Below are 93,839 nucleotides of genomic sequence, written 5' to 3' on the forward strand. Positions count from 1 at the left end.
ATCCGTTCACCGCCGTCAGCCGCTGGACGCCGCCGCCACTGCCGGCCGGGAAGAAGCCCATCACGCAGGACACGTACGACGAATGGCGCACGATCTCCGGCGCCAGTATCTCGAACGACGGCAAATGGGTGGCATATACGGTGAGCCCCGTGGTCGGTGAGGGGACCCTGGTTGTACGCGCCACCACCGGCTCCACCGAATATGCCAAGGTCGGTCGTGGTTTCACCGGGCGCCCGCAGCTGCAGCCGTCGGCCGACTCGGCCGCCCAGTTCAGCGCGGCGCCGGCGCAGTTCAGCGCCGACTCGCGCTTCGTGGTGTTCACCATCTATCCGTCGCGCGCTGACGTGGAACGGGCCCGCGCCCGCCGCGGGACACCGCAGCCGCGCAGTAGCATGGGTATCCTGAGCGTCGCCGACGGCAGTGTGCGACTCGTGCTCAACGTGCGCTCGTTCCGCCTCGCCCGGAACGGCGGCAAGTATCTCGCCTACCTGCTCGAAGACACCACGGCGGCTGCCCGTCCGGCGGGAGCGCCGGGGCAGAACGGCGCGCCTGCGCCCGTCGGCCCGCGTCGCGAATACGGCGCCACCCTCGTGCTGCGCGACCTTGCCGCCGGTACCGACACGCGCATCGAGGGCGTCACCAACTACACCTTTGACGAGAACGAGCAGTGGCTGGGCTACACCGTCACCACGCGTGACGGCGCCAACAACGGCGCCTTCGTGCGCCAGCTCAGCACCGGCGCCGTAACCACGCTCATCGCCGGGAGCGCCACGTATCGCGGCTTCACCTTCGATCGCGCCGGCAAGCAGGTCGCCTTCGTGTCCGACGTGAACGACTCCACCCCGCGGCCGCGCTTCGGCGTGTACCACGCGGCGCTGCAGCCCGCGAAGGGCAAGCCCGTGGCGGCGCGTCGGCTGGTGGCGCCGACGGAAGCGCCTGATGGCCTGCTCATCGCCGAGCGCGGGCAGGTCGCGTTCACGCGCGAGGGCAACGCGCTCATCTTCGCGTTCGGGAACGTCCCCGCCGACTCCATCCCCGCCGATTCGCTCGCCGACAAGGCCATCTACGACCTGTGGCACTGGAAGGACGCGGCCATCATGCCGCAGCAGAAGGTCACGGCCAACCGCGACCGCAATCGCACGTACACGGCATTGTACACGCTCGCCGCCAACAAGTGGACGCCGCTCGCCAACGACTCGCTGCGCGTGAGCATCAGCGACAACGGCCGCACCGTGCTCGCACTCAACAGTCTCGAGTACGCCATCCCCCAGTTTTGGGGAGAGGGGGCAACCGACGCCTATCTCGTCGACCCGATCACCGGCGCGCGCACGCTCGTGGCGAGACAGCTCGATGGACAGGTGCAGCTGTCGCCGGGCGCCGGCTATGTGACCTGGTTCGAGAAGGGGCAGTGGGTGGCGTATGCCACCGCGACCGGTAAGAGGGTCGTGCTCACCGACAAGCTGCCGGTGAAGTTCCAGGACGAGGAGTTCGACTCGCCTGATGTCCCGCCCCCGTACGGCATTGCCGGCTGGACGGCGGGTGACAAGCGGGTGCTGCTGTACGATCGCTTCGATGTGTGGGAGGTCGATCCCACCGGCGTGGTGGCGGCGCGCAATCTCACCGATGGCGAGGGCCGTCGGGCCGGCGTCACCTTCCGGGTCATCGATCTCGACCGCGAAGATCCGTTCCTCGACACGCGCACGCCGTTGCTGTTGCGCGCCGTGGATACCCTCACCAAGGCGAGCGGCTTCTGGCGCGATCAGATCGGCGCGGACACCCGTCCCGAGCGGATCATCATGGCCGACCGCAATTTCGGCGGCCTGCAGAAGGCACGGAACGCGGAGCAGTACCTCCTCACCCAGAGCACCTATCGCGAGTTCCCCGACCTGTGGACGGGGAGCAGCATCGCCGCCACCACGAAGATCTCCAATGCCAATCCGCAAGACGCTGAGTATCCGCGCGGCTCGGTGGAACTCGTGTCGTGGCTGAACAGTGACGGGGTGCCGTTGCGCGGCCTGGTGTACAAGCCGGAGAATTTCGACGCCAGCCGGCAGTACCCCATGGTGGTGTACTTCTACGAGAAGCTCACCGACGGGCTGCACAACTACCAGGCACCCAGCGGCCGCAACACCGTGAATCCGCTGGTCTACAACGCGCTGGGCTACGTGGTGTTCATGCCCGACATCGTCTACACCGACGGTCAGCCGGGGCCGAGCGCGGCCAAGTCCATCCTCCCCGGGGTTCAGGCGCTCATCCAGAAGGGGTACGTGGACCCCAAGCGCATCGGCATCACCGGGCAGTCGTGGGGAGGCTACCAGTCGGCCTATCTCATTACGGTCACCAACATGTTCGCCGCGGCCGTGCCCAATGCGACCGTGGTGAACATGACGAGTGCCTACGGCGGCATCCGGTGGCAGAGCGGGCTCGCGCGCACGTTCCAGTACGAGCACACGCAGAGCCGCATCGGCGGGTCGCTCTGGCAGTATCCCGAGCGCTTCGTGGAGAACTCGCCGCTGTTCCGACTGGATCGGGTCACCACGCCGGTCCTCTTCATGGCCAACGACAACGACGGCGCGGTGCCCTGGTACCAGGGCATCGAGTTCTACGTGGCCATGCGGCGCCTGCAGAAGGAGGCGTACATGGTCGTCTACAACGGTGACGAGCACAACCCGACCAAGCGCGCCAACCAGAAGGACATCGACCAGAAGATGCAGGAATTCTTCGCGGTGAAACTCCAGGGGGCGGAGGCGCCGTTGTGGATGCAGCGCGGTATCCCGTTCCTGGAGAAGGGGCGGGATCAGGTGAAGATGACCACTCAACCCGCTCGCGCGGCGTCCCCCGCGGGCGGCTCAGGAGGCAAGTGATGGCGGACGAGATCGATTACCAGATCATCGGCGACGACCTGCAGGCCGTGATCGTGACGCTCGACCCCGGCGAAGCGGTCTTCGCCGAGGCGGGCGCCATGATGTTCATGCGTGAGGGCATCACCATGGCCACCACGCTCGACCCCAACGCCAAGTCGGGGTCGCTCTTCGACAAGCTGATCGGCGCGGGGAAGCGCGTTCTCTCTGGCGACTCGTTCTTCGTCACCCTGTTCGGCAACAGCGGCGCCCGGCGGGCCGACGTGGCCTTTGCGGCTCCGTACCCGGGGCGCATCGTGCCGCTCAACCTGCGCGACTGGGGGGGCACGGTCATGGCGCAGAAGGACAGCTTCTTGTGTGCGGCGCGTGGCATCGACATCTCCGTCGCCTTCACCCGGAAAATCGGCGCCGGCTTCTTCGGCGGCGAAGGGTTCATCCTGCAGAAGCTGCAGGGCGATGGGCTCGCATTCCTGCACGCCTCCGGTACGCTGCATGCCATCGATCTCGCGCCCGGCGAAAAACTGCGGGTCGACACCGGCTGTCTGGTGGCCTTCCAGCCCACGGTGGATTACGACATTCAGACGGTGCCCGGCATCAAGACGGCACTGTTCGGTGGCGAAGGACTTTTCTTCGTCCAGCTTACCGGACCGGGGCGTGTCATCCTGCAGACGCTCCCGTTCTCCCGTCTGGCCGACCGCATCATCGCGTCGGCTCCCTCCGCCGGCGGTCGGCGCGTGGGCGAAGGGTCGGTCCTTGGCGGGCTCGGCGGACTGCTCGACGGCGACAACTGACCGGTCACCCGACCGGTTTTCCACGTCACAATCCTGGCGGTTCGTGCCGGTGGCTCCCTCCACCGGCACGAACCGTCTAGCTTTCCGCCCCTATGGCAACGCGAATCCAGCCCGACGCCGTCCAGGCGCCCGTTATCCCGTGGTCCATCGATGCCGCCCGCGCCCTCTACAATGTGGAAGGGTGGGGCGCGGGATACTTCGACATCAACGACCGGGGACACGTCATCGTGCGCCCCGATCCGCTGCGGCCGCATCTCACGCTCGATCTGCGTGACCTGGCGGCCGACCTCGAGGGACAGGGCATTCAGCTGCCGGTGCTGCTGCGCTTCTCCGACATCCTGCGTTCGCGCATCGAGACGCTTTCCGAGCGCTTCGCGACCGCCATCAAGGAGTTCGAGTACACCGGCGGGTACACCACGGTGTACCCGATCAAGGTCAATCAGCAGCGCCATGTGGTCGAGGAAATCGTGCAGTTCGGCAAGACGCACGGCGTGGGGCTCGAATGCGGCTCCAAGCCCGAACTGCAGGCCGTGCTCGGTCTGTCGGAGACCACCGAGCACCTCATCGTCTGCAATGGCTACAAGGATCACGAGTTCATGCGGCTGGCCCTCATGGGGCAGAAGCTCGGCCACCAGGTGTTCATCGTGCTCGAGCAGGTCAGCGAGCTCGACGTGCTGCTGGAAGTGGCGGAAGAACTCAATGTGAAGCCCACCTGCGGTGTGCGCATCAAGCTGGCCAGCGAGGGGGCCGGTCGCTGGGCGCAGAGCGGCGGCGAGAAGAGCAAGTTCGGCCTCAGCTCGGCCGAGCTCATCAAGCTCATCGACAAGCTGCAGTCGGCCGGACGCCTCGACATCCTCAAGCTCATTCACTTTCATCTCGGCAGTCAGATCACCGACATTCGCTTCATCAAGTCGGGTTTGGCGGAGGTGGCGCGTTTCTACTTGGAGCTGCGTGCGTTGGGCGTCGACATCACGCATGTCGACGTGGGAGGCGGGCTGGGCATCGACTACGACGGCACCAACTCCACCAACAACGCGAGCGTCAATTACACGTTGCAGGAGTACGCCAACGACGTGATCTACACGATCGCCGAGGCGTGCCGTGAGGCGGAGTTGCCCATGCCGCACATCATCAGCGAATCGGGGCGGGCGCTCACCGCCCACCACGCGCTGCTCCTGCTCAAGGTCATCGACGTGGAATCGCAGGCCGAACAGCCGGTGCCGGCGCTCGACGACGAAGACTTCTCGCTGCTGCACGAGATGCACGAGGACTGGCGCACGCTCATCGAACGCGAGCCGAAGCCGCGCAAGGTGCTCGAGGTGTTCCACGATGCCTCCTTCGACAAGGAGCGCGCGCGGCAGTACTTCAATTCAGGGGTGCTCAACCTGCGCGGGCTGGCCAAGGCCGAGGTGCTGTGGCTGGCGACCATGAATGCCATCTATCGCATCGCGAAGGCCAACCCCGACACGTACGAGGACATCCTCCCCGAACTCGAGTCGGCGCTCGTCGATCGCTACTTCTGCAACTTCTCGCTGTTCCAGTCGCTCCCCGACAGCTGGGCCATCGATCAGCTCTTTCCGATCATGCCCATCCATCGCCTCACCGAGGAGCCGGCGCGCCGCGGTACGCTGCAGGACGTCACCTGCGACTCCGATGGCAAGATCGACCGGTTCGTGGGCGACAAGAACGGCCGTCCCAGCCTCGAGCTGCACGAGTTCCGCGATGGGGAAGACTACATGCTGGGCATCTTCCTCACGGGCGCCTATCAGGAAATCCTCGGCGACTTGCACAACCTGTTCGGTGACACCAACGCCGTGCATGTGCGCATGACCGATCATGGCAGCTACGAGATCACCGACATGGTCGAGGGGGATACCGTGACCGAGGTGCTCAACTACGTGCAGTTCGGCGCGTCGCAACTCCTCGCCACGTTCCGCCGTAAGGTGAATTCGTCCAGGGGCCTGTCGCGCGACGAGATGAACGCGTTCATCGCCGACTTCGTGGCGGGTCTCGAAGGGTACACCTACCTCGAAGGAGAAGCGGCACGATGAACAACGAGACCCCGGCGACCGTGCAGCAGAGCAGTGCGTGGGAAGATCTGCTGGAAGTGCTCTGGGCACCGTCCACGGTGTTCGAACGTACGCGAACGCGCGGGGTCGGCATCTATCTGCTGTTGCTGACCGGGGTCTTTGTGGTGCTCGTGCTGGCCACGAAGAGCCTGCTGCAGCCGTATGTGGATGCGAACTACGACCTGCAGGTCATCAAGATGGCCGAGCAGGGCCAGAAGATGCCGGCCGAGGCGGTCGAGCAGGGGCGCACGTTCAGCGGCTACTTCCTGCTGTTCAGCTGGTCGCTCACGGCCATCTTCTCCGGGCTGCTCGGTGGTCTGGTCACCTGGCTGGGGGCCAAGGTGGTCGGGGCCGCACTGCCGCTCGGACGCGCGGTGTTCATTGCCACGCTGGCCAGTGTGCCGCGGGTGCTCAGTCTGCTCGCCACCGCCGCGCAGGGGGCACTGGTTGATGCCAGTGCGGTCACGTCACTGTTCTCCGCGTCACTCGGGCCGGCGCGCTTCGTGGATCCCGTGAAGACCAACGCGGGGTTGATGGGTGTGCTGTCCAGCCTCGATCTCTTCACGCTGTGGAACGTGCTCATCACAGCGGTGGGCGTCAGTGTGTTCGCTCGCGTGTCCCGGGGGGCGGGGTGGATGGCATCGCTCGTGGCGCTGGGCATCACGCTGCTCTTCACGCTGATCCCCGCCGTGCTGGCCTGAGCGCTGGGGGGCGGCGCCGGGGGACGTACGGTACCGGACGGGACAACGGCAGCGCCGGGCGGTACGTTGTAGTTCCGGTTTCCCCTCCGTCTGCCCCTCTCGCTGCATCCGATGCAATTCGACGCCAAGCTGCTACTGCTGATCGGCCTCGGTCTCGTGGCCGTCTATCACGTTGTCTCGCTCGTGCGAGGACTCCCCAAGCTCGGGTCCCTCAAGCCAACCGCTGGGCTCCTGCTTGGCGGCGTCGCCACGAACTTCTTCGATACGCTGGGCATCGGGTCGTTTGCCACCAGCACGACGATCTATCGGGCCACGAAGTGGGTGAAGGACGCCCTCATTCCCGGGACGCTCAACGCCGGGCATACGATGGCGACGCTGACACAGGCGTTCATCTACACCCAGGTCGTCGAAGTCGAAGCCGTTACCCTCATTGGCATGATCGTGGCCGCGGTGGTCGGGTCGTGGGTTGGCGCTGGCCTCGTGGCCAAGTGGCCCACGCAGCGCATTCAGCTCGGCATGGGGTTGTGCCTCGGCGCCGCCGCCCTGCTGACCATGGCGCAGGCCGCCGGTGCGCTCCCCGGTGGTGGGGAAGCCATTGGCCTCACCGGCGTCAAGCTCGGGCTGGCCCTCTTCGGCAACTTCGCACTGGGCGTCCTCATGACCATCGGCATCGGGCTGTATGGCCCCTGCCTGCTGCTCGTCAGCGTATTGGGCATGAATCCGGCCGCCGGCTTCCCCATCATGATGGGGAGCTGCGCCTTCCTCATGCCCTTCGCCAGCGACCGCTTCATTCGCCTCGGCAAGGTGGATCCGCGGGCCGTCATGGCCAACATCATCGGTGGCGTGCCCGCCGTGCTGGTGGCGGCCTACATCGTCAAGTCGCTCCCGCTGACCGCGCTGCGCTGGCTCGTGGCCATCGTGGTGGCGTATACCGCCGTCACGCTCATCATGTCGGCGCGGCGGAAGCCGGATCAGGCGGAGTTGGCGTAACGATCGGTTGCACTGACGATTGGAAACGACGAACCAGGAACTACGAACCAGGAACTGCAAACTCCCCCGGAAATCACGCGATCTCCGAGGGAGTTTGCAGTTTGAAGTGGTCGTGCTCAGTCCTCAGTGCCGGTCGCCTCTGGCGACCTCCTTACTTCCCGTACCGCTTCGCCACTTCCGCCCAGTTCACCACGTTCCAGAAGGCACCGAGGTAATCGGCGCGGCGGTTCTGGTACTTGAGGTAGTAGGCGTGCTCCCACACATCCACGCCCAGGATGGCGTGCTTGCCTTCCATGAGCGGATTGTCCTGATTGGGGGTGCTCATGATCGACAGTGCGCCATTGGTGGACACGAGCCACGCCCAGCCCGAACCGAAGCGACCCATGCCGGCGGCCTGGAACTGCTCCTTGAACGTCGCAAACGAACCGAAGGCTGCCGTGATCGCCTCGGCCAGCGCGCCAGTGGGCTCGCCGCCGGCGTTCGGCGCCATCAGCTGCCAGAAGAGCGAGTGGTTCCAGTGTCCGCCGCCATTGTTCCGCACGGCGGTGCGCACCGCTTCCGGTACGTCATTGATCTTCCGGCACAGGTCATCGAGCGACCACGACGCGAGTTCCGGCGCCTTCTCGATGGCGGCGTTGAGGTTGGTGACGTAGGCCTGATGATGCTTGCCATGATGGATGTTCATCGTCTGGGCATCAACGTGCGGCTCGAGCGCCTCGGGGGCGTACGGCAGCGGCGGCAGGGTATGGGGCATGGGTGTGTCTCCGGGTGTTGAGGAACGAGGGGAACGTCAGGCCGACGCGGCCTTGCTCTTGCGCTCTTTCAGCCAGGCAATGATGCCCGGCAGAATGGAAAGGAATACCACCAGCAGGATGATCTTCTCCACGTGCTTGGCCACGCCCGGCACCGTCTTCGCCAGCACGTAGCCGGTCAGCAGCATGCTCCAGATCCAGAGCAGTCCGCCCACGACGTTGTAGGTCACGAACGACCGGTAGTTCATGCGTCCCACGCCAGCCACCACCGGGGCGAACGTTCGCACGATGGGCATGAAGCGTGCGATGATGATGGTCTTGCCACCGTGCTTCTCGTAGAACGCCTGCGCCTTCAGCAGATGATCCTTGTGGAAGAACAGCGAGTCCTCGCGCGTGAAGATGCGCGGGCCGGTGGCCTTTCCCACGCCGTAGCCCACCGTGTCCCCCACAATGGCGGCGATCGTCAGGATGATCCCCAGCAACCACACGTTGAGCCCGAAGTCGGGATTGGCCGCGAGCAGCCCGGCCGTCACCAGCAGGGAATCACCAGGCAGGAAGAAGCCCACCAGCAGGCCGGTCTCGGCGAAGATGATGAGGGTGAGGCCGATGTAGCCGGCCCACTTCACGAGACCTTCGAGGTCGCGAAGCTGGTCGAAGAGTTGGGTAAGGAATTCCAATCGGGCAGTCCTGGGATCGGTGACGCGACGCCTGCACACGGGCAGACGCCGATGCACAAAGCTCGACGGGCTTGCCGTTGGGGTCAACCGCACGCGACCTTGAACGCGTGAACGCGTCACCCTCCGGTTCCGTCGAAACGCCGCCGCTGCAGGTGTGTGTCGTTGCCCATACCCACTGGGACCGCGAGTGGTACCATGTGGCGCCCCGCTTCCGGCAGCGTCTGGTCGCCCTCGTCGATGCCCTTCTTGCGGACTCGGCCGGCCCCTTCCTGCTCGACGGGCAGGCCATCACGCTGCGGGACTACCTGCGCGTCCGCCCGGAGGCCGAACCGGCGCTGCGCCACGCCCTCCGGACCCGTCGCATCGAGGCCGGCCCATGGTACGTGCTCGCCGACAATCTCATCCCGGGCGGGGAAGCGTTGGTGCGCAACCTGGAGGCTGGCGCGCGTGTCCTGCGCCATCTGGATGCCCTCCCGCCACGGGTGGCCTACTGCCCCGACAGCTTCGGGCACCCGGCAGCCATGCCCATGGTCGCCGCCGAGTTCGGGCTGCCGGTGGCGGTCGTCTGGCGCGGTGTGGGGGGGCGCACGCACCCCCGCACCGACCTGTTCCGCTGGCAGGCGCCGAACGGCAGCACCGTCCTGGCGCATCACCTGCCCCCCGACGGCTACGAATTCGGTAGCGCCCTCCCTGTGGCACACGAGGCGGCGACCCGGCGCTGGGCCGCGCTGGAAGCGCTCTGGCGTCAGCGCACGGAGGGCAAGGTCGCCCTGCTGCTCAACGGCGCCGACCACCACGCGGCACAACCGGATCTCGCGGAGGCGATCACCGCGCTGCAGCAGGCGGCCGGTCCACGTGCCCACGTCCATCGCACGACGCTCGACGAGTGGGCCGCTCGGCTGTCGGCGGCCGCGCTGCCGCCATTGCTTCCACCGTCGCTGCCAGTCGTGGGCGGCGAGCTGCGCGACTCGTACGGATATACCTGGACGCTTGCCGGCACCACCGGCACTCGCGCCCATCAGAAACGGCGCAACGCGCGCCTCGAGCGTGGCCTGCTGCGTGACGTGGAGCCGTGGCTCGCGTTGCTGCGGCTGCGTCAAGACCCGTTCGCGCATGCGCCCACCGGCGGCGCCCCGGACCCGGCGGCGCGGCTCACCATGGTGCAACTCCCGGCGCTGCTGCACTGCGCGTGGGAGGAACTGCTGGCCACGCACCCGCACGACACGTTGTGCGGCTGTTCGGTGGATACGGTGGCGCGCAGCATGGAGCTGCAGCAGGACCTCGTTGCCGAGCAGGGGCAGGGGTTGCGTGAGGCCGCCCTGCAGCAGCTGCTGGGGTACGATCCCGTGGCGGCCCGGCAGCACGTGGCCGACTTCGACTGGCGACGCGTCGTGCTGCGCAATCGGGCGCCGCGCAGCAGGGGAGGCATCGCCGAGGTTACGCTGTACGAAACGCTCGGCGACGAGCCGGTAGGGCCGGGAAGCGCCGAGGCCGCAGTGGCCAAGTCGCCGGGCGCAACCGCAGGCGCACGGCTCACGCCGCCGTCGCTCGTGCACCAGCGACTTGGTACGCACCGCATGCGCCTGCGGCGCGAGTCACCGCAGCACTATCCCGACAACGACCTCGTGCGCGCGCACCGCCTGCTGCTCTGGGTGCCGCCGGTACCGGCGCTCGGCATCGACGCCTGGGACGCCGCACGATGGACGGCGCCACCGGTCGAACCGCCCTGTCGCGTGACACGGGAGCAGGCGAACGGACGTACCGTGCTGCACAACGGGCGTCTGACGCTGGAACTGGATGAGGCCACGCGCGCAGTCACCCTGCGCCTGGACGACCGAACACTGCCGCAGCTGCTTGCCCTTGAGCTGCAGCACGATGCGGGCGACAGCTATACAGCCAGCCTTCGCGGTGCCGTGGAGCGGCTGCGCTGCACAAGCGCCCGCATGGTGGCCACGGGACCCTTGCGCGCCACGGTGCGGCTGCGCTGGAGCACGGCGTCCACGCGGCGGCGCCCCGGCCCCGACTCGCGCGTGGTGGTCGTGACCGACCTGGTGGTCGACGCCATGTCGCCGGTGGTGCAGTGTCACATTCGTGGTCGGTCGTGGCGCACCGACATGCGTCTGCAGTTGGTGTGGAACACCGACGTGACGGAGGGGCGCGTGTGGGCCGACGCCGCCTTCGGACCGGTGCGGCGCGACCCCATTATCGCCCCGGCGCATGCCCGGGAAGCCGTCCCCGACACGATGCCCATGCATCGCTGGGCCATGCAGGCGTCGCCGCTGTTCGGCGCCACCATGATCGCCGATGGATTGGCGGAAGCCGTCGTGCACGACCGTCGGCTCGCGCTCACGCTGGTGCGCGCCGTGGGTGCGCTGTCGCGCAACGATCTGCCGGAGCGTCCGGGGCACGCCGGGTGGCCGTGCGCCACACCCGAGGCGCAGTGCCTGGGGCCGTTCTCGGCGCGTACGGCGCTGTTGCTGCACGGCCCCATGAGCGATGATGTGCTGGCCCGCGTACGCGATGCCGGCGATGACGTGCTGCTTCCCCTCACCGGCGAGAGTTGGCGCGACCTGCCGCGCGCCATCCGGTGCCACGGCCCGGAAGTCGCCGGTGAAGCCTTCGAACTGTCGGCCTTCACCCTCTCCGCACAGGACAAGCACGCCGCCATACTCCGCGTGGTGAACAACACCCTGCGATCGGCATGGGGCACGCTGCGGTTCCCCGACGACGGACCGTGGGAAGTGACCCCCTGTCGCCTCGACGAAACGGCAGTCGGTCCGCCGTCGGTGGTGGCCGGCGCGTTCAGCTTCGAGGGAGCGCCGCGGGCGGTGCTGACGTTTCGGGTGAAGCGGTCGCACTAGCCCGCCTGTCCCCGTCGCGCACCCCCAGCCGTTCCCCGAGCATGGTGGCGCACACCACCGTGGCAATGAGCGCAATCCCCGGGCTGAGTGCAATCCACGGCGCCACAAGCAGCCACTCGCGTCCGCCGGCAATCATGTTCCCCCAGCTCGCCGTGGGGGGCTGCACGCCCAGCCCGAGAAACGAGAGGCCACTCTCGAGCAGGATGGCATTGCCCACCCCCAGCGTGGTGGCCACCAAAGCGCTCCCCAAGGCATTGGGCAGGACATGGCGCCGCAGCACTCGCCACGACGGTACCCCGAGCGCCGTGGCTCCCTCCACGTAGCCCAACACCCGCACGCCCTGGACGTCGGCCCGCACCAGCCGCATTACGGCCATCCAGCCGGTGAGGCCGAGCACCACCACCACCACGCGCAGCCCCGGTGACCACAGCGCCGCGATCACCAGCAGCAGCACCAGGCGCGGAATCGCCAGCAGGGCGTCGCCGAGTGCGACGATGACCCGGTCCACCCACCCGCCGCGCCATCCGGCCACCGCGCCCAGCGCAATACCCAGCAGCGCCGACAAGGCCGAGCCGGCCACCCCCACGAAGAGCGACACCCGCGCCCCCGTCCAGATGCGCACGGCCATGTCCCGGCCAAACGCGTCGGTGCCCAGCAGGTGCCACACGCCGCGCCCGTCGCGCGCGAGTGGTGGCGTGAGCCGCGTCCCCAGCACGTCGCCAATCTCACGGGCGTGCTCTCCGGCGATTACGGGCACGATGACCGCCGCCACACACATCAGTCCCAGCACGAAGCCGGGCCAGCCGGCCAGGGCGCGCAGACGCCGCCACCCCATGCCCGTCATGTGCGCCGCCTCGGATCGAGCCACCAGAGCAGCACATCCGCCAGCAGATTCGCCGCCACCACGGCGCCGGCGTAGATCACCGTGAGTCCCAGCACCACCGGGTAATCGCGGGCGCCAATGGCACCGATCATGGTGCGCCCCAGGCCTGGCCAGGCAAACACCTGCTCCACGAACACCGACCCCGCGATCACGCCAGGAAGCGTGAGCCCGAACAGCACGACGAGCGGCGTGAGGGCGGTCCGCAGGACATGACGCCACTCCACCCGGCGGCGGGAGAGACCGCGGGCGTAGGCACTGACCACATGTGGTGCCCTCTCCGCGTCGCGGAGGGTCTGCCGGGCATAGCGTGTCACCCCCGCAACGCCGGGCAGCGACAGCACCAGCAAGGGCAGCACCGCGTGTCGCAGCCGGTCACTCCACGGCGCCACCGCGCCGGCGGCCGGCGACTGCATACCAAAGGCCGGGAGACGCAGCCACTCGGGAAGCCCAAGGACCGCTACGCCACTGGTAAACAGTGCCACCAGCGCCAGGGCCAGCCAGAAACTCGGGGCAGCGAACAGCGTGACCGTGACTACCGATATCCAGCGGTCGCGGCGACGGCCTGCCCGCAGTGCCTGATACAGCCCCACCAGCGTGCCCAGCACGAAGCTCACCAGCAGCGACACGCCGCCGAGGAACAGCGAGACGGGCAGCGCCTCGGCAATGACGGCGCGCACGGGCATCGAGCGCACCAGACTGGTGCCGAGATCCCCCCGCAGCAGGCTGCCTGTCCATCGCGCATATTGCACGGGCAGCGGTGCGTCGAGCCCCATGGCCGTGCGCAGCTGCTGCGCTTCCGCCGCGGTGGCGGTTGGCGCGATCAGCAACGTCGCCGGATCACCCGGCGCCAGGTGCAACAGCGCGAAGGTGATGGTGGTAACGATCCAGAGCAGGACGGCCGCGTCGGTGACGCGCAGCAAGAGACGGCGCACGGCAGGATGATGCCTCCTGCATCGCGCACGTCAACCCGCCGTCTCTGGCCGGGGCGCGCCGCGCGCATGATCACCGGCGCGTTCGCGAACGCGTCCGCATATGCATTCGCGCTCGGCGGCCTCGTCGCCTGCGCCCCGGCCGTGCGTGAACCGGGAACCGTGGTCATTGCTTCCGGGACCGACCTCGAGTCGGCCAATCCGCTGGTCACGGTGCACACCATGTCCCGCCAGGTACAGCGGCACATGCTCTTCGTCACGCTCGTGCGTCTCGATTCACTGCTGCAGCCCATCCCCTACTTTGCCCGCGGCTGGGATTGGGATGACGCCCGGCGCACCGTCACCTTCCGGCTCGACTCCACGCTTCGTTGGCACGACGGGCGCCCCACCACGGCCGCCGATGTGGCGTTCACGCTCGACCGCGCTGCCGACTCGGCGCTTGGCTCGCCGCGGCGTGGTGATGTGCGGGTGGTGGAGCAGGTGCGCACCCCCGACCCGTTCACCCTCGAAGTCCGGTTCACGTCACCGCAGTCGAAGCTGCCCGTGGTCTTTGGCGAACTGCCCATTGTCCCGCGCCATCTGCTCGACACGGTGCCCACGGCGCGCTGGCGCGCCCACCCGTTCTCCACAGCCCCGGTGGGGAACGGGCCGTTTCGCTTCGAGTCGCGGCTCGCTGGCCGGCAGTGGCGTTTCGTGCGTAACGAGTCCTTCCCCGCCGCCATGGGGGGGGCGCCGCAACTTCGGCGCCTAGTGGTGGCGGTGGTGGACGAGGCCGCGACCAAGTTCGCGGGGCTCGTGAGCGGCGAGCTCGATCTTGCCGGGGTGTCCCCCACCATGGCACGACTCGTTCGCGAGGATCCGGCGCTGCGGCTCATGTCGCCACCGGTGCTCTTCTCCACGGTGCTCGCGTTCAACACCACCCGTGCGCCGTTCAACGATGCGCGCGTTCGTCGGGCCGTGGCCCTCGGCGTGCAGCGCGAACGGTTGGTCGACGCGGCCGTGGCCGGGTTCGCCACGCCGGCGTACAGTGCCTTGCCGCCAGGCCTTCCCGTCTCGCCGCCATCCGCCCGGTCGGTCAACCATACGCAGGACGCGAGGGCCGCCGACTCGTTGTTCGACGCGGCCGGATGGACTCGGCCGTCGCCGGGTGCCACACGCCGTCGCCAGGGAGTGCCGCTGACCCTCACCCTGCTCACCGTGGGCAGCGGTGACATGGCGGTGGAGCAGCTGCTCCAGGCCGATCTCGCCACGCGCGGCGTGCAGCTCGACGTGCGCGTGATGGAGTTGGCCAGCTTCCTCGCTACCGTGCGGCAGCCAAACAAGCAGTTCGATCTCGTGCTCACGGGCATTCCCGGCGATGTGGCACTGGGGCACCTCTCGGCACTCTTCGATTCGCAGCAGCGTGGCGGGGCCCTCGATTACACCGGATTTCACCGACCTGCGCTCGACCAGGCACTCGCCGTGGCGCGCACGGCCAACGCTGCGGAGGCCCGCGCGGCATGGCACGCCGTCGATACCCTGCTACAGCACGACATGCCCGTGGCCTGGCTGTATCACGCCCGGGGAGTACAGGGACGGTCCGCCCGACTGGAGCACGTCGAGATGGACCTGCGGGGGGAGCTCCTATCGGTAAGTCGTTGGACCCGTCGTCAGGAACCGTGATGCTGCTGCCTTTCACCGTACACGACCGCCGGCGCGAGACCGCACCCGGCACGTCACTGGGGGCACTCGCCGACGCGCTGTCGTCGGAGCTTGACCCATGGCTCGCCACGCCCCTTCCCATTCCGGAGTTCAAGGCGCGTCTCACGCGTGCAGGGGGGCGCTGTCCCGTGCACGGCACTCCCCTCGAATTCGACCCGTGGCAGCCCCACCGCCATCGCTGTGAGCCCTGTGGCACCTGCTACACGGACGCGGTGCATCACGAGTGGTGGGCCATGGGGGCGCAACTCTTCACCGCCGAGCGCGCCGTACACGCCGCCGCCCTTTTTCTGCTGCGCGGACGACCGGCACACCGTGATCTCGCGATCGGCACCCTGCGCGACCTCGCGCAGCGCTATCGGCACTGGCCCAACCGCGACAACGTGCTGGGCCCCACGCGCCCCTTCTTCAGCACGTATCTCGAGTCCATCTGGCTGCTCAATCTGTGTCACGCCCTCGCGTTGCTCGAAGCCGCCGGGGTACACGACTCGCACGATGCGGTACGGGAGCAGCTCCTCGCGCCAAGCAGTGCGCTCATTGCGGGCTACCACGAGGGTCGTTCCAACCGTCAGGTGTGGAACGAAGTGGCGGTGCTTTCCGCGTGGACGCTGCTGGGTGACCGCGCGCGCGTGGAGGCACGGCTCTCCCGCCCCGGGTCGTTGGAGAGCCTCATGCGTCACGGGCTGCTCGCCGACGGCACGTGGTACGAAGGGGAGAACTACCATCAGTTTGCCCATCGCGGACTCTGGTACGGCGTGCAGCTGTTGGCGGCACTTGGTCGGCCGCTCGATCCGGTTCTTGATCAGCGCTATCACGAAGGCTTCGCCACCCCCTTCGCCGGCCTCCTTCCCGACGAAACGCTCCCCTCGCGCCGCGATTCGCAGTACGCCGTCTCCGTGCGTCAGTGGCGTTGGGCCGAGTGGTGCGAACTGGGGCTCGCACATCGGCACGATGAACGACTGGCGGCCGTTCTGCAGCGTCTGTACGACGGTCGCGCGCCGCAGCGGGAGACGGGGCGCGCCCTGTCCACCGCCGACGCCGAGCGCAATCGACCCGCCGCCGCGCTGACGCGGGCCGACTGCAGCTGGCGCGCCCTGCTCATGGCCACGGCCACGCCCACGCCGAACGGTCACTGGACGCCAGGCTCCCTCGTGCAACCTCAGCAGGGGCTCGCCGTGCTGCGCCGCGCAGGCGAACGCGCAGGTGAACGCGCAGGTGAACGCGCAGGCGAACGCGCAGGCGAACGCGAACGTGAACGCGTGTACGTGGCACTGGACGGCGGCGCCAGTGCCGGCGGCCACGGACATCCCGATCGCCTGCACCTCACGCTGCAGTCGAATGCCGCGCGCTGGCTCGACGATCCCGGCACGGGGAGCTATGTCGACCCCACCCTCCACTGGTACCGCAGCACGCTGGCGCATCACGCGCCGCTCGTGAACGGCGCGTCGCAACAGGAGGGGCGCGTGACACTCACCGCGTTCGAAGATCGCGGCGGGGCGGGGTGGGTGCAGAAACGCGCGGAGGAGCTGGCGCCGGGGGTGCAGGCGACACGCACCGTCGTGGTGTGCGATGGCTACCTCGTGGATCTGCTCGAGTGGACGGCCGCGGAACCCGTCACGCTCACGTTGCCCGTGGCAGCGGGCGACGCCACGAACATTGCCACCTGGCGCGCCGCCGCACGTGCGGGCGCGGGCGGCACCGAAGACGGCTACGACTTCCTGCGGCAGATCGAGGCCGCGGCGAACGCACCCAGTACGATCACCGTGGCGCCGCAAGCGGCGGGAGACGCTCACCGTGCCGCGGCGCAGGCCGGCGTGACGGCCGTGTACGCCACCTCCGGCGAGCCTTGCTGGTGGCGCGCACTGGCCCCCGGGGCTCCCGGCCGCTCGTCGCACCGACGCCTGTTCGTCGATCTGCACGGCACGGCCGGGCGCATCGTGGGCGTGTGGTCCTGGGTACCCATCGCGCAGGTCACGCTCGCCCCCACCGGACCCGTGTACGCGACGGTCACCACGCCCGATGGGACTGTGGCCACGCACGAATCGGCCGCGCACGGGTGGCACATCGGCCTCGTGGCGCGGCATGCACGCAGCAGCATCGATCTCGAGCGCCTGCCGGTCGACACTCGTGCCGGCGACGCCCGCGACACGCACGACGAGCTGTCACGCCACGCGGCGGCACCGCATGCGGCGTCTGCGCTACGGGCGCCCCTCGGCGCCACCGTCGACCACGTCGTTTCTGAAGGCCCGCCCATGAGGCTGGGGGAGGCGCACTACACGCCCACGGAGGAACCCTGGGGCGGTGACAACAGGCCGACCGCCGAGATCAGAGTGGGCGTGACCCGCGACCTGCTGGTCGTACACCTGCAGGTCCACACGGGGCATCCGCCCGTCGTTCCGGAGGGGGGCACAGCCACCCGCATGCCAGACAACTTGCTCGACAACGAACGCGCCGACGTGAACGCCGACGGTGTGCAGGTCTATGTGGGCATGGCCGGCGACCCCCCCGGCCGCTGGCGTGCCGGCGTGCTCGTCGTGCCGCTGCAGGGCCATGAGGGTGCCACCGTACGACTTACGTCGCTGGTGCCCGGCGGGCCGGTGCCGCAGGCACGTGCCATCGCGCTCGCCACTGGCTGGGAGCTGACGATGCAATGGCCCCGCGCGCTGCTCCCCGCGCTCGAAAGCGGAACGGTCACCTTCGACGTGGTGGTGAACGAGCGGCCGCCGAATCGGGAACGCCGCCGCGGACAACTGGTGCTCAGCGGGGGCGGCGGTTTCGGCTATCTGCGTGGCGACCGGCATGTACCGGCGCATCCCCTGTGGCTGCAGCTGGACTGAGCGTACGACGCGTGGCCGTAGGGGCGCTATCTTCCGCTCATGGCTGAATCGATCCTCGACAACATCGCGGTCGTCCTCTACGAATCGCAGGATTCCATCAACATCGGCGGCGTCGTGCGCTCGATGAAGAACATGGGCGTGTCCGACCTGCGCCTCATTCGCCCCTGCGCCTACGATCCCAATCGCATCGAGCAGGTGGCCCACGACACGCGCGACATCGTGGAGCGCATCCGGCACTTCGACACCATCGATGGGGCGCTGGACGACTGCGTGTATGTGGTGGGCTTCTCCGGGCGGCGGCAGGCGGCCCGCTGGGCGCGGCACACCCCGCGGTCGGCCGCCGTCGATCTGCTCGAACACGCGCAGGTCGGCAAGGTGGCCATCATGCTCGGCCGCGAGGACCACGGACTCCCCAACGAAGCACTCGATCGCGCGCACGCCATTTGCACCATCCCCACCACCGAGCACTTCTCCCTCAACGTGGCGCAGGCGTGCCTGTTGGGGCTGTACGAATTGCATCTGCTGGCCGGCGATGCCACCAAGAAGCTGCCGGCGCCGCGACATGCCACGGGGGCGCCGGACAAGGCGCAACTCGAGCGCACCTTTGCCGACATGGAAGCGGCGCTCAACGCCATCGCCTACTTCAAGACGCGCAACGAGGAACTCATCATGCGCGCCTTCCGCTCGCTCGTCTTCCGCGCCAGCCCCGACGCGCGCGAACTGCTCATGCTGCGCACGGCCAGCATCGAGGTGCTGCGCACGATCGAACGGGAAGTGCGCCTGTCGGTCTCAGCCGCGCTGGTCGCACAGGGCGTGCCCGACGCCGAGGCGCTCGAGGCGGGCAGGGCAGCCGGTGCCGCCGCCATCGCCGCGCGCGGTGAAGCCTCATTGGCCGCGGCGCCCGCCGACGCATGACCGACCACGCGCGCTCCCTGCCGTCGCCCGATGACGCGTGGCGTGCGCGTGCCGCGGCGGTCATCCCGGGGGGCAGTTCCACGGGGAGCAAGCGCCCCGACGCGCTGTACGGCGCCTTCGCCGCCGATGCCGTCGTGCCGTCGCACTACGATCGCGCCGCCGGCTGCCGGGTGTGGGCAACCGACGGGCGCGAGTTCGTGGACTGTGGCATGGCGCTGGGCGCCGTGGGCATCGGCTACGCCGATCCCGCCATCACGGCTGCCGTCCAGGCGGCCGCAGTTGCCGGCCCGGTATCGTCGCTGCCGCACCGGCTGGAGGTGGAAGTGGCCGAAGCGCTGGTGCAGGTCATCCCCTGCGCCGAGCGCGTACGGTTTCTGCGCACCGGCGCCGAGGCCACGAATGCCGCCGTTCGGCTGGCCCGCACACTGACCGGGCGCGAACGCATCGTCGCGTGCGGCTATTTCGGCTGGCTCGACTGGAACAGCGACGCTCTCGGCGTACCGGCCGCCACGCGCGATCGCGTCAGCTGGGTCCCCTTCGGCGACAGCGAGGCGCTTGCCGCGGCGGTGCAGGGGGGGGACGCGCCTGCCGCCATCGTGATCGAGCCGCTCGTGCACGACATTGCCCCCCGCGACTGGCTGGCCACGGCGCGACAGCTGGCCAGCGCAGTGGGCGCGTTGCTCATCTTCGACGAAGTGAAGACCGCGTTCCGCGTGCGCACGGGTGGCGTGCAGGCGCTGCTTGGCGTCACCCCGGATCTCACCGTTATCGGCAAGGCCCTCGCCAACGGCTACCCGCTGTCGGCCGTGGTGGGGCGCGCCGACGCCATGGATGCGGCGCAGCGCACGTGGATCTCCTCCACCGCAGCCGCGGAAGCTACCGGCCTCGCTGCCGCCCACGCCGTGCTCGCGTGGCATACGCAGCACGATGTCTGCGCGCGCATGGACGCGGCGGGATGTGCGCTGCGCGACATCATCGGTGCGGCGCTGCACGCCGAGCCGTGGACCGGCGTGCGCGCCGAGGGGCCGAATGTCATGTGGCGGCTCGTGTCCGCCGAACCGGTACAGCTCGACGCCCTCGTGGCGGCGGCTGCCCGGCATGGCGTGCTGCTCAAACGTGGCGCCTACCAGTTCGGTGCCGTGGCGCACGACGAGCGCGCGCTCGACGCCGTGCGCCGCGCCATGCCCGCCCTGCTCGAGTCGCTCCACGCGACGACCCAACGCCCGTAGGATCCGTCGATCATCCCCACGCTCCCGACCATGTCTGCCACGCTGCCACTCGGCGGGTCTGACCCGCTCATCGATCCGCACGCGCACTTTCACACGCCGTGGACCAACCGCGCCGACTGGGCCCGCTACAACGCGTCGCGGCTCGACATGGGGGAGCGCATCGGCATTAGGTGCCACGTGGCCTCCATCCTCGGCTCCTGGGGACATACGTCACCCACGTATTTCTCGTCGCCCGACGATCAGACGCGTGCCAACGACTTCATGTTCGACCTGGCGGAGCAAGAGGCACCGCGCGTCAAGGCGTTCGTGGCGGTCAACCCCAACTTCACGGTACATGCGCTGGCCGAGATCGGTCGCGGCATGGCGCGCGGCGCGGTGGGCATCAAGCTCGCCGCGGGGCGTCGCACCACCGATTTCGCGCGGCTCGACGACATCGCGGCCGCGGCGGCCCACCACGGCGTGCCGGTGCTGCAGCACATCTGGCAGCATCGGCGCCGCGAATGGCCCAATCAGGAAGCCAGCGACGGCGTGGAGCTCGCGCAACTCGCGGCGCGGCATCCACACACCACGTTTCTGCTGGCGCACATCGGCGGCGGCGGTGATTGGGCCCACACCAATCCGGCCGTTCTGGAGCTCCCCAACATCGTCATGGATCTGTCAGGGAGTGGTGTTGACCGCGGCATGATCGACGAGGCGCTGCGGTGGGTGGGCGCGCAGCGGCTGCTCTGGGCCTGCGACCTGACCCTGTGCACGGGGCTCACCAAGCTGCGGGCGCTGGCGCACACCGGGGCCTCGGCCGAGGAGATCGCCGACATGCGGTGGCGCAACGCCGTGCGCATTTTCCCGCCGGGCACCTTCGACGCCGCCCTCGCGCGCCCGCTGGCCGTTCCCGCACCGGAGGCCGCATGACCGCCCCGCATGATCCGTCCACCGGCCGCATCGACGTGACGGCGTGGATTGGCGCGTATCCGTTCCGTGACATTGCGCACCCCGATCCCGAGGTGCTCGTGCGGGTCCTCGCCCGTGAGGGATTCAGCGGGGCCTGGGTGGGGCACCTGCCGGGCGCGTTCCACCGGGACCCGGTGCCCAGTAACCGCGCGCTGTATGCAGCGCTGGCGCCGCATCGGAGGATTCTGCACCCGGCGCCCATCGTGCGCCCCGACTGGCCACGCTGGGAGGAGATGCTGCGGACCGCGGTCAACGAGGGGGCACCGGCGGTGCGGGCGTATCCCATGCAATGGGGGTACGGGCCCGGTCATCCGGCCATGACGGAGCTGGCGCTGGCGTGCGGCGAGGCCGGTGTGGCCCTGCACCTCACGGTACGGTTCGAGGACCTCCGGCAGCGCCACCACCTCGACGGCGCCGGCGATCTCTCGGCGGCCCACGTCCGGCCAATCGCGCGCGCTGCCGGGTCCCGGGCGCATGTCGTGGTGGCCGGCGCCAGCCGGGAGCTGATCGAGGAGGTGCACTGGGGGCTCACGCCGGAGGAGCAGGCGCGCGTGTGGTACGACTGGCACTGGATCTGGGGGCCCCCGGAGGAGCATTTCGCCCATCTGGTGCGCACGATCGGGGCGGCGCGGCTGGCCTGGAGCTCCTGGTGGCCGCTGCGGCTGAGCCAGCAATCGCAGGCGCTGGTGGAGCTGCTGCCGGCCGACGTGGCGGTGCTCCCGGTTCCCGACGGCGAGGGCGGCCCCTTCGCCCACGGCGGGGGCATCGGCGGGACACGCACGTATTGAAAGTTTGCCTGCAAACACATTGAGAATTTCACGGGAACCGATTGCGGTCTCGTCCGTTCTCCTCCGGGCGCGCGGGTGATCGGCAGACGTGGAGAGGTAGTACTGCAAGGGTGCGCGTGAAGCGGCGTGACGCACTTGCGTACAAATACGGGTCCGGTCATACTTCGCGCTTGCAAAAAATTTGGTGACACCGACTTACACGGTTGGAGCCGGTTCGATCCTTCTGGACCGAACCACTCGGACCGGGTAGTCCTCGGATGGCATGACCGGACGTGCGCCCTGCACCGCGGCAGGGGGACGATCCGTGTCGTGCATGTCGTGTGTCGACCATCACCTACGCCTAACGGCATTCTCTACCGGCACACGAGATGACGGTCAAGAAGAAGTGGACGGTGATCCCCGGGTTCCTTGCGCTCGCCGCGGCAGCTACGCTGCTCTCGGCGTACAGCGGCGCGTCGTCGTCGCAGGGCAAGATCGTCGAGCAGCCCGTCAAGTTCGTCCACGCACCACACGTGCAGAAGGCGGGCATGAACTGCCTCTATTGTCATAGCGCCGCCAACAAGGCGCCCGATCCGGGGAACGCGTCGGTTGCGACCTGCATGGGCTGCCACACGTTGGTGAAGCCCCAGTCGGCCGAGATCAAGAAGATCGCGGCCTACTACCAGAAGGGGCAGCCGATCCCGTGGAACCGCGTGCACAAGGTGCCGGACTACGTCCAGTTCCCGCACATGCGCCACGTGAATGCCGGTGTCACCTGTCAGACCTGCCACGGGCAGATCCAGAATCAGGGGGCGCAGGGCCCGGACACCAATTACGTGCCCGTGCAGCAGGTGAACTCGCTCAACATGGGCTGGTGCATCAATTGCCACGTGCAGGGCTACAAGCCTGCCGAGGGTGCGCGACTGGCTGGCCAGCAGGTCACCCCGGAGCTGGAAGCGATGCCCGCGAAGAAGGCGCGCTACGATTGCGCCGTCTGCCACTACTGATCATCGACCCTCGACCACGATGAGCACAGAAGCGGGGACCGGCGTCAAGCGCCGCGAGTTCCTCAAGATCCTGGGCGCCACGAGCGCCACGACGGCGGTGGTGGGTTGCTCCTCCGAGAAGGTGGGCAAGCTCATTCCGTACGTTGCCTCGCCGGACAACACCGTGCCGGGCGTGTCGCAGTACTACGCGACGACGTGCCGTGAGTGTGCGGCTGCGTGCGGTGTCCTGGCCGAAGTCCGCGACGGCCGTCCCATCAAGCTCGAGGGCAACCCCGAGCATCCCATGAACCGGGGCGCCATCTGCGCCACCGGTCTGTCGGCGGTGCAGGGGCTCTACAACCCCGATCGCTACCGGTCGCCCATGGTGCGCGAGGGCAACGCCCTCAAGCCCACCACGTGGGACAAGGCCTTCGAGCTCCTGGCCCAGAAGCTGGGTGAGGTCAAGTCGAAGGGGCAGGCCGGCAACGTCGTGTTCATCAACCAGCACGAGTCGGGCACCTTCCCGGGCTTCCTCGATCAGTGGCTGTCGGCGAACGGCATGCCGGCGCACCTGAGCGTGGACAGCACCGCGCCGGTCGCGACCATCGCCGCCAATCAGAAGGCCTACGGTGCGGCGTGGCCGCAGCTCGACTTCAGCGCGGCCAAGCTGGTGGTGTCCTTCGGCGCCGACTTCCTCGATGGGTGGGGACACAGCGTGCCGCAGCAGCTCGACTGGGCCGATGCGCGTGCCAAGCTCACCGACGCACCGCGTCTGGTGTACGTCGGTGCTCGCCGTTCGCTGACCGGCCTCAACGCCGACCAGTGGATTCCGGCCAAGCCCGGCAGCGAGATGGCGCTCTGCGCCGCGCTCACGGGAGCGGGTACGGCACAGGCGGCGTCGGACGCGTCCGGCGTGCCGGTGGCGACCATCGAAGCCCTGGCCAAGGCCATCGCCGATGCCGGCAACGGCGTCATGGCGATCTGCGGTGTCACCGGCGGTGACGCGGTCGAGTGCGCCACCATGGTGGCCGACATCAACAAGAAAGCGGGCTCGGTCGGGACGACCATCAAGCCCGCCAGCGCGCATGCCGGCTACGCGGGGCTCGCCTCGTATGCCGATCTGGCGAGCGCGGTGCGCAACATGGACGCCGGCACGGTGCCGCTGGCTTTCGTGCGCGGTGCCAACCCGGCGCACACCATGCCCAAGTCGGCGGGCTTTGCGGCGGCCTTCGCCAAGGTCGGCTTCAAGGTCTCCTTCTCGGCCATGCCCGACGAAACGGCGCAGCTGGCCGATCTCATCCTCCCCGACAACCACTGGCTCGAAAGCTGGGGCGATGCGGCCGGGGCGAATGGGCAGCTTGGTCTGCAGCAGCCCACGCTCGAGCCGGTGTTCGACACGCGCAGCACCAGCGACGTGCTCATCACCCTCGCCAAGCGCGACCAGGCGCTCGCCGCGCGCTACAACGTGGCCGATTACCGCGCCTGGTACATCAGCAAGTTCCCCGGTGGCGGGTCGGCGTTCACCACGGCGCTGACCAAGGCGCAGGTGAGCAGCGGGCCGCTCGTGCCCACGACCGGCCGCACGCTGTCGGCCACCGCCATGCCGGCCGCGGCCGGCAACGGTGACTTCTTCGTGCACGTGTTCCCGTCGCCCACGCTGGGTGACGGTGCCGGCGCGAACAAGCCGTGGCTGCAGGAGCTCCCTGATCCGGTCTCCAAGATCGCCTGGCAGTCGTGGGTCGAGGTGCACCCGTCCACGGCCAAGAAGCTTGGCATCAAGGAAGGCACACACCTCACCATCGAAACGTCCGCCGGCAAGGTCACGGCCCCGGCGTACATCTACATGGGCGTGCGCCCCGACACCGTCGCCGTCGCGCTTGGTCAGGGCCACACCGCCTACGGACGCTTCGCGCAGAACATCGGCGTGAATGCGTACGACCTCGTGCCGGCTGGCTGGGACGCCGCCGGCGGTCTCGCCCTCGGCAGCCTCAAGGGCAAGGTCACCGTCACCGCGGACAATTCGCCACTCGTCACGACCGAAGGCTCCGCGCGCCAGCATGGCCGCGGCATCGGTCAGGCGCTGCCGGTCGGGGTGCTGCTCGGAACGGAACAGGAAGTCGAGAAGCACCACCACGAAATCCCGGGGCTGCCGTCACACGACTTCAAGTCGGGGCTCAAGGCGCCGGTGGCGGCCGATGCGCAGGGTGAGTTCGCCAACCCCGAGGCGGGGGCAACGGGCATGTACGACCCGCAGCATTCGAGCAAGATGGAGAAGCGCCGCTGGGCGATGACCATCGACCTCGCGCGCTGCACGGGGTGCTCGGCGTGCGTCACGGCCTGCTACAGCGAGAACAACATTCCCACGGTGGGCGCCCCCTACCAGGGTCGCGCGCTCAGCCCCACCAACTGGGACGAGCGTCCGGGCGCCAACATCATCAAGGGGCGCGAGATGGCGTGGATTCGCCTCGAGCGCTACTACGAGGGCAACGACAATACGGAGAACGAGTTCTCTCCGGATTTCGACACGCGCTTCGTGCCCATGATGTGCCAGCATTGCGGCAACGCGCCGTGCGAGCCGGTGTGCCCCGTGTACGCCACGTACCACTCGCCCGACGGCCTCAACGTGCAGGTGTACAACCGCTGCGTCGGCACGCGCTACTGCAGCAACAACTGCCCGTACAAGGTCCGCTACTTCAACTGGTTCGGCTACGGCGAGCCGGAGCGTCGTCAGTACGCCTGGCCGGAGCCCATGCACTGGTCGCTCAACCCCGACGTCACCGTGCGTGGCAAGGGTGTCATGGAGAAGTGCACGTTCTGCGTGCAGCGTATCCGTGAGGCCGAGCACCGCGCCAAGGCGGAAGGGCGCGAGGTGAATGGCGACGAATTCACCACGGCCTGCGCGCAGGCCTGCCCGTCGCGCGCCATCATCTTCGGTGACGCGGCCGACGAAAACTGGACCGTTTCGAAGCTCGCCTACGACCGTCGTGCCTACCACGTGTTCGAGGAACTGAACACGTACACCGCCGTGGTCTATCTCAAGAAGGTCAACTATCCGGCGCCGGCCGCACCGGCGAAGGCCTGAGGAGCGCGATAATGGCATCCGTCGCACATCCGGTGCGAGAGGGCATTCGTGGGCCGAACATTGCTTCGGCCGACGTCCAGCTCCCCGCAGTCCGTGATTACGAACAGGTCGATCGCGATATCATCGCGACACTTGGGTTCACCAAGAAGTGGTTCATCGGCCTGGCCCTCGCCATCCTGGCCATGCTCTGCGGCGCCTCCGCGTGGATCTACCAGATCTACTGGGGGCTCGGGCAGGCCGGTTACGAACCGCCGGTGATGTGGGGCAACTACATCATCACATTCGTTTTCTGGGTCGGTATCGGTCACGCCGGGACGCTCATCTCGGCCATTCTGTACCTCTTCCGCGCCGGCTTCCGCACGTCGATCTATCGCGCCGCCGAAGCGATGACGGTGTTCGCGGTTATGACCGCCGGGCTCTTCCCGATCATTCACATCGGGCGTCCGTGGAAGTTCTTCTGGCTGATTCCGTATCCGAACTGGCGCCTGCTGTTCCCGAACTTCAAGTCGCCGCTGGTGTGGGACGTCTTCGCCATCTCGACGTACCTCACCATCTCGACCACGTTCCTCTTCATCGGCTTGATCCCCGACTTCGCGGTGCTCCGCGACAAGGAGACCAACCCGACGCGCAAGCGGATCTACAGCATCCTCTCGCTCGGCTGGCGGAACAGCGACCGTGAGTGGCGCCACTTCGCGAAGGCGTACCTGTTCCTCGCCGCCTTCTCGACGCCGCTCGTGCTCTCGGTGCACTCGGTCGTTTCCTTCGACTTTGCCATGGCGCTCACGCCGGGCTGGCACGCGTCCATCTTCCCGCCGTACTTCGTCGCCGGTGCCATCTTCTCCGGCTTCGCGATGGTGTGGACGATCGCCATCCCCATGCGCAAGTGGTTCAAGCTCGAGCACTACATCACGCTCAACCACCTCGATGCGACCGCCAAGGTCGTGCTCTTCACCTCCATGGTGGTCGGGTGCGCGTACCTCATCGAGTTCTTCATCGCCTGGTACAGCAGCGTGCGTCCGGAGCAGGAGTTCTTCTGGAACCGTGTCTTCGGGCAGTGGTGGTGGGCCGCGTGGATCATGCTCCTCTGCAACATGGCGCTGCCCATGTCGCTCTGGTCGCAGAAGCTCCGCCGCAACCCCGCATGGCTGTTCATCCTGTCGCTGTTCATCAACCTCGGCATGTGGTTCGAGCGCTTCGTCATCGTGGTGCCGTCGCTCTCCCACGAGTTCGAGCCCTGGCAGTGGGGTAGCTACACCCCCAGCTGGGTCGACATGGCCTTCCTCGTCGGTTCATTCGGCTGGTTCTTCATGTGGTTCCTGCTGTTCGTCAAGCAGATGCCCGTGATGGCCATCATGGAACTCAAGGAAATCGTGACGCCGCGCTTCAAGAAGGCGCACGGCCACGGAGGGCATCACTGATGCAGGGCGTGCTTGGGGTTTTCCATCACCTCGATACGACCGTCACGGCGATCGAGGAACTCAAGAAGAAGAAGCTGGGCGATGTCACCGTGTACTCGCCCACGATCCGCCATGAACTCGATGAGGCGATCGCCGGCCCGAACAGCGTCGTCCGTCGGTTTACCCTCATCGGTGGTCTGCTGGGCGTCAGCTTCGGCTACTGGGTCGCGATCTGGTCCAGCAACTACTGGCCGCTCGTCACCGGCGGCAAGGCCATTGCGTCGTGGATCCCGTACACCATCATCGGCTTCGAAGTCATGGTGCTCGTGGGCGCCCTGTCCACCGTCGCCGGCATGTTCATCAACTCGCGTGTCCCTCGCCTGACCACCACGGTCGGCTACGATGACCGCTTCTCCTCCGGACACTTCGGCGTCTTTATCGCGTGTGACGCGGCGAAGGCGACGCAGGCCGAAGAGCTCCTGCGTCATGCCGGGGCCGAGGAGGTGCGCCGTGAAGCCTGAGCTTTCCAACCAGATGCCGTCAGTCGTGTCGCGTGCGTTGCGCGCCTCCGTGGCCATCATGCTCCCCGTAGCGTTCGGGGCCTGCTCGTGGTTCACCGACTTCAAGAACCAGCCGCGCATCGAGCCGTGGGAGCCGTTCTCCCAGAATGAGGCCGACTCGCTCACGCCGCCGCGCGGGCAGCCGCAGTACTCGGTGCCGGTGCAGGGCACGCAGGTCGCGGCCTGGCAGATCGGCTACCAGCCGCTGCCGCAGGTGATCGACAGCTTCACGCCCATTCCGAACCCGACGCCGGTGTCCGAGGCCTCGCTCGAGAACGGCAAGAAGAACTACCAGATCAACTGCGCGGTGTGCCACGGCGCGGCCGGCGACGGCAACGGGGGCCTCAAGAAGGTCAATCCGGCCTACGGCTTCAGCCCCAGCCTGCTCACCGAGTCGGCTCGGGGTCGCTCCGACGGCTACATGTACGGCATGCTGCGCAACGGTCGCGGCATCATGCCCAGCTACAACCGTATCGAAGAGAACGACCGCTGGGACGTCGTGAACTACGTGCGGGCACTGCAGAAGGGCGGCGCGGACACCACGCTCCACGGCTACCCCGGGCAGAACGGCACCACCGTGCCGGGGCCGTCGCTCACGGCGCCCACGCGTCCGTCGCCGTTCGCCAAGCCCACGCAGCAGCCCACCGTCGGGTCGCCGAACATCAACTCGGCCACCTTCAAGGGCAACAACGAGAACGACACCATGCGCAAGCTGCACCTCGGCCCGCCGTCGGCCGCTGGTGAGGGCAAGGAGAAGCACGAGTGAGCCAGCACTATCACTACCCGTCGCGCGAGGAATTCGCGCGGCGCCTCTCCGCCAAGTCGGTTCCGGGCGGCCTCAAGACGGCGGCGCTCATCGCTGCGGTCGTCGGCATCGGCGTCTTCGTCATGGGGCTCTTCACCAACCCCGACCGCGCCTGGCAGGCGCTCCAGTACAACTGGACGTACTTCGCCGCCATCTCCACCGCCGGCGTCGCGTTCGCGGCCGTGCAGCGCATCGTCACCGCGCGGTGGTCGCGTCCCATCGTGCGATTCGCCGAGGGCTTCTACGCCTTCGTCCCCATCGCCTTCGTCATCCTCATCGCCATCCTGTTCTTCAGCGGCGACCACATCTTCACGTTCCGCGGCCGCGAAGCCGCCCCAACGGAAGAGAAGGCCGCGTACCTGAGCAATGGGTGGTTCATCATCCGCGGGCTCTTCTTCTTCGGCGCCATCACGGTGCTGCAGGGGTTGTTCGTCTGGAACTCGGTCAAGATGGATGTGGCCGTGCTCCCCGAATACGGCGCCAAGTGGGCGGCGGGGCTGCGCGCGAAGATGCGTGCGGGCTGGAGCGGCGACGAGCGTCGGGAGCTGCACACGCAGCACTCGCTCATGGGCAAGCTCGGTGTGGCCGTGCCCATGGCGTTCGTGATCGGCTGGTGCTTCATGGCGTGGGACTACTCCATGACCATCTCGCTGCACTTCCAGCAGACCATGTACGCGTGGATCGTGTTCATGACCGGCTGGGTCAACATGGTCATGCTGTTGTCGCTCCTGACCATGTGGTGGCGCAACCACCTGGACATGAAGGACATCGCCACCATGGACCACCTGTGGGATCTGGGTAAGCTCTGCTTCGCCTTCACGGCGTTCGTGGGCTACATCAGCTTCTCGCAGTACCTGGTGATCTGGTACGGCAACATGCCCGAAGAGACCCACTTCTACCGCCTGCGCCTGTCGGGCGTCTGGAAGCCGGTCACCCAGCTCATCCCCATCTTCGGCTTCGTGCTCCCCTTCTTCGGGCTCATCTCGAAGGCCGCCAAGATGTACCTGCCCACGTTCGTGCTTTTCGCCGTGTGCAGCCTCATCGGGGTGTATCTCCACCGCTACATCGAGATCTATCCCAGCATCTACGGCGAGGCCACGAGCCTGCCGTTCGGTCTCCAGGAGATCGGCACCACCATCGGCTTCCTCGGACTCTGGGCATTCAGCTACTTCAGCTTCATGGATGCCTTCCCCGTCATGCGCGTGTTCATGATGACCACGCCGTTCAAGGACGAGGTGCAGGTGCCAGTTGATGCGAAGACCATGGAGCCGCTGCCGGCGCACGAGTAAGCGCCAGCACACGGACCAAGAAACGCGGGCGGCATTCCTCAGGGGATGCCGCCCGCGTTCGCATTTCGGTTCAGCCCCGGCTCGACGTCAAGTCGCGGCGCTCGCCTCCAGCGCCGCCACCCGATGCAGCACCGGCACCACGCTGTCGGGATTGAGTGAAATGGAGTCGATGCCCGCGCGCACCAGAAACTCGGCGAACTCCGGGTAGTCACTCGGCGCTTGCCCGCAGATGCCCACCTTGCACCCCACGGCATGGGCGTCGGCGATGAGCCGCTCGATGGAGCGGAGCACGGCCGGGTTTCGCTCGTCGAACAGTGAGGCCAGCAGGGCGTTATCACGGTCCACACCCAGGGTCAGCTGCGTGAGATCGTTGCTCCCAATGGAGAAGCCGTCGAAGCGTGCGCCAAACTCCCGCGCCAGCAGCACATTGCTGGGGATCTCCGCCATCACGTACACCTCGAGCCCAGCCTCGCCCCGCACGAGCCCGTGCCGCTGCATCTCCGCCAGGACCTTGTCGGCTTCTTCCAGCGTACGGCAGAAGGGAATCATGACGACCACGTTGCGCAGTCCCATCGTTTCGCGCACGCGCCGGATGGCGCGGCACTCCAGACCGAAGCCTTCGCGGTAGCGATCGTCGTAGTAGCGCGAGGCACCACGAAACCCGATCATGGGGTTCTCCTCGTGTGGCTCGAACGCGCGACCACCAAGCAATCCGGCATACTCGTTCGTCTTGAAGTCGCTGAAGCGCACGATCACTTGCTCCGGCCACTGCGACGCGGCGATCTGCCCAATGCCCGCCGCCATGCGGTCCACGAAGAACGCGGCCGGCGAGTCGTGCCCCTGCGTGAGTGCCAGGAGCTGCGCCCGCTCGTCGTTGGAGAGCTGTTCCGGGTGGAGCAGCGCCATGGGATGCGCCTTGGCCATGTGCTCGATCACAAACTCGATGCGCGCCAGACCAATGCCGCGCACCGGCAGGCGCCACCAGCGCATGGCCATGGCCGGATCGGCCACGTTCAGCATGATGGCCGTACGTGTCTGGGGCATGGCCTCCAGATCAAGCGTGTCCTCCCGGTACGCCAGCGCGCCCTCGTACACCGTCCCCGTTTGCCCTTCCGCGCAGCTGACCGTGACCGTTCGGTCGTTCAGCACGGCCGTTGCACCGGTCGCGCCCACGATGGCCGCGATGCCCAGCTCCCGGCTCACAATGGCGGCGTGGCTGGTACGGCCTCCGCTGTCGGTCACGATGGCAGAGGCGCGCTTCATGACCGGCACCCAGTCGGGGTCGGTCTGCCTGGCCACGAGCACCGCCCCCTCCTCGAAGCGGTGGGCTTCGTGCATCCCGCTCAGCACAATCGCCCGCCCCGTGGCAATGCGGCTGCCCACGGCAACACCAGTCACCAGCACCGGTCCGGTCCCTTCGAGCGTGAACGTACTGACGTTGGAGGTCTGCTCACGGGAGCGTACCGTCTCCGGGCGGGCTTGCACGATGTACAGCGCGCCGTCGAGACCGTCCTTGGCCCACTCCACATCCATGGGACAGCCGTAGTGCGCCTCAATGCGCGTGCACCAGCGGGCGATCTGCAGCACCTCCTGGTCGGACAGACAGCGCGTGGCACGCTCGGCCCCCGTGGTGTCCACGTTGACCGGTGCCCCATCGGCCGCCAACACCATCTTCAGCTGTTTGAGCCCCGTGGTGGCATCCAGGATGGGAGCGAGCGATGGATCGGCAAGCAGCGGCTTGAAGACACGCCATTCATCGGGATTCACCACGCCCTTCACCACGTTCTCACCAAGTCCCCAGGCACCGGTGAGAATGACCAGTGATCGGAAGCCCGATTCCGTGTCGAGCGTGAAGGCCACCCCCGAGGCGCCCACATCGCTGCGCACCATCTGCTGCACGCCCACCGACAGCGCCAGTCCGTCGGCCGCAATACCATGATGCGCGCGATAGGCAATCGCGCGGTCGGTGTAGAGCGAGGCGAAGCACCGGGGAATGGCTGCCAGGAGTGACGCCTCACCCACCACGTTCAGAAAGGACTCCTGTTGCCCGGCAAAGCTGGCGTCGGGCAGGTCTTCCGCCGTGGCCGAGCTGCGCACGGCGACTGGCGGGTCCGGTTTGCCCGCGCGTTCGGCGAGCTGCGCATAGCGTGCCTGCACCTCGGCGATAACTGCGTCGGGGAGCGGCGCCGCCAGCATGGCGCCGCGAATGGCCGTCCCTACCTCGGGCAGCGGCGTGCCGGAGCGCAGGCGTGCCAACTCGTGCGCGATGATGGCCGCAAGACCGTTTCGCTCCAGAAACAGCCGGTATGCCGCCGTCGTGAGCGCGAACCCGTCGGGCACCGCAATGCCGAGCGACACGAGGTGTCGTCGCATCTCCCCCAGCGATGCATTCTTGCCGCCCACCGCAGAGACGTTGGCGCGCGAGAAGTCGTCGAACCAGCCAGCAAGCGGGGTGGTCACACGGCCATCCATCCACCATCGGCCGTCACCACGGCGCCGTTGATGAAGCGCGCCGCATCGCTCGCGAGGAACAGCGCCAGTTCGGCAATGTCGCTCGACTCGAGCCAGGCCGGGATGAGCGTGGCGAACTGTCCGGCACGCGCGGCGCCCACCGGGTCGAGGCGGTCGGCGGGCATGCTTTCGGCGATATTCGTTTTCGTGGCTCCCGGGCAGATCGCATTGCACCGGATGCCGCGCTGCGCGTACATCCACGCCGTGCTGCGCGTGAGGCCAAGCAGGGCGTGCTTGGACGTGGTATAGGCGGCCCCGGCCGCGCCGCCGCTCAGCGAGGCGATGCTGGCCACGTTGAGGATGGCGCCGTGTCCCTGGCCCAGCATGGCCCGCACGGCCATCCGGCTGGTGTACATGGGGCCATCCACGTTCACCCGCATGACGCGGTGCCACACGTCGTCGGTGAGTTCGCCCACGCCGGCCATGTAGTCCATGATGCCGGCATTGTTGACCAGCACATCGACGCGGCCGTGACGGTCGAGTGCGCCCTGCACGAGTGCCTCCGCGTCGGTGCGCTCCCCAATGTCGCCGACCATGGTGTGTATACCTCGACCGGCGGCCTCGACCACGGCCGCCAAATCATCGAGGCGAGCGGCGTGCACATCGCCTGCCACCACGAGCGCGCCTTCACGCGCAAACAGTTCTGCCGTGGCACGGCCAATACCTGAGGCTGCGCCGGTGATGATGATGACCTTGCCGTCCAAACGCATGGCTGCTCCCGAGGCTGGTGGATCCAGCCATGGTGTGTCCCGGAGGTGCGGCGCGCCATCAGGGAGTCCCTGTCGGTCGATCGGGGGGCGCCCCCCTGTACTCGGGCGTCGGGCGCCGATAGAATACGAGGCTGTTCGGGGGCGTTAGCTCAGCTGGGAGAGCGCGCGCTTTGCAAGCGTGAGGTCATCGGTTCGATCCCGATACGCTCCACTCCGTCATTCACGAAGGGCCGCCACCTGCTCAGGTCGCGGCCCTTCGTGCGCTTGGGGGGTGCGTTCTCACCTCACCGCAGCACCACCTGCCGCACCGTGAGATCGTCAATCCGGTCCACGTCCACGGCGACCCCGAGCCCCGGCGTGTCCCACGGCACGGTCACCATGCCGTCGGCGCTCATGGTCCACTCCGGCGTGACGATGTCGCGCGCCCAGTAGCGTGCGCTGGGCGACAGGTCCCCCGGCTTGGTGAACCCCGGCAGCGACGCCAGCGCTACGTTGCACGCGCGCCCAATGCCGCTCTCGAGCATCCCGCCGCACCACACCGGGATCCCCGCACTCACGCAATAGTCGTGAATGGCCAGCGAACTGGTGAAGCCACCCACCCGCCCCGGCTTGATGTTGATGATGCGTCCCGAGTCGAGCGCGACCATGTCGCGTGCACGGTCCACCGACGTGATCGACTCGTCGAGACACAGCGGCGTGCGCAGCTGCCGCTGCAACGACGCGTGCTGCACGATGTCATCCCACGCCAGCGGCTGCTCGATCATCATGAGGTCGAGATCGTCGAGCTGCGCCAGCAGGTCGGCGTCCGACAGCTGATACGCATTGTTCGCGTCGGCCATGAGCGGGGCGTCGGGGCCGAGCGCCTCGCGTACGGCGCGCACGTACGCCACATCCTGACCGGGGGCGATCTTGATCTTTACCTTGCGGTAGCCCTCCGCGATCGCGGCGCGCGCCTTCTCCACCAGCGCCTCGGGCGACGACTGTATGCCCAGCGAAATTCCGGTGGCGATCTCCCGTCGTGTGCCCCCCAGCAGCTGCGCCAGCGGCACCCCCTGACGCGTGGCTTCCAGCACCCACATGCCCATCTCCACCGCAGCCTTGGCCATGAAGTTCCCGCGGAAGTCCTGCTCGAGCGCCGCGTGAATGTCGCGCGGATGAGCGAACAGGCGTCCGAGCACCCGCGGGGCGACCCACTGCGAGATGGCAATCCACGCCGTATCGATGGCCTCTTCGCGATAGTTGGGCTCCTCGGGGGCGACGCCTTCACCCCATGCGGTCACGCCGTCGCCATCACGCAGTTCCAGCAGCGTGATGCGACGTTCCGATGTCGCCCCCGACGAAATGCGAAAAGGTTCGCGCAATGGCAGGCGGATTTCACGCAGGGTGATCTGTTCGAGCGGAGCCATGGGCACGGGATTCGGAAGTGGAGGGAAGGAAAGCGGGCAGCACCGGCCAACGCTCAGCTGCGCGCCAACTCGTAGAAGGGCGAGGAGTCACCGGTAGCACGCTGGAACGCCTGCACGGTGTATCCACGGGCGAGGTAGTGTTGGAACGCCGCCCGCGTGGCCATTCGCCACGCCACGCGCTGCTCGTGCGTGAGCCGGGTATGGTCCACCGGCACGGCCACGCGCACCACCTCCGCATCCGGGAACCCCGGCGTTTCGGGCAGCACACCGTCTGCCGCGACGCACACGACGGCGGTGCCCGTAGGCCGAACGAGCGGCACGGACGGCGTGGCCATTGTGAGATCCCACGCGGCAATCCATCGGTCCGTCTCCAGGGCGCCGTGCAACGGGCTGCCGGTGTTGCTGCCGTAGAGGTTCACCGCATACTCCGCCACGCGCGCTCCCAGGCGCATGAGGTTTAGATGGGCGTTCCGGGCCACCAGCGGGTCGAACGTCCAGTACATCGTACGCGCCCCCACCTGCAGACAGCGGGCGCGCTGGTACTGCTTGAGCCGTTCGCCCACCCGCCCGCCACGCGCCTCCGGGCGGACGGCCAGCATGTCCGACCAGTGCGCTATCGCACCGTGCCGCACGCCGGTCAGGCCGTACACGAACCCCAGCATGCGGCCGCTGGGGCCGAACGCACCCGCACACACGCCCCCCATCTTTTGGCTTACCATGAGCATGGCCGGCGGGACCACTTCGGCGAAGCCCGGCCCCCAGATCTCGTCCTGCATGGCGACGCAGTCGGAATAGTCGTCCGCCGTGGTCAGTTCGCGAATCGCCACGCCGTCTGCGTAGGCGATCGCGGTATCGGTGGGGTGCGGGATGGCGCGGGGAGAATCGGACATGACGGAAAGATGTCAGCGGGCGCAGACCCGCGTGGGGATGGCCCCGCGGCAATCCGCTGGCCGTCCGTGCGATCGACGGATACGTTGGCGCAGCACCCACCGTGAGAGGCGATGCCGATGGTCTCGGCATCGCTTGGTATACATCGTCAGCACGAGCGTGTCCACCATGGCGATGACTCGAGACGTCATCGACCAGGGGCGACACACCGGGGCAACCCCCGGTCATGTGCTGCGCGGCCCCGGCGCGTCCCATTCCCGCACTCCCTTATGACCTGCGACATCTCCGACCTCACCACCGTTCCGGCCGCCGTGCTGGCGCTGTTCACCGAGGCGCAGCGCGACGGCTTGCTCGATCTGCGCCGTGACCTGCACGCGCACCCGGAACTCGCGTTTCAGGAGTCCCGCACGAGTGCCGTGCTCGAGCGGGCGCTCGGTCTGGCCAATCCGGTCAGTGTGCAGCGCGTTGCCGGCACGGGGCTGGTGGCCCGCATCCGCGGGCGCGATCCCCACGCTCCGGTGGTCGCCGTGCGCGGCGATATCGACGCCTTGCCCATTCACGAGGCCACCGGGCTGCCGTACGCCTCGCAGCACGCCGGGGTCATGCACGCCTGCGGGCACGATGTGCACGCCACCTGGGCCGTTGGCGCGGCATGGTTGCTGGCGCAGCAACCGGCAGCGGGCGACGTGCTCGTGGTGCTGCAGCCCGCCGAGGAAACCGGAGAGGGAGCCGCCGCCATCCTGGCCGCCGGCGCGCTCGACGAGGTGGTCGCCATCTTCGGGGCGCATGTCGATCGGCGTTTTCCGGTGGGGCAGGTGGTCGCTCAGGCGGGTTCGCTTGCCGCCGCCGCCGATACCTTCTCCATCGTCCTGCACGGGCGTGGCGCGCACGGCGCGCGACCCCACGAGTCGGCCGACCCCGTGCTGGGCGCCGGCATTCTCATCGCGGCCTTGCAGGGCGTGGTCGCACGCCGCGTGAACCCCTCCGTGCCGGCCGTCCTCACCGTGGCCACGATGCAGGCGGGCACGGCCCCGAACGTCATCCCGGAAAGCGCGCGCATTGGAGGTACCCTGCGTGCCACCGACCCGGTGACCCGGGCCCTGCTCGCCGACGAACTCCGGCAGGTGGCGCACGGCATCGCGGCGGCACACCGCCTCACGGCGGAGGTCGACGTCGAGCTCGGTCCACCGCCCATCGTGAATCCCGAACAGGCGGCCGGGTGGGCTCGTGAGGCGGCCGTCCGGTTGCTGGGGCACGACGCTGTGGTGCCGCTGGGCATCACCAACATGGGGGGCGAGGACTTCGCCTACTACATGGAGCGCATCCCCGGGGCCTTTCTGCGTATCGGGGCACGCGAACCGCACGGCGACCCCACACCGGCGCACACACCGCAGTTCTTCGCGGCCGATGGCAGCGTGTTCGTGGGAGCCGCGGTGCTCGCCGAAACCGCGCGCGTCGCGTCGGCGGTGTTTGCGGCGCCGCGGTAGTCGCCGACTACCAGCGCACCTGGGCAAGCACGGCGGCACTCCCGCTCGCCGTCGTGCTGACCTCGGCGGCGTTGACCAGCATCACAGACGCGCCGGCAGCTTCCCGCCCCGCCGCGACATCGGTGTCCAGCTCGGTCTGCAGGGTGGTGGTCGCCAGCGCCTTGGCGGCATCGAGCGAGGGCGCCTGCACCAGCAGCGTCCCCTGCACGCCAAACTCCCCCCCCTCCCGCCGGTATCCCACGAGGAAGCGGGTAAGGGCGGGGGCGCTCGCCACACGGCGACCCATCCAGGGAGCGGCGCGCGGTGCCGGTTCGCCAAGACGCACCAGACTCGCCGCACGCAGGGTGTAGTCGCGGCCGCTCCGATACCCGCTGGCCGGGGGCGCGTCGGTCACGGTTACCAGATACGGCAGGCCGAAAGGCGACGTGGCCAGCGCCTTTTCGTCCACCCGACGGATGGTGCCGCGTACCGGTACGCCGGAAAACTCAAACTGCACGACGTCGCCGGGACCGAGGTCCTGCTCCGGGTCGGAAGGCATGGCCAAGCGATGCATGCCGGGAGTGTCGGCACGCCGTCAGACCGTCTGAAGCGGCTGGGGCGCCCGCCGCTACACCTGGGCGGCGCTGGAATCCGCGCGCTGCACCTTCTCGCGGTACATGTCGGCGTCGGCCATGGCCAGCAGTTCGGGGGCACTGACCCCGTCTACCGGAGACATGGCGCAGCCGATGCTGGCGGCTAGTGGCACCACGGCGCTGCCCTCGTGCCCAAAGGGGCGCTGGAGCGACGCCTCGATGGACGCCTTGACGTGGGCGAGGTCGCGGTCGCTCCTGACATCGGGGAGCAGCACCACGAACTCGTCGCCCCCCAGACGGGCGACCGCATCGGAGCGCCGCACGCACTGCACCAGCCGATCCGCCACCACGCGCAGCAGCCGATCTCCCAACGCATGTCCGTGACGGTCGTTCACCTCCTTGAAGCCGTCGAGGTCGATGAAGAGCACCCCGGTGTTGCGGTGGTATCGCGTGCCGAAGGCCAGCGCACGCTCCAACTGGTCGAGGAAAAGCGCCCGGTTGGCGAGGCCGGTCAGGGGATCGTGCGTGGCCCGGTGGGACGCGTCCACGCGCGCCGCTTCAAGCGCGGCCAGCCGCCGCTGACGCTCAATGGCAAAGGTCAGCGACCGCGCGAGGTGAACCGGTGGCAGGTGCTGCTTGTCGTGACACTCGTGCGCTCCCGCTCGCAGGGCGCGCACGGCCAGCACATCATCGAGTGCCCGGGCATACACGACCACCGGAACCGTGGGGGCGGCCCCGCGGATCCCGGCCAGGGTGGCCAGCCCCGACGCATCATCCACGTCGAGCTCCAGCACCACCGCATCGTAGGACTGCTCGAGCAGCAGCCGGATGGCACCCGAGAGCGATGGCACACAATCCACGCGCACGTCGAACTCCCGATGCGCCGCCAGGGACGCCTCGGAACGTCGGGCGGCCACCGGGTCGTTCTCCACCAGCAGCACGCGCAGGCGCGCGCGCCCCGCCAACCGGCCGGGTGGAGACGGTACCGGTGCCGTCATGGCCGCCTCATCACAAAAATCCCTCTCCAGGAGTTTTGCATGTCTTCCGAAGCCCCGTCTGCAGTGACCGCGGGAACGCAGGCGCCCGATTTCTCCCTGCCGTCCACCGCCAACACGATCGTCTCCCTGGCCAGCTTCCAATCACACAAAGCTGTCCTGCTTGCCTTTTTCCCCAAGGCGTTCACCAGCGTATGCACCAGCGAATTGTGTGCCTTCAGTGATGACTTCGATGCCTTCGCCGGTCTGAACGTGGAAGTGCTGCCCATTTCGGTGGATCCGGTTGAGGTGCTGCAGCAATTTCGCGACGCACACGGCATGCGCGTGCAGCTCCTGTCCGACGTCGGCGGCGCCGTGGCGCGGCAGTTCGGGGCCATGTGGACCGACGGACTCATCGCCAATCGGGCATACTTTCTGATCGACCGGGCCGGCGTGGTGCAGTGGGCGCACATCGAGCAGCATCCTGGACTGCGGCGGGAGAATGAGGAAATCTTCGAGAAGATCAAGTCTGTGACCTGAGATGGATCCGTTCGGTCAGCTTGTCCGACGTTCTGGGTAGGCCTACCTTGCGGTGGTGGTCCCATGAACCCCGCGCGAAGCAGCGCGGGCGGCGGGGCCGCGCTTCCCCCGCGCCCGATGCCGTGACTCCCACACCTTCGTCAGCAACCCTCCCGGATTTCGTGCGCCTGCTGGCGGCGGCTGACGGCGCGACCCACGGAATCGCCGCCGTGCTCGAGCACCTCGCCCCGGCGATCGGCGTCGAACGGCTTACACTCGATACGGCGAACGGCGCCGCGGACCCCGGTGCAGTACCGGGAACGGGTGAGGGCCCAGAGGCCCGGCGGGCTCTGGTGCCCGTCATGGCCGGCGAGACCCGGGTCGGCACGCTCATCGTGCATGGCAAGAGGGTGCTGCCCCCCCAGGCCACGACCCTCGTGGACGATGTGGCCGCGCTGCTCGCGGTGGCCATCAGCCGTGACGCCTACCTGCATGATCTCGAGCAGGAGCTGACCGCCCGCGTGAGTGAAGTCGCCGATCAGCGCGCGTTCATCGAGTGCATCGTCGATTCGCTCCCCCTCGGCCTGTACGTGGTGGACCGGGAGTTCCGCATTCAGGCGTGGAATCACAAGCGCGAAACCGGCCTCCAGGGCGTCGCGCGCGCCGATGCCGTGGGGCGATCGATCTTCGAGGTGCTGCACCGCCAGCCCGCGGCCCTGCTCAGGAAGGAGTTCGACGAGGTGTTCGCCTCCGGTCGCCTGCAGCAGTTCCAGATGGAGAGCAACGCGTTCGGAACCACCCGGACCTTCCGCATCTCCAAGATTCCCATGCGGATGGGTGGGCGCGACGTCACCCACGTCATCACCATCGGGGAGGACATCACCGACTGGCGGGCAGCGCTCGACCGCACCGCGCAGGCCGAGAAGCTGGCGGCACTGGGGCAGTTGGCGGCGGGCGTCATGCACGAAATCAACAACCCGCTGGCCACAATCGCCGCGTGCGCAGAGTCCATGGCGATGCAGGCGGAGACCGGCACGGGTGTTCCGCCGGCCGAGCTCCTGCACATCATCGACCTCGAGGTGCAGCGCTGCAAGAAGATCGTGAACGGCCTGCTCGATTTCTCGCGACCCAAGGCGCTGGGACGTGAATCGCTGGATCTCAACACCGTGGTGCAGCAGGGGCTCTTTCTGCTGCAGCACCATCCGCGCTTCAAGCGGGTCAAGGTTATCACCGAACTCGAGGCCAACCGCCCGCTCATGGTGGAGGGTGACGCCGATCAGCTGGTGCAAGTGCTCATCGCCCTCGCGATGAACGCGCTCGACGCTTCCCCCGAGCAGGGGCGTGTCGTCATCCGGACGCGGTTCGCCCATGCCGCCGACCTGCTGCAGGCGGTGTTCGAAGTGGAAGACGACGGGCCGGGGATCCCGCGCACGCTGCAGGCCAAGGTGTTCGAGCCGTTCTTCACCACCAAGGCCCCGGGGCAGGGGACCGGCCTCGGACTGGCCATCTGCTACGGCATCGTGGTGGACCACGGCGGCACGTTGGAGCTCGTTTCCGCAGAGGGACAGGGGGCCAACTTCCGCGTGTCCCTGCCCGTGCTCGGCACCGCAGGCAATGCGGCCCGCGACGCCCTCGGTACGCTCGCGGCGGTCAACGCGGCGGAGCAGCCATGACCACGCCGGCAACCGGGAGCGCGGTGCTGGCGGGCGAGTCCCCCATCCGGGTACTCATCGCCGAGGATGAAGCGCACTTGGGGGCAATCCTCGAGCAGTTCATGACGGCCCGCGGGTTTCAGGTGCGCATGGTGCGTGACGGTCGCTCGGCGCTCGAGCTGCTGCGCCGCGAACTCTTCGACGTGGCCCTGCTCGACGTGGTCATGCCGGAGCTCGACGGGCTCGAGGTCCTGCGTCTCGTGCGCGAAGAGCTCATGCCCCCCGAGGTCATTGTCATCACCGGCAACGGGACCATCGAGACGGCCATGGCCGCGCTCAAACTGGGGGCGTACGATTTCCTGTCCAAGCCGTATCGCATGGCCGAAATCGAGGCGTTGGTACGGCGAGCCTGGGAAAAGCGCCTCCTGGTGCGGCGCAATCGGCATCTTGCGGCCCGCCTGCACCGGGAGGAGACGCCTTCCGTATTCCTCACGCAATACGCCCCGTTGCGGGCCGTGCTGGCCATGGTGCACCAGTTCGCCGCCAGTCCGCTCCCGGTGCTTGTGACCGGCGAGGCCGGCACCGGCAAGCGGCTGCTCGCCCGGGTGCTGCACGACCAGGGCGGACGCCCGGAAGCGCCGTTCATTCGTGTGGACTGTGAGACGCTTACGGCGGCCACGGCCTTCGATGAACTGCTTGGGGCGCCGACCGGCGCGGGGCCCACGGCAGACGACAGCGCCGACCGTGCCGTGGGCGCCCTCGAGCTGGCGGCCGGTGGCACCCTCTATCTCGAGCATGTGCACGCCCTGCCCATCGCGGCGCAGGCGGCGCTGTGTCACATCCTCGACGACGGCGCGTTCGTGCCACGTCGTGGAGAGCGGCGTGTACCCCTCACCGCGCGCCTGGTGGCATCCACGGCACACGACCTGGCGGCCGGTGTGGCGAAGGGGACGGTGCACGAGGGCTTCCTGCATCGTGTGGCCAGCATGCGGGTCGTGTTGCCCGCCTTGCGCGACCGCCCGGTCGATGTGGTGCTGCTGGCCCATCACTTCCTCGCGGCGGCGTCTCGCGGGCGTGGGTTGCGTCTCAGCGACGAAGCCGCGGCGACGCTGGAGCGGCACTCGTGGCCAGGCAATGTTCGCGAGCTGCAACTCACCATGCAGCGCGCGGCGCTCGTGGCGAAAGGGGCGGTGGTGCAGGTCAGCGATCTGACCTTGGCTGGCGCCAGCACCGGCACCGGGGCTGGCACGCCGGTGGCCGGGTCCGCCGGTGCGGGCGCGTCGCTCGATGACCTGGAACGCCAGCACATCGCCGAGGCACTCGAGCGCACGGGATGGCATCAGGGACGCGCGGCGGAGCAGTTGGGCATTTCCCCCAAGACCCTGTACCGGAAGATTCGCGAATACGGATTCAAGCGGCCATCGGGGCGCAACACATGAAAATCCTGGTCATCGAAGACGATCCCACCGTGGGCGAGTTCGTGCGACGTGGCCTCGAGGAACAGCGCTGGCACGCGGACTTGTGCAACAACGGTCTCGAGGGGGAGCGGCTCGCCACCGCGCAGCCGTACGATCTCATCATTCTCGACATGCGCCTCCCGGGACGAAACGGGCTCGACGTGCTGCGCTCGCTGCGGGCCAAGGGGTTCGAGCGTCCGGTGCTGGTGCTCACGGCACAGGACGCGGTGGACGCCAAGGTCGAGACCTTGCGCGCCGGGGCCGACGACTACGTCACCAAGCCCTTCGCCTTCGAGGAACTGCTGGCGCGCGTCGAAGCGCTGCTGCGTCGGCCTCGGGCCCTGGCGAGTCCCCTGGTGACCGTCGGGGATCTCGAGCTCGATCAGGGTACGCGCGAGGTCCGGCGGGGCAGTGAGCCGATTGAACTGACTCCCAAGGAGTTCGCGGTGCTCGAGTACCTCATGCGCCACGCCGGCCGGGTCATGAGCCGCACGCTCATTACCGAGTATGCCTGGGGGTACCACTTCGATCCCGGCACGAACATCGTCGACGTGGTCATCAATCACCTGCGCAAGAAGATCGACGCCAAGCACGAGAAGAAGCTCATCACGACCGTCCGCGGGGTCGGTTACATGATTCGCGCGTAGCGCAGGCGGCATGGCCATGCGCTCCATCCGCGCGCGCCTCACGTGGGCGTGGACGGCGGCCTCCATCGGGTCGCTGCTCGTGTTTTCGGTGTCGCTGCTGGCGGTCCGTCGCGAGATCCTCTTTCGACAGCTCGAGGAGCGCGTCCAGAACGAGGCCCAGCATATCGTGAAGGCCATCGAGCTCGCGCGCACCACCGGCACCGAGCCCATGCTGATCAAGCAGGACCCCCTGGCGGCCCGCTCGGTCGGGCAGCGTATGGGCGCCTTCCTGTCCTTGCTCGACGGCTACGTGCTGGTGCAGGACAGCACCGGCTACGACATCTACGCCTCGCCGCAGGTCAGCACGCTGTCCGTGTCCGATCGTGACCGGTTCAGCCGGTCGGCCCGTGAGTCCCGCGTAGACAACGGCATGCAGCGCGTGCGCCTGTTCAACGACGAAGTGCTGCTGGCGGCGCGCGACGTTCCGCTCAGCGACGACGCCAGGTACCGTGTGTACGCCGCGCTGAGCACGCGGGAGATCGATGAGGCGCTCGACAGCATCGCCAATACGATGTTCGTGGTGTCGCCCATCCTCGTCATCGTGTCCATGCTGTTCGCGTGGGTCATTGCCGGGCGGGCCTTCCGACCCATCGACCGCATCATCGACCAGGTCGAAGCCATCACCGACGGTCGGTCGTTGCATCGCCGCCTGGCCATCGGCGCGGCCGGCGAGGAACTCGCGCGACTGTCCGCCACGCTCAATGCGTTCATCGAGCGCATTGAAACCTCGTTCGGTGCGCTGCGTCGCTTCACCGCCGACGCCAGCCATGAGCTCAAGACGCCGTTGGCCGTCATGCGCGCCGACGTCGAGCGGGCCATGTCGCCCACCTCCAGCGAGACCGATCAGGCCGTGGCGCTCGAGGAAGCGCTGCAGCAGGTGACCCGCATGGCCGACCTCGTGGACTCGCTGCTCACGCTGGCGCGCGCCGACGAGGGGCGGTTCGACCTGTATCGCGAACCGGTGGAACTGGCCCCACTGGCCCGCGAGGTGGTGGAGACGGCGCGCCTCCTCGGCGAAGACGCGGGATTGGTGATTCTGGCAGAGCACTTCGAGAACGCGGAGGTCCTGGGCGACCTCACGCGACTGCGGCAGCTGTTCCTCAATCTCGTCACGAATGCCATCAAGTACACGCCGCGCGGGGGGACCGTGGAGATCTCCCTGCAGCGGGACGAGGAAGTGGTGCGTTTCGCAGTGCGCGACACCGGCATCGGCATCGCCGCCGCCGACCTGCCGTATGTATTCGAACGCTTCTGGCGCGCCGATCGCGTGCGGTCACGCGCCAGCGAACGAGGTGGATTTGGTCTCGGTCTCGCCATTGCACAGTGGATCGCGCAGGCGCACGGCGGCTCCCTCGACGTGCAGTCCCGTCTGGGGCGCGGCAGTACCTTCACCGTGACGCTGCCGCTCGCGGGCGCTCCCGGCTCCGGCATGACGGGGGAGTATCAGTCGATTGTCAATAGCACGGAGGGGCCGATCGACATGAACGGAATGCTAACTGCGGATTAATCGGATCCTAATCTGGCAATCATTGCCGGATCATCTCCAGGCGGTAGAATCGGCCAGTCACCCGCGGGCGCTCCGTGGGCCGACGTTGGTAGCCCGTACCCCGGACCAGCGAGATGTTCAATAACCTGATCGAGTCTCAGGCAAAGAAGCAGAAACGCGCCGGCGGGTCCTTCATGTCCTTGGTCGTTCACACTGCCATCGTGGCCGCGCTCATCGCGGTGACGAAGGGTGCCGGTGCGGCCATCGAGGACGAGAAGGTCGAGAAGTTGGACTTCGTCGAGGTCAAGAAAGACGAACCCAAGCCGCCCGAGCCGGAAAAGCCACCGCCACCGCCTGACGTTGTCGCGGCGCCGCCGCCACCGAAGGGTTTCCAGTTGCTTTCGGCTCCAATCGAAATCCCCAACGTCATCCCTGAGATCGACCTGTCCAAGAAGGTCACGGACGAGGCCGACTTCTCCGGAAAGGGTGTCGCCGGTGGTATCGCGAAGGGTGTCGAAGGTGGGAAGGCCGTGGTGCCACAGGGCGATCAGCCCTACTTCGACTTCCAGGTCGAAAAGCCGGTCGTCATGGCGCCCGGCGCCCAGGGACCGGCCTACCCCGACATGCTCCGCAGCGCGGGCATCGAAGGGCAGGTGCTCGCCCAGTTCGTGGTCGATACGACCGGCCGCGCGGAAATGAACACCTTCAAGGCGCTCAAGTCCGACAACGACCTCTTCACGACCGCCGTCCGGAACGCGCTGCAGCGTATGCGCTTCCTGCCTGCTGAAGTGGGCGGACGCAAGGTCAAGCAGCTCGTGCAGCAGCCGTTCCAGTTCTCACTCAATCGCTAAGCCACCACCGTTTCCCAGGAGAAAGCACGATGGGTATGGATATCATGGACCTTTGGCACGAGATGGGTTGGTTTGCCAAGGGTATCGTTTGGACGCTGCTGATCATGTCGGCCTACTCGACCGGTATCATCATCCAGAAGTGGTGGCAGATGCGGAAGGCGCAGGGCGAAACCCGCAAGTTTGCCCCGGAGTTCTCGCAGTTCCTTGAAGAGGACAACCTCAACGAGGCCATCAAGCTGGCGGAAGGTTACAAGAAGTCGCACGTGGCGCGCGTGCTGGGCGGCGCCCTCGGCGAAATCCGTCCCCTGATCCAGGACGGCTCGGTTACCGTGGCCGACATCAACTCGGCCGAGCGTGCCGTCGAGCGGGAAATGCTCATGACGGTCGTCGACCTCAAGCGCGGCCTCGGCGTGCTCGCCACGGTCGGTGCCACGGCGCCGTTCGTCGGTCTCGTCGGTACGACCATGGGTATCGTGAACTCGTTCACGGCCATGTCCACGTCGGGCGCCGGTGGTATCTCCTCCATGGCGGCCGGTATCGCCGAAGCCCTCATCACCACGGCCATCGGTATCGGCGTGGCCATTCCGGCGGTGTGGGCGTTCAACTACTTCCAGACGAAGATCGACAATCTCACGGCCGAGATGACGTACACGTCGAAGGAAATGATCGACTACCTCATCAAGGGGGTGTCGGGTGAGTTCGGCCGCTCGCGCTTCACGCGTGAGTTCAACACGGCCGGCCAGACCCCGATCTCGCACTAATCACCGTCGGTCCGGTGGCGCGCCCCCAGAACGGGGCGCGCGTCAGCCGGGCTCCACGCAAGGAGTAACGCATGGGCATGAGTGCAGGTGGCGGCGGCGGCGTCAAGGCCGATCCGAACGTCACTCCCATGATCGACGTGATGCTGGTGCTCCTGATCATCTTCATGATCACCATTCCGCAGATCAACGCGGGCTTTACCGCGGTGCCGCCCGAGGGCCAGAACCTCAAGCCGCACCCGGAAGAGGACGGAGACCAGGTGCTCGGTATCGACGATCAGGGTCAGTATTACCTGAACAAGAAGCCGGTCCGCAACGAGGATCTCGAAACGCTCGTGCGTGAGATCTACGGGGTGGAAGGGCGCGATGACTACATCATGTACGTCAAGGCCCACAAGGACCTTCAGTACCTCAAGGTCATCGACGCCATGGACAAGCTCTCGCGCAATGGTGTGCGTGTGGCAGCCCTCATCACTGAACAGGCACCGGGTACCGAGTCGCTCGTCGAGAGCGACCGCCTGCGGCCGGGAGGCAACTGACGATGGGCATGTCCGCAGGTGGTGGTGGCGGCGGCGGTCTCACCAACGAGATCAACGTGACGCCCATGATCGACGTGCTCCTCGTGCTCCTCGTGATCTTCATGATCATCGTGCCGATGAGCCGCAAGGCCATCGACACGCAGCTCCCCGACCCGAATCCGCAGCAGGCGCAGCCGAATGCGAACCCGGATCAGATCGTGCTCGAGGTCCTGCCCGACGACAAGTACGCGATCAACAAGGAACCGATCGACAAGGCCAAACTGTTCGAGCGCCTCAAGTCGATCTACGATCCGCGCCCGGACAAGATCATCTTCGTCAAGGGTGACACCATGACCACCTACGCCAACGTGGTGTGGGCCATGGACCAGGCGCGTGGCGCCGGGGTCAAGGTCATCGGCGTCGCGCCCAAGTAAGGGGCTGGTCGAGGGCACCTCATAGGCTGTTCTGGTGTTCAATACGGCGGGCGAACCCATTCGGGGTCGCCCGCCGTAGTACATTCGACGGGCCCTCGGTCGGCACCCCTGCCGCCCACCCCGTCGTTGCGTCGTACCTTTCCCACTGCCGCATGGCCGGACGTCCGCCAATCGAACCGTTCACCCTGACGACCCCCGATCCCCCGGCGCGGCCCCGATATCGGCCGCCCATCGGGATCCCGGTCGACTCGCCGCGGCGTGTGCGCAGTCTGGTATTGGCCGTGCTCCTGCACGTGGCCATCGTCCTGCTGCTCATCGTGCCGTTCACGTCGCCCGAGCTCCTGCGCGCCGTCATGGGCGCCGGGGGGCTGGGGCCGGCGGGTGGCGGCGGCGGCGGGAACAGGGGCGCCGGTGGCCGCATGATCGAGGAGCGGCTCCTGTACGTACCCATTGCGCCCACACCGGCGCCGGCGCCTCCCGTACCGGTACCGCCGCGGCCGCAGGTGCTGCCCCCCATCACGCCGCCACCGGTGGAGAAGCCCAAGGTTACCCCACCGGAGACGCCGCCCCCCCAGTCAACCACGGCGCCGGCCGCCGCGGCGGCGCCCACGGCGGCCACCACACCTGCGGCCGGTGCAGGCACAGGCGTGGGCACGGGAAATGACGGCAGCGGCGGCACCGGGCCCGGTAGCGGTGGCGGTGTTGGCTCAGGCGTCGGCACCGGGCGCGGCAGCGGCGTCGGCGCCGGTACGGGCGGCGGGCCTGGTACGGTATATCCGCCGGCCCCCACGGAGCTTTTTCTCCCGCCGCTCCCCGTACCCAACAAGGCGAAGGGCACGATTGTCGTGGTCTTCGATGTCGACTCCACCGGCAAGGTGCTCGACCTGCAGTTCAGCCCCACCAAGGATGGGGCCTACAATCGCAAATTGCGTGAGGCGCTCGTCTCCATCCGCTTCCGCCCGGCGGTCAATGCACAGGGCGTCCCCGTTCGCGCGCGCGCCGAGATTACCTACTCGCTGTGACCCGCGCAGCGCACTAGTTTGCGCTAGCGTTTCAGGCCGCGCGTGAGTTCGCCTGCACCGCGTGTACACTCCCCTCCCGAGGCGCTCGCCTCCCCCCACCTCCCAGATACGTCATGGGGCTGTTCGATCGTAAGCCGATCGTCGCTGCCGACGACGGCGAGCACGGCATGCGCCGCACGCTTGGCGCAGGCGATCTCGTCATGCTGGCCATCGGCGCCGTGATCGGTGCCGGCATCTTCTCCTCCCTCGGTACGGCCGCCGCCGGTGAGACCCTCGCCGACGGGACGGTCGTGCGCTACGGGGCAGGGCCCGCGCTGGTGCTCTCCTTCGTGCTGCTCGGCGCTGTCTGCGGACTCGCGGCACTCTGCTACGCCGAGTTGGCGGCCATGATCCCCCAGGCCGGTAGCGCCTATGCCTACTCGTATGCCACGCTCGGGGAAATCGTCGCCTGGATCGTGGGCTGGGCGCTCATCCTCGAGTATGCCGTGGGGAACGTGGCGGTGGCGATCGGATGGGGCGGGTACTTCAACGCCCTGCTCAGCGGGTTCGGCATCGAACTCCCCGGCTGGCTCACGCACGGCTACTGGAATGTGAAGGCCAGCAGTGATCCCGCCGTGCGCGCATTGCTCGACACCGCCCCGCGCATTGCCGGCGTGCCCGTCCTGGTCAACCTCCCGGCCTTCAGCATCGTCGCCGCCATCACGGCGCTGCTCATGCGGGGCGTCAAGGAGAGCACCCGGGCGAACAACATCATGGTGATCATCAAGCTCATCGTGCTGGGGCTGTTCGTCATCGTGGGGGCGTTGCACATCGATCCGGCCAACTACAAGCCCTTTGCCCCCAACGGATTCACCGGCATCCATCAGGGTGCCGCCATCGTCTTCTTCGCCTATATCGGTTTCGACGCCATCTCCACGGCCGCCGAGGAAACGAAAGACCCGCAACGCAACCTGCCGCGCGGCATCCTGGGCGGGCTCGCCATCTGCACCCTCATCTACGTGATCGTCGGCTTCGTGGCCACCGGCCTCGTGCCGTACGATCAGCTCCGCAGCTCCGACCCGCTGGCCAAGGCGCTCTCCCTCGCCGGCCTTGAGACCGCCAGCTGGATCGTGGCCGCAGGCGCCGTGGTGTCCATGTCCGCAGTGCTGCTGGTGTTCCAGTACGGCCAGCCGCGCATCTTCTACGCCATGGCGCGCGATGGCCTGTTGCCACGCTTTGCCGCCAAGCTCGATCCCAAGACACGCACGCCCAAGGTCACCACGCTCATTACGGGGGTGCTCGTGGCGCTGGGCGCGCTGCTGGCCGATGATGCCGCGACCTATGACCTCACCAACATCGGTACGCTCGCGGCCTTCGCGGTGGTCTGCATCGGTGTGCTGGTGCTCCGTATCCGCGAACCCGACCGCCCGCGCCCCTTCCGAGTCCCGTTCGTGTGGGCCGTCACGCTCATCGGCGCCGGCGCCTGTGTCTTCGTCATGAAGGGACTGCCCGTCAGCGCGTGGATTGCGTTCGGCGTATGGATGGCAGTCGGCCTCGGGCTTTACTTCGTCTACGGCTATCGCAACTCCGTGCTGCGCACCGGCGCCACGGATCGCTGAGCGCCGGCTCACCTTCTTCCCGTCCCATGGCACATCTTTCCGCCGACACACCCGCCGCCACCCCCGGCAAGAAGGGATTCCTTGGCATTGGCTTTACCGGCTGGATCATCATCTCGATGATCGTCGGGATCCTCATCGGGTGGCTTGCCCCGGAGTTCTCGCAGAACCTCAAGCCGCTGGCCAACATCTTCCTGCGCATGATCAAGTCGCTGATCGTGCCGCTGCTGTTCAGTACCCTGGTGGTGGGCATCGCCGGTCACGGCGACGACATGAAGAAGGTCGGCAAGCTGGCGCTGCGTTCGATCATCTACTTCGAGGTGGTGACCACGCTTGCGCTCGCGATCGGGTTGATTGCCGTCAACCTGGCGAAGCCCGGCGTTGGTCTCGCCATCTCGGCGGCCGGCGATAGCGAGGAGTTCAAGGCACTCGCTGCCAAGACGCCCACCTTTGCGTCGGTGCTCGAGCACACCGTACCGCAGAGTTTCTTCGAGGCGGCCGCACAGAACGAGGTGCTGCAGATCGTCTTCTTTGCCATCATCTTCGCCGTCGCGCTCGCCAAGGTGGAAGGGCCGTCGAAGAAGTTCATGATCGACTGGCTGCAGTCGCTCAGCGACATCATGTTCAAGTTCGTCGGCATCGTCATGGCCTACGCCCCCATCGGGATCGGGGCCGCCATCGGCGTCACGGTGGGCAAGAGCGGCCTTGACGTCATGCTCAACCTCGCCAAGCTCGTGGGCACGCTGTACGTGTCGCTCATCGTGTTCGTCGTAATCGTGCTGCTGCCGGTCGCGCTCCTCGCCCGGATCGACATCAAGCGCTTCTGGGCGCTGGTCAAGGAACCGTGGCTCATCGCGTTCTCCACCGCCTCGTCCGAAGCGGCCTTCCCGCAGGCCATGCAGGCCATGGAGAAGTTCGGTGTGCCGCGGCGTATCGTGTCGTTCGTGCTCCCTACCGGCTACTCGTTCAATCTCGACGGCAGCACGCTGTATCTCGCCATCGCCTCGGTGTTCGTGGCACAGGCCGCCGGGATCGACATGCCCATCGGGACGCAGCTGCTCATGATGCTCACGCTCATGCTCACCTCGAAGGGCGTGGCGGCCGTCCCGCGGGCAAGCCTCGTAATCCTCTCCGGCGCGCTGGCGCAGTTTGGCCTGCCACTCGAAGGCATTGCCATCATTCTCGGCGTTGACGCCATCATGGACATGGCGCGTACCTCGGTGAACTTGCTGGGGAATTGTCTCGCCACCGCCGTCATGGCCCGCTGGGAAGGCGAATTGAAGGACGGCCCGGTCACCGAGCCCGTCCCCGCCTGAACGCAGGTGGCGACAAGGACAAACGGGCCGATCATCATGATCGGCCCGTTTGCGTTTCACGGCCACACGCCACGATGCACGTGAAGCGGCATCCCCGCGCGAACCAGACGCAGAGTGCGGCTAGACTTCGACCCCCAACAGGCGCCGCGCACGCCGTACCGCGCCGCGCGCGGCGTCGACGTCGTCGCTGCGCACGGTGGCGCCGGGCACCGCGCTCTTGAGACGCTGCTCGAGTCGCTTGCGCACCAGCGAGCCGCGGGAGAGCAGCCCGCCTGCCAGCGCCACCGGGATGGCGGCTCGCTCGTCGGTGAAGCAGCGTCGGGCGAGGGTGCGCACATGCAACGCCAGCTCCTCCACGCAGAACGAGATCAGGGCGTTGGCCCGCAAGTCACCGGTGCCCGCCACCTGCGCCACCACCGGCGCAAGCAGCGCCAGCGTGGCGGGTGTGGCGGTGGCCGCCCACGGAATCAGGTCGTCCAACGTCTCAAGCTCGAGGGCCGTGAGCACGGCACCTGTCAACGCCGTTTCCGGCTCGCGGCCATCGTGCGCAGCCGTCACGACGCTCAGAGCACGGCGCCCGAGCCAATGCGCGCTCCCCTCATCCCCCACGTTCGGTCCCCACCCGCCGCAGCGCTCGAGACGCCCGTCCGGTGCCTTGGAGTAGGCCACCGAGCCGGTGCCCGCAACGAGCAGCACGCCGGCCGAGTCGCCGAACGCATCGTCCATGGCAATCACCGCATCGGCCTGGACGGACACATCATCGGCCACGCGATGTTTGGCGAGGGCAGACCAGAGCGCCTGCGCCGCCCGTTCCTGCCCCGCGCCAGCCACGCCAACCACGCACACGGCCGGTCGCGTCTCCGTACGCTCCACCGTGGCGAGCGCGTCCTGAATGAGCGCCTTGATGATGTCCGCCGCCGCTCCCTCGGCACCGGGGCGCAGGGCGCTGCCGGGGCCTTCGACGCGGGCGAGCACAGTGCCCGCGGCGTCGGCCAGAAGCACGCGCGTGTGGCTTCCACCACCATCCACGCCCACCACCAATGGCGTCGGGTCAAGAGGTCCGGCGCTCATCTGACACTCCTCGATGCGAGCGACGCGCCGGCCGGGTCGGCGGGCGCCGCGTGGGTGAACGACAACAACATGCCCGTCACGAAGGTAATCGTGAGGCCGATCAGTACGTACCACGGCCAGGCTATCGTGGCCACCCCCCCCAGCGTGGGAGCCATGGATGGGTAGGCCGCCACGATCTGCTTGGCGAACACGATGAACGCCATGCACCCGATCCCCACGCTCATTCCCACGATGGCGTCACGCTGGTTGGCACGGTCCCAGAACATCCCGAGAAAGAACCCGCCCAGCAGGCCACCTTGGGTGAACGAGGCGATCGACAGCGCGATCACGACCACCGGCGTGCCCTGCTCCTTGAAGAGGAGGGCGCCCAGGGTGAGTCCCACGCCCCACACCAGGGCGAAGAGCTTGCTCACCTTCAGCGTCCGCGGGTCGTCCGCACTGCGCCCGGTGAAGGGTAGGTAGATGTCGTAGGTGGACGACGCGGCCAGAGCGTTGATCGCCCCCGAGTGCGTGCTCATGGTCGCGGCAATGATTGCGGCCACGATCAGGCCGATCAGGCCGTGCGGCATGCGCTCGATGATGAACGTGGGAAAGATCTGGTCGGCCTGCGGGAAGGACTGCCCGTTGTAGACCACCCAGAGGCCCAACCCCACGAAGAGGAACAGCGTCATCTGTGCGAACACCGCAAACCCGCTGCCGATGATCGCCACCTGCGCCTGCGCTAGCGATCGGCTGGAGAGCAGGCGTTGCACGATGATCTGGTCGGCCCCGTGCGACGCCATCGCCAGGAACGCGCCCCCGATCAGACCGGCAAACATGGTGTGCGGGCGGTCGAACCCGGCGTACCAGTCGATGACCTGCAACTTGCCGGCGGCCCGGGCACGGTCTACGATCGTGCTCCACCCTCCCTCCACGGCATCACCGAGCAGGATGATCGCGGCAATGCCCCCCAGGACGTAGATGCTCGCCTGCAGCAGTTCGGTCCACACCACGGCCTTCATCCCGCCGCGATACGTGTAGATCACCGTCAGCACACCCAGCACCAGGATGGCCGCCGGCATGGTGTACTCGCGCGGCATGACCGGCCCAATGATCAGCGCCACCGGAATGGCCGTGGCAAACACGCGCACCGCGTCTGCCATGGCGCGCGTGATCATGAACACGATCGACGTGAATCGACGAGTCGCGAGGCCGAAACGCGTCTCCAGCAGCGCATAGGCCGTCACGAGGTTGCCGTTGAAGTAGCGCGGCAGCAGCGTGTACGCCACAACGATGCGTCCCAGGATGTACCCGCCCACCACCTCCAGAAAGCCGAGGTTGCCGGTGTACGACAACCCCGGAATGCTGATGAAGGTGAGCGCCGAGGTCTCACTCGCCACGATCGAGAAGAGAACCGCCCACCACGGGATGGCACGCTCGGCCACGAAGTAGTCGTTCGCCGACTTCTGGTCGCGCCCGATGTACATGCCCAGGGCCGTGGTGCCGCCCAGGTACAACAGCAGCACCAGCAGGTCGAGAAGATTGAAGGTGCCGCTCACGCGTCCCTCGACTTACGCGATGACATACGCCTCCATGGCGAAATACTCCGCCAGGCCGAGTTGGTCGAGCTGGCGTGCCGTCGTCTTGTTGCGCTGTTCCACGCGCTGCCAGAACTCCCGCTCGTCCTGCCCGGGAAAGGGGGCCGAGTCCTTCTGCGACTGATGCTTGAAGATCGCCTGAATCTTCAGGGTCAGCTCCTCCTGCGACAACGGCACCAGCACCGTGGCCTCCGTCACCGGCCACTCCTGCCAGGCGCCACGATAGAGCCAGATCTCGGGGCGTGCGCCAGCCTGCGCGCCGCTGTAGACCTCGGCCACGGCGCGGTCGATCGCTTCCTTGCACATGCGATGGGTGCCGTGCGGGTCCGACAGGTCGCCGGCCACGAAGATGAGGTCGGGCTTGAGCTCGCGCAGCAGCTGGGCCACGATCGCCACGTCGGCCGGCCCGATCGGATCCTTGCGCACCTTGCCGGTCTGATAGAACGGCAGGTTGAGGAATCGCGCGTGTGCCTTGGACAGGCCCATCACCTCGATGCCGCTCACCGCCTCCGACTCACGGATGATGCGCTTGATGTCCTGCACCTCGGCAATGTCCACTTCACCGGGCTGCTTGCGATCGAGAAAGGCGTGCACCGTCTCCGCCAGCGCCCGCACATTCGCGCCACCGCCGATGCGCTCGGCGTCGAGGCGCACGAGGAAGTCGAGATACCGGCGTACATCATGGTCGAAGACGGCAATATTGCCGCTCGTCATGTACGCCACCGTCATGTCGTTGCCGTTCTCCACGAACTTGCGGAGGATGCCGCCCATGGAGATGACGTCGTCGTCCGGATGCGGCGAGAAGCAAATGGTGCGCAGGCCGCGCGGCAGCTTGCTTTTGCCGCGAATCTTGGCGCCGAGCATGTTGAACACGAGGCCGTTCACGGCGCCCGGGGAACCGTGCCGCGCCACCAGGGAGGTGAGGTGATTGTCGGCATAGTCCTGCTGCGTGAGCTTCAGGATGGCCTTGCCGCACTTCGCCGCCAGCCACGTCACGGCGCGCAGCATGAGGGCGTCCCCCCAATGCACTTCGTCCAGCAACCAGGGCGTGGCCACCCGCGTCAGATCGACTGCCGCCGAGTCGTCCACGTAAAAGGTCGTGTTCGGATGGCGCTGCAGGAACGTCGCCGCCACCGCCCGGTCGATCTCGCCTTCCACGGCACGCCGCACGATCCCGGCCTTGTGCTCACCGGTCGCGAGGATCGCGATCTCGCGTGCCCCCATGATGGTGGCAATGCCCATCGTGATGGCCTCGCGCGGCACGTTCTCCTCGCCGAAGAAATCGGCAGCCGCATCACGGCGCGTGATGCTGTCGAGGTGCACGAGGCGGGTTTGGCTCTGTTCGCCGGAGCCCGGTTCATTGAAGCCGATGTGCCCGGTCTTGCCGATGCCGAGCAGCTGAAAATCAATGCCCCCCAGGGCGGCGATGCGCGCTTCGTAGGCGGCACACGCGGCCTCCACGTCGGCCCGGGGTAGGGACCCGTCGGGGATGTGCACGTGCGCCGGATCGATGTCCACGTGCGAGAAGAGATTCTCCCACATGAACCGATGGTACGAGTGGATGCTGTCCCGCCGCATCGGGTAGTACTCGTCCAGATTGAACGTGACCACATGGCGGAAGCTCAGCCCTTCCTCGCGGTGCAACCGGATCAACTCGCGGTACACCCCGATCGGCGTGCTGCCGGTCGCCAGCCCGAGCACGAGTGGTCGAGCGGCGCTCGCGTGCTCGCGGATGAGCGTGGCTATGCGCCCCGCCACCGCCCGCGCCATCGCGCCGTGTTCATCGATGATGATGGTGGGAATGCGCTCGCGCGCGGTGCCGGTGACACCGGCATGAACGAAGGGCGTACCCGCAACGCGCACAGGCCCGCCGCTCGACTCGAGCGTGCGGGCCTGCACCTGATCACGGGCCGCCGTGGATTCGGAGGCCATGAACGGAAAATCGAAGATGGTGAAGAATGATCGCCCGGCGGGCGATCGGACGCGTCACGCCGAGAACGAACTGCCGCAGCCGCAGCCGCCGGTGCTGTTCGGATTCTTGAACGTGAAGCCCGAGCCCTGCATCGAAGAGACGTAGTCGATCGTGGTGCCGCTGAGGTACTGCGCCGAGAACGGATCGACGAACACCTTGATCCCCTCGATCTCGACCGTGATGTCGTCGTCCGCCGACTTGTCTTCGATCACGAGCCCGTACTTGAAGCCGCTGCATCCACCGGGCATCACCGACACGCGCAGGCCGCCCTGCTCGACGGTCACCCCCTCGGCTTCCATGAACTTGCGCACTTCGGCCACGGCTACAGGCGTGATGATCACCATGACGTCCGGCTGCTGCATCGTGCTCATACTCGTCCTCCGAAACGGTCGGCTCGGTCGCCGACCCGATGGACTGCACCCACGTGGTCTGCTCGCCCTCGCGAGCCGCCCCCTCGTGGGCGTCAGTTCGTGCTACGCGGATAATAGCGAGAGGATCACTCCCCTTGCAAGAAACACTCGAGGCGGGGCGAGGATCCCTTTGCCCGTCACTCAGTGCATCACGCCACGGGCCAGCGGCCAGTCGCGCCGCCGCCTCCGGCGCTGGGATCACTGCCCAGGGGAGGCGTCGGGGGGCGTGCCGCTCATGGCCCCGCTCACGGCGTCAGCCAGCCGGCTGCGCACCGCGCCGATGCGGCTGTTCTGACGCGTGGGATTCACCCGATTGGTGAGCAGGACCACGAACAGGTTGCGCTCGGGGTCCATCCAGAGCGACGTCCCCGTGAACCCGGTGTGCCCGAACGCGCGTCGCGACAACCGCTGTCCCGCCGAATTGCGACCTGTGGGCGTCTCCCACCCCAGCGCCCGCAACGAGACCGTGGGGTTCTGCACGGTGGTGAACTGCCGGATCATGGCGGAGTCCAGCACCTGCCGTCCATCCAGTCGGCCGCCGTTGAGGTACAAGCGGGCAAAGCGCGCCAGATCGGTGGCCGTGGAGAACAGCCCGGCGTGGCCGGAGACCCCACCCAGTCGCGCGGCATTCTCGTCGTGCACTTCGCCCCGCAGCTTCCGTTGCCGCCATGGATCCTGCTCCGTGGGTGCCGTGCGCCCCCGCCACGACGCCGGGGGCAGGTACCGGGTGTCCCGCATCCCCGCCGGACCGAAAACATGACGCGGGCCATACTCCGCCAGCGGTTCGCCACTGATCCGCTCCACCAACCGGCCCAAAAGGATGAAGCCCAGATCGCTGTACACGAAGCGGACCCCCGGCACCGTGTCCAGCGGCGTGGCCAGCACCAGCCGCCACGCCTCCTCGGGCGTATCGGCCTCCTTGTACAGGGCACGCCACGCCGGAAGCCCCGCATGGTGCGACAGCAGGTGGCGCACCGTGACCCCCGCCGCGACAGGGGCCGTCCACTCGGGCAGGTAGCGTACCACCGGCGTATCGAGAGCGATCGCGCCGGTCGCCACCATCTGCATCACCGCACTCGTGGTCCCGACCACCTTGGTCAACGAGGCCAGATCCCAGACCGTCTGCGCGGTCGGTCTGGAGGCATCGGCACTGTCGAGACGCCCCGCGCCATACTCGGCCACAATGCCCTCGCGCGTCCCCACCACGGCGTAGCCGCCCGGAAATGCCCCCTCCGCCACGGCGCTCTCAAGCACGATGCGCAGACTGTCCGCCACCGCGCGCTGCATGGATGAAGAGACCGCGGCCCCAGCGGCGACCGGGCGCGCGGGCGGGCGCACTGTCGACTGGCACGCGGCAAGCAGCAAGGACGCGGCAGCCCTGCATACCCACCGCGTGCGGGGACGTGATAGCTTCCAGGACGGGACCGACCGAAGCGGCCGCCGGATATGGGGAGTCGTGCCGGTCATGTGTTGGCAGGGATGGGGCGCACCGGGGGCGTGGCGCGGGGGGCCGCGTGAACGCAGCCGGAACTTACTGTGGAGAGGAAGCGCGTGAACGCGACATGGGCAGGACCGCACGGCAGGCTGCGACGCTGGTCGCTGCTTGCGCTGGCCGCCGGGGTGGCCGCCGGGGTGGCCGCTTGCGCCGGGCGGCAGGGGGGGGCAGGTCCGGCCACCGACGACGGGGCCGACCTGCCGCCGGGGCTGCGCACGCGTGCTCTCGATCGCAAGGTTCGCCCCGGCATTACGGTGCTCCTCGACGACAGCGTGAAACTCATTGCCGGCAAGCGCGTCGCGCTGGTCACCAACCAGACGGGTGTGGACGAGCGTGGCCGGCGAACGGTGGATCTGCTCTTTTCCGATGCGCGTGCACAGCAGGCATCGGTCAAGCTCGTGCGCCTCTTTGCCCCCGAGCACGGCGCGCTTGGCACCTACGATCGCGAAGGGCTGGGTGACGAGCGGGATGTGCGCACTGGCCTCACGGTGCATTCGCTGTATCAGCGCACCACCATGGCTCCGCCCGACAGCCTCCTGCAGGACGTGGACGTGCTCGTCGTGGACCTGCAGGACATCGGGACTCGGACCTGGACGTATGTGGGCGTCGTGCTCTACGCCATGCAGGCCGGCGAACGGCGGGGGATCCCCGTGCTCGTGCTCGATCGCCCCAATCCCCTCTCCGGTGCCTTCACCGAGGGGGCCCTCCTCGATTCGAACCTGGCCAACGCCGAGTATCCCACGGGCACCAACCGCACCAACGGGTTCGCCGTTTACCCCTCGCCACTGCGGCACGGCCTCACCATGGGCGAACTCGCCCGGCTGTTCCAGGCCAACCTCAAGATGGGCACGCGACTCTCCGTCATCCCCATGCGCAACTGGCGACGACGCATGTGGTTCGACGACACGGAGCTTCCCTGGGTCCGTCCATCGCCCAACATGCCCAATCTCACCTCGGCGCTCCTCTACCCGGCGCTGGTGCCCTTCGAGGCGAGCAACGTGTCGGTGGGGCGCGGCACCGAGCAGCCCTTCCAGCGCATTGGCGCCCCGTGGCTGCGTGCCGATACGCTGGTACGCCTGCTCGAGGACCTGACGCTCACCGGCGTGAAGTTCCGCGCGGAGCGCTTCACCCCCGACAAGCCGGGGGACAACAAGTATCCCGGGCGCAGCATTCCTGGCATTCGGCTGGAAGTGACCGATCGGGAACGCGTGCAGCCGGCACGCATCGGTGCGGCCTTGCTCTGGGCGCTCCATCGCGTGCACGGGGATTCCCTCCGCCTCACGCTCCCGGGCTTCGACCTCCGCATGGGCTCGGCGCGGGTACGCGAGGCCTTGCTGGCGGGGCGGGATCCCGACGCCGTGCTCGATCGGCTGTTGCCGCAGGTCGTGGCCTTCGAAAAGGACGCCCGTCGCTTCCATCTCTACCGTTGACGTGGGGGGAGTTCTAGCTTTCCCGGGCTGCCCCCGAGCCCAAAGCCCTCGGGCCAGCGCCCGGTCGCGCCAGTCGAGATCGCTCCACCGCGCCCGGTCCAGTCACTGTTGCCCTGATGAAAGCCATCTGGAACGCCATCGTAAGCGGATACCTGAAAGTCATCGCCCCCGTGGCAGACTGGCTGGTCGCGAAGCGTGTGCGTCCCAATACCATCACCACCGTCGGGACGCTCTGCACCTGTACGGCGGGGGTGATCTTCGCGACCGGCCACATCCGAACCGGGGGCTGGTTCCTCGGGCTCACGGCACTCTTCGATGTGCTCGATGGCACGGTAGCGCGACGGACGGGGACCACCAGTCTGTTCGGCGCCTTCTACGACTCCACCCTCGACCGGGTGGCAGACGGCTTCCTGCTCGGCGGGCTCGTGGTGTTCTACGCCACGCATGTGCAGCACGCCAATCAGGGCATGGTCATCGTGGCAACTCTGGCGCTCATCGCCACGTTCCTTACGTCGTACACCAACGCGCGCGCCGAAGGGCTCGGCTTCTCGGCGCGTGTGGGCGTGCTGCAGCGCCCTGAGCGCATCACGCTGCTGGCCGCGCCGCAGGCGTTCTTCGGCCTGGCGCTGCACGGCTGGGTGCTGGCCACGATCGTGACGCTCCTCATGGTCACGGCGTGGGTCACGTTCTTCCAGCGCATGGCGTATGTCTATCGCACCGCCACGGCTGCTCCGACACCTACTTCTCCTGGAGAATAAACGCAGTGTCCGACTCGACCCGCGGGACTCCCGCGAACATCGCCCCGGCCACGGGGAAGCTCGCCATCTTCACGCCGGGGCTCGGCGCCGTGGCGACCACCTTCATCGCCGGCGTCGAGCGCGTGCGCCGCGGCCTGTCGGTGCCCATCGGTTCGCTCACCCAGATGGCCACCATCCGCCTCGGCAAGCGTACGGACAACCGCAGCCCGCTCATCAAGGACTTCGTACCCCTCGCCTCGCTCAACGACATCGTCTTCGGGGCCTGGGATCCGATCCCTGATGACGCGTACACCGCGGCCACCAAGGCCGGGGTGCTCGTCAAGGACGACATTGAGCCCATCGCCGACTTCCTCAAGAGTATCAAGCCCATGCCGGCGGTGTTCGAAAGCCGCTACGTCACGCGCATTACCGGTGCGACCAACGTGAAGTCGGGCGCGAACAAGAAGGAACTCGCCGAGCAACTCCGCGCTGACATCCGCAATTTCATGGCGGCCAACGGCGCCGAGCGCGGGGCCATGGTCTGGTGCGGCTCCACCGAGACCTACATCAAGGCCGGCCCGCAACACCAGACGATCGAAGCGTTCGAAAAAGCCATGGAGGAGAACGACGACGCCATCGCGCCGTCGATGCTCTACGCCTATGCCGCGATCATGGAAGGCGTGGCGTACTGCAATGGTGCCCCCAACCTCTCCGCCGATTTCCCGGCGCTGGTGGACCTGGCCAACAAGCGTGGCGTGGCCATCTCCGGCAAGGACTTCAAGACCGGCCAGACGTGGATGAAGACCGTCATCGCGCCGGGCATGAAGGCGCGCATGCTGGGCCTCGAGGGCTGGTACTCCACCAACATCCTCGGCAACCGCGATGGCGAAGTCCTCGATGATCCGGCGTCGTTCAAGACGAAGGAAGAGTCGAAGCTCTCCGTGCTGCACACCATTCTGCAGCCCGAGAAGTACCCCGAGCTGTACAAGGACTTCTCGCACGTCGTGCGCATCAACTACTACCCGCCGCGCGGCGACAACAAGGAAGGCTGGGACAACATCGACATCAAGGGGTGGCTCGGCTACCCGATGCAGATCAAGGTCAACTTCCTCTGCCGCGACTCCATTCTGGCCGCGCCGCTCGTGCTCGACCTCGCCCTGTTCAGCGACTTCGCCCAGCGTGCCGGAATGAAGGGCATTCAGGAATGGTTAAGCTTCTATTACAAGGCGCCCACGGTGGCTGCGGGACTGCAGCCCGAGCACGACCTTTTCATCCAGCAGACGAAGCTGAAGAACACGCTCCGTCACCTCATGGGTGAGGACCAGATCACGCACCTCGGGCTGGAATACTATCAGTGACACACACGCGCGCGCGCTGGATCGCCGGCGCGGCTTTCGCGATCACAGCCGGCGCCTTCAGCGCCGGCTGTGATGCCGGCCGCAAGAACATTCGGGAGCTGCGGTTCCGTACCGACTCGTTCGTCATCCGAGTCGCGCCGGAAACCATTCCGACGCGCGCGCTCGAGCCCATCTACTGGCGGGTCATCGTGCACGACCGCGAAAGCGGCGTCCCCATTCAGGGGGGAGAGGGGCGCATCTTCGCTACCAACAAGGACATGAAGACCGTGTCCAACGGGTTCGAGGAAACCGGCGAGCTTGGTACGTATCGCAGCAACCTCATGTTCGTCACCGCGGGCTTGTGGGCCATGGCTATACAGTTCCGGCGTGACTCCACGAAGGAGTTGCAGAAGACGCAGGACTGGACCCAGGATATCCTGGAGGCCGATGAACCCGGCATGAACATCCGGACGCCCATCTCCACGCGCGTCAAGGATTCGGCCAAGACACTGCCCGCGGCGCCGGCCGCGTCGGATTCCGCCCGGAAGCGGGTGCCCTGACGGACCCCCACGGAGACATTGCATGCGGCATTTTCATCGCTGTTCGCTCACACCCGACATGGTGCTCGAGCAGGCCGATCGCTACTTCGGCGAGCTGGGCCTCGCTCGCAGCAGCGCCGACGCGCGCTCGCGCGCCTATGCCGGCGCCCTCGGTGCCATGACCCTCTCGGTCAAGATGGAGGGCGGCCACTACACGTTCGTCGAGGTGCACACCGACCAGGTGGGCGAAAGCCGGCTCGACAAGAACGTCAAGCGCTACTTCAATGCGCTGCACCGCGCTGCCGATCCCCGTCACCTGATCGAGGCCGGGTACTGATGGCGGCGGGACCGCCGACGCCCGGTGAGGATCGCACGGGGCGGAATATCGGCGTCGGATGCTTTACCTTCTTCATCGGCGCCGTGAGCGGGGCCATGTCCGGGGTCGGCATCGGCAAGCTCCTGGGCTTTTTCAATCGCTGCACCCCGGACCCCGGCTTGCCTGCGTGCGAATGGTGGGTGTACGCCGGGTGGGGCGCCGCCATCGGTGCCGTCACGCTCCCGGTAGTCGCGCTGTGGCGCCTCAAGCGCCGCGACCGGGCCGAAGACGCAGTTTCCACATATCGAGGATGACCGAGTGGCTCGTGTAGACGTGATCATGCCGCAGATGGGCGAATCCATCGCGGAAGGGACGGTATCGCGGTGGCTCAAGAAGGTTGGCGACAACGTCAAGCGCGATGAGCCCATTTTCGAGATCTCCACGGATAAGGTCGATGCGGAGATTCCGTCTCCCTCCGCTGGCGTGCTCATGGAAATCCTCGTTGGCGAAGGGATGACCGTGGCGGTGAACACGGTAGTGGCGCGTCTCGAAACCGATGCCGCGGCCGCAGCCGCCGCGCCGGCCCCCAGCGCGCCGGTCCCCGCCGAAGCTGCCAACTCGATTGCTCCCACGGCAGTAGCCGCAGTCGCCCCGGTCGCGGCCTCGGCGGCTGCGCCATCGTCGGCAAGTCCCGCGGTGCCGGCCATGGCGCCGGGTTCACTTGAAGAGCGCCTGCGTACCAAGTCGTCGCCGCTCGTGCGCAAGATGGCCGCCGAGCACGGCGTGGAGATTGGCGGTCTCTCCGGCACCGGCGTTGCCGGTCGCGTTACCCGCAGGGACCTCGACGCCTTCCTCGCCAACCGCCCCGCAGCGGCGGCAGCGGCGCCCGCCGGAGCGTCCATGTACGCCCCGGCAGGAACCGACACACACGGACCCTTGCCCACGCCGTGGCCTGGAGATGTGGTCGAGCCCATGTCGAAGATCCGCAAGCTGACCTCCGACCACATGGCCACGGCGCGCCGGGTGGCCGCGCACGTCACGACCTTCTGGGAGATCGACCTCACCCGTGTGGCGCGTCTGCGCCAGGGGATGCGCCACGCCTTCGAGGCGCAGTCGGGGCAGAAGCTCACCTACATGCCGTTCATCCTGCAAGCGGTCAGCGCGCAGCTCAAGCGGCACCCGGTGCTCAATGCCGCCGTCGCCGGCACCGACATCATCTATCGCAAGCAGGTCAACCTCGGCATCGCCGTGGCGCTCGAACCCGCGGGGCTCATCGTGCCGGTGCTCAAGCGGGCCGATGAACTCTCCCTCACCGGACTCACGCGTGGCGTGAACGACCTGGCGGCGCGTGCGCGCGGCAAGAAGCTGAGCCCCAGCGACGTGCAGGATGCGACGTTCACGATCAGCAACCCGGGGACCTTCGGCTCCATCACCGGCACGCCCATCATTCCCGTGGGAACCACGGCCATCCTTTGCCTCGGCGCCATCGAGAAGCGCCCCAAGGTGATGACGGGTCCCGACGGCGAGGACACGATCGCCATTCGTACCTGCTGCTACTTCTCGCTGTCGTTCGATCACAAGGTCGTCGATGGCGCCGACGCCGATCGCTTCATGGGCGATCTCAAGAAGGCGCTCGAGTCGGTCTCCGAATCCACGGTTTGAACAGCGCATGGCCCGCTCCCTTGCCATCGTGGAACGCCATGTCGGCGACGACGAGCGGGCGGACTATCTGGCGGCACTGGCCGCGCGTAAATCACGCGCGGCGGCCGTGCTCGCTCACTTCTGGGTCTTTGAGCACGCAACGGAACGCGGGCGTTTCGTGGAGTTCACCGAGGCGGCGAGCGATGCAGCTATCGCATCGCTCCACGGCCATGACGCGTCGAGCCATCTGTGGCGTGAAGTACAGGGAGGTTGAGATGCCCACGCGACGTATCGACATCGATGGACGCGAATGGCAGGTGTATCCGTCCGGCTTCCTCACGCAGTACGTCGGGGACGAATTCGGACTCATCTTCGTGACGGGCGCCGGGGATGGGCGCGAAGTGCGCGTGACCCGCTACTCCCCCATGGGAGTGCGTTCGCGCGAGCAGTCGCTGGCCGAGTTCGACGACGCCCAGCTCGTGGAGCTCTTCCGGGCGTCGCAGCCGGGCGCGCGTTCCCCCGAAGCCGGCTACCGCTCGTGAGTGACGAGGCCACGGCGCCAGCGGCGTTCGTGGATCTGCAGGTGCATACGACTGCCTCGGACGGCGCCTTGCCGCCGGCTGCCGTCGTGCAGGCCGCTGCCGACGCGGCGCTGCACGCCATTGCCATCACCGATCACGACACGGTCGACGGGCTCCCCGAGGCGCACGCAGCGGGCGAGCGCCTCGGGGTGCGCATCGTGCCGGGGGTCGAGCTCAGCACGCACTTCGAGGGCGAAGAACTGCATCTCCTCGGTCTCCACCTGACCGACCTCCACGCCATGGCAGATGCGCTCGCCGATTTCCGCGTGCAGCGGGTGCAGCGCGCCGAGCGCATCGTCGAGACGCTCAATGCGCACGGCATTCCGATCACCATGGACGCCGTGCTTGCCGAAGCAGCCGACGGCGCCGTGGGCCGCCCCCACATCGCCCGCGCCATGCTGGCCGGCGGTTGGGTGCGTGAGTTCCGCGAGGCGTTCGACAAGTGGATAGGCTGGGGGCGCCCCGCGTACATGGCCAAGGAACAGTTCGACGTGGCCGATGCCATGGCCCTGGTACATCGGGCCGGTGGACTCGCCGTCTGGGCGCATCCGGGAGAACTCGCCACCCCGGCCCGCATCGCGCGCCTCGCCGACCGTGGCCTCGATGCCGTTGAAGTACTGCATCCGAGCCATCCCCCGTATCTCGTGCAGCGACTGGTCGAGCACACGGAGAAGGCCGGACTGCTCCCCAGTGGTGGATCCGACTGGCATGGCACGCAGGACGGCCCCCGCAAGCTGGGGGGCCAACTCGTTCCCAAGGTGTGGCTCGATTGGCAGGATGCCCGGGTGGCCACCCGCGGCACGACCACCGCGTAGGCCATGTCGCGCCGCGTAGCACTGGTCACCGGCGGAGCGCGGCGTCTGGGCGCGGCCCTGGTGCGGAGCTTCGCGGAACGCGAGTACGATGTGCTGTTGCATCACGGCAGCTCTCCCGACGAGGCGGCCGCCCTCGCCCGGTCGCTCGAGCAGCAGCACGGTGTGCGCGTACACGCAGTGCAGGAGGACCTGCTCGATCCCGCCGCGCCCGGCAGGCTCGTCGAGCGCGCCGTCGAAGTCCTGGGGCGTCTCGACGTCGTCATCAGTTCCGCGTCGGTCATGGAGTGGCGGGACTTCGATCGCGTCACGCCGCAGGATTGGACGCGTGCGGAGGCGATCAACCTGCGCGCGCCGTTCTTCCTCATGCAGGCAGCAGCGCGGGTCATGACCACGGGCGGGGCCATCGTGCAGATCGCCGACCATCTCGCCGCCGAGACCGGTTTCCCGCGCCTCATTCCCCACCAGGTCACCAAGTCGGCGCTCACCCAGCTGGTGCGCGCCGTGGCCGATCACCTCGCACCGGCCATTCGCGTGAACGCGATCGCTCCGGGGCTGGTGCTGGCCCCCAACGACCTGACCGACGAGGCCAGACAACGCTTCCTGCGCGACGTGCCCCTGGCGCGAAGTGGCGTACCCGCCGACGTGCTGCAGGCCGTGCACTTTCTGGTGGACGCGCCATACATCACCGGCGTCGTCCTTCCGGTCGACGGCGGCCGACAGCTGCGTCGCTGACGCATGGCACTGCAATTCGCGCGCATCGTCATCATTGGCGGGGGATGCTACGGCAGCTGGTACGCGCAGCAACTCACGCGCGCCATCCAGCGGAAGGCGCTGTGGGCCGATGACATCGTGGTGGTGGATCGGGATCCCGCCTGTCGCGTCGCCGCGCGCCTGCAGGATGGTGCCTATGACGGCGTCGCCCTGCGGTTGGTGCTGCGGGACTGGGATGCGTACCTCGCCGAGTGGTTGGCGGCGGGCCCCGAGGCGTTGGCTGGCCATGCCATGGTCCCCTCGCCGCTCATGCCGCATCTGTGCCTCGACTGGCTCGTGGCGCGGGCGAAACACCGCTGGCCCGCCCGAGCCGTCACGGTACAACCCATGCCGGCAGTGCCCCCCACACCCTGGGAACGGGCCGCACCCGATGGGCGCCACTACGTGAGCTTTGCCACCTGGACCTGCCCGGTCAATTGCATCGAGCCGGCCAAGTGCCCCGCCACCCGGGAGACGCGCGACTGGAGTCTGCCCGTCACGATCCGACGCCTCGCCCATGGGGAGCCACGGCTGGGGGAGGCCGCTATCTTTCACTGCACACATCGGACGTATGGTGTCGGCATGATCGACGCCGACGCGATTGCCCATGCCGACCGCCTGGTCGCTGAACGCGGGAACGCGGGGGCCTGTCGAGTGCTCGTGGGCACCGCGTCGCACTGTCACGGCGCCCTCGGTGTCCTCGCCGTAGACTGAACGCGCACCGCCGACCGCCATCGATCTTCCCCCGGTTCCGCACCCGGGTTTCACCGTTTCTCCTCGCGTGGACATGCCACTGTCAACCGAAAACATCGTCATCATCGGGTCGGGCCCCGCCGCCTGGACCGCCGCCATTTATGCCGCGCGCGCAAACCTGAAGCCGCTGGTGTTCGAGGGAGAACCCGTGGGCACGGAGTTGCCCGGTGGCCAGCTCATGCTGACCACCGACATCGAGAACTTTCCCGGCTTCCCCGAGCCCATCAGCGGCCCCGAACTCATGGATCGCGTCAAGGCGCAGGCCGTGCACCACGGAACACGGGTGGTGAGCGAACTGATCCGGGAGGTGGATTTCTCGCAGCGGCCCTTCACGGTCACGCCCAATTACTCGGAGCCGCTGCAGGCGCACACCGTCATCGTGGCCACCGGGGCTGCCGCCAAGTGGATCGGACTCGACAGCGAACTCCGCTTGGCGCAGCAGGGGGGTGGCGTATCGGCGTGCGCGGTCTGCGACGGGGCCATGCCGTTCTACCGCAACAAGCGTCTGGCGGTCGTGGGCGGCGGCGATACGGCCATGGAAGAGGCGATGTACCTCACGAAGTTCGCGAGCGAAGTGGTCATCATCCACCGCCGTGACAGCTTCCGTGCCTCCAAGGTGATGGCCAACCGGGTGCTCGCGCACCCCAAGGTACGCGTGCTCTGGAACTCGCAGGTCACCGACGTGGTCGGCGACGAGTTCATCACCGGGCTCAAGCTGGCCGACACCGTGACCGGGGCCGTGAGCGAAATCGCGGTGGGGGGATTGTTCGTGGCCATCGGTCACACACCCAATACGCGCTTTCTCAAGGGCCAGCTCGACGTCACCGAACACGGCTACATCAAGGTGTCGTCCTGGCGCACGGCTACCTCAGTGGACGGGGTCTTCGCCGCGGGCGATGTGATCGATGATTACTATCGGCAGGCCATCACGTCGGCCGGCACCGGATGCATGGCGGCGCTTGAGGCCGAGCGGTGGCTCGCGCATCATGGCATCGGGGAAACTCCCGTGCTCGAAACAGGAGAGAGCTCGATCGCGGCCGCAGCGGCCGAAGGGTGAGCATGTCCGAACTGCACGTGCAGCAGCTGACCGTAGGACCGCTCGAGGAGAACTGCTGGCTGGTGGCCGACCCCGCCTCGCAGCGGGCGGTGCTCGTCGATCCGGGTGACGAAGCCGATCGGCTGCTGGCGGCCATTGACGCCTCGGGGTGCACACTCGACGCCATCTGGCTGACCCACTGCCACTTCGATCACGTGGGCGGCATCGCCGGTGTTGTGCGTGCGAGGCCGGTGCCCATCCACAGGCATGTCGCCGACGCTCCCTTCTACGAGGCCGCGGCCGACAATGCCGCCCGTTGGGGCATTCGCCTCGACAACCCGCCTCCGGCCACGCATGACGTCGCGGAAGGCGGTGTCGTGCAGGTGGGTGACTATCGCTTCGAGGTCTGGCATGTGCCGGGACACGCCCCCGGCCATGTGGCCTTCGTGGGGCACGGTCTCTGCATGTCGGGAGATGTGCTCTTCGCGGGCTCCATCGGGCGGACCGATCTGCCACTCTGCGATCCGCGCGCCATGCAGGCCTCACTCATGCGGCTGGCGACATTGCCACCCGAGACTCGGGTGCTGCCCGGGCACGGTGTTGTGACTACCATCGGGCGGGAACTCGCGTCCAACCCGTTCCTGCGTGGCGCTGCGCGGCCCCTGGGTGCCTGAGTGCTGCCGCGCGCTCCGTTTCGTCCTCCCTCAGCCCCCATGCGCATGCCCACTCATCGTCGTCGCGCCACCCTGCGAGGCTTCCTGCTCCTGGTCATCGGCAGCGTCGCGGCCGGCGCCTGCTCGAGCATCACCGACAGCGCGCCCAGCCTCGAGAAGTACGGGGCCGTGAATTTCGTGGGCAAGCGCAACGCGGCAGGGCAGGGAGCGGCCGCCGCAACCGTGGTGGCCTTCGAATCGGTCAACCTGCAGGTCCCCAACAGCAGCGCGCAGCAGAACGACCAGTGCGTCTACGCGGCCATCGACACCGTGACCCCCGTGGCGCGCGGCGATCGCAGTGCCGGAGACGCCGTGTCCATCGTGGTGGGCGGCGCCACCCGTCAGCTTGCGTACTCGAGCACCGATCGGCGCTACGCCACGGCAGCGGGAGCGCCCATCACATACAACGCCGGGGACATTGCGCAGGTGACCCTCCCCGGCAATGGCAGTGCGTTCCCCACCATCGCTGGCTCGCTCAAGCTCGCCGAACCGCTCCTCCTGAGTCCGCTGTCGCTGCCGCCCATTGGCGAGAATCTCACGGTCACCTGGAACGCCACCAACGACCCCACGGCGGCCATCATCCTGCAGCTCAAGTACCCCAATCCGGCGAGCTCCACCTTCGCTAACGAGCAGGTGTACTGCGCCCTGCGCGATGATGGATCGGCCGTGCTCCCCGGGGGGCTGCTCAACCCGTTCCAGATCGCTACCGCCCGGCGCTCGCTCACGCTCATTCGCTGGCGCACCAATCTCGTCACGGCCAACGGCGCCACCCTGCATCTGACCTCCTCCATCGACACCACCATCACCTTCCCTTGACCGAGGGCATCATGAGCGCCACTGCGGGAACGTCGTCGCTGCCGCCGGTTGCCATGCGCGTCGAGACGGACCCGCTCGGCGCATTCGAGGTGCCGCAGTCGGCGCTCTACGGCATTCAGACCGCGCGGGCGCTGCAGAACTTCGCCATCAGTGGCCTGCGCCCGCTGTGGCCGTTCGTCGTGGCACAGGTCTGGATCAAGAAGGCCGCAGCCATGGTGCACCGGCACACCGGCCGGCTCGATGCCCCCTTGGCCGACGCGATCGTCACCGCCGCCGATGAAGTGCTCGCCGGACGCCACCGCGACCAGTTTGTCGTCGATCCCTACCAGGCGGGGGCCGGCACGTCGCACAACATGAATGTGAACGAGGTGCTGGCCAACCGCGCCAATGAGCTGCTGGGAGCGCCGCGCGGCCGCTATGTCCCGGTGCATCCGAATGACCATGTCAACATGGCGCAGAGCACCAACGACACGATCCCCACCAACATCCGGCTCGCCGTACTTGGGGAACTGCCGCTGTTGGTGGGCGCGCTCGAAGCGCTCGAGGCCGCGCTGGTTGATCGGGCGCGGGCGTTCGATCACATCGTCAAGGCGGGCCGGACGCACCTGCAGGACGCCATGCCCATCCGCCTCGGACAGGAGTTCGCCGCCTACGCTGGATCCATCGCACGCGCGCGCAAGCGTCTCGGTGAAGCAGCAGACTACCTCAATGATCTGGGCATCGGGGGCAGTGCGGTCGGCACCGGGGTCACCGTCGAACCGCAGTACCCGTCGCTCATGGTTGCGGCGCTGCGCGATATCACCTGTATCACCACCCTGCGCGAAGGCACCGATCGGGTGCAGCTGATGCAGAGCATGGGGGACGTGGCGGCATTCAGCGCCGCCATGCGCGGCATCGCCATCGATCTCTCGAAGATCGTGAGCGACCTGCGACTCATGGTGTCCGGCCCGCGCACGGGATTCGATGAAATCGTGCTCCCCGCCGTGCAGCCGGGGTCCAGCATCATGCCGGGAAAGGTCAACCCCTCCATTCCGGAGATGGTGAATCAGGTGTGCTATCAGGTCATGGGCTGCGATGTCACCGTGGCGATGGCCGCCGAGCACGGGCAGCTGGAGCTCAATGTCATGATGCCGGTCATTGCCCATAACGTGCTGCTGTCCATGCACATCCTCACGTCGGCTATCACGACGCTGACCACCCGCTGCGTTGCCGGGATCGAAGCCAACCCGGACATGTGCGCCTACTGGGTGGAACGCTCGGCGGCCCTCGCCACCGCTCTCCTTCCCGCGCTCGGATACGCGGCCGCCGCCGAGCTCTCCAAGCGGAGCGTGCGGGAGGGCGTGCTCATCCGCGATCTCATCACCCGCGAGCAGATCGTCCCGGCCGCAGAGGTGGAGGCCCTGCTCGATCTCCGTCGCCTCACCGAGATCGGCATGCCGGGCAGTCGGCCGGCGTCGTGACAGCCCGGGCAGCCGTCGGGACACCGGCGAACTCAACCGTAAGTGTGAGGTCCGCCGCAGCTTGTCTGGACCGGGAGTCCGACCTAGACTCTCGGGTATGCGCATAACAACGTGGGCTGAGTACGGGCTGATTTGCGCCCTCCACCTTGCCCGTCGCGCCGGCGACGGGCCGGTAACGGGCCGGGACGTGGCGGCACGCGAAAAGCTGCCGGGCGATTACGTCGAGCAGATTCTGCTGCGGATGCGGCGCGCCGGCATCGTGGCCAGCACGCGCGGGGCCCGCGGCGGGTATTCGCTGGCGCGCGCGGCCGAGGAAATCACCGTGCGTGATGTCATCAAGGCCTCCGAACTCACCACCTTCGACCTGCACTGCGTATCGCATCCGGTGGACGCCGGGCGGTGTGCCGAAGCGGAGAACTGCAGTATTCGGCCGGTGTGGATGCTGCTCCAGAAGCGCATTGACGAGGTGCTCGACAGCGTGCGGCTGAGTGATCTGCTGGCTGACGAATCTGTCGTGCGTGATCGCGTCGGGCTGGCCAGCTTCGAGGCGGCCGGCGCGGTGCCCGGCGGTCTTCCCATTTTGCAGTCCTGATCGGCCAATATGGGGCTGTGGGCCGATTGGCAGGCGACGCGCGCGCAGCGGCATCGCGTCGAGCTGTACCTCAACTACCTGCTGCGCGAACCCGACGATGAGGCCATGAACTGGCTCTTCGCGCTGGCGCCGGACATGGCCACCGCGAGACGCGAGTTCCACTTCGCGCGGCGGGCCATCGGCCTCATTGTGGCCGAGCGTGATGCGCTCGACGATCGCACGCACGCTGATGTCACCCACCAGCTGGCGCCGGTGCTGGCCGCGGAAGCGCGGCGGGCACCAGCCGACGGTCTGGCCTGGAACGAGCGCTGGCGCGCCTACACCGCGGCGCTTGCGGTACGCGGCTCGGTGGACTCGCCGGCGACACGGTTGGCTCGTGTCATGCTGAGCGCCGCCGGCGTCGAACACCCGGACCCCGCGGGGCTCCCGCGCGCCACCCAGTTCGTGCAGGAAACGCGCGCCGCCATGAACGAGGCGCTGCGCCATGCCTTCGGGGCCGCTTCACTCCCCGAAGACGTCCGCCCCAGCGCGCTGCGGGGCTGAACGCACCACGGGCAGCGACGCCGAAGCGACCGCTGCCCGTGATGTCTACTCAGGTGCCGAAGGCCGGACTCGAACCGGCACGTCCTTGCGGACACTGCGCCCTGAACGCAGCGCGTCTACCAATTCCACCACTCCGGCAGAACCCGTCCGGCAGGCAGCGGCAACGCCGTTTGCCCGCAGGAGCGGCAGGGCGGGAAGAATAGATCGGGAACGGGCCGAAAGTCAACGCCGACGACAACAAACGTGACCCCGGCTCACGCGACCGCCGCAGGATGGTCGCAAAAACGATTACGTTTGTGCACGTATGGTCAACACGGACACCGAAGAACCGACCGAACTGATCGCGCGAAACAAGCGCGCCCGCCACGAGTACGAGATCCTCGACACGTGGGAGGCCGGTCTCGTTCTCACCGGGACCGAGGTAAAGGCGTTGCGGGATGGCCGGGCCAACCTCACCGACGCCTTCGGGTATGTGAAGGATGGCGAGGTGTTCCTGCTGAACCTGCACATCGGGGCGTATGGACATGGCAACGTATTCAACCACGAGGCCACCCGCACGCGCAAACTGTTGCTCCACAAGCGTGAGATTCGCCGACTCATTGGATCGGTCGAGCGTCAGGGGCTCACGCTTGTCCCGCTCGACCTGTATTTCCGGCGCGGCAAGGTGAAAACCCGGATTGCCCTTGCCCGCGGTAAGCAGCAGCACGACAAGCGCGAGGACCTCAAGAAGCGCGATGCCGAGCGCGAGATCGCGCGGGTACTGCGCAAACGATGAGGCACGCCCTGCAGCGGGCGGCGCAGCAGAGCGTGTGGTGGTGCGCGAGGTGGTGCGCGAGGGCACTCGGAGTGCTCGGGCTCAGCGCCCAGGCGGCCTCGGCGCAATCCCCGGCGGCCGCGCCACCATCGGCTCCGGCCCCCTTCACGGCACGACTCGGCGAGCGCGTCCGCCCGGTCGCGGTCATCCTGCATCCGGATGGCGGGCTGGCCCTTCGTGCCGATGCGCTCGCTGCGGCGCTGGGCGGACAGCTGCTGCGTGATCCGGTACGCGCCGGTCGCTACCGGTTCGAGGTGGGGGCGGTCGGATTGGATATCGAGCAGGGCACGTCGCTGGTGATTGCCGGCGACGACACCCTGGTACTTGGTCGTGAGGTCATCCGGGCGGCCGGGGCACTCTACGTGCCGGTCGCGCTCGCGGCGGATCTGCTGCCGCGTCTCGGTACGGGGGTGCTCTTCGACGCGGAGAAGCGCGAGATCAGGCGATTCGCACCGGTGTCCTCCGGTCGGCGTGCCAGCGACGCGACCCAGCGTCCTGCGTCCGTGCCCGCTACCGCGTCGGTGCGCGCCGAGCCCGACCGCACGGCGGTGCGCGCCCCTGAGACACGCGCCGGGAATCGTCAACGCATCGTCGTGGTCGACGCCGGCCACGGGGGACGGGACAACGGAATGTCCGGGCCGATCGGTGGTGGGCCACGGATCTACGAGAAGAACGTCACATTGGCCGTGTCGAAGCAGCTCCAGCGCGCCCTCGAAGACCGAGGCGTCCGAGTGGTCATGACACGTACCGCGGACACGCTGATCGGTTTGTACGATCGCGGACCGATAGCCAACGCGGCAAAGGGCGACCTGTTCGTGTCCATTCACGTCAACGCGGCAAATCCGAAGTGGAAGAACCCCGGCGCCGCGCGCGGCTTCGAAACGTACTTCCTGGCCGAAGCGAAGACGGAAGACGAGCGGCGCGTGGCGGCGATGGAAAACGAGGCCGTGAAGTTCGAAACCAAGGCCGATGTCAGCGGTGATGATCCGCTCGGATTCATCATGCGCGACATGGCGCAGAACGAGCATTTGCGGGAATCGATGCAGCTCGCCTCGCTCATCCAGGGCGCCATGCGTACCGTGCATCCAGGTCCGAACCGTGGAGTGAAGCAGGCTGGGCTGGTTGTGCTCGTCACGGCATTCATGCCCGCCGTACTGGTGGAAATCGGCTTCGGAACCAATCCGGCCGAGGCGTCCTACATCACGAATCCGCAGCGGCAGGCAGAGCTCGCTGAACGGCTCGCCGACGCCATCGTCCGCTATCTCGCGAAATACGAACGCAAGGTGGGTGGATGAGCGAAATCGCAACGCGGGTGGCGGGGCTCGACTTCCGTAATCCGGTGGTGCTGGCGTCGGGGACCGCAGGCTTCGGCATCGAGATCGAGGATGTCGTTGATCTCGATGCCGTGGGCGGGATCTCCACCAAGGCTGTCAGCATTGCTCCGCGAAAGGGCAATCCGGCGTTGCGTGTCTCCGAGTTCGCCGGCGGCATGATCAACGCCATCGGGCTGGCCAACCCCGGGCTCGACGAAGTCAGGCGCGACTATCTCCCGTGGCTCCCCGCCCATCATCCCGGCACGCGGGTCTTCGTGAACGTCGTTGGCAACAGCATCGACGACTTCGCCGCGGTGGTGGACGCCATCGACGGGATGCCCGGCATCGACGGGTTCGAACTCAATGTGAGTTGCCCGAACGTGAAGGCCGGGGGGCTCGAGTTTGGTGCCGACCAGCGGGCGCTGGCGGCCCTCGTGGCGGCGGCGCGTGGCAAGACTCCGCGCCCGATCTTCGTGAAGCTCTCCCCGACACTCGGCGCGGGCATCGCCGACACCGCGAAGGTCGCGGTCGACGCGGGTGCCACCGGGCTCACGCTCGTGAACACGATGCCGGGGCTCGTCATCGACACCCACAGGCGGAAGCCGAAGATCAGCTTCGGCAGTGGCGGCCTGTCGGGGCCCGCCGTGCTCCCCATCGGGTTGCTCGCCACGTGGCGGGTGAGCCAAGCGCTCCCGGGCGTGCCACTCATCGGGCTCGGTGGCGTGAGCACCGGCGATGACGCCGTGCAGTATCTGCTCGCCGGCGCGTCGCTGGTGGGTGTGGGAACGGCCGCGCTGCGCGACCCTCGGGCCCCCGAACGCATTGCGCGGCAGATGGCCGCGTGGGCGCAGCGCGAAGGCGTGCGCGATCTTCCCTCGATCATCGGAACCTTGCAGTGGCCCTCCTGACCGCGTCTGCCGCCATCCCCATCGTCGCCCTCGACGTCCCCGACCGCGCCGGGGCAGAAGCCGTGGTGCGCCGGCTCGGGGACGCCTGTGGCTTTTACAAGGTGGGGCTCGAGCTGTTCTCGGCTGAGGGGCCGGCGATCGTGTCGTGGCTGCGCGGATTGGGCAAGGAGGTGTTCGTCGACCTCAAGCTGCACGACATCCCCAACACGGTGCGCGGCGCCGCCCGAAGCGTGGCTCGCCATGGTGCCGCCTTGCTCACGGTACACGCCAGCGGCGGCCGGGAAATGATCGCCGCGGCCGTCGAAGGGGCCCGCGAAGGGCGACCGGACGGTGGCTGCGGCATCCTCGGGGTAACCATCCTGACGAGCATGGACGCCACCGGGGTCGAGTCGGCGTGGGGGCGGACCGGTGTCACCGTGCAGGACGAAGTCCTGCGGTTGGCCGGGCTGGTTGCGGAGGGGCAGGGCACCGGCATCGTGTGTTCGGGCCATGAGGCGGATGCGGTTCGGGGAAAGTTCGGTGGTCGTCTCGGACTGCTCATCCCCGGCATCCGCTTGCCGGGCGGGGAGGCCCATGATCAGCGCCGCGTGATGACCCCTGCCGCCGCCGCGGAGGCGGGGGCCCGGTGGTTGATTCTTGGCCGCGCGGTAACCGCTGCCGCCGATCCCGTGGCCGCCATGGCGGAAGTCAACCAGTCCCTTGCGGGTATCTCCTAAGTCCGCTAGCCTTCGGGTCTTGCCCGTTTTTGGGCATTTCACCGGCCAATCCGCTGGCCACTTTCGCTTCGCTCGTGCGCGGAATCGGTGCTCTCTCCTGAGGGCGCGATGCTTCATGAGCGATGAACAGCATGGGGAGTCCGGCCGGCCGCCAGCATCTGGTGGTGCGGGAGACTCCGTCGGCGCGTGAGCGCCGAGGTGACCCGTGAAAGTTCGCAGCAGCGTCAAGCCGATCTGTGAGCACTGCAAAGTCGTCAAGCGACAGGGCGTGACTCGCATCATCTGCAAGCGCAACCCGAAGCACAAGCAGCGTCAGGGCTAAGGGAGCGCATAACACATGGCACGTATTGCTGGCGTCGATCTTCCGCGTGAGAAGAAGATCGAGATCGGCCTGACCTACATCTTCGGCATCGGTCGCAAGACCGCCCAGAAGATCCTCGAGGCCGCGGGTGTGTCGAGCGCGCAGCGCGTTCGCGACCTGAACGATTCCGACCTGAACAAGCTCCGTCAGGAAATCGAGCGCAACGTCCGCGTCGAAGGTGCCCTGCGCACCGAAGTCGCGATGAACATCAAGCGCCTGATGGACATCGGCTCCTACCGTGGCACGCGCCACCGTCGTGGCCTCCCCGTGCGCGGGCAGCGCACGCACACGAACGCGCGCACCAAGAAGGGGCCGCGCCGCGCCATCGCGGGCAAGAAGAAGGTGACCAAGTAAGCCATGGCTACCGCAAAGAAGACCAAGCGCGTCGTCGAGGCCGAAGGCATCGCCCACGTCAGCGCCACGTTCAACAACACGACCATCACGATCACCGACATGCATGGCAACGCAGTGTCGTGGGGCTCCGCCGGCAAGGCGGGCTTCAAGGGGTCGAAGAAGTCCACGCCGTTCGCCGCCACCGTGGCCTCCGAGCAGTGTGCGCGCGAAGCGCTCACCGCTGGGGTGCGCCGGGTGCACGTGCGCGTGCAGGGTCCCGGTTCCGGCCGCGAGTCGGCCATCCAGGCGCTCGCCGCTGCGGGTCTCCAGGTGAAGTCCATTCGTGACGTCACCCCGATCCCGCACAACGGCTGCCGTCCCCCCAAGCGCCGGAGGGTCTGATCCATGGCTCGCTACACTGGTCCCAGCTGCCGTCAGTGCCGTCGTGAGGGCGCCAAGCTCTTCCTGAAGGGCACCAAGTGCTTCACCGAAAAGTGCCCCGTGGAGCGTCGTCCGTACGCCCCGGGTCAGCACGGTCAGGCCACGGCTCGCCGCAAGAAGATGTCGGAGTTCGCCAAGCAGCTGCGCGAAAAGCAGAAGATCAAGCGCATCTACGGCATCTCCGAGAAGCAGTTCCGCAACACGTTCGAGCGCGTGTCCACGCAGGCCGGCATCACCGGTCACAACCTGCTGGCCGCCCTCGAGACCCGTCTGGACAATGTCGTGTACCGCATGGGCTTCGCCCCCAGCCGCAAGGCCGCGCGTCAGCTCATCCGTCACCGGCACATCGAGGTGAAGGGTCGCCTCCTCGACATCCCGTCGTACCAGGTGCGGCCGGGCGAGGAAGTGCGCGTGAAGCAGTCCTCGCGCGAACTCGTGCTCGTCATGAGTGCCATGGAGCAGGCGTCGAAGGGCGGCTCGCTCTCGTGGATCGCCGTCGACAAGGAGTCGTTCAGCGGTCGCGTGCTCGAGAAGCCCGCGCGCACCAGCATCCCGCTGGCCGCGCAGGAACAGCTCGTCGTCGAACTGTACTCCAAGTAATCCGTTGCAAGGGCGGGCGCACTGCGCCCGCCCTGGTCGGGGCCCGAACCCCCTCACGAGTCTACCGCGCGTTCGGGGCGGGGTAGAGCGTCGCCACTCTCACGAGTGGTGAGACCACTTCCAGATTCAGACTTTCTCATGGCAACCATCGATCTATCCGGGCTGGTGCGACCGCAGCTGGTCGAAGCGACCAAGCGCGAGGACACGCCCAATCTGGCCGAGTTCCGCCTGCAGCCGCTCGAGCGCGGCTTCGGGCACACGCTGGGCAACGCCATGCGCCGACTGCTCCTGTCGTCGCTGCGCGGTTCGGCCGTGTGGGCATTCCGCATCGACGGGGTGGTGCACGAGCACCAGACCATCGCCGGCGTCGTCGAGGACGTGCACCAGATCATCGGGAACCTCAAGACGCTCACCCTCTCCCTTCCCGACGAAGTGGAGCAGGCGGTGCTGCGCATCAGCAAGGCGGGCCCCGGCTCCGTTACCGCGGCTGACATCATCGCCACGGGGGGCGTGCGCGTCGTCGATCCGTCGCATCATCTCTTCACCATCACCGACGAGCGCGACTTCACCGTCGAACTCTACGTGAACAAGGGACGCGGCTACGTCGAGAGCGACCAGCATCCGGCCGACAAGAACCTCCCGGTCGATGTCGTACGGATCGATGCCATCTACAACCCGGTTCGTCGTGCCAACTTCACCGTCGCGGAAACCCGCGTCGGTCAGCGCACCGACTACGACCGGCTCACGCTCACCGTCGAAACCAACGGCACCATGTCGCCCGAGGAAGCGGTGAGCTACGCAGCGGCCCTGGCCCAGACCCACTTCCAGTACTTTGTCGGGTTCGGCTCGTCCGCCTCTGCGCAGCCCGGTGCCGCCGGTGATGGCGCGAACTCCGACGCCATCCGGCTCGCCGAGCTGTTCCGTACTCCCATCGACGATCTCGAACTGTCGGTGCGGTCGGTCAATTCACTCAAGAACTCCAACATCCGCTCGCTCGGCGATCTGGTTCGCCAGACCGAGGCGCAGATCCTTCAGGTCAAGAACTTCGGCAAGAAGTCCCTGCAGGAAATCGCCGCGCTGCTCGAGAAGGAAGGGCTCAACTTCGGCATGCGCTACGAGGAAAGCACGGACGGTGTCCGGATCCTCGACATGGGCACCCCGCCCAGCCGCGCCGCCGAAAATGCGCCCGATGACGACGACGACGAGGACTAACGCCCATGCGCCATCGTAAGGCCAATCGCCAGCTCCGGCGAACCAGTGAGCAGCGCCTCGCGCTGCTCCGCAATCTCGCGACCTCGCTCATCGAGCAGGGCGCGATCGAGACGACCGAGGCCAAGGCCAAGGAACTCCGCCCGTTCGTCGAAAAGCTCATCACCAAGGCCCGCACCGGCACGCTCCATGCGCGCCGCCTGGCCGGCAAGCATGTCCAGAAGCGGGAAGCCGCGGACAAGCTCTTCCAGGAGCTCGGACCCGCGTTCGCCACGCGTCCGGGCGGCTACACGCGCATTCTCAAGACCGGTCACCGCAAGGGTGACGGGGCGGAGATGGCGCGGATCGAACTGATCCTCAGCTGAGACCACACCCATGGCCATTCAACGCAATCGCTGCTACAGCTGCGGCAAGGGTGTTGCCTACGGCAACAACGTCTCGCACGCCAACAACAAGACGCGCCGCACCTGGAAGCCCAACCTCCAGGTCGTGCGCACGCTCGAAGCCGGCAAGGTCATCAAGGTGAAGGTCTGCACGCGCTGCATTGCCGCCGGCAAGGTGCCGCGCGCCCCGCGCGGTCAGGTGGCCGTCGCGTAATTCACCGGTTGTTCGTCACCTCGCGGGGAGCTCGCTCAGACAGCGGGTCTCCCCGCGTTGTGTATCCACGCACGGGGTTGCCGGGTTCAATGGTGTGGTCGGGCAGAGCCCACCACCAGAGTCCCGCACCCACCACCCGAAACCGATCGTTTCGTGACCAAGACCGCGCTCATCACCGGCATTACCGGCCAGGACGGCTCCTACCTCGCCGAACTGCTGCTCGACAAGGGGTATCGCGTGGTGGGGGTCGTGCGCCGCTCGTCCACCACGCCGTACGAACGCATTGCGCATCTCGTCGATCGCATTGAGCTCGTCTCTGCCGATCTCCTCGACCAGACCTCGCTCACCGACGTTGTCCAGAGCACCGCGCCCGACGAGATCTACAACCTCGCCGCGCAGAGTTTCGTGCAGACCTCGTGGAACCAACCGGTCCTCACCGGCGAGTTCACGGCGCTGGGGGTCACCCGCATGCTCGAGGCCCTGCGCAAGGCGGCGCCCCGGGCGCGCTTCTATCAGGCCAGCTCGAGCGAACAGTTCGGCAAGGTGGTGGAAACCCCCCAGCGGGAAAGCACGCCATTCTATCCGCGCTCCCCGTACGGCGTCGCCAAGGTCTACGGACACTGGATCACGGTCAACTATCGCGAAAGCTTCGATCTCTTCGCGGTGAGCGGCATTCTGTTCAATCACGAGTCGCCGCGTCGCGGTCTCGAATTCGTCACGCGCAAGATCTCCGATGGCGTGGCCCGCATCAAGCTCGGCCTGCAGCGCGAACTGCGCCTCGGCAATCTCGATGCCCGCCGCGACTGGGGCTTTGCCGGCGACTACGTCGAAGCCATGTGGCGCATGCTGCAGCTGGAGACGCCCGATGACTTCGTCATCGGCACCGGTGACACCTATTCGGTGCGCGAATTCTGCGACGCCGCCTTCGGTGCCGTGGGGTTGGATTACCGCGAGTTCGTCGTGCAGGACGAGCGCTTCTTCCGCCCCGCCGAAGTCGACCTGCTGGTGGCCGATCCGGCCAAGGCCAAGACCGTGCTGGAATGGACGCCGCGTGTCGGCTTCCGGCAGCTCGTCGAGATGATGGTCGAAGCCGATCTGGCGCGTTATCACCGTCACGCCTAGCCAGCCCCCGCGTGGACGCTCGTCAGGGTGACCGCATGCCGACCGTGGCGCTGCCGAGTGATCGGGCCCTCGGGCGCGTCCTCGTGACCGGCGCCGCGGGCTTCGTGGGGCAGTGGCTGCTTCCCGCGCTGCGGGCTCAGGGAGCGGAGGTGTTCGCGCTGGCCATGCCCTCGGACGCCCGCGACACGGGCACCGGCGCGGCGCTTCCCGACCACGGCGCCACGTGGTTCGTGGGCGACCTGCGCCACGATGACTATGTGCAACGCGTGGTGGACGCGACCCGGCCGAACACGGTGCTGCATCTGGCGGCCATCTCCCACCTGCCCACCGCCGCGGCCGATCCGGCCACCGCCTGGGATGTGAACGTCACGGCAACGGCGCGACTCCTCCACCAGCTCGACCGTCAGCGCGAGCGAAGCGGGGTGGACCCCCTCGTGCTCATCGTGGGAAGCGCCGAACAGTATGGCCGGCACGACTCACACGTGATGCCGTTGTGCGAGGAGGCGGTCCAGGCGCCGCGAACCGTGTATGCGGCCACCAAGGCGGCGCAGGAGCTGCTCGCGCTCCAGGTCTGGCGCGCCACGCGACTGCCCGTGGTCATTGCCCGCAGCTTCAATCACAGTGGGGCCGGGCAGCCCCCGCGCTTCGTACTGCCGGCGCTGGTGCAGCGCGCCCGGGCGTTGGCCAGTGCGCCGGCGGGGACGCCCATGCTGGTGGGGAATCGCTCACCGGTTCGCGACTTCCTGCATGTAAGTGACGTCGTGGCTGCGTATATTTCCCTCTGTCAGCGGGGCACGCCCGGCGAGGCGTACAACGTGGCCAGCGGTACCGGATGGTCGGTGCAGCAACTCCTCGATCTGGTGAGCGCACGCACGGGCACGCGTGCCGTTCCCACCGAGGACCCCGCGCTGGTCCGACCGGTTGACGTCCCCGTGCTCATCGGGGATCCGCGAAAGCTGCAGCACGCCACCGGATGGCGCGCGCAGCGTTCACTCGACGACATCATCGAAGACCTCCTCCATGCCGAGACGTTCTGACCTGCACCGGATTCTCGTGATCGGCTCTGGCCCGATCGTGATCGGGCAGGCTGCTGAATTCGATTACTCCGGAACGCAGGCCACCAAGGCGCTGCGCGAGGAGGGCTACGAAGTCATTCTGGTGAACTCCAATCCGGCCACGATCATGACCGATCCGGAGTTCGCCGACCGTACCTACATCGAGCCGGTCACCGCGGAGTTCGTCGAGAAGATCATCGCCAAGGAGCGCCCCGATGCGGTGCTCCCCACCATGGGCGGACAGACGGCCCTCAACGTGGCGCTCAAACTGTACGACGACGGCGTGCTCGATCGCTATGGCTGCGAGCTCATCGGTGCCAACGCCCGCGCGATTCGCGTGGCCGAAGACCGCAAGCTCTTCGCCGACGCCATGGAGAAGATCGGGCTCAAGTGCCCGACCGGCACGACCGTCACGACCATCGACGAGGCACTCGCGGCGGTCGAGAACACCGGCTTCCCCGCCATCATTCGCCCGTCGTTCACCCTCGGCGGCACCGGCGGCGGCATCGCCTACAACCGCGAGGAGTTCGAGACGATGGTCCGGCGCGGCCTCGACCTGTCGCCGGTGCATTCGGTGCTCATCGAACGGTCGCTGCTGGGGTGGAAGGAGTACGAGCTGGAGGTCATGCGCGACTGCGCCGACAACGTGGTGATCGTCTGCTCCATCGAGAACCTCGATCCCATGGGCGTGCATACCGGCGATTCCATCACGGTGGCACCGGCCATGACGCTCACCGACCGCGAGTACCAGGTCATGCGCGACGCGGCCGTGGCGATCATCCGTGAAATCGGTGTCGATGCGGGCGGTTGCAACGTGCAGTTCGCCGTCAACCCGCGCGACGGCGAGCTCATCGTCATCGAGATGAACCCGCGCGTGTCGCGCTCGTCCGCCCTGGCATCCAAGGCCACCGGGTTCCCCATCGCGCGCATCGGTGCCAAGCTCGCCGTGGGGTACACGCTCGACGAAGTGCCCAACGACATCACGAAGACCACGCCGGCCAGCTTCGAACCGGTGCTCGACTACGTCATCGTGAAGTGTCCCCGGTTCGCCTTCGAGAAGTTCGCCGCGGCCGACCCGGGGCTCACCACCCAGATGAAGTCCGTGGGTGAGTCCATGGCCATTGGACGCACCTTCAAGGAGGCCTTCCAGAAGGCGCTGCGTGCGCTGGAAACCGGACGCACCGGCTGGAGCATCGGCGAGCGGCTGCAGGACGACCGCCTGGTGGAAGGCTCCCGCGAGGAGTTGCGCGGCGCACTGCGTCGCCCCACGCCCGAGCGCATTTACCAGCTCAAGCGGGCCATGCAGCTGGGGATGCAGACGGCCGAACTGCACGAGATCTCGGGCATCGATCCGTGGTTCCTCGATCAGATGCGGGAGTTGCTCGAGGCCGAGGCAACGTACTCGGCCCTGCCGGCGGTCGATGCCGAGGCTATGCGGCGCATGAAGCGTCTCGGGTTCTCCGACCGCCAGCTGGCCGCACTCCGCGCGCAGACCGAGCTCGAGGCGCGCGCCCTGCGCTGGTCGCTTGGGGTGCGGCCGTCGTACAAGATGATCGACACCTGCGCCGGCGAGTTCCCGTCCAGCACCCCGTACCTCTACGGCAACTACGACGAGGAGAGCGAAGCCGCGACGGCCGGGCGCAAGAAGGTGGTCATCCTCGGGTCGGGGCCCAATCGCATCGGGCAGGGCGTCGAGTTCGATTACTGTTGCGTGCGCGCGGTGCTCGCGCTGCGGCAGCAGGGATACGAGACCATCATGGTGAACTCGAATCCCGAAACCGTCTCCACCGATTTCGACATCTCCGACAAGCTGTACTTCGAGCCGCTCACGTTGGAGGATGTGCTCGAGATCGTCGAGCGCGAGCAGCCGGAGGGGGTCATCGTCCAGCTTGGCGGGCAAACGCCGCTCAAGCTCACCCGACCGCTCGAGGCGGCCGGTGTGCGCATTCTGGGCACCTCGCCCGATGCCATCGACACGGCGGAAGACCGTCGCCGCTTCGAGGCGATTGCCCGCGAACTGGGCATCGAGCAGCCGGCCAATGGCACGGCCACCAGCGTCGACGAAGCCGTCTCCATCGCGCAGACGATCGGGTTCCCTGTGCTGGTGCGCCCGTCCTATGTGCTCGGGGGGCGCGCCATGGAGATTGTGCACGACGAGCCGTCGCTGCGTGATTACTTCGAGCGGGCGGCACGCGTGTCGGAGGAGCGCCCCGTGCTCGTCGATCGCTTCCTCGAGGATGCGTTCGAGGCCGATGTCGACGCCCTCTCTGACGGTGAACACGTGGTCATTGGCGCGGTCATGGAACACATCGAGAGCGCCGGCATTCACTCCGGCGACTCTGCCTGCGTCCTGCCCCCGTATGTCATTCCGCCGGCGGCCGTCGAGCAGATGAAGGCGCACACCATTGCCTTTGCCCGACGGCTCGGCGTGGTGGGCCTCATCAACGTGCAGTATGCCTACAAGAATGGGCAGGTCTACGTCATCGAGGTGAATCCGCGCGCGTCGCGCACCGCACCGTTCGTGTCGAAGGCCATCGGCGTGTCGCTGCCATCGGTTGCCGCGCGCCTCATGCTCGGAGAGACGCTCGCCGAGATCGGGTTCACGCAGGAGATCGTGCCGCCCTATATCAGCGTCAAGGAAGCCGTGTTCCCGTTCAACAAGTTCCGGGAGTTCGATCCGGTGCTCAGCCCGGAGATGCGTTCCACCGGCGAGGTCATGGGCATCGACGACGACTTCGGGACCGCCTTCCTCAAGTCCCAGATCGCGGCCGACAATGCCCTGCCGTCCGAAGGCGCCGTGTTCTTCACGGTGAACGACGGCGACAAGCCCACGGCCGCCACGCTGGCGCAGCGATTCCATGCCCTTGGCTTCTCCGTGTTCGCCACCAGCGGCACGGCGGCGTTCTTCCGGCAGCAGGGGGTACCGGTCACGGCCGTGCTCAAGGTGCACGAGGGGCGGCCGCATGGCGTGGACCTCATCCTGAACGGCGAGATCCAGCTGCTCGTGAACACGCCGTTGGGTAAGCACGCGCAGGTGGATGACGAGAAGCTCCGCCAGGCCGCGATTGCCAATCGGGTGCCGTACACCACGACGCTCACCGCTGCCAATGCCGCCGTCGAGGCCATCGCGGCCCGGCGGTCGCGAGAGCCGGGGGTGCGCTCGCTCCAGGAGTGGCACGCGATCCTGGCGGCGCATCAGGGCGCCGGGGTCGCGTGAACGCGCCGTCCGTGCCGGAGATGATCGCACAGCCCGGGCTGGGACATGTGGCGGCCGGCGTCTCCCTCGGTGAGGGGGCGCTGGTCCACGCGTCCGCGTACGTCGACGATGGCGCCGTCATTGGCGCCCACACGCGCATCTGGCATTTCTGTCACGTCAACGGCGGGGCCGTGATCGGTCCGCGGTGTTCCCTCGGGCAGAACGTCGTCGTCATGAAGGGGGTGCGCATCGGCGAGAACGTCCGCATCCAGAACAATGTGTCGGTCTATGAGGGCGTGGAGTTGGAGGACGACGTGTTCTGCGGTCCTTCCATGGTCTTCACCAACGTGTACAACCCGCGCAGTGCCATCTCCCGCAAGAATGAATACCGGAGCACCCTGGTGAAGCGTGGCGCCAGCATCGGAGCCAACGCCACCATCGTGTGTGGCCATACCATCGGCCGTTACGCCTTCATTGGGGCCGGCGCCGTCGTGAATCGCGACGTGCCGGATTACGCGCTCGTCGCCGGCGTACCGGCGCGACGGATCGGGTGGATGTCCGAGGCGGGGTTCCGTCTTGAGCGCATCCCCGGCGCCGACGGCGTCGAGCGCGACACGGAGCGGTTGCGCTGTCCGGGAACGGGAACGGTGTACGAGCGTCGCGGCGATGCTGTCGTGCGTACGGAGGAGCAGGCATGACCGACGGAAGCATTCCGGCGGACCGCCCCATTCGCATCGCCCTGGTGGGGTGTGGCCGCATCAGTCGCAATCACTTCGACGCCATCGCGAAGATCCCGGACCTGCAGCTGGTCGCGGTCTGTGACATCGTCACGGAGCGGGCCGCGCAGGCCGGCGACGCGGCCGGAGTCCCCTGGTTCACCGACCTCGAGGCGATGCTGGCGCGCGTCCCGAGCGACGCCGTCGTCATTGCCACCCCCAGCGGCCTCCACCCGCAGCATGGCATCGCGGCCGCGCGCGCCGGGCGGCATGTCATCAGCGAGAAGCCCATGGCCATCTCGCTGGCGGCGGCGGACGCGCTCGTGCAGGCCTGCGACGACCACCGGGTGCATCTCTTCGTGGTCAAGCAGAACCGGCTCAATCCGCCCGTCGTGCTGCTCAAGCGCGCCATCGATCGCGGCCGCTTCGGCCGCATCTACATGGCCAACTGCACGGTGCGCTGGACACGACCGCAGGAGTACTACGATCAGGCCCCGTGGCGGGGCACCTGGGAGTTCGACGGCGGGGCGTTCATGAACCAGGCGTCGCATTACGTCGATCTCGTGCAGTGGCTCGTCGGGCCTGTCGAGAGCGTCATGGCCAAGACCGCGACGCTCGCGCGTCGCATCGAGGCCGAGGATAGCGGAGTGGCCATCATGAAGTTCCGCTCCGGCGCCATCGGCACCATCGAGGTCACCATGCTCACCTTCCCCAAGAACCTTGAAGGCAGCATCACCATCCTCGGGGAGAAGGGCACCGTGAAGATCGGCGGTACCGCGGTGAACAAGGTTGAGCACTGGCAGTTTGCGGACTACGACGACGACGACAAGCTCGTCGAGCAGGCCAACACCAACCCGCCCAGCGTATACGGCTTCGGACACGAGGGGTATTACCGGAACGTCGTCTCGGTATTGCGCGGGCTGGCGAAGCCCGACACCGACGGCCGGGCGGGACGCAAGTCACTGGAACTCATTCTCGGCATTTACGAGTCGGCGAAGACGGGGCGCGATGTGCCCCTTCCGCTGCGCGTGAACATTTGATCGGCAGGAGAGACATGGCTGTCCCGCTTCTGGACCTGAAGGCGCAGCACGCCACCATCCGCGATGAGGTGGTGGCGGCACTCATGGAGGTCGTCGACCAGCAGGCCTTCATCCTGGGCGATCCCGTGGCGCAGCTCGAATGCAGCGTCGCCGGGCTTTCGCAGGTGAAGTACGCCGTCGGCTGTGCCAACGGGACCGACGCCATTCTGCTCGCGCTCCGCGCGCTGGGTGTGGGGCACGGCGATGAGGTCGTCACCACGCCGTTCACGTTCTTCGCCACGGGCGGCGCCATCCACAATGTGGGCGCGCGGCCGGTATTCGTGGACATCGATCCGCGCTCGTTCAACATCGCCCCGGACGCCATCACCCCGGCCATCACGCCGCGCACGCGCGCGGTCATCGCCGTGGATCTGTTCGGCCAGATGGCCCCCATCGAAGAGGTGAGCGCGGCGGCCCAGGGGCTGCCCGTCATCGAGGACGCCGCGCAGTCCATCGGCGCCAGTCGGCGCATCGGGGGGCGCACGGTCATGGCGGGTGAGGCGGCAGCCATTGGCACCTACAGCTTCTTCCCATCCAAGAATCTCGGTGGCTACGGCGATGGCGGCATGATGGTCACGCAGGATGAGGCGCTCTTCGAGGCGCTCATGAAGCTGCGGACGCACGGCAGCCGGCGGACCTACTACCACGAGATTGTCGGCTACAACAGCCGCCTCGACGCCTTGCAGGCGGCCGTATTGCGGGCCAAGCTGCCGCATCTCGGCGCGTGGAGCGAAGCGCGGCGTCGCAACGCGGCCTACTACGACGCGGCCTTTGCCGACGTGCCGGAACTGGCCACGCCGTGGATCGATCCGGCCAATACGTCGATCTACAACCAGTACACGGTACGCGTACCTCGGCGGGAGGCGTTGCAGGCGCACTTGAAGGAGCGCGGCATCGGCTCCAACGTCTACTATCCGCTCCCCTTGCACCTGCAGCCCTGCTTCGCCTATCTCGGTTACCGCGAAGGGCAGTGCCCCGAGGCGGAGAAAGCCTCGCGCGAGGTGCTGTCCCTTCCCGTGTATCCCGAGCTCACCACGTCCCAGCTCGACGAAGTGATCGCGGCCGTTCGCGCGTTCTTCGGCCGCTGAGTCGCCTTCCCGTATCACTGAGATGACTGCTGTGAAAGATCAGGCGCTGGCCAAGATCGCCGACCGTACCGCCGTCATCGGCGTGATCGGCCTCGGGTACGTCGGGCTGCCCTTGGCCATCGAGTTCGTGCACGCCGGCTTCCGGGTTATCGGCTACGACGTGAGCACCCGCGTGGTCGACCTGCTCATGGCTGGTGAGTCGCACATTCAGGACGTCCCTGCCGACGCCGTGAAGGCCGCCGTGGCCAGCGGCAAGCTCGTCGCCACCGCCATCGAGGATCGGTTGGGCGAGTGCGATGCCATCTCCATCGCCGTGCCCACCCCGCTGTCCAAAACGCGCGATCCGGACATGGCCTACGTGCTGAGCGCGGCCGATGCCATCGCCCGGCAGGCGCACCCCGGACTGTGCGTGGTGCTCGAGAGCACCACGTACCCCGGCACCACGCGCGAACTGCTGCAGCCGCGTCTCGAAGCCAAGGGGCTGACCGTCGGGCAGGACATCTTCGTGGCCTTCAGCCCCGAACGCGTCGACCCCGGCAACCCCATCTATCACACCCGCAACACCCCCAAGGTGGTCGGCGGCATCACCCCGGCGTGCGTTGAGGTGGCCACGGCGCTTTACGAGAGCTGCATCGACACCGTGGTGCCCGTCAGCTCGCCGGAGGCGGCGGAGCTGGTGAAGCTGCTCGAGAATACGTTCCGGGCCGTGAACATCGCCATGGTGAACGAATTGGCGATTGTCTGTGACAAACTGGGCGTGAACGTCTGGGAGGTCATCGAGGCCGCCGCGACCAAGCCGTTCGGGTTCATGAAGTTCACGCCGGGGCCGGGCATCGGCGGGCACTGCATTCCCCTCGATCCGCACTACCTTGCCTGGAAGATGCGCACGCTCAACTACAAGACACGCTTCATCGACCTGGCCAGCGAAATCAATTCCCACATGCCCGAGTGGGTCGTGCAGAAGGTGGCCGACGCCCTCAACGAGGTGCGGAAGGCGGTGCGCGGCAGCCGACTGCTCGTGCTCGGCGTGGCGTACAAGCGCGATATCGACGATGTGCGCGAAAGCCCGGCGTTGGATGTGATCCGGCTGCTCGAGGAGCGCGGGGCGCATGTCGAGTTCCACGACCCGTTCGTCAGCGAGTTCCGGGAGGAGGGGCACAGTCGCAAGGGAGTCGAGCTCAGCGATGAGATGCTGCGGTGGGCCGACGCCGTCGTCGTGGTCACCGACCACAAGACCGTGGACTACCAGCGCGTCGTCGATCACGCTACCCTCGTGGTGGATACGCGCAACGTCACGGCGGGACTGACCCCAGGGCGGGCGCGCATCGTGCCGCTGGCGTCGGGCTCGACGTTGGCCGCGCTGCCATAACGCCCCTGTCCACGAACCTGCGCCGCATTTCCCGGGTATCTTCCGTCGCATGAGTCATTTCCCCAATCGCGTCGAATTCCGTCTGCTGGTCCTGCTCGCCGTCGCCACGGCGCTGGCCGGTTGCGGGCGCGGATTTCAGCCACGCGATTTCGCGACACCCGAAGCGCTGTTTCAGGCCACCCTGCTCGAGTTCCAGCAGAAGAAATGGGACAACGCGCAGCTGGGGTTCGAGCGGCTCACCAGCGATCTGTCGTCGCGCGATCCGCTGCTGGCACCGGCGTACTTCTATCTGGCGCTCACGCACGAGCGGAAGAAGGAGTTTCTGCTGGCAGCGCAGGCCTTCGAGCGGGTCACGGACGGATTCCCCGACGACACGCTGGCGCCCATGGCCATGCTCGGGACCGGGCGGGCCTATCAGAGCATCTGGCGGCGCCCGTCGCTCGACCCCGAGCAGGGGCAGAAGGCGGCGTCGGTGCTGCGTGCGCTCCTTTCGTCGTATCCTGACGCCAAGGAAACCGAGGAGGCGAAGCAGCGCATCACCCAGCTGGAAGAGTGGTTCGCGCTCAAGGATTACCAGACGGCGGTGCACTACATCAAGGTGCGCCCCGTGGTCGACGGCGCGATCATCTACCTCAAGGACATCGTCACCACGTATCCCACCACGAAAGCCGCCCGGCTGTCGTGGCTGCGGTTGCATGAGCTGTACACGAAGATCCGCTGGAAGGAAGATGCGGCGGAAACGTGCAGCGCCATGTGGAAGGCCTATCCCGGGGACACGGAAGTGCGCGCCGCCTGCGGAGCGGTCCCCGTGGATACGGCCAAAACGAGCGACGTTCCGCCCAGCGCCGTCACGTCACCCGTTGCCTATGCGCGGCCGGCGCCGCCGGCGCGCCACTGACCTCCCCACGCCAGGTGCAATTGGGGCTTCTTGGCGGCAGCTTCGACCCGCCGCACACCGGCCACCTGCTCATCGCGCAGGACGCCATTGACGCCCTGGCGCTCGATCACCTGCTGGTCATTCCAGCGGCCCAACAGCCGCTGAAGGGCCGCGAGCAGACGCCGCCGGAACACCGCCTGGCCATGGTCCGGGCCTGTTTCGACGGCGTACCACGGGTTGAGGTCGACCCCGTAGAAATTGAACGGGGCGGGTTATCTTACATGGTTGACACCGTGGAGGCGGTGCGGCGGCGATGGCCGCTTGCCCAACTCCACCTTCTGGTCGGGAGTGACGTGGTCCCCACGTTGCCACGCTGGAAGGATCCGCACCGGTTGCTCGGCATGGTACGTCTGGTCGTACTGCATCGGGACACCGACGGAGCCGTTCCGCTCGAGCAGGAGATTCACGGCGCGCAGTCGGTTCGCTGGCTGAGCACGCGACGGGTGGATGTGTCGTCAACCGAAATCAGGGCGCGGGTCCGCGACGGACGCTCACTCAAGGGCTTCGTTCCGGAATCCGTGGCGACGTACATCGCATCCACCGGGCTGTATCACGAGAATTCCCGGACGGCGGATCGCGCAGACGGCTGAGCCAAAGTGGCCCGGATGCTGCGCACCACTGTCCTCGCCATGAGGTCCAGAGGGACGTATGCTGAAGGGCTTGATCAGTAAGGTGTTCGGCACGCGACACGAGCGTGAACGCAAGCGTGTCCAGCCAATCCTCGACGACATCCATCAGATCGAAGCGCGGCTGGCGTCGCTGAGCGATGCCGAGATCCAGGCGCAAACGGCGAAGTTCCGCGGCGTGCTCGCCGAGCGGACCGGACCCATCAGTGAGCGCATCGCCGCCATCAAGGCCGCCAAGCACGAGACGGCCGACGCCGCCGAGCGGGAGCGCCTCGATGGCGAACTGCAGGGCGCCGACGGGCGCGGCGGCGTCGAGGGGGAGCTGCGGGGGGCCATTGCGGAGACGCTGGACGAACTGCTCCCTGAGGCGTTTGCCACCGTGCGCGAGGCCTGCCGCCGGCTGCGCGGGTCGACGGTCATGGTTACCGGCCACGCCCTCACCTGGGATATGGTCCCCTACGACGTGCAGCTCATTGGTGGCATTCAGCTCCACCTCGGGCGCATTGCGGAGATGGCCACCGGCGAAGGGAAGACCCTCGTCGCCACGCTGCCGCTGTACCTGAACGCGCTCCCGGGGCGCGGTGCGCACCTGGTCACGGTCAACAACTACCTGGCGCGCCGCGACTCGCAGTGGATGGGGCACCTGTATGGCTGGCTCGGGCTCACGGTCGCTTGCCTCGACGATACCGAACCGGGGTCGTGGGAGCGCAAGGCGGCGTACGGTGCCGACATCACGTACGGGACCAACAACGAGTTCGGCTTCGACTACCTGCGCGACAACATGGTGGTGTCGCTCGAGCAGCGGGTCCAGCGCCCGCACGTCTTCGCGCTGGTCGACGAAGTGGACTCGGTGCTCATCGACGAAGCCCGCACACCCCTCATCATTTCGGGGCCGGTGGGCAACGAGAGCGACGGGCAGTACGCGGAGTTCAACACGTCGGTCGAGCGGCTGGTGCGCAAGCAGAACGAGATGGTCAACCAGCTCGTGGCCGACGGTGAGCGCGCCATGGAAGCCAACGACGCGCAGGCAGCGGCGCTGCAGTTCTACAAGGCCCAAATGGGTGGCCCGAAGAACAAGCGGCTCATGAAGGTGCTGCAGGAGCAGGGCGTCAAGCAGATGGTGCAGCGGGTCGAGCTCGATGTCATCGCCGACAAGAAGCTCCCCGTCTCGAAGCGTGCGTTCCGCGACCTCGAGGACGAACTGCTGTTCGTGCTCGATGAGAAGGGGCACACGGTGCACCTCACCGAGAAGGGGCTCGACTGGCTCTCTCCGGATCATCCGGACACCTTCGTCCTGCCGGACATCTCGCTGCTCATCGGACAGATCGATCGCGACGCGGAGCTGAGCGCCACGGAGCGCCTCGAGCGGCGCGGGGGCGTGGAGCGCGAGTATGCCACGAAGAGCGAGCGGCTGAACATCATCCATCAGCTGCTGCGCGCCCACGCTCTGTACGAGAAGGACGTGAACTACGTGGTGCAGGAGGGGCAGGTGCTCATCGTCGATGAGTTCACCGGGCGTACCATGCCGGGACGTCGCTGGAGCGAAGGGTTGCACCAGGCGGTCGAAGCCAAGGAGCGCGTGCAGGTGAAGGGGGAAACCCAGACCCTCGCCACCATCACGATTCAGAATTACTTCCGCATGTACGAGAAGCTGGCCGGCATGACCGGCACGGCCGAGACGGAAGAAGCGGAGTTCCATACCATCTACGGGCTCGAGGTGTCGGTCATCCCAACCAACCGCGCCATCCAGCGTGATGACCGGCAGGATCTCGTCTTCAAGACGCGGCGGGAGAAGTACAATGCCATCGTCGACGAGACACGCCGGCTGCACGAGTTGGGTTTCCCGGTGCTCGTGGGTACCGCCAGTGTCGAGGCATCCGAAACGTTGGCACGGCTCTTTGCCCGGGCCGGGCTCAAGCACAACGTGCTGAACGCCAAGTATCACCAGCGCGAAGCGGAGATCGTGGCCGATGCAGGGCGTCCGGGGGCGATCACCATCGCCACGAACATGGCCGGCCGCGGCACCGACATCAAACTCGGTGAGGGTATCCGTGATGCGAAGCCGTCGCGCATCACCGATCCCGACGGCAAGGAGATCGACATCACCGAGATCGGTGGCCTGCACATCATCGGGTCGGAGCGCCACGAATCGCGGCGCATCGATCGGCAGCTCCGCGGCCGGTCGGGGCGGCAGGGGGATCCGGGTGCCTCGCAGTTCTTCCTCTCGCTCGAAGACGACCTGATGCGCCTGTTCGGCTCGGAGCGCATTGCGAAGCTCATGGATCGCATGGGCGCACAGGACGGGGAGGTGCTCACGCACCCGCTCATCACGCGCTCCATCGAGCAGGCGCAGAAGCGCGTCGAGCTGCAGAACTTCCAGTCGCGCAAGCGCCTGCTCGAGTACGACGACGTCATGAATCAGCAGCGCGAGGTCATTTACTCGCTGCGGGCGTTTGCGCTCGAGGGGGGTGAGGAGTTGAAGGGGGAGGCGCTCAAGATGCTGGAGCGCGGAGTGCAGCGGCGTGTCGAGCAGGCACTCGCCACCTTCGATCGCGTCGAAGACTGGGACTTCGAGTACGTGCAGCAGGACCTGCTGATGCACTACATGTTGCAGGTGCCCGCGTTTTCCGCCGAGCGCCCGACGTCCGTCGAGGAGGCGCAGGCGGTGGCCGTGGCGGCCGTGCACGAGGCCTTCCAGGCGAAGATCGAGAGCCTCAATCAGGTGACCGACGAGAACGGGCAGGGGTTCGCCGATCGTCTGCTGTCGCTCGTCACGCTCAACGTGATCGACGAGAAGTGGAAGGATCACCTGTACGACCTCGACCAGCTGCGGGCCTCCATCCACTATCGGTCGTGGGGGCAGAAGGATCCGCTGGTCGAGTACAAGCAGGACGCCTACACCATGTTCGTCGATCTCATGCACGATCTGGCGAACACGTTTACGGAGCGGTTCCTCAAGGCGCAGCTGGTCTTCGAGCCGGCGCCGGTGGAGGCGTTCGAGCCGCCGCCCATGCCTGAGTTCGTGCGCGAGGAGGGGGCGCGCCCGACGCGCCGCTACAACGCGCTGGGCATCCTGGAAGACGTGCCGGCCGATGAACTGGTGGTCGACGAGTCGCTGGAGATCGTGGACGCGCAGTTCGTGGAGGAGGAGCAAGACGTCGGCGGAGGCGCCGAGGAGCCCGGGCGGATTGTCGCCCAGGGAGTGCCGCAGGTGGTCGGTGCGGGCAGCGTGCGCTCACTTGGCGAGGCGGGAGCCGGAGGATTGCCGGCGGGGTGGGAGCAGACGCCGCGCAACAACGTGTGTCCGTGTGGCTCCGGGAAGAAGTTCAAGAAGTGTCATGGTGCGCATCTGTAGGCCGCGGACCAGGCGGAACTGAGGGGCAGGAACCGGCCGGGGCATTCGCGGGCAGCGAGTGCCCCGGTTGACATTACGTAGCGGATGTGCTTATATCCCCGACCCGCCGCACGCGCCGCGGTTGCTGCGTACCCGCCGAGCTCTACATGCTCCTTCCGGGTCCACAACCTGAGGAAATGCGCTGGCTGGGGGTCCGCTGTGGTGCTGAGCGGGCCGTCGCTCACGGGGACTGTGTGAGTGCGAGGGCGTCCTTGCCGACGATCCCCGATCTTCAAAAAAGATCAGTACGGTGATCTCGCAGGGGTTGACGCCCGACTTTCAACAGGTTATTAGTTAGATCTGCCGCCAAAACGGTGGCCATCAAAAAAGCAGGAACTTGTGTAGCCGCAAGCGGTTACGCGCAGGACGGTAGGACGGTAGGACGCTATTTGACAACCGAGGAAGAGATCGATGGATGTGCGGGCGGTGTTTATGACCCAGGGCTGATCAGGGCTCTGGCGAGACATCAACCTGAATTTTTGTGATTCCGCGATTAGGAGCTCCGCAAGGGG

At 67.3% G+C, this 93,839-nt stretch carries 84 protein-coding genes and 2 tRNA genes (1 of these 86 only partly in view); 70 read left to right on the plus strand and 16 right to left on the minus strand.

What is annotated here, in order from left to right; translation table 11 throughout:
- From O9271_RS03380 to O9271_RS03400, 5 genes are all read left to right on the plus strand, one after another.
- Nucleotides 1-2,864: the 3' portion of a prolyl oligopeptidase family serine peptidase gene (locus O9271_RS03380; RefSeq protein WP_298266194.1), read on the plus strand. Its footprint begins 118 nt before the window's first position; 2,864 of the gene's 2,982 nt are visible here — the last part of the coding sequence; its start codon lies off the left edge, out of view; its stop codon occupies nucleotides 2,862-2,864.
- Nucleotides 2,861-3,652 (plus strand): TIGR00266 family protein, encoded by a 792-nt coding sequence (locus tag O9271_RS03385; protein ID WP_298266196.1) that lies wholly within the window; start codon nucleotides 2,861-2,863, stop codon nucleotides 3,650-3,652. The genes O9271_RS03380 and O9271_RS03385 overlap by 4 nt, the downstream gene beginning before the upstream one ends.
- A gap of 92 nt (nucleotides 3,653-3,744) precedes the next feature.
- Nucleotides 3,745-5,703: a biosynthetic arginine decarboxylase gene (gene speA, locus O9271_RS03390; protein WP_298266199.1), complete on the plus strand. Its 1,959-nt coding sequence runs from the start codon at nucleotides 3,745-3,747 to the stop codon at nucleotides 5,701-5,703.
- Entirely contained in the window at nucleotides 5,700-6,422 is a 723-nt protein-coding gene (locus O9271_RS03395; protein ID WP_298266201.1) for a hypothetical protein, read from the plus strand. Before speA ends, O9271_RS03395 begins: the two co-directional genes overlap by 4 nt.
- Nucleotides 6,423-6,533: 111 nt before the next feature.
- Nucleotides 6,534-7,412, plus strand: a complete 879-nt coding sequence (locus tag O9271_RS03400) for a sulfite exporter TauE/SafE family protein (RefSeq protein WP_298266203.1) — start codon at nucleotides 6,534-6,536, stop codon at nucleotides 7,410-7,412.
- A 151-nt stretch (nucleotides 7,413-7,563) separates the two neighbouring features.
- Here the strand turns inward: O9271_RS03400 and O9271_RS03405 are convergent, their stop codons facing one another.
- Both O9271_RS03405 and O9271_RS03410 read right to left on the minus strand, forming a co-directional pair.
- Nucleotides 7,564-8,166, minus strand: coding sequence for a superoxide dismutase (locus tag O9271_RS03405; protein ID WP_298266204.1), 603 nt, complete (start codon nucleotides 8,164-8,166; stop codon nucleotides 7,564-7,566).
- Between the two features lie 36 nt (nucleotides 8,167-8,202).
- Entirely contained in the window at nucleotides 8,203-8,841 is a 639-nt protein-coding gene (locus O9271_RS03410) for a VTT domain-containing protein (protein WP_298266206.1), read from the minus strand.
- A 107-nt stretch (nucleotides 8,842-8,948) separates the two neighbouring features.
- Here O9271_RS03410 and O9271_RS03415 point away from each other — a divergent pair, with 107 nt between their 5' ends.
- Nucleotides 8,949-11,702 (plus strand): hypothetical protein, encoded by a 2,754-nt coding sequence (locus O9271_RS03415; protein WP_298266208.1) that lies wholly within the window; start codon nucleotides 8,949-8,951, stop codon nucleotides 11,700-11,702.
- Here O9271_RS03415 and O9271_RS03420 read toward each other — a convergent pair.
- Nucleotides 11,644-12,570, minus strand: a complete 927-nt coding sequence (locus O9271_RS03420; RefSeq protein ID WP_298266210.1) for an ABC transporter permease — start codon at nucleotides 12,568-12,570, stop codon at nucleotides 11,644-11,646. The genes O9271_RS03415 and O9271_RS03420 overlap by 59 nt on opposite strands.
- Complete coding sequence (locus O9271_RS03425) at nucleotides 12,543-13,517, minus strand: ABC transporter permease (protein WP_298266211.1); 975 nt, start codon at nucleotides 13,515-13,517, stop codon at nucleotides 12,543-12,545. The genes O9271_RS03420 and O9271_RS03425 overlap by 28 nt, the downstream gene beginning before the upstream one ends.
- A 6-nt stretch (nucleotides 13,518-13,523) precedes the next feature.
- Here O9271_RS03425 and O9271_RS03430 point away from each other — a divergent pair, with 6 nt between their 5' ends.
- From O9271_RS03430 to O9271_RS03485, 12 genes are all read left to right on the plus strand, one after another.
- Nucleotides 13,524-15,176, plus strand: a complete 1,653-nt coding sequence (locus O9271_RS03430) for a peptide ABC transporter substrate-binding protein (protein WP_298266212.1) — start codon at nucleotides 13,524-13,526, stop codon at nucleotides 15,174-15,176.
- Nucleotides 15,176-18,049, plus strand: coding sequence for a heparinase II/III family protein (locus O9271_RS03435; RefSeq protein WP_298266285.1), 2,874 nt, complete (start codon nucleotides 15,176-15,178; stop codon nucleotides 18,047-18,049). Before O9271_RS03430 ends, O9271_RS03435 begins: the two co-directional genes overlap by 1 nt.
- Nucleotides 18,050-18,088: 39 nt before the next feature.
- Nucleotides 18,089-18,964 (plus strand): TrmH family RNA methyltransferase, encoded by an 876-nt coding sequence (locus tag O9271_RS03440; RefSeq protein ID WP_298266213.1) that lies wholly within the window; start codon nucleotides 18,089-18,091, stop codon nucleotides 18,962-18,964.
- Nucleotides 18,961-20,193, plus strand: coding sequence for an aminotransferase class III-fold pyridoxal phosphate-dependent enzyme (locus O9271_RS03445; RefSeq protein WP_298266214.1), 1,233 nt, complete (start codon nucleotides 18,961-18,963; stop codon nucleotides 20,191-20,193). The genes O9271_RS03440 and O9271_RS03445 overlap by 4 nt, the downstream gene beginning before the upstream one ends.
- Before the next feature lie 30 nt (nucleotides 20,194-20,223).
- Entirely contained in the window at nucleotides 20,224-21,102 is an 879-nt protein-coding gene (locus tag O9271_RS03450) for an amidohydrolase family protein (protein ID WP_298266215.1), read from the plus strand.
- Nucleotides 21,099-21,929 carry a hypothetical protein gene (locus O9271_RS03455; RefSeq protein ID WP_298266216.1) on the plus strand — a complete coding sequence of 277 codons (831 nt, stop codon included), beginning with the start codon at nucleotides 21,099-21,101 and terminating at the stop codon, nucleotides 21,927-21,929. The genes O9271_RS03450 and O9271_RS03455 overlap by 4 nt, the downstream gene beginning before the upstream one ends.
- Before the next feature lie 368 nt (nucleotides 21,930-22,297).
- The gene (locus tag O9271_RS03460) at nucleotides 22,298-22,915 is read left to right on the plus strand and encodes a cytochrome c3 family protein (protein WP_298266217.1); all 618 of its coding nucleotides are present in this window, start codon (nucleotides 22,298-22,300) and stop codon (nucleotides 22,913-22,915) included.
- Nucleotides 22,916-22,934: 19 nt separating this feature from the next.
- A complete protein-coding gene (locus O9271_RS03465) occupies nucleotides 22,935-25,976 on the plus strand; it encodes a molybdopterin-dependent oxidoreductase (RefSeq protein ID WP_298266218.1) in 3,042 nt (1,013 codons plus the stop codon).
- Nucleotides 25,977-25,987: 11 nt separating this feature from the next.
- Nucleotides 25,988-27,394, plus strand: coding sequence for an NrfD/PsrC family molybdoenzyme membrane anchor subunit (nrfD, locus tag O9271_RS03470; RefSeq protein WP_298266219.1), 1,407 nt, complete (start codon nucleotides 25,988-25,990; stop codon nucleotides 27,392-27,394).
- Nucleotides 27,394-27,894: a DUF3341 domain-containing protein gene (locus O9271_RS03475; RefSeq protein WP_298266220.1), complete on the plus strand. Its 501-nt coding sequence runs from the start codon at nucleotides 27,394-27,396 to the stop codon at nucleotides 27,892-27,894. The genes nrfD and O9271_RS03475 overlap by 1 nt, the downstream gene beginning before the upstream one ends.
- Nucleotides 27,884-28,699: a cytochrome c gene (locus tag O9271_RS03480; protein ID WP_298266221.1), complete on the plus strand. Its 816-nt coding sequence runs from the start codon at nucleotides 27,884-27,886 to the stop codon at nucleotides 28,697-28,699. Before O9271_RS03475 ends, O9271_RS03480 begins: the two co-directional genes overlap by 11 nt.
- A complete protein-coding gene (locus O9271_RS03485; protein ID WP_298266222.1) occupies nucleotides 28,696-30,027 on the plus strand; it encodes a hypothetical protein in 1,332 nt (443 codons plus the stop codon). The genes O9271_RS03480 and O9271_RS03485 overlap by 4 nt, the downstream gene beginning before the upstream one ends.
- A gap of 87 nt (nucleotides 30,028-30,114) precedes the next feature.
- Here O9271_RS03485 and ppsA read toward each other — a convergent pair whose 3' ends face one another.
- Together ppsA and O9271_RS03495 are read right to left on the minus strand one after the other, a co-directional pair.
- Nucleotides 30,115-32,487 carry a phosphoenolpyruvate synthase gene (ppsA, locus tag O9271_RS03490; RefSeq protein WP_298266223.1) on the minus strand — a complete coding sequence of 791 codons (2,373 nt, stop codon included), beginning with the start codon at nucleotides 32,485-32,487 and terminating at the stop codon, nucleotides 30,115-30,117.
- A complete protein-coding gene (locus tag O9271_RS03495; RefSeq protein WP_298266224.1) occupies nucleotides 32,484-33,248 on the minus strand; it encodes an SDR family oxidoreductase in 765 nt (254 codons plus the stop codon). The genes ppsA and O9271_RS03495 overlap by 4 nt, the downstream gene beginning before the upstream one ends.
- Before the next feature lie 138 nt (nucleotides 33,249-33,386).
- Between O9271_RS03495 and O9271_RS03500 the strand changes: the two genes are divergently transcribed.
- Nucleotides 33,387-33,459 (plus strand) — tRNA-Ala (locus tag O9271_RS03500).
- Nucleotides 33,460-33,532: 73 nt separating this feature from the next.
- Here O9271_RS03500 and menC read toward each other — a convergent pair.
- Complete coding sequence (gene menC / locus O9271_RS03505) at nucleotides 33,533-34,654, minus strand: o-succinylbenzoate synthase (protein ID WP_298266225.1); 1,122 nt, start codon at nucleotides 34,652-34,654, stop codon at nucleotides 33,533-33,535.
- A 53-nt stretch (nucleotides 34,655-34,707) separates the two neighbouring features.
- The gene (locus O9271_RS03510; RefSeq protein WP_298266226.1) at nucleotides 34,708-35,544 is read right to left on the minus strand and encodes a hypothetical protein; all 837 of its coding nucleotides are present in this window, start codon (nucleotides 35,542-35,544) and stop codon (nucleotides 34,708-34,710) included.
- Between the two features lie 267 nt (nucleotides 35,545-35,811).
- On the opposite strand from O9271_RS03510, the gene O9271_RS03515 reads away from it, so the two are divergent.
- On the plus strand, nucleotides 35,812-37,029 hold the full coding sequence (locus O9271_RS03515; RefSeq protein WP_298266227.1) for a M20 family metallopeptidase: 1,218 nt from the start codon (nucleotides 35,812-35,814) through the stop codon (nucleotides 37,027-37,029).
- 7 nt (nucleotides 37,030-37,036) lie between these two features.
- On the opposite strand, the gene O9271_RS03520 is transcribed toward O9271_RS03515, so the two are convergent.
- A complete protein-coding gene (locus O9271_RS03520; RefSeq protein WP_298266228.1) occupies nucleotides 37,037-37,567 on the minus strand; it encodes a hypothetical protein in 531 nt (176 codons plus the stop codon).
- A gap of 69 nt (nucleotides 37,568-37,636) precedes the next feature.
- The gene (locus O9271_RS03525; RefSeq protein WP_298266229.1) at nucleotides 37,637-38,599 is read right to left on the minus strand and encodes a GGDEF domain-containing response regulator; all 963 of its coding nucleotides are present in this window, start codon (nucleotides 38,597-38,599) and stop codon (nucleotides 37,637-37,639) included.
- Between the two features lie 39 nt (nucleotides 38,600-38,638).
- Between O9271_RS03525 and O9271_RS03530 the strand changes: the two genes are divergently transcribed.
- From O9271_RS03530 to O9271_RS03585, 12 genes are all read left to right on the plus strand, one after another.
- Entirely contained in the window at nucleotides 38,639-39,115 is a 477-nt protein-coding gene (locus O9271_RS03530) for a peroxiredoxin (protein WP_298266230.1), read from the plus strand.
- A 122-nt stretch (nucleotides 39,116-39,237) separates the two neighbouring features.
- Entirely contained in the window at nucleotides 39,238-40,767 is a 1,530-nt protein-coding gene (locus O9271_RS03535; RefSeq protein ID WP_298266231.1) for an ATP-binding protein, read from the plus strand.
- Nucleotides 40,764-42,185 carry a sigma-54 dependent transcriptional regulator gene (locus tag O9271_RS03540; RefSeq protein ID WP_298266232.1) on the plus strand — a complete coding sequence of 474 codons (1,422 nt, stop codon included), beginning with the start codon at nucleotides 40,764-40,766 and terminating at the stop codon, nucleotides 42,183-42,185. The genes O9271_RS03535 and O9271_RS03540 overlap by 4 nt, the downstream gene beginning before the upstream one ends.
- Nucleotides 42,182-42,850: a response regulator transcription factor gene (locus O9271_RS03545; RefSeq protein ID WP_298266233.1), complete on the plus strand. Its 669-nt coding sequence runs from the start codon at nucleotides 42,182-42,184 to the stop codon at nucleotides 42,848-42,850. Before O9271_RS03540 ends, O9271_RS03545 begins: the two co-directional genes overlap by 4 nt.
- Before the next feature lie 10 nt (nucleotides 42,851-42,860).
- Nucleotides 42,861-44,396, plus strand: coding sequence for an ATP-binding protein (locus O9271_RS03550; RefSeq protein ID WP_298266234.1), 1,536 nt, complete (start codon nucleotides 42,861-42,863; stop codon nucleotides 44,394-44,396).
- A 113-nt stretch (nucleotides 44,397-44,509) separates the two neighbouring features.
- A complete protein-coding gene (locus tag O9271_RS03555; protein WP_298266235.1) occupies nucleotides 44,510-45,226 on the plus strand; it encodes an energy transducer TonB in 717 nt (238 codons plus the stop codon).
- A 29-nt stretch (nucleotides 45,227-45,255) separates the two neighbouring features.
- A complete protein-coding gene (locus O9271_RS03560) occupies nucleotides 45,256-45,987 on the plus strand; it encodes a MotA/TolQ/ExbB proton channel family protein (RefSeq protein ID WP_291262371.1) in 732 nt (243 codons plus the stop codon).
- Nucleotides 45,988-46,058: 71 nt separating this feature from the next.
- Nucleotides 46,059-46,523, plus strand: a complete 465-nt coding sequence (locus tag O9271_RS03565) for a biopolymer transporter ExbD (RefSeq protein ID WP_298266236.1) — start codon at nucleotides 46,059-46,061, stop codon at nucleotides 46,521-46,523.
- Nucleotides 46,524-46,525: 2 nt separating this feature from the next.
- Entirely contained in the window at nucleotides 46,526-46,936 is a 411-nt protein-coding gene (locus O9271_RS03570; RefSeq protein ID WP_298266237.1) for a biopolymer transporter ExbD, read from the plus strand.
- A gap of 152 nt (nucleotides 46,937-47,088) precedes the next feature.
- Nucleotides 47,089-47,958: a hypothetical protein gene (locus tag O9271_RS03575; protein ID WP_298266238.1), complete on the plus strand. Its 870-nt coding sequence runs from the start codon at nucleotides 47,089-47,091 to the stop codon at nucleotides 47,956-47,958.
- Nucleotides 47,959-48,071: 113 nt separating this feature from the next.
- Complete coding sequence (locus tag O9271_RS03580; RefSeq protein ID WP_298266239.1) at nucleotides 48,072-49,556, plus strand: amino acid permease; 1,485 nt, start codon at nucleotides 48,072-48,074, stop codon at nucleotides 49,554-49,556.
- Between the two features lie 26 nt (nucleotides 49,557-49,582).
- On the plus strand, nucleotides 49,583-50,869 hold the full coding sequence (locus tag O9271_RS03585; protein WP_298266240.1) for a cation:dicarboxylase symporter family transporter: 1,287 nt from the start codon (nucleotides 49,583-49,585) through the stop codon (nucleotides 50,867-50,869).
- A gap of 120 nt (nucleotides 50,870-50,989) precedes the next feature.
- On the opposite strand, the gene O9271_RS03590 is transcribed toward O9271_RS03585, so the two are convergent.
- The 5 genes from O9271_RS03590 to O9271_RS03610 all read right to left on the minus strand — a co-directional run bounded on the left by O9271_RS03590 (nucleotide 50,990) and on the right by O9271_RS03610 (nucleotide 57,186).
- A complete protein-coding gene (locus tag O9271_RS03590) occupies nucleotides 50,990-51,940 on the minus strand; it encodes a BadF/BadG/BcrA/BcrD ATPase family protein (RefSeq protein WP_298266241.1) in 951 nt (316 codons plus the stop codon).
- The gene (locus tag O9271_RS03595; RefSeq protein WP_298266242.1) at nucleotides 51,937-53,478 is read right to left on the minus strand and encodes a sodium:solute symporter; all 1,542 of its coding nucleotides are present in this window, start codon (nucleotides 53,476-53,478) and stop codon (nucleotides 51,937-51,939) included. Before O9271_RS03595 ends, O9271_RS03590 begins: the two co-directional genes overlap by 4 nt.
- Nucleotides 53,479-53,490: 12 nt before the next feature.
- Nucleotides 53,491-55,449, minus strand: coding sequence for a glucosamine-6-phosphate deaminase (gene nagB / locus O9271_RS03600; protein WP_298266243.1), 1,959 nt, complete (start codon nucleotides 55,447-55,449; stop codon nucleotides 53,491-53,493).
- A gap of 54 nt (nucleotides 55,450-55,503) precedes the next feature.
- Nucleotides 55,504-55,860, minus strand: a complete 357-nt coding sequence (locus O9271_RS03605; RefSeq protein ID WP_298266244.1) for an iron-sulfur cluster assembly accessory protein — start codon at nucleotides 55,858-55,860, stop codon at nucleotides 55,504-55,506.
- 237 nt (nucleotides 55,861-56,097) lie between these two features.
- Nucleotides 56,098-57,186: a serine hydrolase domain-containing protein gene (locus tag O9271_RS03610; protein WP_298266245.1), complete on the minus strand. Its 1,089-nt coding sequence runs from the start codon at nucleotides 57,184-57,186 to the stop codon at nucleotides 56,098-56,100.
- Nucleotides 57,187-57,450: 264 nt separating this feature from the next.
- Here O9271_RS03610 and O9271_RS03615 point away from each other — a divergent pair, with 264 nt between their 5' ends.
- The 17 genes from O9271_RS03615 (at nucleotide 57,451) to O9271_RS03695 (ending at nucleotide 71,453) form a co-directional block, all read left to right on the plus strand.
- Entirely contained in the window at nucleotides 57,451-58,824 is a 1,374-nt protein-coding gene (locus O9271_RS03615) for a DUF1343 domain-containing protein (protein ID WP_298266246.1), read from the plus strand.
- A 116-nt stretch (nucleotides 58,825-58,940) separates the two neighbouring features.
- On the plus strand, nucleotides 58,941-59,582 hold the full coding sequence (locus O9271_RS03620; protein WP_298266247.1) for a CDP-alcohol phosphatidyltransferase family protein: 642 nt from the start codon (nucleotides 58,941-58,943) through the stop codon (nucleotides 59,580-59,582).
- Nucleotides 59,583-59,587: 5 nt separating this feature from the next.
- Nucleotides 59,588-60,919, plus strand: a complete 1,332-nt coding sequence (locus O9271_RS03625) for an inositol-3-phosphate synthase (protein ID WP_298266248.1) — start codon at nucleotides 59,588-59,590, stop codon at nucleotides 60,917-60,919.
- Nucleotides 60,916-61,458: a hypothetical protein gene (locus O9271_RS03630; RefSeq protein WP_298266249.1), complete on the plus strand. Its 543-nt coding sequence runs from the start codon at nucleotides 60,916-60,918 to the stop codon at nucleotides 61,456-61,458. The genes O9271_RS03625 and O9271_RS03630 overlap by 4 nt, the downstream gene beginning before the upstream one ends.
- Nucleotides 61,459-61,480: 22 nt before the next feature.
- Nucleotides 61,481-61,774 carry a hypothetical protein gene (locus O9271_RS03635; RefSeq protein ID WP_298266250.1) on the plus strand — a complete coding sequence of 98 codons (294 nt, stop codon included), beginning with the start codon at nucleotides 61,481-61,483 and terminating at the stop codon, nucleotides 61,772-61,774.
- A 297-nt stretch (nucleotides 61,775-62,071) separates the two neighbouring features.
- Complete coding sequence (locus O9271_RS03640) at nucleotides 62,072-63,415, plus strand: dihydrolipoamide acetyltransferase family protein (protein ID WP_298266251.1); 1,344 nt, start codon at nucleotides 62,072-62,074, stop codon at nucleotides 63,413-63,415.
- Nucleotides 63,416-63,422: 7 nt separating this feature from the next.
- Nucleotides 63,423-63,668 carry a hypothetical protein gene (locus tag O9271_RS03645; RefSeq protein ID WP_298266252.1) on the plus strand — a complete coding sequence of 82 codons (246 nt, stop codon included), beginning with the start codon at nucleotides 63,423-63,425 and terminating at the stop codon, nucleotides 63,666-63,668.
- Between the two features lies 1 nt (nucleotide 63,669).
- Complete coding sequence (locus O9271_RS03650) at nucleotides 63,670-63,936, plus strand: hypothetical protein (protein ID WP_298266253.1); 267 nt, start codon at nucleotides 63,670-63,672, stop codon at nucleotides 63,934-63,936.
- Entirely contained in the window at nucleotides 63,933-64,790 is an 858-nt protein-coding gene (locus tag O9271_RS03655) for a PHP domain-containing protein (RefSeq protein WP_298266254.1), read from the plus strand. Before O9271_RS03650 ends, O9271_RS03655 begins: the two co-directional genes overlap by 4 nt.
- 3 nt (nucleotides 64,791-64,793) lie before the next feature.
- Nucleotides 64,794-65,522 carry an SDR family oxidoreductase gene (locus O9271_RS03660; protein ID WP_298266255.1) on the plus strand — a complete coding sequence of 243 codons (729 nt, stop codon included), beginning with the start codon at nucleotides 64,794-64,796 and terminating at the stop codon, nucleotides 65,520-65,522.
- A 3-nt stretch (nucleotides 65,523-65,525) separates the two neighbouring features.
- The gene (locus O9271_RS03665) at nucleotides 65,526-66,254 is read left to right on the plus strand and encodes a hypothetical protein (protein ID WP_298266256.1); all 729 of its coding nucleotides are present in this window, start codon (nucleotides 65,526-65,528) and stop codon (nucleotides 66,252-66,254) included.
- Nucleotides 66,255-66,327: 73 nt separating this feature from the next.
- Nucleotides 66,328-67,350, plus strand: a complete 1,023-nt coding sequence (gene trxB / locus O9271_RS03670; RefSeq protein WP_298266257.1) for a thioredoxin-disulfide reductase — start codon at nucleotides 66,328-66,330, stop codon at nucleotides 67,348-67,350.
- A gap of 2 nt (nucleotides 67,351-67,352) precedes the next feature.
- Complete coding sequence (locus tag O9271_RS03675; RefSeq protein WP_298266258.1) at nucleotides 67,353-68,003, plus strand: MBL fold metallo-hydrolase; 651 nt, start codon at nucleotides 67,353-67,355, stop codon at nucleotides 68,001-68,003.
- Between the two features lie 39 nt (nucleotides 68,004-68,042).
- The gene (locus O9271_RS03680; protein WP_298266259.1) at nucleotides 68,043-68,858 is read left to right on the plus strand and encodes a hypothetical protein; all 816 of its coding nucleotides are present in this window, start codon (nucleotides 68,043-68,045) and stop codon (nucleotides 68,856-68,858) included.
- Nucleotides 68,859-68,869: 11 nt separating this feature from the next.
- Nucleotides 68,870-70,318, plus strand: a complete 1,449-nt coding sequence (locus O9271_RS03685) for an aspartate ammonia-lyase (protein ID WP_298266260.1) — start codon at nucleotides 68,870-68,872, stop codon at nucleotides 70,316-70,318.
- Between the two features lie 97 nt (nucleotides 70,319-70,415).
- The gene (locus O9271_RS03690) at nucleotides 70,416-70,910 is read left to right on the plus strand and encodes an Rrf2 family transcriptional regulator (protein WP_298266261.1); all 495 of its coding nucleotides are present in this window, start codon (nucleotides 70,416-70,418) and stop codon (nucleotides 70,908-70,910) included.
- A 9-nt stretch (nucleotides 70,911-70,919) separates the two neighbouring features.
- A complete protein-coding gene (locus tag O9271_RS03695) occupies nucleotides 70,920-71,453 on the plus strand; it encodes a hypothetical protein (protein WP_298266262.1) in 534 nt (177 codons plus the stop codon).
- A gap of 54 nt (nucleotides 71,454-71,507) precedes the next feature.
- On the opposite strand, the gene O9271_RS03700 is transcribed toward O9271_RS03695, so the two are convergent.
- Nucleotides 71,508-71,591, minus strand: a tRNA-Leu gene (locus O9271_RS03700).
- 166 nt (nucleotides 71,592-71,757) lie between these two features.
- Here O9271_RS03700 and smpB point away from each other — a divergent pair.
- From smpB to secA, 21 genes are all read left to right on the plus strand, one after another.
- The gene (gene smpB / locus O9271_RS03705) at nucleotides 71,758-72,228 is read left to right on the plus strand and encodes an SsrA-binding protein SmpB (RefSeq protein WP_298266263.1); all 471 of its coding nucleotides are present in this window, start codon (nucleotides 71,758-71,760) and stop codon (nucleotides 72,226-72,228) included.
- Between the two features lie 71 nt (nucleotides 72,229-72,299).
- Complete coding sequence (locus O9271_RS03710) at nucleotides 72,300-73,562, plus strand: N-acetylmuramoyl-L-alanine amidase (protein WP_298266264.1); 1,263 nt, start codon at nucleotides 72,300-72,302, stop codon at nucleotides 73,560-73,562.
- Complete coding sequence (locus tag O9271_RS03715) at nucleotides 73,559-74,488, plus strand: dihydroorotate dehydrogenase (protein WP_298266265.1); 930 nt, start codon at nucleotides 73,559-73,561, stop codon at nucleotides 74,486-74,488. Before O9271_RS03710 ends, O9271_RS03715 begins: the two co-directional genes overlap by 4 nt.
- Nucleotides 74,476-75,204, plus strand: coding sequence for an orotidine-5'-phosphate decarboxylase (pyrF, locus tag O9271_RS03720; protein WP_298266266.1), 729 nt, complete (start codon nucleotides 74,476-74,478; stop codon nucleotides 75,202-75,204). The genes O9271_RS03715 and pyrF overlap by 13 nt, the downstream gene beginning before the upstream one ends.
- Before the next feature lie 205 nt (nucleotides 75,205-75,409).
- Nucleotides 75,410-75,526: a 50S ribosomal protein L36 gene (gene rpmJ, locus O9271_RS03725; protein ID WP_012683466.1), complete on the plus strand. Its 117-nt coding sequence runs from the start codon at nucleotides 75,410-75,412 to the stop codon at nucleotides 75,524-75,526.
- 15 nt (nucleotides 75,527-75,541) lie between these two features.
- Nucleotides 75,542-75,919, plus strand: coding sequence for a 30S ribosomal protein S13 (gene rpsM / locus O9271_RS03730; RefSeq protein ID WP_298266267.1), 378 nt, complete (start codon nucleotides 75,542-75,544; stop codon nucleotides 75,917-75,919).
- A 3-nt stretch (nucleotides 75,920-75,922) separates the two neighbouring features.
- Nucleotides 75,923-76,300 carry a 30S ribosomal protein S11 gene (gene rpsK, locus O9271_RS03735; RefSeq protein ID WP_026849821.1) on the plus strand — a complete coding sequence of 126 codons (378 nt, stop codon included), beginning with the start codon at nucleotides 75,923-75,925 and terminating at the stop codon, nucleotides 76,298-76,300.
- 3 nt (nucleotides 76,301-76,303) lie between these two features.
- Complete coding sequence (gene rpsD, locus O9271_RS03740) at nucleotides 76,304-76,939, plus strand: 30S ribosomal protein S4 (RefSeq protein ID WP_291262405.1); 636 nt, start codon at nucleotides 76,304-76,306, stop codon at nucleotides 76,937-76,939.
- 138 nt (nucleotides 76,940-77,077) lie between these two features.
- On the plus strand, nucleotides 77,078-78,151 hold the full coding sequence (locus O9271_RS03745; RefSeq protein WP_298266268.1) for a DNA-directed RNA polymerase subunit alpha: 1,074 nt from the start codon (nucleotides 77,078-77,080) through the stop codon (nucleotides 78,149-78,151).
- Nucleotides 78,152-78,156: 5 nt separating this feature from the next.
- Nucleotides 78,157-78,513: a 50S ribosomal protein L17 gene (rplQ, locus tag O9271_RS03750; protein ID WP_291260398.1), complete on the plus strand. Its 357-nt coding sequence runs from the start codon at nucleotides 78,157-78,159 to the stop codon at nucleotides 78,511-78,513.
- Nucleotides 78,514-78,523: 10 nt separating this feature from the next.
- Nucleotides 78,524-78,745, plus strand: a complete 222-nt coding sequence (gene rpmB, locus O9271_RS03755) for a 50S ribosomal protein L28 (protein ID WP_298266269.1) — start codon at nucleotides 78,524-78,526, stop codon at nucleotides 78,743-78,745.
- A 153-nt stretch (nucleotides 78,746-78,898) separates the two neighbouring features.
- Nucleotides 78,899-79,867 carry a GDP-mannose 4,6-dehydratase gene (gene gmd, locus O9271_RS03760; protein WP_298266270.1) on the plus strand — a complete coding sequence of 323 codons (969 nt, stop codon included), beginning with the start codon at nucleotides 78,899-78,901 and terminating at the stop codon, nucleotides 79,865-79,867.
- 11 nt (nucleotides 79,868-79,878) lie between these two features.
- Nucleotides 79,879-80,904, plus strand: coding sequence for a GDP-mannose 4,6-dehydratase (locus O9271_RS03765; protein WP_298266271.1), 1,026 nt, complete (start codon nucleotides 79,879-79,881; stop codon nucleotides 80,902-80,904).
- Entirely contained in the window at nucleotides 80,888-84,139 is a 3,252-nt protein-coding gene (gene carB / locus O9271_RS03770) for a carbamoyl-phosphate synthase large subunit (RefSeq protein WP_298266272.1), read from the plus strand. The genes O9271_RS03765 and carB overlap by 17 nt, the downstream gene beginning before the upstream one ends.
- A 20-nt stretch (nucleotides 84,140-84,159) precedes the next feature.
- Nucleotides 84,160-84,816: a DapH/DapD/GlmU-related protein gene (locus O9271_RS03775; RefSeq protein ID WP_343213868.1), complete on the plus strand. Its 657-nt coding sequence runs from the start codon at nucleotides 84,160-84,162 to the stop codon at nucleotides 84,814-84,816.
- The gene (locus tag O9271_RS03780) at nucleotides 84,813-85,874 is read left to right on the plus strand and encodes a Gfo/Idh/MocA family oxidoreductase (RefSeq protein ID WP_298266274.1); all 1,062 of its coding nucleotides are present in this window, start codon (nucleotides 84,813-84,815) and stop codon (nucleotides 85,872-85,874) included. The genes O9271_RS03775 and O9271_RS03780 overlap by 4 nt, the downstream gene beginning before the upstream one ends.
- Nucleotides 85,875-85,888: 14 nt before the next feature.
- The gene (locus O9271_RS03785) at nucleotides 85,889-87,001 is read left to right on the plus strand and encodes a DegT/DnrJ/EryC1/StrS family aminotransferase (protein WP_298266275.1); all 1,113 of its coding nucleotides are present in this window, start codon (nucleotides 85,889-85,891) and stop codon (nucleotides 86,999-87,001) included.
- A 22-nt stretch (nucleotides 87,002-87,023) separates the two neighbouring features.
- The gene (locus O9271_RS03790; RefSeq protein ID WP_298266276.1) at nucleotides 87,024-88,370 is read left to right on the plus strand and encodes a nucleotide sugar dehydrogenase; all 1,347 of its coding nucleotides are present in this window, start codon (nucleotides 87,024-87,026) and stop codon (nucleotides 88,368-88,370) included.
- Nucleotides 88,371-88,419: 49 nt separating this feature from the next.
- Nucleotides 88,420-89,268 carry an outer membrane protein assembly factor BamD gene (bamD, locus tag O9271_RS03795; RefSeq protein ID WP_298266277.1) on the plus strand — a complete coding sequence of 283 codons (849 nt, stop codon included), beginning with the start codon at nucleotides 88,420-88,422 and terminating at the stop codon, nucleotides 89,266-89,268.
- Nucleotides 89,269-89,282: 14 nt separating this feature from the next.
- Nucleotides 89,283-89,897: a nicotinate (nicotinamide) nucleotide adenylyltransferase gene (gene nadD, locus O9271_RS03800; protein WP_298266278.1), complete on the plus strand. Its 615-nt coding sequence runs from the start codon at nucleotides 89,283-89,285 to the stop codon at nucleotides 89,895-89,897.
- Between the two features lie 58 nt (nucleotides 89,898-89,955).
- Entirely contained in the window at nucleotides 89,956-93,288 is a 3,333-nt protein-coding gene (gene secA / locus O9271_RS03805; protein WP_298266279.1) for a preprotein translocase subunit SecA, read from the plus strand.
- Nucleotides 93,289-93,839: the final 551 nt, after the last annotated feature.

Origin of the sequence: Gemmatimonas sp., from assembly GCF_027531815.1 — a bacterium.
Classification (GTDB): Bacteria; Gemmatimonadota; Gemmatimonadetes; order Gemmatimonadales; family Gemmatimonadaceae; genus Gemmatimonas.

What these genes read in the sequence shown, in the direction of transcription:
- O9271_RS03560 (WP_291262371.1), top strand. Translation starts at nt 45,256, where the DNA reads ATGGGTATGGATATCATGGACCTTTGGCACGAGATGGGTTGGTTTGCC.
- O9271_RS03775 (WP_343213868.1), top strand. Translation starts at nt 84,160, where the DNA reads ATGATCGCACAGCCCGGGCTGGGACATGTGGCGGCCGGCGTCTCCCTC.
- O9271_RS03515 (WP_298266227.1), top strand. Translation starts at nt 35,812, where the DNA reads ATGACCTGCGACATCTCCGACCTCACCACCGTTCCGGCCGCCGTGCTG.
- O9271_RS03665 (WP_298266256.1), top strand. Translation starts at nt 65,526, where the DNA reads ATGGCACTGCAATTCGCGCGCATCGTCATCATTGGCGGGGGATGCTAC.
- O9271_RS03610 (WP_298266245.1), bottom strand. Translation starts at nt 57,186, where the DNA reads ATGCAGCGCGCGGTGGCGGACAGTCTGCGCATCGTGCTTGAGAGCGCC.
- O9271_RS03520 (WP_298266228.1), bottom strand. Translation starts at nt 37,567, where the DNA reads ATGCCTTCCGACCCGGAGCAGGACCTCGGTCCCGGCGACGTCGTGCAG.
- O9271_RS03695 (WP_298266262.1), top strand. Translation starts at nt 70,920, where the DNA reads ATGGGGCTGTGGGCCGATTGGCAGGCGACGCGCGCGCAGCGGCATCGC.
- O9271_RS03450 (WP_298266215.1), top strand. Translation starts at nt 20,224, where the DNA reads ATGTCTGCCACGCTGCCACTCGGCGGGTCTGACCCGCTCATCGATCCG.
- O9271_RS03525 (WP_298266229.1), bottom strand. Translation starts at nt 38,599, where the DNA reads ATGACGGCACCGGTACCGTCTCCACCCGGCCGGTTGGCGGGGCGCGCG.
- O9271_RS03620 (WP_298266247.1), top strand. Translation starts at nt 58,941, where the DNA reads ATGAAAGCCATCTGGAACGCCATCGTAAGCGGATACCTGAAAGTCATC.
- O9271_RS03455 (WP_298266216.1), top strand. Translation starts at nt 21,099, where the DNA reads ATGACCGCCCCGCATGATCCGTCCACCGGCCGCATCGACGTGACGGCG.
- O9271_RS03685 (WP_298266260.1), top strand. Translation starts at nt 68,870, where the DNA reads ATGAGCGCCACTGCGGGAACGTCGTCGCTGCCGCCGGTTGCCATGCGC.
- O9271_RS03530 (WP_298266230.1), top strand. Translation starts at nt 38,639, where the DNA reads ATGTCTTCCGAAGCCCCGTCTGCAGTGACCGCGGGAACGCAGGCGCCC.
- trxB (WP_298266257.1), top strand. Translation starts at nt 66,328, where the DNA reads ATGCCACTGTCAACCGAAAACATCGTCATCATCGGGTCGGGCCCCGCC.
- bamD (WP_298266277.1), top strand. Translation starts at nt 88,420, where the DNA reads ATGAGTCATTTCCCCAATCGCGTCGAATTCCGTCTGCTGGTCCTGCTC.
- O9271_RS03475 (WP_298266220.1), top strand. Translation starts at nt 27,394, where the DNA reads ATGCAGGGCGTGCTTGGGGTTTTCCATCACCTCGATACGACCGTCACG.
- O9271_RS03590 (WP_298266241.1), bottom strand. Translation starts at nt 51,940, where the DNA reads ATGAGCGCCGGACCTCTTGACCCGACGCCATTGGTGGTGGGCGTGGAT.
- rpsK (WP_026849821.1), top strand. Translation starts at nt 75,923, where the DNA reads ATGGCTACCGCAAAGAAGACCAAGCGCGTCGTCGAGGCCGAAGGCATC.
- O9271_RS03430 (WP_298266212.1), top strand. Translation starts at nt 13,524, where the DNA reads ATGATGCCTCCTGCATCGCGCACGTCAACCCGCCGTCTCTGGCCGGGG.
- O9271_RS03635 (WP_298266250.1), top strand. Translation starts at nt 61,481, where the DNA reads ATGCGGCATTTTCATCGCTGTTCGCTCACACCCGACATGGTGCTCGAG.
- O9271_RS03585 (WP_298266240.1), top strand. Translation starts at nt 49,583, where the DNA reads ATGGCACATCTTTCCGCCGACACACCCGCCGCCACCCCCGGCAAGAAG.
- menC (WP_298266225.1), bottom strand. Translation starts at nt 34,654, where the DNA reads ATGGCTCCGCTCGAACAGATCACCCTGCGTGAAATCCGCCTGCCATTG.
- speA (WP_298266199.1), top strand. Translation starts at nt 3,745, where the DNA reads ATGGCAACGCGAATCCAGCCCGACGCCGTCCAGGCGCCCGTTATCCCG.
- O9271_RS03745 (WP_298266268.1), top strand. Translation starts at nt 77,078, where the DNA reads ATGGCAACCATCGATCTATCCGGGCTGGTGCGACCGCAGCTGGTCGAA.
- O9271_RS03460 (WP_298266217.1), top strand. Translation starts at nt 22,298, where the DNA reads ATGACGGTCAAGAAGAAGTGGACGGTGATCCCCGGGTTCCTTGCGCTC.
- secA (WP_298266279.1), top strand. Translation starts at nt 89,956, where the DNA reads ATGCTGAAGGGCTTGATCAGTAAGGTGTTCGGCACGCGACACGAGCGT.
- nrfD (WP_298266219.1), top strand. Translation starts at nt 25,988, where the DNA reads ATGGCATCCGTCGCACATCCGGTGCGAGAGGGCATTCGTGGGCCGAAC.
- rplQ (WP_291260398.1), top strand. Translation starts at nt 78,157, where the DNA reads ATGCGCCATCGTAAGGCCAATCGCCAGCTCCGGCGAACCAGTGAGCAG.
- O9271_RS03395 (WP_298266201.1), top strand. Translation starts at nt 5,700, where the DNA reads ATGAACAACGAGACCCCGGCGACCGTGCAGCAGAGCAGTGCGTGGGAA.
- nagB (WP_298266243.1), bottom strand. Translation starts at nt 55,449, where the DNA reads ATGGCCTCCGAATCCACGGCGGCCCGTGATCAGGTGCAGGCCCGCACG.
- O9271_RS03580 (WP_298266239.1), top strand. Translation starts at nt 48,072, where the DNA reads ATGGGGCTGTTCGATCGTAAGCCGATCGTCGCTGCCGACGACGGCGAG.
- O9271_RS03440 (WP_298266213.1), top strand. Translation starts at nt 18,089, where the DNA reads ATGGCTGAATCGATCCTCGACAACATCGCGGTCGTCCTCTACGAATCG.
- O9271_RS03405 (WP_298266204.1), bottom strand. Translation starts at nt 8,166, where the DNA reads ATGCCCCATACCCTGCCGCCGCTGCCGTACGCCCCCGAGGCGCTCGAG.
- smpB (WP_298266263.1), top strand. Translation starts at nt 71,758, where the DNA reads ATGGTCAACACGGACACCGAAGAACCGACCGAACTGATCGCGCGAAAC.
- O9271_RS03435 (WP_298266285.1), top strand. Translation starts at nt 15,176, where the DNA reads ATGCTGCTGCCTTTCACCGTACACGACCGCCGGCGCGAGACCGCACCC.
- O9271_RS03660 (WP_298266255.1), top strand. Translation starts at nt 64,794, where the DNA reads ATGTCGCGCCGCGTAGCACTGGTCACCGGCGGAGCGCGGCGTCTGGGC.
- O9271_RS03680 (WP_298266259.1), top strand. Translation starts at nt 68,043, where the DNA reads ATGCGCATGCCCACTCATCGTCGTCGCGCCACCCTGCGAGGCTTCCTG.
- O9271_RS03555 (WP_298266235.1), top strand. Translation starts at nt 44,510, where the DNA reads ATGTTCAATAACCTGATCGAGTCTCAGGCAAAGAAGCAGAAACGCGCC.
- O9271_RS03550 (WP_298266234.1), top strand. Translation starts at nt 42,861, where the DNA reads ATGGCCATGCGCTCCATCCGCGCGCGCCTCACGTGGGCGTGGACGGCG.
- rpsD (WP_291262405.1), top strand. Translation starts at nt 76,304, where the DNA reads ATGGCTCGCTACACTGGTCCCAGCTGCCGTCAGTGCCGTCGTGAGGGC.
- O9271_RS03675 (WP_298266258.1), top strand. Translation starts at nt 67,353, where the DNA reads ATGTCCGAACTGCACGTGCAGCAGCTGACCGTAGGACCGCTCGAGGAG.
- O9271_RS03645 (WP_298266252.1), top strand. Translation starts at nt 63,423, where the DNA reads ATGGCCCGCTCCCTTGCCATCGTGGAACGCCATGTCGGCGACGACGAG.
- O9271_RS03540 (WP_298266232.1), top strand. Translation starts at nt 40,764, where the DNA reads ATGACCACGCCGGCAACCGGGAGCGCGGTGCTGGCGGGCGAGTCCCCC.
- O9271_RS03780 (WP_298266274.1), top strand. Translation starts at nt 84,813, where the DNA reads ATGACCGACGGAAGCATTCCGGCGGACCGCCCCATTCGCATCGCCCTG.
- O9271_RS03650 (WP_298266253.1), top strand. Translation starts at nt 63,670, where the DNA reads ATGCCCACGCGACGTATCGACATCGATGGACGCGAATGGCAGGTGTAT.
- carB (WP_298266272.1), top strand. Translation starts at nt 80,888, where the DNA reads ATGCCGAGACGTTCTGACCTGCACCGGATTCTCGTGATCGGCTCTGGC.
- O9271_RS03565 (WP_298266236.1), top strand. Translation starts at nt 46,059, where the DNA reads ATGGGCATGAGTGCAGGTGGCGGCGGCGGCGTCAAGGCCGATCCGAAC.
- O9271_RS03785 (WP_298266275.1), top strand. Translation starts at nt 85,889, where the DNA reads ATGGCTGTCCCGCTTCTGGACCTGAAGGCGCAGCACGCCACCATCCGC.
- O9271_RS03570 (WP_298266237.1), top strand. Translation starts at nt 46,526, where the DNA reads ATGGGCATGTCCGCAGGTGGTGGTGGCGGCGGCGGTCTCACCAACGAG.
- O9271_RS03445 (WP_298266214.1), top strand. Translation starts at nt 18,961, where the DNA reads ATGACCGACCACGCGCGCTCCCTGCCGTCGCCCGATGACGCGTGGCGT.
- O9271_RS03510 (WP_298266226.1), bottom strand. Translation starts at nt 35,544, where the DNA reads ATGTCCGATTCTCCCCGCGCCATCCCGCACCCCACCGATACCGCGATC.
- O9271_RS03465 (WP_298266218.1), top strand. Translation starts at nt 22,935, where the DNA reads ATGAGCACAGAAGCGGGGACCGGCGTCAAGCGCCGCGAGTTCCTCAAG.
- rpsM (WP_298266267.1), top strand. Translation starts at nt 75,542, where the DNA reads ATGGCACGTATTGCTGGCGTCGATCTTCCGCGTGAGAAGAAGATCGAG.
- O9271_RS03605 (WP_298266244.1), bottom strand. Translation starts at nt 55,860, where the DNA reads ATGAGCACGATGCAGCAGCCGGACGTCATGGTGATCATCACGCCTGTA.
- O9271_RS03790 (WP_298266276.1), top strand. Translation starts at nt 87,024, where the DNA reads ATGACTGCTGTGAAAGATCAGGCGCTGGCCAAGATCGCCGACCGTACC.
- O9271_RS03400 (WP_298266203.1), top strand. Translation starts at nt 6,534, where the DNA reads ATGCAATTCGACGCCAAGCTGCTACTGCTGATCGGCCTCGGTCTCGTG.
- O9271_RS03495 (WP_298266224.1), bottom strand. Translation starts at nt 33,248, where the DNA reads ATGCGTTTGGACGGCAAGGTCATCATCATCACCGGCGCAGCCTCAGGT.
- rpmB (WP_298266269.1), top strand. Translation starts at nt 78,524, where the DNA reads ATGGCCATTCAACGCAATCGCTGCTACAGCTGCGGCAAGGGTGTTGCC.
- O9271_RS03575 (WP_298266238.1), top strand. Translation starts at nt 47,089, where the DNA reads ATGGCCGGACGTCCGCCAATCGAACCGTTCACCCTGACGACCCCCGAT.
- O9271_RS03545 (WP_298266233.1), top strand. Translation starts at nt 42,182, where the DNA reads ATGAAAATCCTGGTCATCGAAGACGATCCCACCGTGGGCGAGTTCGTG.
- O9271_RS03690 (WP_298266261.1), top strand. Translation starts at nt 70,416, where the DNA reads ATGCGCATAACAACGTGGGCTGAGTACGGGCTGATTTGCGCCCTCCAC.
- O9271_RS03715 (WP_298266265.1), top strand. Translation starts at nt 73,559, where the DNA reads ATGAGCGAAATCGCAACGCGGGTGGCGGGGCTCGACTTCCGTAATCCG.